95 protein-coding genes, 3 tRNA genes and 1 pseudogene (1 of these 99 only partly in view) are annotated in these 92704 nt (G+C 56.9%); 62 read left to right on the top strand and 37 right to left on the bottom strand.

All coding sequences use genetic code 11. The features are described from left to right. The 3 genes in view from yjjG to DFO52_RS15455 are tightly spaced (at most 20 nt apart) and all read right to left on the bottom strand, a layout consistent with a single transcriptional unit that may run on beyond the window. On the bottom strand, positions 1-364 hold the 5' portion of the coding sequence (gene yjjG / locus DFO52_RS15445) for a pyrimidine 5'-nucleotidase (RefSeq protein ID WP_133550705.1). It extends 314 nt beyond the left edge of the window; the window shows 364 of its 678 coding nt (coding positions 1-364); the start codon lies at positions 362-364; the stop codon falls past the left edge of the window. Positions 365-384: 20 nt separating this feature from the next. Further along, positions 385-828, bottom strand: coding sequence for a ribosomal protein S18-alanine N-acetyltransferase (gene rimI, locus DFO52_RS15450; RefSeq protein ID WP_033144573.1), 444 nt, complete (start codon positions 826-828; stop codon positions 385-387). Next, positions 797-1210, bottom strand: coding sequence for a DNA polymerase III subunit psi (locus DFO52_RS15455; protein ID WP_029740017.1), 414 nt, complete (start codon positions 1208-1210; stop codon positions 797-799). The genes rimI and DFO52_RS15455 overlap by 32 nt, the downstream gene beginning before the upstream one ends. 102 nt (positions 1211-1312) lie before the next feature. Between DFO52_RS15455 and rsmC the strand changes: the two genes are divergently transcribed. From rsmC to DFO52_RS15475, 4 genes are all read left to right on the top strand, one after another. After that, complete coding sequence (gene rsmC / locus DFO52_RS15460; protein WP_029740018.1) at positions 1313-2341, top strand: 16S rRNA (guanine(1207)-N(2))-methyltransferase RsmC; 1029 nt, start codon at positions 1313-1315, stop codon at positions 2339-2341. Positions 2342-2513: 172 nt separating this feature from the next. Then, positions 2514-2600: transfer RNA gene (locus tag DFO52_RS15465), tRNA-Leu, on the top strand. 28 nt (positions 2601-2628) lie between these two features. Further along, positions 2629-2715, top strand: a tRNA-Leu gene (locus DFO52_RS15470). Between the two features lie 33 nt (positions 2716-2748). Beyond that, positions 2749-2834 (top strand) — tRNA-Leu (locus DFO52_RS15475). Between the two features lie 41 nt (positions 2835-2875). Here DFO52_RS15475 and DFO52_RS15480 read toward each other — a convergent pair. Beyond that, the gene (locus tag DFO52_RS15480) at positions 2876-3145 is read right to left on the bottom strand and encodes a DUF1435 domain-containing protein (protein ID WP_047646590.1); all 270 of its coding nucleotides are present in this window, start codon (positions 3143-3145) and stop codon (positions 2876-2878) included. Between the two features lie 215 nt (positions 3146-3360). Here DFO52_RS15480 and DFO52_RS15485 point away from each other — a divergent pair, with 215 nt between their 5' ends. Continuing rightward, the gene (locus DFO52_RS15485) at positions 3361-4425 is read left to right on the top strand and encodes a diguanylate cyclase (protein ID WP_133550706.1); all 1065 of its coding nucleotides are present in this window, start codon (positions 3361-3363) and stop codon (positions 4423-4425) included. Between the two features lie 95 nt (positions 4426-4520). Next, entirely contained in the window at positions 4521-5309 is a 789-nt protein-coding gene (fhuF, locus tag DFO52_RS15490; protein ID WP_133550707.1) for a siderophore-iron reductase FhuF, read from the top strand. A gap of 95 nt (positions 5310-5404) precedes the next feature. Here the strand turns inward: fhuF and DFO52_RS15495 are convergent, their stop codons facing one another. Further along, the gene (locus tag DFO52_RS15495; protein WP_133550708.1) at positions 5405-6751 is read right to left on the bottom strand and encodes a PTS sugar transporter subunit IIC; all 1347 of its coding nucleotides are present in this window, start codon (positions 6749-6751) and stop codon (positions 5405-5407) included. A gap of 328 nt (positions 6752-7079) precedes the next feature. Between DFO52_RS15495 and DFO52_RS15500 the strand changes: the two genes are divergently transcribed. After that, the gene (locus DFO52_RS15500) at positions 7080-7538 is read left to right on the top strand and encodes a YbaK/EbsC family protein (RefSeq protein WP_133550709.1); all 459 of its coding nucleotides are present in this window, start codon (positions 7080-7082) and stop codon (positions 7536-7538) included. A 38-nt stretch (positions 7539-7576) separates the two neighbouring features. On the opposite strand, the gene bglJ is transcribed toward DFO52_RS15500, so the two are convergent. Both bglJ and DFO52_RS15510 read right to left on the bottom strand, forming a co-directional pair. Then, positions 7577-8212 carry a DNA-binding transcriptional activator BglJ gene (gene bglJ / locus DFO52_RS15505; RefSeq protein WP_133550757.1) on the bottom strand — a complete coding sequence of 212 codons (636 nt, stop codon included), beginning with the start codon at positions 8210-8212 and terminating at the stop codon, positions 7577-7579. Then, positions 8209-8946 (bottom strand): response regulator transcription factor, encoded by a 738-nt coding sequence (locus DFO52_RS15510; protein WP_126303609.1) that lies wholly within the window; start codon positions 8944-8946, stop codon positions 8209-8211. Before DFO52_RS15510 ends, bglJ begins: the two co-directional genes overlap by 4 nt. 410 nt (positions 8947-9356) lie before the next feature. On the opposite strand from DFO52_RS15510, the gene DFO52_RS15515 reads away from it, so the two are divergent. The 18 genes from DFO52_RS15515 to DFO52_RS15600 all read left to right on the top strand — a co-directional run bounded on the left by DFO52_RS15515 (position 9357) and on the right by DFO52_RS15600 (position 24565). Beyond that, positions 9357-10133, top strand: coding sequence for a threonine/serine exporter ThrE family protein (locus tag DFO52_RS15515; protein ID WP_023310303.1), 777 nt, complete (start codon positions 9357-9359; stop codon positions 10131-10133). Further along, positions 10124-10597, top strand: a complete 474-nt coding sequence (locus DFO52_RS15520) for a threonine/serine exporter (protein WP_023310302.1) — start codon at positions 10124-10126, stop codon at positions 10595-10597. Before DFO52_RS15515 ends, DFO52_RS15520 begins: the two co-directional genes overlap by 10 nt. A 67-nt stretch (positions 10598-10664) precedes the next feature. Further along, positions 10665-11306, top strand: coding sequence for a TetR family transcriptional regulator (locus tag DFO52_RS15525; RefSeq protein WP_133550710.1), 642 nt, complete (start codon positions 10665-10667; stop codon positions 11304-11306). A 41-nt stretch (positions 11307-11347) separates the two neighbouring features. Continuing rightward, a complete protein-coding gene (locus DFO52_RS15530) occupies positions 11348-11800 on the top strand; it encodes a MarR family transcriptional regulator (protein WP_033146484.1) in 453 nt (150 codons plus the stop codon). Between the two features lie 83 nt (positions 11801-11883). Further along, the gene (locus DFO52_RS15535) at positions 11884-12312 is read left to right on the top strand and encodes an organic hydroperoxide resistance protein (protein WP_023310299.1); all 429 of its coding nucleotides are present in this window, start codon (positions 11884-11886) and stop codon (positions 12310-12312) included. A 148-nt stretch (positions 12313-12460) separates the two neighbouring features. Beyond that, a complete protein-coding gene (gene dnaT, locus DFO52_RS15540; RefSeq protein WP_029742210.1) occupies positions 12461-13006 on the top strand; it encodes a primosomal protein DnaT in 546 nt (181 codons plus the stop codon). Continuing rightward, positions 13003-13740 carry a DNA replication protein DnaC gene (dnaC, locus tag DFO52_RS15545; protein ID WP_023310297.1) on the top strand — a complete coding sequence of 246 codons (738 nt, stop codon included), beginning with the start codon at positions 13003-13005 and terminating at the stop codon, positions 13738-13740. Before dnaT ends, dnaC begins: the two co-directional genes overlap by 4 nt. An 83-nt stretch (positions 13741-13823) precedes the next feature. Then, positions 13824-14306: a DUF2501 domain-containing protein gene (locus DFO52_RS15550; protein ID WP_073001066.1), complete on the top strand. Its 483-nt coding sequence runs from the start codon at positions 13824-13826 to the stop codon at positions 14304-14306. Between the two features lie 269 nt (positions 14307-14575). Beyond that, positions 14576-16867 (top strand): phosphatidylglycerol--membrane-oligosaccharide glycerophosphotransferase, encoded by a 2292-nt coding sequence (gene opgB, locus DFO52_RS15555; protein WP_133550711.1) that lies wholly within the window; start codon positions 14576-14578, stop codon positions 16865-16867. 180 nt (positions 16868-17047) lie between these two features. Continuing rightward, complete coding sequence (locus DFO52_RS15560; protein ID WP_029741337.1) at positions 17048-17686, top strand: EAL domain-containing protein; 639 nt, start codon at positions 17048-17050, stop codon at positions 17684-17686. Beyond that, a complete protein-coding gene (locus tag DFO52_RS15565) occupies positions 17683-18225 on the top strand; it encodes a LuxR family transcriptional regulator (RefSeq protein WP_133550712.1) in 543 nt (180 codons plus the stop codon). Before DFO52_RS15560 ends, DFO52_RS15565 begins: the two co-directional genes overlap by 4 nt. A gap of 32 nt (positions 18226-18257) precedes the next feature. Next, positions 18258-18752: a spore coat protein U domain-containing protein gene (locus tag DFO52_RS15570; protein ID WP_029741339.1), complete on the top strand. Its 495-nt coding sequence runs from the start codon at positions 18258-18260 to the stop codon at positions 18750-18752. 2 nt (positions 18753-18754) lie between these two features. Next, complete coding sequence (locus DFO52_RS15575; protein ID WP_047646583.1) at positions 18755-19531, top strand: molecular chaperone; 777 nt, start codon at positions 18755-18757, stop codon at positions 19529-19531. Further along, the gene (locus DFO52_RS15580; RefSeq protein WP_243737944.1) at positions 19452-21740 is read left to right on the top strand and encodes a fimbria/pilus outer membrane usher protein; all 2289 of its coding nucleotides are present in this window, start codon (positions 19452-19454) and stop codon (positions 21738-21740) included. The genes DFO52_RS15575 and DFO52_RS15580 overlap by 80 nt, the downstream gene beginning before the upstream one ends. Next, positions 21731-22687, top strand: a complete 957-nt coding sequence (locus DFO52_RS15585) for a spore coat U domain-containing protein (RefSeq protein WP_133550713.1) — start codon at positions 21731-21733, stop codon at positions 22685-22687. The genes DFO52_RS15580 and DFO52_RS15585 overlap by 10 nt, the downstream gene beginning before the upstream one ends. Before the next feature lie 126 nt (positions 22688-22813). Next, positions 22814-23554, top strand: coding sequence for a winged helix-turn-helix domain-containing protein (locus tag DFO52_RS15590; RefSeq protein WP_133550714.1), 741 nt, complete (start codon positions 22814-22816; stop codon positions 23552-23554). A gap of 1 nt (position 23555) precedes the next feature. Next, positions 23556-24029, top strand: coding sequence for a hypothetical protein (locus tag DFO52_RS15595; protein ID WP_047646579.1), 474 nt, complete (start codon positions 23556-23558; stop codon positions 24027-24029). Positions 24030-24058: 29 nt separating this feature from the next. Then, a complete protein-coding gene (locus tag DFO52_RS15600; protein ID WP_133550715.1) occupies positions 24059-24565 on the top strand; it encodes a GNAT family N-acetyltransferase in 507 nt (168 codons plus the stop codon). 92 nt (positions 24566-24657) lie between these two features. Here DFO52_RS15600 and tsr read toward each other — a convergent pair whose 3' ends face one another. Then, entirely contained in the window at positions 24658-26322 is a 1665-nt protein-coding gene (gene tsr / locus DFO52_RS15605; protein WP_029741346.1) for a methyl-accepting chemotaxis protein, read from the bottom strand. A gap of 83 nt (positions 26323-26405) precedes the next feature. Then, positions 26406-26846 carry a homoprotocatechuate degradation operon regulator HpaR gene (gene hpaR / locus DFO52_RS15610; RefSeq protein WP_023334396.1) on the bottom strand — a complete coding sequence of 147 codons (441 nt, stop codon included), beginning with the start codon at positions 26844-26846 and terminating at the stop codon, positions 26406-26408. Positions 26847-27116: 270 nt separating this feature from the next. Here hpaR and hpaG point away from each other — a divergent pair, with 270 nt between their 5' ends. The 14 genes from hpaG to yjiA all read left to right on the top strand — a co-directional run bounded on the left by hpaG (position 27117) and on the right by yjiA (position 42073). Then, positions 27117-28394: a 4-hydroxyphenylacetate degradation bifunctional isomerase/decarboxylase gene (gene hpaG / locus DFO52_RS15615; protein ID WP_133550716.1), complete on the top strand. Its 1278-nt coding sequence runs from the start codon at positions 27117-27119 to the stop codon at positions 28392-28394. Then, entirely contained in the window at positions 28391-29857 is a 1467-nt protein-coding gene (gene hpaE / locus DFO52_RS15620; protein ID WP_133550717.1) for a 5-carboxymethyl-2-hydroxymuconate semialdehyde dehydrogenase, read from the top strand. Before hpaG ends, hpaE begins: the two co-directional genes overlap by 4 nt. A 2-nt stretch (positions 29858-29859) precedes the next feature. After that, positions 29860-30711 (top strand): 3,4-dihydroxyphenylacetate 2,3-dioxygenase, encoded by an 852-nt coding sequence (hpaD, locus tag DFO52_RS15625; protein ID WP_045888120.1) that lies wholly within the window; start codon positions 29860-29862, stop codon positions 30709-30711. A gap of 9 nt (positions 30712-30720) precedes the next feature. Continuing rightward, positions 30721-31101, top strand: a complete 381-nt coding sequence (locus DFO52_RS15630; protein ID WP_059347216.1) for a 5-carboxymethyl-2-hydroxymuconate Delta-isomerase — start codon at positions 30721-30723, stop codon at positions 31099-31101. Between the two features lie 65 nt (positions 31102-31166). Next, complete coding sequence (hpaH, locus tag DFO52_RS15635) at positions 31167-31970, top strand: 2-oxo-hept-4-ene-1,7-dioate hydratase (protein ID WP_029741351.1); 804 nt, start codon at positions 31167-31169, stop codon at positions 31968-31970. A gap of 9 nt (positions 31971-31979) precedes the next feature. Further along, on the top strand, positions 31980-32777 hold the full coding sequence (hpaI, locus tag DFO52_RS15640; protein WP_133550718.1) for a 4-hydroxy-2-oxoheptanedioate aldolase: 798 nt from the start codon (positions 31980-31982) through the stop codon (positions 32775-32777). A 21-nt stretch (positions 32778-32798) separates the two neighbouring features. Continuing rightward, complete coding sequence (gene hpaX, locus DFO52_RS15645; RefSeq protein ID WP_133550719.1) at positions 32799-34151, top strand: 4-hydroxyphenylacetate permease; 1353 nt, start codon at positions 32799-32801, stop codon at positions 34149-34151. Positions 34152-34160: 9 nt separating this feature from the next. Further along, entirely contained in the window at positions 34161-35093 is a 933-nt protein-coding gene (hpaA, locus tag DFO52_RS15650; RefSeq protein WP_133550720.1) for a 4-hydroxyphenylacetate catabolism regulatory protein HpaA, read from the top strand. 177 nt (positions 35094-35270) lie between these two features. Next, positions 35271-36833, top strand: a complete 1563-nt coding sequence (hpaB, locus tag DFO52_RS15655; RefSeq protein WP_023334387.1) for a 4-hydroxyphenylacetate 3-monooxygenase, oxygenase component — start codon at positions 35271-35273, stop codon at positions 36831-36833. 17 nt (positions 36834-36850) lie between these two features. Next, positions 36851-37363, top strand: coding sequence for a 4-hydroxyphenylacetate 3-monooxygenase reductase subunit (locus DFO52_RS15660; protein ID WP_121932433.1), 513 nt, complete (start codon positions 36851-36853; stop codon positions 37361-37363). 179 nt (positions 37364-37542) lie between these two features. Further along, positions 37543-38460, top strand: coding sequence for a WYL domain-containing protein (locus tag DFO52_RS15665; RefSeq protein ID WP_133550721.1), 918 nt, complete (start codon positions 37543-37545; stop codon positions 38458-38460). A gap of 191 nt (positions 38461-38651) precedes the next feature. Further along, complete coding sequence (locus DFO52_RS15670; RefSeq protein WP_023334384.1) at positions 38652-40805, top strand: carbon starvation CstA family protein; 2154 nt, start codon at positions 38652-38654, stop codon at positions 40803-40805. A gap of 100 nt (positions 40806-40905) precedes the next feature. After that, positions 40906-41109 (top strand): YbdD/YjiX family protein, encoded by a 204-nt coding sequence (locus tag DFO52_RS15675; protein ID WP_003856610.1) that lies wholly within the window; start codon positions 40906-40908, stop codon positions 41107-41109. A 10-nt stretch (positions 41110-41119) separates the two neighbouring features. Next, a complete protein-coding gene (gene yjiA / locus DFO52_RS15680; protein ID WP_133550722.1) occupies positions 41120-42073 on the top strand; it encodes a GTPase in 954 nt (317 codons plus the stop codon). 475 nt (positions 42074-42548) lie between these two features. On the opposite strand, the gene DFO52_RS15685 is transcribed toward yjiA, so the two are convergent. Beyond that, positions 42549-43907 (bottom strand): esterase-like activity of phytase family protein, encoded by a 1359-nt coding sequence (locus tag DFO52_RS15685; protein ID WP_133550723.1) that lies wholly within the window; start codon positions 43905-43907, stop codon positions 42549-42551. Between the two features lie 411 nt (positions 43908-44318). Between DFO52_RS15685 and DFO52_RS15690 the strand changes: the two genes are divergently transcribed. Continuing rightward, positions 44319-44864, top strand: a complete 546-nt coding sequence (locus DFO52_RS15690; protein ID WP_023310269.1) for a YfaZ family outer membrane protein — start codon at positions 44319-44321, stop codon at positions 44862-44864. Further along, positions 44864-45184, top strand: a complete 321-nt coding sequence (locus tag DFO52_RS15695; RefSeq protein WP_028015390.1) for a hypothetical protein — start codon at positions 44864-44866, stop codon at positions 45182-45184. Before DFO52_RS15690 ends, DFO52_RS15695 begins: the two co-directional genes overlap by 1 nt. 45 nt (positions 45185-45229) lie before the next feature. Here the strand turns inward: DFO52_RS15695 and DFO52_RS15700 are convergent, their stop codons facing one another. After that, positions 45230-46600, bottom strand: coding sequence for an NAD-dependent succinate-semialdehyde dehydrogenase (locus DFO52_RS15700; RefSeq protein ID WP_133550724.1), 1371 nt, complete (start codon positions 46598-46600; stop codon positions 45230-45232). 151 nt (positions 46601-46751) lie between these two features. Here DFO52_RS15700 and DFO52_RS15705 point away from each other — a divergent pair, with 151 nt between their 5' ends. From DFO52_RS15705 to DFO52_RS15715, 3 genes and pseudogenes are all read left to right on the top strand, one after another. Beyond that, positions 46752-47495: an AraC family transcriptional regulator gene (locus DFO52_RS15705; protein WP_133550725.1), complete on the top strand. Its 744-nt coding sequence runs from the start codon at positions 46752-46754 to the stop codon at positions 47493-47495. Positions 47496-47542: 47 nt separating this feature from the next. Continuing rightward, positions 47543-48190: a LysE family translocator gene (locus DFO52_RS15710; protein WP_133550726.1), complete on the top strand. Its 648-nt coding sequence runs from the start codon at positions 47543-47545 to the stop codon at positions 48188-48190. A 105-nt stretch (positions 48191-48295) separates the two neighbouring features. Next, a pseudogene (locus tag DFO52_RS15715) lies at positions 48296-49437 on the top strand (restriction endonuclease). Positions 49438-49488: 51 nt separating this feature from the next. Here DFO52_RS15715 and tssD read toward each other — a convergent pair. Genes tssD through DFO52_RS15730 form a run of 3 tightly spaced genes read right to left on the bottom strand, consistent with a single transcriptional unit; the run spans position 49489 to position 50855 of the window. Beyond that, positions 49489-49980, bottom strand: a complete 492-nt coding sequence (tssD, locus tag DFO52_RS15720; RefSeq protein WP_133550727.1) for a type VI secretion system tube protein TssD — start codon at positions 49978-49980, stop codon at positions 49489-49491. Next, entirely contained in the window at positions 49981-50493 is a 513-nt protein-coding gene (locus DFO52_RS15725; protein WP_133550728.1) for a hypothetical protein, read from the bottom strand. After that, a complete protein-coding gene (locus tag DFO52_RS15730; RefSeq protein WP_133550729.1) occupies positions 50493-50855 on the bottom strand; it encodes a tlde1 domain-containing protein in 363 nt (120 codons plus the stop codon). Before DFO52_RS15730 ends, DFO52_RS15725 begins: the two co-directional genes overlap by 1 nt. A 246-nt stretch (positions 50856-51101) precedes the next feature. Between DFO52_RS15730 and DFO52_RS15735 the strand changes: the two genes are divergently transcribed. Then, on the top strand, positions 51102-52373 hold the full coding sequence (locus DFO52_RS15735; protein ID WP_059347227.1) for a DUF445 domain-containing protein: 1272 nt from the start codon (positions 51102-51104) through the stop codon (positions 52371-52373). Here the strand turns inward: DFO52_RS15735 and DFO52_RS15740 are convergent. From DFO52_RS15740 to DFO52_RS15770, 7 genes are all read right to left on the bottom strand, one after another. Continuing rightward, a complete protein-coding gene (locus DFO52_RS15740) occupies positions 52370-53446 on the bottom strand; it encodes a DUF2955 domain-containing protein (RefSeq protein ID WP_121932426.1) in 1077 nt (358 codons plus the stop codon). The genes DFO52_RS15735 and DFO52_RS15740 overlap by 4 nt on opposite strands. A gap of 4 nt (positions 53447-53450) precedes the next feature. Beyond that, on the bottom strand, positions 53451-54518 hold the full coding sequence (locus tag DFO52_RS15745; RefSeq protein WP_133550730.1) for an HlyD family secretion protein: 1068 nt from the start codon (positions 54516-54518) through the stop codon (positions 53451-53453). Beyond that, positions 54515-54985, bottom strand: a complete 471-nt coding sequence (locus DFO52_RS15750; RefSeq protein ID WP_133550731.1) for a MarR family transcriptional regulator — start codon at positions 54983-54985, stop codon at positions 54515-54517. Before DFO52_RS15750 ends, DFO52_RS15745 begins: the two co-directional genes overlap by 4 nt. Before the next feature lie 148 nt (positions 54986-55133). Next, positions 55134-55829, bottom strand: a complete 696-nt coding sequence (locus DFO52_RS15755) for a winged helix-turn-helix domain-containing protein (RefSeq protein ID WP_133550732.1) — start codon at positions 55827-55829, stop codon at positions 55134-55136. Then, positions 55804-56199: an amino acid-binding protein gene (locus tag DFO52_RS15760; protein ID WP_133550733.1), complete on the bottom strand. Its 396-nt coding sequence runs from the start codon at positions 56197-56199 to the stop codon at positions 55804-55806. The genes DFO52_RS15755 and DFO52_RS15760 overlap by 26 nt, the downstream gene beginning before the upstream one ends. Further along, positions 56192-56515, bottom strand: a complete 324-nt coding sequence (locus DFO52_RS15765; protein ID WP_033144543.1) for an antibiotic biosynthesis monooxygenase — start codon at positions 56513-56515, stop codon at positions 56192-56194. The genes DFO52_RS15760 and DFO52_RS15765 overlap by 8 nt, the downstream gene beginning before the upstream one ends. Before the next feature lie 152 nt (positions 56516-56667). Then, positions 56668-58083, bottom strand: a complete 1416-nt coding sequence (locus DFO52_RS15770) for an aldehyde dehydrogenase family protein (protein ID WP_133550734.1) — start codon at positions 58081-58083, stop codon at positions 56668-56670. A 100-nt stretch (positions 58084-58183) separates the two neighbouring features. Here DFO52_RS15770 and DFO52_RS15775 point away from each other — a divergent pair, with 100 nt between their 5' ends. Then, on the top strand, positions 58184-59086 hold the full coding sequence (locus DFO52_RS15775) for a LysR family transcriptional regulator (RefSeq protein WP_045404537.1): 903 nt from the start codon (positions 58184-58186) through the stop codon (positions 59084-59086). Here the strand turns inward: DFO52_RS15775 and DFO52_RS15780 are convergent. Next, positions 59073-59552 carry a carboxymuconolactone decarboxylase family protein gene (locus tag DFO52_RS15780; RefSeq protein ID WP_014882392.1) on the bottom strand — a complete coding sequence of 160 codons (480 nt, stop codon included), beginning with the start codon at positions 59550-59552 and terminating at the stop codon, positions 59073-59075. The genes DFO52_RS15775 and DFO52_RS15780 overlap by 14 nt on opposite strands. Positions 59553-59654: 102 nt before the next feature. On the opposite strand from DFO52_RS15780, the gene DFO52_RS15785 reads away from it, so the two are divergent. Together DFO52_RS15785 and DFO52_RS15790 are read left to right on the top strand one after the other, a co-directional pair. After that, positions 59655-61043 carry a PLP-dependent aminotransferase family protein gene (locus DFO52_RS15785; RefSeq protein WP_133550735.1) on the top strand — a complete coding sequence of 463 codons (1389 nt, stop codon included), beginning with the start codon at positions 59655-59657 and terminating at the stop codon, positions 61041-61043. 81 nt (positions 61044-61124) lie between these two features. Beyond that, positions 61125-61379, top strand: a complete 255-nt coding sequence (locus DFO52_RS15790; RefSeq protein WP_023334365.1) for a DUF4282 domain-containing protein — start codon at positions 61125-61127, stop codon at positions 61377-61379. A gap of 94 nt (positions 61380-61473) precedes the next feature. Here the strand turns inward: DFO52_RS15790 and DFO52_RS15795 are convergent, their stop codons facing one another. Continuing rightward, the gene (locus DFO52_RS15795; protein WP_013095422.1) at positions 61474-61635 is read right to left on the bottom strand and encodes a DUF1127 domain-containing protein; all 162 of its coding nucleotides are present in this window, start codon (positions 61633-61635) and stop codon (positions 61474-61476) included. Between the two features lie 176 nt (positions 61636-61811). On the opposite strand from DFO52_RS15795, the gene DFO52_RS15800 reads away from it, so the two are divergent. After that, positions 61812-63230, top strand: a complete 1419-nt coding sequence (locus DFO52_RS15800) for a PLP-dependent aminotransferase family protein (RefSeq protein WP_047646554.1) — start codon at positions 61812-61814, stop codon at positions 63228-63230. A gap of 61 nt (positions 63231-63291) precedes the next feature. Here DFO52_RS15800 and DFO52_RS15805 read toward each other — a convergent pair whose 3' ends face one another. Continuing rightward, on the bottom strand, positions 63292-64413 hold the full coding sequence (locus DFO52_RS15805) for a cupin domain-containing protein (RefSeq protein ID WP_133550736.1): 1122 nt from the start codon (positions 64411-64413) through the stop codon (positions 63292-63294). 135 nt (positions 64414-64548) lie between these two features. Next, positions 64549-65151 carry an ATP-dependent Clp protease proteolytic subunit gene (locus DFO52_RS15810; protein ID WP_024909504.1) on the bottom strand — a complete coding sequence of 201 codons (603 nt, stop codon included), beginning with the start codon at positions 65149-65151 and terminating at the stop codon, positions 64549-64551. 88 nt (positions 65152-65239) lie between these two features. Between DFO52_RS15810 and DFO52_RS15815 the strand changes: the two genes are divergently transcribed. Further along, the gene (locus DFO52_RS15815; RefSeq protein ID WP_029739329.1) at positions 65240-65626 is read left to right on the top strand and encodes a VOC family protein; all 387 of its coding nucleotides are present in this window, start codon (positions 65240-65242) and stop codon (positions 65624-65626) included. 185 nt (positions 65627-65811) lie between these two features. Continuing rightward, on the top strand, positions 65812-66411 hold the full coding sequence (locus DFO52_RS15820) for a response regulator (protein ID WP_133550737.1): 600 nt from the start codon (positions 65812-65814) through the stop codon (positions 66409-66411). 21 nt (positions 66412-66432) lie between these two features. On the opposite strand, the gene DFO52_RS15825 is transcribed toward DFO52_RS15820, so the two are convergent. From DFO52_RS15825 to DFO52_RS15845, 5 genes are all read right to left on the bottom strand, one after another. Beyond that, positions 66433-72015: an ATP-binding protein gene (locus DFO52_RS15825; protein ID WP_133550738.1), complete on the bottom strand. Its 5583-nt coding sequence runs from the start codon at positions 72013-72015 to the stop codon at positions 66433-66435. Positions 72016-72024: 9 nt separating this feature from the next. Next, a complete protein-coding gene (locus tag DFO52_RS15830; protein ID WP_048980640.1) occupies positions 72025-72405 on the bottom strand; it encodes a response regulator in 381 nt (126 codons plus the stop codon). Positions 72406-72428: 23 nt separating this feature from the next. Next, entirely contained in the window at positions 72429-72689 is a 261-nt protein-coding gene (locus DFO52_RS15835) for a XapX domain-containing protein (RefSeq protein WP_010427264.1), read from the bottom strand. Next, complete coding sequence (locus DFO52_RS15840) at positions 72686-72907, bottom strand: DUF1427 family protein (RefSeq protein ID WP_133550739.1); 222 nt, start codon at positions 72905-72907, stop codon at positions 72686-72688. Before DFO52_RS15840 ends, DFO52_RS15835 begins: the two co-directional genes overlap by 4 nt. A 61-nt stretch (positions 72908-72968) precedes the next feature. After that, positions 72969-73655, bottom strand: a complete 687-nt coding sequence (locus DFO52_RS15845; RefSeq protein WP_133550740.1) for a hydrolase — start codon at positions 73653-73655, stop codon at positions 72969-72971. Positions 73656-73873: 218 nt separating this feature from the next. On the opposite strand from DFO52_RS15845, the gene DFO52_RS15850 reads away from it, so the two are divergent. Genes DFO52_RS15850 through DFO52_RS15865 form a run of 4 tightly spaced genes read left to right on the top strand, consistent with a single transcriptional unit; the run spans position 73874 to position 78620 of the window. Further along, entirely contained in the window at positions 73874-75745 is a 1872-nt protein-coding gene (locus DFO52_RS15850) for an amidohydrolase (RefSeq protein WP_029739323.1), read from the top strand. After that, positions 75745-76152, top strand: coding sequence for a DoxX family protein (locus DFO52_RS15855; protein ID WP_133550741.1), 408 nt, complete (start codon positions 75745-75747; stop codon positions 76150-76152). Before DFO52_RS15850 ends, DFO52_RS15855 begins: the two co-directional genes overlap by 1 nt. Continuing rightward, positions 76149-77768 carry an MFS transporter gene (locus DFO52_RS15860; RefSeq protein ID WP_133550742.1) on the top strand — a complete coding sequence of 540 codons (1620 nt, stop codon included), beginning with the start codon at positions 76149-76151 and terminating at the stop codon, positions 77766-77768. The genes DFO52_RS15855 and DFO52_RS15860 overlap by 4 nt, the downstream gene beginning before the upstream one ends. Before the next feature lie 30 nt (positions 77769-77798). Further along, on the top strand, positions 77799-78620 hold the full coding sequence (locus DFO52_RS15865) for an alpha/beta hydrolase (RefSeq protein ID WP_033144516.1): 822 nt from the start codon (positions 77799-77801) through the stop codon (positions 78618-78620). A gap of 41 nt (positions 78621-78661) precedes the next feature. Here the strand turns inward: DFO52_RS15865 and DFO52_RS15870 are convergent, their stop codons facing one another. Both DFO52_RS15870 and DFO52_RS15875 read right to left on the bottom strand, forming a co-directional pair. Beyond that, on the bottom strand, positions 78662-80056 hold the full coding sequence (locus tag DFO52_RS15870) for an MFS transporter (protein ID WP_133550743.1): 1395 nt from the start codon (positions 80054-80056) through the stop codon (positions 78662-78664). A 50-nt stretch (positions 80057-80106) separates the two neighbouring features. After that, entirely contained in the window at positions 80107-81195 is a 1089-nt protein-coding gene (locus tag DFO52_RS15875; RefSeq protein WP_133550744.1) for a cellulase family glycosylhydrolase, read from the bottom strand. A gap of 185 nt (positions 81196-81380) precedes the next feature. Between DFO52_RS15875 and DFO52_RS15880 the strand changes: the two genes are divergently transcribed. Then, positions 81381-82388, top strand: a complete 1008-nt coding sequence (locus DFO52_RS15880; RefSeq protein WP_133550745.1) for a LacI family DNA-binding transcriptional regulator — start codon at positions 81381-81383, stop codon at positions 82386-82388. Here the strand turns inward: DFO52_RS15880 and fosA are convergent. Then, complete coding sequence (gene fosA, locus DFO52_RS15885; protein WP_133550746.1) at positions 82374-82799, bottom strand: FosA/FosA2 family fosfomycin resistance glutathione transferase; 426 nt, start codon at positions 82797-82799, stop codon at positions 82374-82376. The two genes, DFO52_RS15880 and fosA, sit on opposite strands and share 15 nt — an antisense overlap. A 199-nt stretch (positions 82800-82998) precedes the next feature. On the opposite strand from fosA, the gene trpS reads away from it, so the two are divergent. Both trpS and DFO52_RS15900 read left to right on the top strand, forming a co-directional pair. Then, positions 82999-84003: a tryptophan--tRNA ligase gene (gene trpS / locus DFO52_RS15890; RefSeq protein WP_133550747.1), complete on the top strand. Its 1005-nt coding sequence runs from the start codon at positions 82999-83001 to the stop codon at positions 84001-84003. Positions 84004-84596: 593 nt separating this feature from the next. Beyond that, entirely contained in the window at positions 84597-84857 is a 261-nt protein-coding gene (locus DFO52_RS15900) for a hypothetical protein (RefSeq protein ID WP_243737945.1), read from the top strand. A gap of 58 nt (positions 84858-84915) precedes the next feature. On the opposite strand, the gene DFO52_RS15905 is transcribed toward DFO52_RS15900, so the two are convergent. The 4 genes from DFO52_RS15905 to DFO52_RS15920 form a co-directional block, all read right to left on the bottom strand. Then, positions 84916-85383 (bottom strand): SymE family type I addiction module toxin, encoded by a 468-nt coding sequence (locus DFO52_RS15905; RefSeq protein WP_133550749.1) that lies wholly within the window; start codon positions 85381-85383, stop codon positions 84916-84918. A 443-nt stretch (positions 85384-85826) separates the two neighbouring features. After that, a complete protein-coding gene (locus tag DFO52_RS15910; RefSeq protein ID WP_008501360.1) occupies positions 85827-86312 on the bottom strand; it encodes an Hcp family type VI secretion system effector in 486 nt (161 codons plus the stop codon). A gap of 1 nt (position 86313) precedes the next feature. Further along, positions 86314-86832: a hypothetical protein gene (locus tag DFO52_RS15915; protein ID WP_133550750.1), complete on the bottom strand. Its 519-nt coding sequence runs from the start codon at positions 86830-86832 to the stop codon at positions 86314-86316. Beyond that, the gene (locus DFO52_RS15920; RefSeq protein ID WP_010427296.1) at positions 86813-87328 is read right to left on the bottom strand and encodes a DUF2778 domain-containing protein; all 516 of its coding nucleotides are present in this window, start codon (positions 87326-87328) and stop codon (positions 86813-86815) included. Before DFO52_RS15920 ends, DFO52_RS15915 begins: the two co-directional genes overlap by 20 nt. Positions 87329-87967: 639 nt before the next feature. Between DFO52_RS15920 and DFO52_RS15925 the strand changes: the two genes are divergently transcribed. The 4 genes from DFO52_RS15925 to DFO52_RS15940 all read left to right on the top strand — a co-directional run bounded on the left by DFO52_RS15925 (position 87968) and on the right by DFO52_RS15940 (position 92647). Continuing rightward, positions 87968-88972: an HNH endonuclease domain-containing protein gene (locus DFO52_RS15925; protein ID WP_133550751.1), complete on the top strand. Its 1005-nt coding sequence runs from the start codon at positions 87968-87970 to the stop codon at positions 88970-88972. Then, complete coding sequence (locus tag DFO52_RS15930) at positions 88972-89556, top strand: class I SAM-dependent methyltransferase (RefSeq protein ID WP_133550752.1); 585 nt, start codon at positions 88972-88974, stop codon at positions 89554-89556. Before DFO52_RS15925 ends, DFO52_RS15930 begins: the two co-directional genes overlap by 1 nt. A 353-nt stretch (positions 89557-89909) precedes the next feature. Next, entirely contained in the window at positions 89910-91250 is a 1341-nt protein-coding gene (locus DFO52_RS15935) for a DNA methyltransferase (RefSeq protein ID WP_133550753.1), read from the top strand. Between the two features lie 17 nt (positions 91251-91267). Continuing rightward, positions 91268-92647, top strand: coding sequence for a hypothetical protein (locus DFO52_RS15940; RefSeq protein WP_133550754.1), 1380 nt, complete (start codon positions 91268-91270; stop codon positions 92645-92647). Positions 92648-92704: the final 57 nt, after the last annotated feature.

Here is a 92704-nt window from a genome sequence, read left to right on the forward strand (position 1 = left end):
CGGTAAAACCGTTGGTAATGATCCCCAGTTTCACCTTGCCTTTTAACGCATTCAGCAGGGAAACCGCACCCGGCAGTGGCGCACAGATATCGGCCATCGCGTTCAGGAACGCCTCGTTCAGCGTCCCCGGACTGACCTTTAAGCGTTCCGCCCAGACGTCAAAACGCTGGTGCTGAAGTTGTAACGCGGTGATGGCACCGTTCTGGTAATCCACCCACAGCGGCTTGTTTACCGCCTGATAGTCCTGAAAATCTTCAGCGGTGAAGGTCACGCTATAGTCGAGAAACATCCGCTGCAGGCCGCCGAACGAATCGAACGTAAACAGCGTTTCGTCGGCATCAAAGAAAATCCAGTCCCATTTCATCGTTACAACCTTATTTTTTATTATCCAATCGGCAGAGCCATTATGATGGCGTCTTCACGTCCCTCTGCGGTGGGGTAGTAGTTACGGCGGACTGTCGCCTCGTTAAAGCCTAAGCTTTCATAGAGCGCGATGGCGGCGACATTCGACGCGCGCACCTCCAGCCACAGGGTGAAAACGTCACGGGTTTCGAGCTCGCGAATGAGGTGCTCGAGCAGTTCTCTTCCCAGCCCACGGCGCTGGAACGCGGGATCAACCGCAATATTAAACAGCGTCGCTTCATCAAGAACAACCTGCGTGATCGCGAAGGCGGCCATGGTGCCGTCAACGTCCAGACGGAAGTTCAGATACCGTTCGCCCTGATTGCTGGCGAAGGTTTTTTCGCTCCACGGAAACGCGTGGGCGCGTGTTTCAATCGCGAACGCGGTGGTCAGGTCAGGCGTCGTGAGGGAAGAAATCGTGTTCATATTCGCAGATTTGTTGCCATAGCGCGCTGCGCGCTTTTGGGTTGGCTTTCAGTTCGTCCAGCGCTGGCGTGCAGATCTGGCTCCCCTGGAGGGGGATCTCGTTTGTCTCTCCGATACGCCAGCTGTTACAGCGGCTATCAGGAGGAAGCATCGCGACACGCTCTGGCGTCAGCTGTAAAACCTGGTCGGCCGTCATCTTCAGGCTGCGAAGGACATCATCGATCAGGGGTTCATTCAGGGCAGGCAGTTCTTCCGCCACCATCACCAGGCGTACGTGCGCAGGGATGGAAATGGCGATTTCGCCCTGCAACGCCGTCGGGCGACGCAAAGCCCACTGGGTAATGCCCAGCTGCTGCAACTGCCAGTCTCGTCGGGATGTCATAGGGAAAACTCCTGTCTCTCAGGCGCGCAAATATAGCAAATGTGTCGAAAGTGCGCCATCTACCTACTATAATCCCCGCCTGAGTTTATTGAGGAACAATTCATGTCTGCATTTACCCCGGCAAGTGAAGTCTTGCTGCGTCACAGTGATGATTTCGAAGAAAGCCGTATTCTGTTTGCCGGAGATATGCAGGATGACCTGCCTGCGCGTTTCGACTGTGCTGAAAGCCGTGCCCACACCCAATACTACCACCACTGGCAGGTGCTGAGCCGCCAGATGGGCGAGCGCGCGCGCTTTAGCCTGGTGGCGGAGCAGAGCGATATCGCCGACTGCGATACGCTGATTTACTACTGGCCGAAGAACAAGCCGGAAGCCCAGTTCCAGCTGATGAACCTGCTCTCCCTGCTGCCGGTCGGATGCGATATTTTCGTGGTGGGTGAGAACCGCAGCGGCGTGCGTAGCGCTGAACAGATGCTGGAAGGCTACGCGCCGCTGAACAAAGTCGACAGCGCTCGCCGCTGTGGTCTGTACCATGGCCGTCTGGAAAAACAGACAACGTTTGATCCACAGGCTTACTGGGACGAGTATCAGCTCGACGGCCTGACCATCAAAACCCTGCCGGGCGTGTTCAGCCGTGACGCGCTGGATACGGGCAGCAAGCTGCTGCTCTCCACCCTGACGCCGCACACCAAAGGCAAAGTGCTGGACGTGGGCTGCGGCGCGGGCGTGCTCTCTACCGTGCTTGCCAGCCATTCACCAAAAGTGCGCTTAACCCTGTGTGACGTGAGCGCCCCGGCGGTAGAAGCCAGCCGCGCAACGCTTGCCGCAAACGGCATTGAAGGCGAGGTGATTGCCAGCAACGTCTTCTCTGACGTCACCGGTCGCTTCGACATGATTATCTCCAACCCGCCGTTCCACGACGGTATGGAGACCAGCCTTGAAGCGGCACAAACGCTGATCCGTGGCGCAACCCGTCACCTTAACAGCGGCGGCGAGCTGCGTATTGTTGCGAACGCCTTCCTGGCGTACCCGAAAGTGCTGGACGAAACCTTCGGCTTCCACGAAGTGATCGCCCAAACCGGCCGCTTTAAAGTCTACCGTACCGTGATGACGCGTCAGGCCAAAAAGTAATCTCCACTCCAGCAGGCCGGATAAGCGCAAGCGCCATCCGGCTCCGCATGGCGCCTGCATCGGCCATTTTTGCAGCAATCAAGGCGTCGCGCGCACTTTTCTGTTGACGTAAAGCTGAAAACATCTAGAATGCGCCTCCGTGGTTACGATACTTTTACAGTATCGATGGTATGCGAAGGTGGCGGAATTGGTAGACGCGCTAGCTTCAGGTGTTAGTGTCCTTACGGATGTGGGGGTTCGAGTCCCCCCCCTCGCACCATAAATCACAATGATATTGCTCGCACTGGGCGAAGGTGGCGGAATTGGTAGACGCGCTAGCTTCAGGTGTTAGTGTCCTTACGGATGTGGGGGTTCGAGTCCCCCCCCTCGCACCAACGAGGCGATATCAACAATAGTAAGATGACTGTGCGAAGGTGGCGGAATTGGTAGACGCGCTAGCTTCAGGTGTTAGTGTCCTTAGGATGTGGGGGTTCGAGTCCCCCCCCTCGCACCAATTATCTTACATCCCTTCTGAAGTTCCTCTTGTTTTCCCTGTTATTTCAAACTCATCAGTATCACCAGAATTCCGCTGACCAGTGCTACACAGGATGGCAGTAAAACAAAGTGGCGCAGCTGTTTATGCCAGATCATGCCTGACGTGACTAACAGGCCTGACACAATGATCGCCTTCCAGGTATCAAGGGAGAGATCGGCAAACATCAACCCGCCGAGAATGGCTCCCGGTAGCAATACCCCCCAACCACTGCCAAGCGCCCTGTTCAACATGCTCTGCCCTCTCACAACGATAATGATAACCAATATCATATGACACACATTATCATTTGTCAGCTGAATGAATCAAAATCCATCGACCTTTACCTTTCCCGTAATGACAGGAATTGCCTAAGGTGATAAATTGCACACCTGTTAACAACATCTAAAGATTTTCTGATAATTACTCTTTGAGTTTTTTGCATGTTTTATTGCGAAACGGCACCTACTTATTTGTTTTAATTAAATTTTAATAAAAACGCACGACTATGACATCACAATCCTGGCGGTCTTTGGTTCACAGAAAATATCAATTGTCGTTACGTTTATTTTTATTTCTGAACGCAACCTCGGCAGTGTTCTCGGTAACAAATCCGCTCAATTCTGTACGCCTGTTATCTGCCCCACTTATTGCTATTTTCTCCATCAGCACCGGTCTGTTCGTCTGGCACTGGAGAAAGCGCGCGCGGAAGATAAATATTCCCGTGGTTTCAGGGATCTTCGGTATTTTGTGGGCCTGGCAAATTTTGTCTAAATTCGCCTTAATTACCCACGACCACGCGACGTATTTGTTAATCGCCCTATTAACGGTACTTTTTATCGGAACCCTGGCATTCGCCAGTAATATCAAAGCATTTACGCTGCACTCATTGCCCACCTTTATTGTCTGCCTGTGGCTAAGCGATCACGATATATGGCTAAGAATGTCCTATTCTTTCGCACTTCCTGTGGTGGCAATTGCTATTCATAACATTTTGCAAACGCGTAACGATCGTTTCGCTCAGGAATTGCTCTCTCGCCTGTTGGAAGAGCGAGAAACCCTTACCGATCTCAGCATGATGGACCCGCTTACCGGGCTCTATAATCGTCGCGGTCTGCAAAGTCGTCTGGAGAACCTGCCGACGGTAGAAAATGGCGAGCACTTTGTTCTGCTGATGGATATCGACCACTTTAAAGCCTATAACGATCATTATGGCCATATGATGGGCGACCAGGCGCTGAAGCGCGTCTCTGCGGCAATCCGCGACGCCGTGCGTTCTCGCGATATTGTGGCGCGGTTTGGCGGAGAAGAGTTTATGGTGCTGCTGACCAATATTTCACTCGAACATGCCCGCCAGACGGCCGAGCGGATCCGTCAGAAAGTCTACGATTTGAAAATCCCGCATCTGTTTAATGAGAGTGTCGCGACAAACGTCACCATCAGCATTGGTATTGCCATTTTCGAGGATGAAGACGTGGAAGGCGCGCTGGAAAAAGCGGACAAAGCCCTCTACGAAGCAAAGCATATGGGGCGCAATAACATTCTGTTGAGTGAAGAGCTGCAGACGGCATAAACATCACGGCGGTGTCACCCGGACAAAAGTCTTGCCATTGGTATGAGCAATAGTTAGGATTGGCAATCATTATCATTTAGATTTCTATCTATACTATGGCCACGCAAACCGCACACATCGTCGAACCCCTCCTCTGGCGAGCGCCCCTCACCAGCGGGAATGCTTCGCTTGCGGATGCCATACGGGATAAGATTGCGGAGACGCGCGCCCACCTGCTGGACTTTATCCGGCTTGATGAAGCGCACCCGAACCACGCCATGACGCTCTCAGAGTGGCGCCAGCCGGCAAAACTGCAATCGCTGCTGGCCACCTATTCCGACCATATCTATCGCAATCAGCCCACCCTTACGCGGGAAAATAAACCGCTGCTCTCTCTCTGGGCGCAGTGGTATATCGGGCTGATGGTGCCACCCCTCATGCTGGCGCTATTAACCCAGAAGAGCATGCTGGAACTCTCGCCGGATAATTTCCACGTCGAGTTTCACGAAACCGGGCGCGCAGCCTGTTTCTGGATTGATCTCCACGAAGACCAGAACGGGGAACGCCTGACGGCTCAGGAGCGCATGGAGCAGCTTATCACCCAGGCCCTGATCCCAGTGGTGGAAGCGCTTGAAGCGACGGGAGAAATTAACGCGAAGCTTATCTGGAGCAATACGGGCTATTTAATCCACTGGTATTTAACGGAAATGAAGCCTCTGCTTGGTGATGAGAACGTTGATGCCCTGCGTCAGTCCTGTTTCTTTGCAAAACAGCTTTCCGATGGCCGCGACAACCCGTTATTCCGTACCGTCGTGCTCCGTGATGGGCTTCTGGTTCGCCGCACCTGCTGCCAGCGCTATCGCCTGCCGGACGTTAAGCAGTGCGGGGATTGCACGCTGAAATAATCGGCCACGGCCTGATGCCCCCACCCTGCCCCTCTCCCACAGGGAGAGGGAACAAACACTAAAAACGGCAACCTGAGTTACCGTTTTGCTTTTACCTAAGCCACCTGCTGATTTTCCTCTTCCGCGTTACGCTGCGCTTCTTCCGCTTCCTGCTCCAGCAGCTGTTTCTCGTACACTTTGAAGAACGGGAAGTAGATGATTGCCGATACGCAGGCCAGAACCACAACCAGAATAGCCGCGCGGAAATCCCAGCCCAGAGCCCACGCTGCGCCTATTGGCGCCGGTGCCGTCCAGGGGACCACTGAGATGACGCGGCCAATCAGGTCAAACGTCATTGCCGCCCAGGCCAGCACGGCATTTACCATCGGTGCCAGCAGGAACGGAATAAAGAACACCGGGTTCATCACGATTGGCGTACCGAAAATGACGGGTTCATTGATGTTAAAGAAGCTGGGTACCACGCTCAAACGCCCGATAGAGCGTAAATGCGCTGAACGGCTACGCAAATAGCAAATCACCAAGCCCATCGTGGCTCCCGACCCGCCAATCACGATAAAGAACGTCCAGAACGCCTCCATAAAAATATGCGGCAGAGGCTGGCTGGCGGCCAGCGCGGTCTGGTTCGCACCCAGGTTGGTCAGCCAGAACATCTGCAGCATCCCGGAGACGATGGCGGCGCCGTGGATCCCGGCGAACCACAGCAGATGGCCAATCAACACGGCCAGCAGGATCGCAGGCAGGGAATCCGCAGCGGAAACCAGAGGTTTAAAGACCGACATAATGGCCTGCGGGATCAGCATGCCGAACTGAGACTGAATGAGCAGGCTCAGAGGATAAAGCGTCAACACCACTACCAGCACCGGGATGAGCAGATCAAAAGAGTTTTTAATCATCGGAGGTACCTGGTCTGGCAGGCGAATACCGATGTTATGCGCCTTGAGGAAACGCATCATCTCAACGCAGTAGATCGCCACCAGAATCGCTGTAAAAATGCCCGCCCCACCCAGGCTGTCGACTGGCAGCGTGCCTTTGGTTTTCGGTGCCGCGACCAGCAGAAACGCCATCAGCGACAGCATGGCACACATAAACGGGTCTAACTGGTGCGATTTGACATAGTGTTTGCCAAGGTTGTAGGCAATGGCCGCACAAATATAAATGGACATAATGCCCATCGTCATATCAAACGGCGTCAGAATCTGGCCTTCAAACTGCTTCGCCATATCCAGCCAGGCTCGGGCGAAACCCCAGGTGGTATCCGGCGAAAATGGCGGGTATGCGAACACTAATAAAAATGAACCCACAATCATAAATGGCATCGCGGAGATAAACCCATCACGGATAGCCATGACATGACGCTGGGAAGAGATCCGCCCGGCAATCGGGCTCACGTAATTTTCAACAAAACGGAATATCAGGTTAAACGCAGCATGGTTGGCAGACATGGCAGATCTCCTGTCAGACGTTTGTTACGGGCACATTTGCGCCGCACGTTGTTCCATAAATCACCTTCACAACCTTGCTGGCTTGTGGACCAGGGGTACTGCTCAGACGGAATGGTTTCATAATTTGCTCTTATTATTGGGTACAGGGGACGTTACGTACTCAGTATTAATCGACGCATCACGCTCTGCAACCGGTTACTGTAACCGGTTTCTGTGATTGTGAAGAGGATCCAGAAATCAGCCGTTCGGGATATTTGTTACCGAAGAGATATTTACAGAGCATAAATTCTTATGACAGATTACGCAGGATATTTGTCAGGAGGAAACAATGAGTTTGCAGTCTGTACAGCAGTTTTTTGCCGACAACGCGCCGGATATAGACGTTATTGAACTTAGTCAGAGTACCGCTACCGTTGCGTTGGCTGCTGCCGCCCATCGCGTTGAACCGGGACAAATCGCCAAAACCTTGTCATTAAAGGTGAAAAATGAGGTGATTCTGGTGGTAGCGAAAGGTGATGCACGCCTGGATAACAAAAAGCTGAAAGACACGTTTGGTGCAAAAGCGCGCATGCTCAGCAGTGATGAAGTGGTGATCATCACCGGTCACCCCGTTGGCGGCGTATGCCCGTTCGGCCTGGAAAACCCGCTCGCGGTTTACTGCGATATCTCGCTAAAGCAGTACGCCGAAGTCCTGCCCGCAGCAGGCGCAATTCATAGTGCCGTGCGTATTTCACCTGACAGAATGGCAGAGCTGACCTCCGCAAAATGGGTTGATGTTTGCATCTGATTGTTGCGCCAGAGCCTGTCTGGCGCGCAACAGGCAGGTTATAAAAAGGTCGGCTTACTGAGTGCCGAACCTTGCGGTTCGCTTGCCGGAAGGTGGGTAATAATATCCGCCGCATCGAGTAACCCTACGTCAGAGTTCACCCCCAGCTTCACCATCGCATTAAACTTATGCGCCCGGATGGTCTTAATATTGCGTTCAAGCTGTGCCGCGATTTGAGGAATGGAATAGCCGCAAGACATATAACGCAATATTGCCCGTTCCGTTGGGCTTAACATTCTGCTTTGGCTCTGGTACCAGTGATTCATCATATTGTCATTGATGCGCAGGGTTTCGCTCAGCAACACCATGAGTTCCTTCTGCAGGTGCTCAAGCTTCAGCGATTTACTCACCACACCGTGAAGGCGTGATGGGGAAAGATGGCTAATTAATCTTGCTTCCATCTCATCAGCGACCAGGATAATGCGCTGGATATGACCATGCGTAAACGCAAAATCCCGCAGGTGCGCCAGGCAGCTACGACGGTCGTCTCGCGCATCGGAATATGAATAGATCAGCGAGAAAAACTCGACGTGCTGAAGTGCTTTCTTAAAGCTATCAAATTCACTAAACAGATGCAGTTGATAATGATTCAGGCCGGGCATCGCAAAAAGATGCTTTAGCCCAACAGCACTCATCGTGCAATTTTCGACGACGGCGATATGTCTTGTTGAATCGGTTTTTTCCATTCCTCGAACTCTCCATAGGCTGACATCAAACTCAGCTCTCGCATTCCCTGTGTACTGTTTATCCAGGCGTACATATCGGCATTACTGCGTAATGACAGCCGTCGCATCGCACTGTTTTTCTGCGCACTGACGGTTTTATTGCTCTTCTTGAGCAATGTGGCGATTTGGTTAATCCCCCATCCTTTACCTAACAGCCGCAATACTTTGCGTTCGGAGTGCGTGAGCGCGATAACCTGTTCGTCTTCTTCCCCCGTACTTTGAGGTTCCGGGGTTAACAACGCCTGGCTTACCCGCTCTGCGCGTTCGCTACCTGCCCGAATAGCGTTAACCAGCCCTTCAATGGGTTCAATATCAGAAAGCAACGTACTTTCCGGGCGCACAAGTAACTCAACGGCAATAGGGTTAAGCGGCCGCGAAACTAAAAAGATCCAGTGAATGTTCCGGTATTGATTCAATAAACTGAAATACTCTTCGAGCGCGCCCCGAGGATTCCAGTATTCGCCTGAAATATCGGCAATGATGACGTCAGCGCGGCGTAGCTGGAGCAGTGTTAACTCCTGCAATGAGCTGCAATAGGTCAATTCAAAATCGGGGAAATGGCGAGTCATCACGCCCCCTAACCCGTTTTGCATGACCGGTATCCGGCTAATGATAACGCTATGCTTACCGTGCAAAGACAACATAGACCCTCCGTGTCCATTCTTCATGTGATGAGTAACGTTAAAATGCCTCAACGTATGAGTATTTTTCGTCCCTGAGTGTAAAGCAGGTTAATACAAGCAGAAGATGAGATGTATTCTTAGTTTAAGAAATGCCTAAACAGCAGTAATATCTCACAAAGCGAAATTAATTTTAATTGCAGTGTCATTAAAATAACTACAATATAAAATTAGAATAACTAAATATAAATAACTTATATTTTAATATTAATAATTCACCAAAATGATGAATTAATCCCAGCCCCTTCCGCACTTAAGGGCAGCAACTGTTTGCATAAACCTTGATCTGGCCCACAGCAAGAGGCACTGCACTTTGTGCTAAAAGTAATCGCTATGGGCCAACCGGCAACTTTCGACCTTCTTCAGGACAATACATGCAGGCAGATCGGTCAACGCAGCGTGCTATCACGCGGCTATGTATTCAGTGCGGTCTTTTTCTGCTCCAGCACGGTGCGGAAAGCGCGCTGGTTGAGGAGCTTTCCACCCGGCTGGGACTGGCGCTGGGTATGGATAGCGTTGAAAGCGCTATTTCATCCAACGCCATCGTGCTGACCACGATCAAAGACGGTCAGTGCCTGACCTCCACCCGCAAAAACCATGACCGCGGCATAAACATGCACGTCGTGACCGAAGTGCAGCACATCGTCATCCTTGCTGAACATAAGCTTCTCGATCTTCGTGAGATTGAAAAACGGTTCAGCCAAATTAAGCCATTACGTTATCCGCGCTGGCTTGTCGTGGTGATGGTAGGGCTGTCTTGCGCCTGCTTTTGTAAGCTCAATAAAGGCGGCTGGGACGGCGCGATCGTCACCTTTTTCGCCAGCAGTATCGCCATGTATGTTCGCCAGCTGCTGACGCACAGACAGCTGCATCCGCAAATTAACTTCTGCATTACCGCGTTTGTCGCCACAACGGTTTCCGGCCTGCTGCTGCGCCTGCCGCAGTTTGCCACTACCCCGACGATTGCCATGGCCGCCAGCGTGCTTCTGCTTGTTCCGGGCTTTCCGTTGATCAACGCCGTTGCCGACATGTTTAAAGGACACATCAATACCGGTCTGGCACGCTGGGCTATTGCCAGCCTGCTGACGCTGGCGACCTGCATCGGCGTAGTAATGGCCATGACACTCTGGGGGTTACGCGGATGGGCGTGATAGATTTTCTGCTGGCGCTGGCACAGGACATGCTTCTGGCCGCCATTCCTGCCGTCGGCTTTGCGATGGTGTTTAACGTTCCGCAACGTGCTCTGCGGTGGTGTGCGCTGCTGGGCGCGATTGGTCATGGCTCGCGAATGGTAATGATGACCGCAGGATTTAACATCGAATGGTCGACATTTATGGCCTCCATGCTGGTTGGCAGTATCGGCATCCAGTGGTCGCGCTGGTATCTGGCGCATCCCAAGGTGTTCACTGTCGCCGCCGTGATCCCCATGTTCCCGGGCATATCTGCGTATACGGCGATGATTTCCGCGGTGAAAATCAGCCATTTTGGCTACACCGAGCCGCAGATGATCCTCCTCCTGAGCAACTTTCTTAAAGCCTCGTCCATCGTCGGCGCGCTCTCCATCGGGCTGTCGATCCCCGGGCTGTGGCTGTACCGCAAACGCCCACGCGTTTGATATTTGTGTTATTTCGCTGCCATGGAGATAATCCTTCTGGTCCGTTTGGTGAAAATAAGGAAAGGATGTGGCTAACCCTGGCAGCGAACACCCCGAGCACAACGAAGAATCCAGCCTGAAAGAGAAAATTTTTCAGAGCGCCATCGCGCTTTTTGCCGAGTATGGATTGAACGGTGCCCGCATGGAGCAGATCGCGGAAAAAGCGGGCACCACCAAACGCATGGTGGTTTACCATTTTAAAAATAAAGAGAATCTCTATCTCCTGGTTCTGGAACATGTTTACACCCAGATTCGCGCCAGTGAAAAAGCGCTAAGCCTGGCGGGAATGCCCCCCGTCGAAGCGCTGGTCAACCTGGTTGAAGCCACCTTTGACTATCATGCCGACCACCCGGACTACATCCGGATTATCTGCATGGAAAACATGCAGCGGGGCCGCTTTATGCAGCAGTCGAGCTATCTTCGCCAGGTCAACCGTAGCGCGCTCGACCTGCTGGAGGGCATCCTGCACCGGGGCAAAGAAAAACAGCTCTTCAGCCAGACGGTTGACGCCCGCGATCTTCACCGCCTGATAAGCAGCTTCAGCTTTCACTACGTTGCCAACAGTTACACCTTCACGCTCCTGTTTGAAGACGGGGCGGACGAACAGGCTCAGCGCCAGCACTATCGCAAAATGGCCGTTCAGGTGGCGCTCCGCTACACCTGCCCATAAAATTGCTTGCAATTAAATCGCACACTACTTATATTCATCTCATGAACGCGAAAACGAACGACGCAACCGCTGCGCTCAAGCTGGATAACCAGCTCTGCTTTGCCCTCTATTCGGCAAATCTGGCGCTTAACAAGCTGTACCGGCAACTGCTGGCACCGCTGAACCTGACTTACCCGCAATATCTGGTAATGCTGGTGCTGTGGGAGCAGGATGACGTCACGGTGTCGGACATCGGCGAACGCCTGTTTCTGGATTCTGCGACCCTGACGCCGCTGTTAAAACGGCTGGAAAGCGGTGGGTTAATCAACCGTCACCGTTCACGCAAAGACGAACGTCAGGTCGCCGTCACCCTGAGTGAAGCGGGACGTGAACTTCAGCAGCAGGCATTGGGTATTCCCCATGCGGTGGGCTGCGCAGCGCAGTGTGATACCGACACTTTGCTGGCGCTTAAACAGCAGCTCGAACTTTTGCGACAACAGCTACACCGCGCGTAAAGCTATACTTTACGCGTGATTATTACCCATATATATCGCACGCTATTTAATAGCACACATTAAAGCAAGATGAGGAACCTGCCATGTCTTTAGAAAAAGTTGTTTATACCGCCAAAGCAAAAGCAACCGGTGGCCGTGACGGTCGCGCGACCTCTTCCGATGGCGTACTGGACGTAAAACTGGGCGTGCCGAAAGAGATGGGCGGCATGGGCGGAGAAGTGACGAACCCTGAGCAGCTGTTTGCTGCGGGCTACTCTGCCTGCTTCCTGGGCGCGATGAAGTTCGTGGCCGCACGCGATAAATTTACCCTGCCAAAAGATGCGTTTATTGAGGGCGAAGTGGGTATTGGCCCGCTGCCAACCGGTTTTGGTATCGAAGCAAAACTGAACATCCACGTTGAGGGAATGGATCCCGCGGAAGCTAAAAAGCTGGTCGATGCGGCGCACATTGTTTGCCCGTACTCTAACGCGACCCGCGGCAACATCGACGTGACCCTGAATATCATCGCGTGATAAATGCCTGATGGCGCTGCGCTTATCAGGTCTATGACTGTAGCCCCGGTAAGCGCAGCGCCACCGGGGAAATCCCCTCCTTCCCTTTCCTCTCTCTGTGCTACCATAAGCCCATATCACGCCCGTAGTAATCAGTAGAGTAAGCGTTATGTCCTCCAGAATTCTGACCACCAGCATTGCTGGCATTGATGCCTTTATGCGCGACCCACGCGGTGTGTTGACCCATGCCGAAGGCGGCACGGTTGCGGTATTTGCCGACAACGCTCCGGCGTTCTACGCAATCACGCCGGAACGCCTGGCGCAGCTTCTGGAGATTGAAGCGCAACTGTCACGCCCGGCGAGTGATATCACGCTGGACAACCAGTTCTTTGATGAACCGGTTAACGTCCCCGTGACCGTTCCGATGGGAAAATTTGCCCTGTACGCGGGCTGGCAGCCGGATGCTGATTTTCAGCGGCAGGCCGCGCTGTGGGGCATTGCGCTAACCCAGCCGGCCACTGCGGAAGAGCTCGCCGCGTTTACCGCCTGGTGGCAGGCGGAAGGTAAAGTCTTCACCCATATTCAGTGGCAGCAAAAGCTCGCGCGTCATCTTCAAATTACCCGCGCCGGCAACAACGGCCAGCCTAAACGCGATATCAACGCGTTTTCCGAACCGGATAAACAGATCCCCAGCGGATTCCGAGGTGCGAAATGAAGAACGTCGGCGACCTGATGAAACGTCTGCAAAAAATGATGCCTGCCAACGTGAAGCCCGCGTTCACCACGGGTGAAGAGCTGCTGGCGTGGCAAAAAGAGCAAGGTGAGATCCGCGCCGCCGCGCTCGCCCGGGAAAACCGGGCGATGAAAATGCAGCGCACCTTTAACCGCTCAGGTATACGTCCCCTGCACCAGAACTGCTCGTTCGATAACTATAAAATCGAGACCAGCGGGCAGATGAACGCCCTTGCCGCCGCCCGTCAGTACGTGGATGAATTCGACGGCAATATCGCCAGCTTCATCTTTAGCGGCAAGCCGGGCACCGGAAAAAACCACCTTGCGGCCGCCATCTGCAACGAGCTGCTTCTGCGGGGTAAATCGGTTCTCATCATCACCGTGGCCGATATCATGTCTGCGATGAAAGACACGTTCAGCAACCGCGAAACCAGCGAAGAGCAATTGCTCAACGATCTGAGCAATGTCGATTTACTGGTCATCGACGAGATTGGCGTTCAGACAGAATCCCGCTATGAAAAAGTGATCATCAACCAGATTGTCGACCGCCGCTCCTCGTCCAAGCGCCCCACCGGCATGCTGACGAACCACAATATCGACGAGATGACCCGCTTACTGGGTGAACGCGTTATGGATCGCATGAAGCTCGGTAATAGTCTCTATGTCATCTTCGACTGGGAAAGTTACCGCAGCCGCGTTACCGGCAAAGAGTATTAAGACAGTTCCAGGAATCGCCGCCAGGGCATAGGTATATACTGGAACCCCTTCGGCCCAAAACGGACCTTTTTGAGAGAGCCATGATGAAAAAACAGATTCTAATCAGCACCTTTTTAGGCGCGCTGCTGGTGACCGGCGCGGCGCAAGCGGCGTCCTGGCAGGAGTCCCTGTCAAGCGCGGCAAATGAGCTGACCAAAGAGAGCAGCAGCTCTCAGGGCGGACTCTCCGCCTCTTCCCTCACCAGCCTGCTGGGCAATAGCTCTCAAAGCCTCAGCGCGGGCACGATGAATAACGCGGCGGGGATTCTGGAATATTGCGCGAAGCAAAAGCTGGCCTCCGTGACCGACGCGCAAAACGTGAAAAACCAGGTGCTGGGTAAACTGGGTCTGGATACTCAGGAGCAGAAAGCGGACACCAACTATATGGACGGCATTCAGGGCCTGCTTAACGCGCAAAACGGGCAGCAGCTAAACCTGAGCACCCTCGGCAACTCTTCTCTGGCAAAACAGGTGAAAACCAAAGCCTGCGATCTGGTGCTGAAACAAGGCGTTAATTTCATCTCCTGATCCATCCCATTTTCTGCCACAACACGCCGCGTTTAATGCGATAGTCTTGCAACGCGGCGCTAAACGAGCGTTTTTCCTACCTGCCACCGTCTCAGCGTCCGTTTGTCAGGATGCGACCTTCTTCATAAAACGATTTTCTAAACCAAATCCTAACAACAGCACACTTTCGTGACACTAAAATTGCAGCTTAACGACATCGCAATTACATTGTATGACCCAAAAAATAAACAGTTAGCCAGCGAAGCACCTGGCGTCATGAGGATATGCTGTTGTCAGAATTCATGTCTCTTATCCTTTTTCTGGCTTCTGTCGGCGTTTACGCCTGGAAAGCCGGCCGTCACACCTGGTGGTTTATCGCCACGCTGGTGGTGCTCGGCATTTTTATTATTTTAAACATTACCTTATACGCCAGCGACTACTTTACCGGTGACGGTATTAACGATGCGGTGCTCTACACGCTGACGAACAGCCTGACGGGCGCGGGTGTGGGCAAGTACATTCTTCCGGGGCTCGGCCTTATCGTCGCGCTGGTGACGATTTTTGGCGCGCTGGCCTGGGTGTTGCGTCGACGTCGCCATCACCCGCACCATCATGGCTATAGCCTGCTGGCGTTGTTCCTGGCGCTGGCCTCCGTCGACGCCAGCCCGGCGTTCCATCAGATCACCGAGCTGGTAAAATCCCAGTCGCGCGACGGCGATCCTGATTTCGTGGCTTACTATAAAGAACCGTCGAAAACGATCGCCAACCCGAAGCTCAATCTGGTCTACATCTACGGCGAAAGCCTGGAGCGCACGTACTTTGATAACGATGCGTTCCCTGACCTGACGCCGGACCTGGGGGCGCTGAAAAATGAAGGTCTCGATTTCAGCCACACCATGCAGCTGCCCGGCACGGATTATACGATTGCCGGGATGGTTGCCTCCCAGTGCGGTATCCCGCTGTTTGCGCCTTTTGAAGGTAACGCCTCAGCCTCGATGTCGACGTTCTTCCCACAGAATATTTGCCTCGGCGATATCCTGAAAAACTCCGGCTACGAAAACTATTTTGTGCAGGGGGCAAACCTGCGCTTTGCCGGAAAAGACGTGTTCCTGAAATCCCACGGTTTTGACCACCTGTATGGCTCAGAAGAGTTAAAAACGACGGTTGCCGATCCGAGCTATCGTAACGACTGGGGCTTCTATGACGATACGGTGCTCGACGAAACCTGGAAGAAATTCGAGGAGCTTTCCCGCGCGGGCAAGCGTTTCTCCCTCTTTGCGCTGACGGTGGATACCCACCATCCGGACGGGTTCGTCTCGCGCAGCTGCAAACGCAAAAGCTATGACGTGGACGGCAAAAACAACAAGTCTTTCAGCGCCGTGACCTGTAGTCAGGAGCACATTGCCGCGCTGGTCGAGAAAATCAAAGCCTCGCCCTGGTTTAAAAACACCGTCATCGTCGTTTCGTCTGACCATCTGGCGATGAAAAACAGCGCCTGGGATCAGCTCAACAAGCAGGATCGCAGCAACCTGTTCTTTGTCCTGCGCGGCGACCAGCCGCAGCAGGAGGTAATTGCCACCAAACGCAACTCCATGGATAACGGCGCAACCGTGCTGGACATTCTGGGCGGCGACAACTTTATTGGCCTGGGCCGCAGCACGCTGTCGGGACAATCCCTGTCGGAAGTGTTCCTCAACATGAAGGATAAAATCCTCGCCTGGAAGCCAGACATTATCCGCCTGTGGAACTTCCCGAAAGAGATGAAGGACTTCACCGTCGATCGGGATAAAAACACGATTGCCTTCTCGGGCAGCAGCTTCCGTCTGCCGCTGCTGGTGCGCGTGTCGGAGGGGCGCGTCGAGCCGCTGCCGGAAAGCGAATATTCCGCGCCGCTGCGCTATCAGCTGGCCGATTTTGCCCCACGCGATAATTTTGTCTGGGTCGACAGGTGCTACAAAATGGGCCAGCTCTGGTCGCAGCCGCTGGCGCTTTCTACCGACTGGTGCGTCTCTCAGGGCCAGCTCGGCGGGGAGCAAACCGTGCAGCACGTGGATAAAGCCCAGTGGAAAGGCAAAACCGCGTTCAACGATACGGTGATTGATACCGCGCGCTATCAGCACAACATCGACATGCTGAAAGTCAGCGATAACGATATTCGCTACAAAGCGGACAGCTTTATCTTCAACGTGGCCGGCGCGCCCGAGGAAGTGAAGCAGTTTAGCGGCATCTCGCGTCCGGAGTCCTGGGGGCGCTGGTCCAACGCGCAGCTGGGCAACGAGGTGAAAATTGAGTACGCCCATCCCCTGCCGGAACAGTTCGACCTGGTGATCACCGCCAGAGCGTATGGCCCCAACGCTAACAAGCCCGTCCCCGTGCGCGTGGGCGATCGGGAGCAGACGCTGACGCTTGGGAACGACGTCAGCACGCAGACGCTGCATTTTGAGAATCCTTCGCGCAGCAATACCCTGGTGATCGTGCCGCCGGACCCGCAGTCCACGAACGAGGGGAATATCCTTGGGCACTCACCGCGCGAGCTCGGGATCGGCATGGTTGAAATCAAAATCGTCAGCAAAGCGGGTTAACACGCGTCGCGCCCGGCGTGCTGCCGGGCGCTTATGAAAATAAATAATTCTATATTATGCTTATAAATTAGATAAAAACACTTTATATAAGCCATTTTTATCTATAAATATCCCGCCAAAATACAAATCCATAAAATGTGCGACTCCTGAAATCACAACGGAGCGTTACGCACTTTTATCATGCTAACCGGCTATAAGTTCGAATCCATCCGGGCACTGCGCAGTGAAAATGTGATTGCCTGGGAGGTATTGTCTACGGCAAAGCCCCACGTCAATCTTGAAGATTACTTTGGCTCGATGCCCGCGACGCAGCGTAAAGCGCACTTCTTTGCGCAGCTTCGTCATGCCATGTTTTGCAAGGATGGGGACAAGTATTATCTCAATGCGACATCGGATTTACTGCTGGAAACGGACTTCCTCGACAGGCTAAAAGAAGAGACACCCTGCCCGGAGAGACTTGCTATCGAGGTCACCGATCTCCATACGATGGTCCAGCTTGAGGATACGCAAAGCCAGGCACTGCGGAAATGCATCGCGACGCTCCATCAGTGGGGGATAGAAGTATGGGCAGACGATGTCTGCGAAGACCTTCTTCCCGATCTTCTGACCAGCCAGATCCGCTTCTGCGGCATCAAAATTGACAAACATACCTTCTGGAACGGGCGGATCGAGCAGGCAAAGTTTCTGCATCTCACCCGCCAGTGCAAGCGCGTCGCCAGCAAGGTGCTGATCGAAGGCATCGAAACCGCGGGTGATTTCGCGCTGGCCCGCGCCAGCGCGGCCGATTACGGCCAGGGCTATCTGTGGGGTAGAAAATGACCTCTTTCATTCCGAATGCTGGTTATCAGGTTATCGTTCTGAGCGGGAATACGTTTTTATGGCTTGGCCTCACTTCGATGATCTCGACGGCCGTTACCCCTCGCCCGGAGATGTATTGGATCCATGACGTTAATCCTGAAGGGCTTTTGCACCTGCAGGAACGGCTGCTCAATACACACACTGGAGAGAACTGGCTGGTATTTACGGATGCCGCGCGGGTCTGCGACGTTCACGCCTGCCTGCGCAACGAGCGGGTCCGGGTAGTCGCGGACAACCTCTCGTTTGCGCAGCTAAGCCACTGTTTTAGCGATACGACATTCGCCATCGAAAACGCCGCCACGCTCTCGCATCAGGAGAGGCGGGTTTGCATGTTGCTCCATAAAGGATTCAGTCCGGTTCGCATCGCAAAAATCATGAATAAGTCCCCTAAAACGATCTACACCCACAAGCGTAACGCGATGAACAAATTTTGTTGTCACAGCCTGGCGGAATTCCATCGAAAACTCTGCCTGCTGGACGCTCAGTCATTCGCTTTGTAATTGCACTGTTACTCACGTCAGGAAATAAGATCATGAAAATTATTCCCACCCTTGTATGTTGTTCCGTTCTCCTGCTTCCTGCTGCTGCAATCGCCGCAGACAGTACCGCAAGCGCGACGATGCACGTATCACTTGAGGTCGTGAAGTCGTGCACCCTTAAAGCCAACGACCTCAACTTCTCGCGTCACGGCTCCGATGAGTCGAGCGAAATCCAGGCCAAAACGCAGGTCGATATCGTCTGTACCAACGGCACGCCTTTCACCCTCACAGCCACCAGCAACGACGGCGAAAACGGTACCTTCTGGCTGAAGCCGGAAAACGGCGAAACGGGCGCGCAGAAGATTGCGTGGAAACTCTTTGCCGACGAAGGCAAACAGACGCAAATCACCGGCACGAATGGCCTGGACGATACCGGCAACGGTGCGGAACAGGAGGAAACGCTGTATGGCGTCATTGACGCCGGAGCGCTGACCACCGCCCAGGCAGGTACCTACAGCGACGATATCACGTTAAAACTGGAGTACTGATCGTGCGTCGCTACCTTCCCTGCTTCATTCTTTGGCTCATGATGCTGGCGCTGCTGTCGCGCTACGCGCTGGCCGCCACGCTTCAGGTGGCCCCGGTAACGCTCGACCTGCAGAGCAATCAGCGGGCAGCGGCGGTCTATCTCACTAACAGTGGGAAAGCGGCCATCCATGCGCAGATTCGGGTGTACGAATGGACGCAAAAAAACGGTAAAGATGTTCTGGTGGCCACCGGGGAGGTGGTCAGCAGCCCGGCGATGACATCACTGGCGCCGGGCCAGCAGCAGCTGGTGCGTATTATCGTCATGCAGCCTGGCGTCCGTGCACAGGAGCAAAGTTACCGGCTGGTCATCGACGAACTGCCGGACGCCACGTCCCGTGCCGCCAATCCCAACGCGGTGCACTTCCTGCTGCGCTACTCGATTCCGGTGTTTATTGCCGGGAACCAGAACGCGCCAGCCAGCCACGATGCACTGAACTGCGAGCAGGCAGAAATGCCGGCCACCCTCCGCTGCTTTAACGCCGGAAATCGCCACATCCGCCTGAGCCACCTTGAAGCCCTGACGGCCGATGGGCAGGTTGTAGGCTCGATTAAAGGCCTGGCGGGCTATGTGCTCCCGGGACAAACCGCCCTTTTACCGCTTAAGCAGGCTTCACGACACGCGCTCAGCACGCTGCGCGTCTATCTCAATGATGACCACCATGCCAGCCAGATACCCCTGCGCCCGCTCGCTTCTCGCGCTCCTGTTTTGGCTACCGCTCATGCTGTCAGCCCGGGCTGAACCCGCCGACACCGTACAATGGCTGGCCATTACCGTGAACCACGCCCCGCGAGGCGAGCTCTGGGCCTGCCGGGTGGTGGATAATGCGCTATGGATAAGCCGCAGCGACATGAAAAAGCTGGGGCTTCACGCCCCGGACGATCGTGCCGGGTGGGTTGAGCTGACCTCCCTGCCGGGCCTGAAGGTCAATGTCGACGTGCTGTCCCAGCAGGTGTCGATTACCGCAGAGGCAGAGGCGTTCGAGGGCCAGCAGCATCTGACCGACTCAAAGCCCACACCGCTTTACCGCTATCCTGATGCGCAGCCCGTCAGCGCGTATACGCTCGGATACGCGCTCTACGCCAGCGATGCGCAGGGGAAGCGCCAGCTTAACGCCCAGACCATGCTGACCGCGTCCGGAGGGTTACCCGGAACGTTCAGCAGCAGTTTTTCAAGCCATGCAGGGGAGGAAAACAGCGCCGGTCGGCCTACCCACACCCGTCTTGAAACCCGCTGGCAGTGGGATAATACCGACTCGCTGACCACGCTGGCGCTGGGCGACAGCATCACCACCGGCACCCGCTGGAGCCGGCAGGTACGCTTTGGCGGTCTGCACTGGGCACGTAATTTTGAGCTCAATCCCCAGCTCAATACCGAACCGCGCAGCCGCTACAGCGACACGGCCGTGCTGCCTTCCACGGTCGATCTGTATATCGACGGCCTTAAGCAGAGCAGCCAGCGCGTCACGCCGGGAGACTTTCTGCTGGATACCCTGCCCTCCTTCACCGGCAGCGGGCAGGCGGAGGTGGTCATTACCGATATCAACGGTCAGCGTCGCGCCGTACAGCTCGATCTCTACGGCGCGCCGGGCATGCTGGCGGAAGGGCTCAGCAGCGGCTCGCTGGACATCGGCTGGATGCGGGAAAACTACGCCCAGCACTCCGACGACTATGCCGCCTCGCCTCTGCTGGACGCGGGCTGGCGCTATGGGGTGAATAATCACCTGACGCTGGCGCTGCATACGGAACAGCAGCGCAGGCTGCGCAACGTGGGCACGGGCGCTGACTGGCTGGTCTCTCCCGCCGTAGGGGTGGTCAGCCAGCACGTTGCCGTGAGCGACAGCCCTTACGGTCAGGGCGTTCAGTGGGGCCTCGGCTGGCAGTGGAACGGGAGAGGAACGGGCATTTCTGCCAGCACCGTCCGCACCGGGGCGGGATTCGCCGACAACGCCCGTATGAGCGGTGCCGCGCCCGTCAGACGCAGCGACAGCGTCTGGGTAAGCCAGTCCGTCCCCCACTTCGGAACCGTGGGCGCAGGCTGGGTACAGCAGAACATTCAGGGCAATACACAGCGTTACCTCAACGCCTCCTGGTCGCTGTCGCTGCCAGCACACATCTCCACCACGCTGAGCTATACCCGCTCGTTTACGGATTCGTCGAGTCACGTTCAGCTGCTGCTTTCCGTCCCATTGGGTCGAGAGGACACGCTCTCCGTTCAGGCCAGCCGGGATAAACCGCGCATGGATTACCGCCACCAGCCGGACGATGAGGCCGGCGGCTGGTCATGGGAGCTGGGCCAGGGCTTTGGCGAACGACGTGAAAGATATGCGGACGTAGGCTATCTGGGCCGAGCGGGCGAATGGCACGTTGGGCTGCAGCAAGGTGCTAACCAGGGCAACCAGTACGCCTCAGCCGAAGGCAGCCTGACGCTGCTGGACGGCAGCCTGCACGCGCTGCGCTATATCCAGCAGGGCATGGCGCTGGTGTCAACGCACGGCATTGGGCACGTACCGGTGATGCTGGAAAACCGCCCGGCCGGTGAAACGGATGAGGACGGTTATCTCCTGCTGACCGACCTGCCGCGTTACCACAACAGCAAAATCAGCATTAACCCGCTCGATCTGCCCGCCGATGTGATCGCTCCCGTCACCGACATGCATGCCAGACCGGGCAACGGCAGCGCGGTAAAAGTCGATTTTAACGTCCATCACGCCGTCACGGTTCAGGCCCGGCTGGTCGACAGCCGCCGCAGGCCGCTCCCGCTGGGCAGCGTCGTGTCAACGCCGCAGGGTGCGACCATCGTAGGACGCGACGGCTTTATCTGGCTTGAAGATCCGCCCCTGCCGGGTGAACTGGTGGTGAAGACCGGTGAGGGGGAGTGCCGGGTCACGCTTTCGGAGCCGCGTACCGCGTCATCTATACAGAATATCGGAGAACAACTGTGTCATTAAGAGCGCCGTTATTATTGCTGCTCGTCCTGTCCGTGAAGGCGATGGCGGCAGCCTGCTGGATAACCTCCACGCCCGCCATTAACTTTGGCAACGTCGTGGCGGGCAATACAACCTCCGTCAACACCGAGGTAAAATTTAGCTGCCAGGCCGACAACGAGGGCAGAACGGAATTTATCAACGTCTGCCTGAGCAGCGTAGACGCCCCGCCCTTTGAGATGATCTCGCCGGGGGACCAGGAGGGGAAACAGTACACTCTCCTCTTCCGCCTGCTTAACGGCGCAGCGCGCGCTCAGGAGCTGGGGCCTGCCAGCAGCGGGAACCTGATTCAGCAGACCCTGGCCGCGGAAAGCAATGCCAACGTCAGCGGTACCTTTCCGCTTATCGCGACCATTCCGGCAGGGCAAAGCCAGCTTCCGGCCTACCACTATTACAACTACAACATGAATCTGCGCATCGCCTGGCACAGCGCCGTGCGTCAGGATGCGCTGCAAAACTGCTCGGACGGTTCAGCAGAGGGGGAGCAGGTGCAGGGCGGCACCAACGCGCAGGCCGAAATCAGCCAGGGATGCTACATCGAGCGCGTGACACCGCTTAACTTCGGCACCCTGACCAGCACCGCAACCCTGCGCCCGACGCGATCCACCGCCACCCTCACCACGCGCTGTCCGGCCGGAACCGCGTTCACCCTTGCCATGGGCAAAGGCAACCATGCCAGCGGTAATCAGCGACAGCTCTGCAACAACGAGGGCCAGTGCCTGCGCTACGGGCTCTGGCAGGATGAGTCGGCCACGCAACGTTGGGGGGATCAAAGCAGCGGCGATGCGCTGCAGGTCACCAATCCCGCAGGCGGCACCCAGAACTACACCGTTTACGGCGAAGTCCCGGCACAGCCGCTAACCGGTACCGGGGAATTTATTGATGACGTGATTATCACGCTGACTTATTAAACCACCCAAAATCCTGTCTGGATCAATGTTATCGGTAACAGTGGCGTTAAAATAGCCAGCAGTGCTGCCCGGAAGGCGTAAGCCTTCTCTTTTTATTCGTTATCTCTGTTTTTATTACAACAACTTATGAAATACCTGCTTGCTGACGCCATCGTCTATAACGACGAGGACGGTTCTGTTTCTCTTATCAATGCGCCGGATGAAGATGCGCAGCTCCTCACCTGTACGGCGAATACCATCCTGAGGCTGCTGGTTCAGCATCATGGGAACGTGGTCGAACGGGAAACCTTTCTTCAGGAAGTCTGGGATCGGCGAGGGCTTCAGGGGTCTAACAACTCCTTAAACCAGTACATCAGCATTCTGCGCAAGATGCTGGCGACTCTGCTTCCCGACGAGCTCTTTATCGTTACCGTACCGAAAACTGGCTTTATGCTCAGCGCAGACGTCACGGTCACCCCGCTTGAGGAGGCCCCACCGACCGCCGAAACGGCGCAAGCTGCATGGCGCGTTCGCCCGGAATGGCTGTTCTGCGGCGCGCTCACGCTGGTCGTCGTTGCGCTATGCATCTGGATCGCGCTCATTAAGCCAGAAAACTCGCAGAGGGAGATCCATCTGCTGACGCATATCGGCACCTGTCCGGTCTACACCTTTACGCCGCTGGCGGACGTGTTCCATGAGAAGGCGATTGGGCTGGCGCAGACTCTTCAGCAGGACGGCCATCTTCCGTGCCTGAAAAACTCCATCTTCTACATGCACATTCAGAGAACGCTTTTCTACGGCCACGAAGGGCGGCTGGTGCTCTCCCAGTGTTCCCTCACGCAGGGTAAAGCCAGCGCCTGTCGTACGCTTTACTATTACGAGTGGTGATATGAAACACAAAAAAGTTTGGCTAATCCTGATCCTCAACCTGCTGCTGCTGGGCGCCGCGCTGGCCTGGTACTTCCACACGCCCCCGCTCTCGGTAGCCTGCGATGGAAACCTGACCTTCTCCGACAGGCGCGACAGCCACGATTTCACCTTTGACGGCGAGATCATTATGCGTTTTCATCCCGACAAAACGGGGTACATCACGCTAAACGGCAGCGTGGTGAATGCCCCGCGCAGCTGGGAGGTTTCCCGCCAGGAGATGTTTAAATGGCGTCACGTGGAGGGCGAACTGTATGAAATTGTCATTCAAAAAGTGGAGCGTTTTAGCCACGATGCCATGCCGCCCGGAGTCTTTGAAAAGTACGTCGCGGGCCTGACGCTGGGCAATAAAAGGCTTCTGACGATAGAGCGCACGCCGGAAGACGCGCTGGTGATCAGCAATTTTTACTCGCCGGTGCTGATCTGCTCGGAATAATGTCGACGGGTCAGGCTATACTTCCCGCCATGAATATTCGCATTCGCCCCACTACCCCTCACGACATTATCGCCCTGCCCGCCATTGAACGCGCGGCGGGCGAGCGTTTTCGTGAAAGCCCGGATCTCGCCTGGCTTGCCGACGGCGAGGTCATTTCCGCTGAGCAGCACCTTGAGTATGCCGAACGTGGGCTAAGCTGGCTGGCGCTGGCGAACGACAAGCCCGTCGGATTTATCCTTGCCGAGGCCCATCCTTCATCACTGTTTATTGTCGAACTCTCGGTTGATCTGGAGTGGCAGGGAAAAGGGATCGGCAGGCAGCTCATCGCCTGCGTGGCAGACCATGCCCGTAAAAGAGGGCTGACAGCGCTGACGTTGACGACGTTCAGGGACGTACCGTGGAACGCGCCGTTCTATGCGCGGCTGGGGTTTGAAAAAATGACGACGCTGACGCCTGAACTGCGTCAGAAAAGGGAAGAAGAGACAGCGCACGGTTTCGCGTATGAAACGCGCTGCGCCATGCGCCTGCCTCTGTAATATCGCCCGGTGGCGCTGCGCTTACCGGGCCTACAAAACCCTGAACCGTAGGCCGGGTAAGGCGCAGCCGCCACCCGGCACAACGCACCGGGTTAGAACGTTTCCCAGTTATCGCCTGAATCGGCAGTCGCGGTTTTACGCGCCATCACCGGCGTGGAAACCGCTTTAGCCGCAGCGAATTCGCGCGCTTTCATCTGCTCCTGCTGAATGCGGAACACCGCCACGGCCTGAGTCAGACGGCTCGCCTGCTCTTCCAGTGCGGCGGCCGCTGCGGCAGATTCCTCAACCAGCGAGGCGTTCTGCTGGGTCACGCGATCCATCTCAGCTACCGCCAGACCCACCTGGTCGATACCGCGGCTCTGCTCGTCAGACGCAGAGGCGATTTCACCCATGATGTCCGTTACGCGGGTCACCGCGTTCACGATCTCACCCATGGTTTCACCGGCGCTTTCTACCAGCGTTGAACCTACTTCCACGCGGCCCACGGAGTCTTCAATCAGACTCTTGATCTCGCGTGCTGCCTGGGCGCTGCGCTGGGCCAGGTTACGTACTTCACCTGCCACCACCGCAAAACCACGACCCTGCTCGCCCGCACGCGCCGCTTCTACCGCCGCGTTCAGTGCCAGAATGTTGGTCTGGAAGGCAATGCCGTCGATCACGCTGATAATGTCGGCAATTTTCTGCGAACTGCCCGCGATATCACGCATGGTCTGCACCACGTTATCCACCACTTTGCCGCCTTTCTGCGCGGTTTCAGAGGCGCTCAGCGCAAGATGGCTCGCCTGACGGGCGTTTTCGGCGTTCTGCTTAACGGTCGCCGTCAGCTGCTCCATGCTGGCAGCGGTCTCTTCCAGAGAAGCGGCCTGCTGTTCAGTACGGGAAGAGAGGTCGTTGTTGCCCATCGCAATTTCGCTCGCGCCGCTGTAGATAGCGTTCGCGCCGTTACGCACGTCGCCGACGGTACGCACCAGCTCACCCTGCATATGGCGCAGCGAGTCGGCCAGTTCACCCATCTCGTTGGTGCCCTGAACCTCAATGCGCTTCACCAGGTCGCCGCTGGCGATATGGCGAATGTTGTCGATCAGACGATTCAGCGGAGAGATCAGCGTCTGCTTGATGTTGAGCCAGACGGCCACGATCACCACCAGCACGGCAATCAGGACGCTGATCAGCACCCAGATAGCCTGGCTGAAGGAGCTGTTGCTGTCTTCGACCGCCGTCTGGTACAGCTTGTCATTCTGCTGCAGGTAGCTCACATACTGCTTCTCAAAACCGTCCTGATAGCTCTGGGTCGGCTGGTCGAAGAAGGCGTTGATTTTGCCGGCACCCAGCAGCTGAATCAGCTCCGCCAGCGCGCCGTGGTAAATATCATAGTTACGCTTGATCTCCATGGCATCCGCATCGCTTTGACGCGGATCGCGCGGCAGGGCTTCGTAGGCAGCCCAGTTTTTTTCCGCCTGTTTCAGAGACGTAGACGCGATTTGCATCAAATCGTTAACGGTCGCGCCGCTGCCGATATTGCTCTGATCCATCATGTAGCGGATACCCGCACGGTTCAGGGTATTACGGGTTTGCAGCAACGCTACCCAGCTGGCGTTCAGCGTGGATTGTTGCTGGCGAATGGTTTGCAGGACGGTGAAATTCTCTTTGTCATTCTTAAGGGCATTAAAGAAAAGACCACCGGACGTGAGTTGTAAAAGGCCAAATATCGCTAAAACCAGCATTAAGCTGGTGACAATCTTGATACGGTTTAACATGTTTTCTCTTTCCTCAGACAGATACAGAATTTTCGGCCTGGAAAGGGAAAACTTTACGAAAATCATTCTGGAATTTGTGGTTTTTACTCTTCTTCCCGCGCTGCGTTATGCCGGTTTCCGAGTTCAATAAACTCTTCCAGCAGCGCCGTCAGCTGTTTCATCTTCTCCGGCGTGTATTCCGCCTCGATCTGCTGATACGCCTCTTCGACCTGCGCCTGGGCGTGTTCATACAGCGCATTCCCCTCTTTGGTCAGCGACACGTACAGCTTGCGCTGGTCGTTCACCGGCTTTAAGCGCAGCACCAGGCCGTCGCGCTCCATCCGCGTCAGAATGCCCGTCAGGCTCGGGCGCAGGATGCAGGTGCGAAACGCCAGATCGTGAAAATCCATCGACGGATGTTCAGCCAGCACGCGCACAATGCGCCACTGCTGCTCGGTCAGATTATGGCGCTTTACGATCGGGCGGAAGTACGACATCGCCGCTTCCCGCGCCTGCAGCAGCGCGATGGTTAATGAGTCATGCATAGGCTCTCCCTTCACATCATTAACAAGTAAACAATCACTAAAAGATGCTTTTATAAACAACACGTTTTCCGTCAAAAAGTCTAACAGAAACCATTCATTTTTATTAACTGCATGATTTAAATATAAATAAAAACCAATATGTAAATTTATTGTTATTCATATCACAAATTTTTCACTTCTGATTGCGAAATAAACAGCAAAAGCATAAAACCAGATCATTAATATATTAATGAAATCATAACCCGGACCGCCGGGATGAGGAGTATGTGAATGAAAGGTACCGTTTTTGCCGTCGCCCTCAACCATCAAAGCCAGCGTGAAGCCTGGCGCGAGGCGTTTGAAAAAGCCCCCTACAGCACGCCGCCGAAAACGGCGGTATGGTTTATCAAACCGCACAACACGGTGATTCGCGCGGGCGAGCCGATCCCCTTCCCGCAGGGGGAAACGGTGCTGAGCGGCGCGACGGTGGCGCTGGTCGTGGGCAAAACCGCCAGCAGGGTGCGCGTGGAGGACGCCGCGGAGTACATCGCGGGATATGCGCTCGCCAACGAGGTGAGCCTGCCGGAAGAGAGCTTCTACCGCCCGGCCATCAAGGCCAAATGCCGGGACGGATTTTGCCCGCTGGGCGAACTTGTCGCCGTTGATAACGTGGATAACCTGACCATCATCACCGAAATCAACGGCCGCGAAGCGGACCACTGGAGCACGGCCGATCTTCAGCGCAGCGCCGCCGAACTGCTGAGCGCCCTGAGCGAGTTCGCCACCCTCAATCCCGGCGATGCGATCCTTCTCGGCACGCCGCAAAGCCGCGTGGAGATCCGCCCGGGCGATCGCGTGCGCATTCTGGCAGAAGGCTTTCCGCCGCTGGAAAACCCGGTGGTGGATGAGCGCAACGTCACTGTTGCCCACAGCACGCCGCCGCACGCCACGCTATTTGCCCTCGGTCTGAACTATGCCGACCACGCCAGCGAGCTGGACTTCAAGCCACCGACCGAGCCGCTGGTATTTATCAAAGCGCCAAACACCTTCAACGGCGACAGCCAGACGTCGGTGCGTCCGAACAATATCGAATACATGCACTACGAGGCGGAGCTGGTGGTGGTCATCGGTAAAACCGCGCGTAAGGTCAGCGAAGCCGAGGCGATGGACTACGTGGCGGGCTATACGGTCTGCAACGACTACGCCATCCGCGACTACCTGGAAAACTACTACCGCCCGAACCTGCGGGTAAAAAGCCGCGACGGGCTGACCCCCATTTCCCCAAACGTCGTGCCGAAAGCGGCAATTCCCGACCCGCACAACCTCGCCCTGCGCACCTTCGTCAACGGCGAGCTGCGCCAGGAAGGTACCACGGCGGATCTGATCTTCAGCATTCCGTTCCTGATTGCGTACCTGAGCGATTTTATGACCCTGCAGCCGGGCGACATGATTGCCACCGGCACGCCGAAGGGGCTGTCCGACGTGGTGCCGGGCGATGAGGTGGTGGTGGAAGTGGAGGGCGTGGGACGCCTGGTGAACCGAATTGTCAGCGAGGAGACTGCAAAATGAAAAAGATTAACCACTGGATCAACGGTAAAAACGTCGCGGGAAGCGAGTACTTCCACACCACCAACCCGGCTTCCGGCGAGGTATTAGCGGAAGTCGCCTCCGGCGGTGAAGCTGAAATTCACCAGGCCGTCGCCGCCGCCAAAGAGGCGTTCCCGAAGTGGGCCAACCTGCCGATGAAGGAGCGCGCGCGCCTGATGCGTCGTCTGGGCGATCTGATCGACCAGAACGTGCCCGAGATCGCCGCCATGGAAACCGCCGACACCGGCCTGCCGATCCACCAGACTAAAAACGTGCTCATTCCGCGCGCCTCGCACAACTTCGAGTTCTTCGCCGAGGTGTGCCAGCAGATGAACGGCAAAACCTACCCGGTCGACGACAAGATGCTCAACTACACCCTGGTGCAGCCGGTGGGCGTCTGCGCGCTGGTGTCGCCTTGGAACGTGCCGTTTATGACCGCCACCTGGAAGGTCGCGCCGTGCCTGGCACTCGGAAACACCGCGGTGCTGAAGATGTCTGAACTCTCCCCGCTGACCGCCGACCGTCTGGGCGAGCTGGCGCTGGAGGCGGGCATTCCGGCGGGCGTGCTCAACGTGGTGCAGGGCTACGGCGCGACGGCAGGCGACGCGCTGGTGCGCCATCACGACGTGCGCGCCGTCTCCTTCACCGGCGGCACCGCCACCGGGCGCAACATCATGAAAAACGCCGGGCTGAAGAAATACTCCATGGAGCTGGGCGGCAAATCCCCGGTGCTGATTTTTGAAGATGCCGACATCGAGCGCGCGCTGGACGCCGCCCTGTTCACCATCTTCTCGATCAACGGCGAGCGCTGCACCGCGGGCTCGCGCATCTTCATCCAGCAGAGCATCTACCCGGAATTCGTGAAGCGCTTTGCCGAACGCGCCAACCGCCTGCGCGTTGGGGATCCAAACGATCCGAACACCCAGATCGGCGCGCTCATCAGCCAGCAGCACTGGGAGAAGGTCTCCGGTTACATCCGCCTCGGCATTGAAGAGGGTGCAACCCTGCTGGCGGGCGGCCCGGACAAACCGACCGATCTGCCTGCGCACCTGAAGGGCGGCAACTTCCTGCGCCCAACCGTGCTGGCGGATGTCGACAACCGCATGCGTGTGGCGCAGGAGGAGATCTTCGGGCCGGTGGCCTGCCTGCTGCCGTTCAAGGACGAAGCGGAAGGTCTGCGCCTGGCCAACGACGTGGAGTACGGCCTGGCGTCGTACATCTGGACCCAGGACGTCAGCAAGGTGCTGCGCCTGGCGCGCAGCATTGAAGCGGGCATGGTGTTCGTGAACACCCAGAACGTGCGCGACCTGCGCCAGCCGTTTGGCGGCGTGAAGGCCTCCGGCACCGGCCGCGAGGGCGGGGAGTACAGCTTTGAAGTGTTCGCGGAGATGAAGAACGTCTGCATCTCCATGGGCGACCATCCGATTCCAAAGTGGGGGATCTGACCATGGGTAAATTAGCGCTAGCGGCAAAAATCACCCACGTGCCGTCGATGTACCTCTCCGAGCTGCCGGGGAAAAACCACGGCTGCCGCCAGTCGGCCATCGACGGGCATAAAGAAATCAGCAAGCGCTGCCGCGAGCTGGGCGTGGACACCATCATCGTGTTCGATACCCACTGGCTGGTGAACAGCGCGTACCACATCAACTGTGCGGACCATTTTGCGGGCGTCTACACCAGCAACGAGCTGCCGCACTTTATCCGCGACATGACCTACGACTACGACGGCAACCCGGAACTCGGCCAGCTGATCGCCGACGAGGCGGTGAAGCTCGGCGTGCGCGCCAAAGCGCACAACATCCCGAGCCTCAAGCTGGAGTACGGCACGCTGGTGCCGATGCGCTACATGAACGCGGATAAACACTTCAAAGTAGTCTCCATCTCGGCGTTCTGCACGGTACACGACTTTGCCGACAGCCGCAGGCTGGGCGAGGCCATCGTCAGCGCCATCGAAAAATACGACGGCACCGTGGCGGTGCTCGCCAGCGGCTCGCTGTCGCACCGCTTTATCGACGACCAGCGCGCGGAGGAAGGGATGAACAGCTACACCCGCGAGTTTGACCGCCAGATGGACGAGCGCGTGGTGAAGCTGTGGCGCGAGGGCCAGTTCAAAGAGTTTTGCAGCATGCTGCCGGAGTACGCCGACTACTGCTACGGCGAGGGCAACATGCACGACACCGTGATGCTGCTGGGCATGCTCGGCTGGGACAAATACGACGGCAAGGTGGAGTTCCTCACCGAGCTGTTCGCCAGCTCCGGCACCGGCCAGGTTAACGCCGTTTTCCCGCTGCCCGCGTAAGGAGCCACCATGCCGCACTTTATTGCTGAATGTACCGACAACATCCGCGAGCAGGCCGACCTGCCGGGGCTGTTCGCCAAAGTCAACGAGGCGCTGGCCGCCACGGGCATCTTTCCCATCGGCGGTATCCGCAGCCGCGCCCACTGGCTGGATACCTGGCAGATGGCCGACGGCAGGCACGACTACGCCTTTGTGCATATGACGCTAAAGATTGGTGCCGGGCGCAGCCTGGAGAGCCGCCAGCAGGTGGGCGAGATGCTGTTTGCGTTGATTAAAGATCATTTCGCAGCGCTGATGGCCGACCGCTATCTGGCACTGTCGTTCGAGCTCGACGAGCTGCATCCGACGCTCAATTACAAACAGAACAACGTGCACGCGTTGTTTAAGTAAAACCGGCACGGCCAGCCTCCCTCTCCCACGGGGAGAGGGAGAAAAACGTAAAACAGGATATCGCCATGCTCGACAAACACACCCATACCCTGATCGCCCATCGCCTGCATCAGGCGGAACAAACCCGGGAGCAGATCCGCGCGATCTCCCTTGAGTACCCGGAGATCACCATTGAAGACGCCTACGCCGTCCAGCGCGAATGGGTCAGCCTGAAAATCGCCGAAGGCCGCGTGCTGAAGGGCCACAAGATCGGCCTCACCTCCAAAGCGATGCAGGCCAGCTCGCAGATTAGCGAGCCGGACTATGGCGCGCTGCTGGACGACATGTTTTTCCACGACGGCAGCGACATTCCCGTCGATCGCTTTATCGTTCCGCGCATCGAAGTGGAGCTGGCCTTCGTGCTGGCAAAACCGCTGCGCGGCCCGAACTGCACGATCTTCGACGTCTACAACGCTACGGACTACGTCATCCCCGCGCTGGAGCTGATCGACGCCCGCTGCCACAACGTTGACCCGGAGACCCAGCGCCCGCGCAAGGTGTTCGACACCATCTCCGATAACGCCGCCAACGCGGGGGTGATCCTCGGCGGCCGTCCGATTAAGCCCGACGCGCTGGATCTGCGCTGGATCTCTGCCCTGCTCTACCGCAACGGCGTGATCGAAGAGACCGGCGTTGCCGCAGGCGTGCTTAACCACCCGGCGAACGGCGTCGCGTGGCTGGCGAACAAGCTGGCGCCGTACGACGTACAGCTTGAGCCGGGGCAAATCATCCTCGGCGGCTCCTTTACCCGCCCGGTACCCGCCAGCAGAGGCGACACCTTCCACGTCGACTACGGCAGCATGGGCTCCATCAGCTGCCGCTTTGTTTAGGAGAGGACCATGCAAAACGCATTCAAAGCGGCGCTGCAGGCGGGACGCCCGCAAATCGGCTTATGGCTGGGGCTGACCAGCAGCTACAGCGCCGAGCTGCTGGCCGGGGCAGGCTTCGACTGGCTGCTGATCGACGGCGAGCACGCGCCGAACAGCGTACAAACCGTGTTAACCCAATTACAGGCCATCGCGCCTTATCCCAGCCAGCCGGTGGTGCGCCCGTCGTGGAACGACCCGGTGCAGATCAAGCAGCTGCTGGACGTGGGCGCGCAAACCCTGCTGGTGCCGATGGTGCAAAACGCCGATGAAGCGCGGCTGGCGGTACGTGCCACCCGCTACCCGCCCGCGGGCATTCGCGGCGTCGGAAGCGCCCTGGCGCGCGCCTCGCACTGGAACCGGATTCCGGACTACCTGCAGCAGGCCAACGACGCCATGTGCGTGCTGGTGCAGATCGAAACCCGCGAGGCGCTGAAAAACCTGCCGCAAATACTCGACGTGGAAGGGGTCGACGGCGTGTTTATCGGCCCGGCGGATCTGAGCGCCGACATGGGCTTTGCCGGCAACCCGCAGCACCCGGAGGTGCAGGCCGCCATCGAGCAGGCGATCGCGCAGATCCTTAGCGCCGATAAAGCGCCCGGCATCCTGATGGCGAACGAGCAGCTGGCGAAACGCTACCTTGAACTCGGCGCGCTGTTTGTCGCCGTCGGCGTCGACACCACCCTGCTCGCTCGCGGCGCAGAAGCGCTGGCGGCACGCTTTATCGAACAACCGGTTACGTCAGTTAATAACAATAAATCCGTCTACTAAACGTAAGATCTGGAGCGCACCATGACGACCTCTACCCTGCAAACCCATGATAATAAAGCTGTTGAACATCGCGTCATTAACAAGCTGTTCCGACGCCTGATCGTCTTTCTCTTCATCCTGTTTGTCTTTTCGTTTCTCGATCGTATCAACATCGGCTTTGCCGGGCTGACGATGGGCAAAGATCTGGGCCTTACGTCGACCATGTTTGGCCTGGCCGCGACGCTGTTTTACGTCACCTACGTGCTGTGCGGGATCCCGAGCAACATCATGCTGGCGAAGATCGGCGCACGGCGCTGGATCGCCGGGATCATGGTGGTGTGGGGCATCGCCTCCACCTGTACCATGTTCGCCACCAGTCCGCACACGCTCTATATTTTACGCATGCTGGTGGGCATTGCCGAAGCGGGCTTCCTGCCGGGGATCCTGGTCTATCTCACCTGGTGGTTCCCGGCCTATCACCGCGCCCGCGCCAACGCGCTGTTTATGATCGCCATGCCGGTGACCATGATGCTCGGCTCGATCCTCTCCGGCTACATTCTGGCGATGGACGGGCTGTGGAACCTGAAGGGCTGGCAGTGGCTGTTCCTGCTGGAGGGGCTGCCGTCGGTGGTGCTCGGCGTGGTGACCTGGTTTTACCTCAACGACACGCCGGATCGGGCCACCTGGCTGGACGACGACGAAAAGCAGGCGCTGAAAACGATGATCGCCCGCGAGCAGGAGGTCGCCATTGCCCAATCCGTCACGCCGCGCTCAACGCTGCGCGAAGTGCTGACCCCGGCGGTGCTGCTCTACACGCTGGCCTACTTCTGCCTGACCAACACGCTCAGCGCCATCAACATCTGGACGCCGCAGATCCTGCAAAGCTTTAACACGGGGAGCAGCAATATCGTCATCGGCCTGCTGGCGGCGATCCCGCAGTTTTGCACTATTCTCGGGATGATCTGGTGGAGCCGACGCTCCGACAGGCTGAAAGAGCGAAAAAAGCACACCATCCTGCCGTACCTGTTCGCCGCGGCGGGATGGATGCTGGCCTCGGCCACCGATCACAGCCTGATCCAGCTGCTTGGCATCATTATGGCCTCAACCGGATCCTTTACCGCCATGGCCATATTCTGGACCACCCCGGATCGGGTGATTAGCCTGCAGTCCCGCGCGGTGGCGCTGGCGGTGATCAACGCCATCGGCAACGTCGGATCCGCCGTTAGCCCGTTGTTGATCGGCATTCTGCGTGATTCAACCGGCAGCTTTAGCTCCGGACTGTGGTTTGTGGCCGGGCTGCTGGTGGTGGGCGCGCTGGTGCTGACGCGCATTCCGATGACGCAGCGCGAAAGCCTTGAGCGCGAGCCGGGCGTCGCGGCGCAGAAGATCCACTAGGGAGCCGCCATGTGCCAGAGCCCCATTACCAACATCGACATCAGCAAGGAGTACGACGAAAGTCTGGGCACCGACGACGTGCATTACCAGTCGTTCGCGCGCATGGCGGCCTTTTTTGGCCGCGACATGCAGGCGCACCGTCACGACCAGTATTTTCAGATGCACTTTCTTGATACCGGGCAGATTGAGCTCCAGCTCGACGATCACCGCTACTCGGTACAGGCCCCGCTGTTCGTCCTCACGCCGCCGTCGGTGCCGCACGCGTTTATCACCGAATCCGACAGCGACGGACACGTGCTGACGGTGCGCGAGGATCTGATCTGGCCGCTGCTTGAGGTGCTCTACCCCGGCACGCGGGAAGCGTTTGGCCTGCCGGGGATCTGCCTCTCGCTGGCCGACAGGCCGGACGAGCTGGCGGCGCTGAAGCACTACTGGCAGCTCATTGCCCGGGAATCCACGGAACAGCTGCCGGGGCGCGAACATACCCTGGTCCTGCTGGCGCAGGCGGTCTTCACCCTGCTGCTGCGCAACGCGAAGCTCGACGACCACGCTTCGGGCGGCATGCGCGGCGAGCTGAAGCTGTTCCAGCGCTTTACCCAGCTGATAGATGCCCACTACCACCAGCACTGGACGGTGCCGGAATACGCCAGCGAGCTGCACCTGACCGAATCCCGCCTGACCGACATCTGCCGCCGCTTCGCCAACCGCCCGCCGAAGCGGCTGATCTTCGACCGCCAGCTGCGCGAAGCCAGGCGGCTGCTGCTCTTTTCCGACAGCGCGGTCAGCGAGATTGCCTGGCAGCTGGGGTTTAAGGACCCGGCCTATTTTGCCCGTTTTTTTAACCGCTTAGTGGGGTGCTCGCCGAGCGCGTATCGGGCGCAGAAAGTACCGGTGTCGCCTGTTCCCCTCACCCCTGCCCTCTCCCAAAGGGAGAGGGAGTAACCGTCCCCTCTCCCTTTGGGAGAGGGTTAGGGTGAGGGAAATCACACTCTGCGATCTCTCGCGAAAAGTACCCGCCGTTGTCCCAATCGTCCCTTCACGTTACGCCGCGCTCAGGCTTCAATTAAACAACAAAAACAAAACATAAATTTAACAACCCTATTCCGATACGAGGTCCCTATGAAGCCTGAAGATTTCCGCGCTGATGCCAAACGTCCGTTAACCGGCGAAGAGTATTTAAAAAGCCTGCAGGACGGCCGTGAAATTTATATCTACGGCGAGCGCGTCAAAGACGTCACCACCCATCCGGCGTTTCGCAACGCGGCGGCCTCCATCGCGCAGATGTACGACGCGCTGCACAAGCCGGACATGCAGGACACCCTCTGCTGGGGCACCGACACCGGCAGCGGCGGCTATACCCATAAGTTCTTCCGCGTGGCGAAAAGCGCCGACGACCTGCGCCAGCAGCGCGACGCCATCGCCGAGTGGTCACGCCTGAGCTACGGCTGGATGGGCCGCACGCCGGACTACAAAGCCGCATTCGGCTGCGCGCTCGGCGCCAACCCGGCCTTCTACGGCCAGTTCGAACAGAACGCCCGCAGCTGGTACACGCGCATTCAGGAAACCGGCCTGTACTTCAACCACGCCATCGTTAACCCGCCGATCGACCGCCACAAGCCGGCTGACGAGGTGAAAGACGTCTACATCAAGCTGGAGAAAGAGACCGACGCCGGGATCATCGTCAGCGGCGCGAAAGTGGTGGCAACCAACTCGGCGCTGACCCACTACAACATGATCGGCTTCGGCTCCGCGCAGGTGATGGGCGAAAACCCGGACTTCGCGCTGATGTTCGTCGCGCCGATGGACGCCGAGGGCGTGAAGCTGATCTCCCGCGCCTCTTACGAGATGGTGGCAGGCGCAACCGGATCCCCTTACGACTACCCGCTCTCCAGCCGCTTTGACGAGAACGACGCGATCCTGGTGATGGATCACGTGCTGATCCCGTGGGAAAACGTGCTGATCTACCGCGATTTCGACCGCTGCCGTCGCTGGACGATGGAAGGCGGCTTTGCGCGGATGTACCCGCTGCAGGCCTGCGTTCGCCTGGCGGTGAAGCTCGACTTCATCACCGCCCTGCTGAAAAAATCCCTGGAGTGCACCGGTACCCTGGAGTTCCGCGGCGTGCAGGCGGATCTCGGCGAAGTGGTGGCCTGGCGCAACATGTTCTGGGCTCTGAGCGACTCCATGTGTTCCGAAGCTACCCCGTGGGTCAACGGCGCGTATCTGCCGGATCACGCCGCGCTGCAAACCTATCGCGTCATGGCGCCGATGGCCTACGCGAAGATCAAGAATATCATCGAGCGTAACGTGACGTCCGGGCTGATCTACCTGCCGTCCAGCGCCCGGGATCTGAACAACCCGCAGATCGACCAGTATCTGGCGAAATACGTGCGCGGCTCCAACGGCATGGATCACGTCGAACGCATCAAGATTTTGAAGCTGATGTGGGACGCCATCGGCAGCGAGTTTGGCGGCCGTCACGAGCTGTACGAAATCAACTACTCCGGCAGCCAGGATGAGATCCGCCTGCAGTGTCTGCGCCAGGCGCAAAGCTCCGGCAACATGGACAAGATGATGGCGATGGTCGACCGCTGCATGTCCGAGTACGACCAGCACGGCTGGACGGTGCCGCACCTGCACAACAACAGCGATATCAACATGCTCGACAAGCTGCTGAAATAGCGCAGCGGGAGGTTGCAATGCATTCAGATGAACAACGCCTGCGTTTTCGCGACGCAATGAGCAGCCTGTCGGCGGCGGTCAATGTGGTCACCACCGAGGGCGAGGCGGGCCGCTGCGGCATTACCGCCACCGCCGTCTGTTCGGTCACGGACACCCCGCCGTCGGTTATGGTGTGCATCAACGCCAACAGCGCCATGAACCCGGTTTTTCAGGGCAACGGCAGGCTGTGCGTTAACGTACTGAACCACGAGCAGGAGATCATGGCTCGCCATTTCGCCGGGATGACCGGTATGACGATGGAGGAGCGCTTTGCCCTCTCCTGCTGGCAGAAAGGCCCGCTGGGGCAGCCGGTGCTCAAGGGCGCGCTCGCCAGCCTGGAAGGCGAGATTAGCCAGGTGCAAACCATCGGCACGCATCTTGTCTATCTTGTTGAAATTAAAAATATCATTCTGAGCGACGCGGGACACGGCCTGATCTACTTCAAGCGCCGTTTCCACCCGGTCATGCTGGAGGCGGAAGCCGCCGTGTGATCCCCCCTCGCGCTGGCCTTTTTCTTCGGCCAGCGCCGCTTTCTACAAAAACTCCTAAGGTTTCCGCTAAATCACGCCGTTATATAACCATAAGAGAAATTTTCTGTGACTGAATACTGACACCCTTTGTCAGTGCATCCGCATCATTCAGCGCATACCTAAATATACAGGATGACCTTATGGCTAAAACGACGCGGAGCCGCTCGGCTGAACGTCTGGTCGATATTCTGGTTGAGCTACATTTAAACGGTGTGGTAAACCGCAGTGCGCTAATGGAGAAATTTAAAATTACCGAGCGTACCGTCTACCGGGATTTAAATGCCCTCTCCCCCATTGTTGAACATACCGGTAACGGGCTATATCGACTGATCCATTCCGCACAATCGCCCGGCGGACAAGGCCTACATCACACCCTTTCTAACTTCCTGAATGCTGACAGCTTTTTCCCTGAAAGAAATACGGAATTCTGGCAGAAGCTCGAAACGCGCGTTGACGAAAACCATATTCTTATTCTTGCGAATGAAGCAGAACACACGGTAGAACGTGATATTCGCCGTTATTTAACAAAAATCGAGAAATCGATTAAAAACCATAATGTTTGTCAGATCGTTTATAAGGGAAAAACCCGTCTGATTAATCCCTATAAACTCATTAACAAAAAAAATATATGGTATTTACAAGCCACCGAAAATAGCCGCCTGAAATCCTTCTCATTGAGCCAGATTAGCTGGTTTGATATTCAGAAAACGACCTTTACGCCCGAAGAAAATGTCCTTGAGCTGCTGGAGAAAAGCCTCGATCCCTGGGTGTCCGAAAATACTTTCGCAGTGAAAATATTTATCAAAGATAATATTTCACATTACTTCCTGCGCCGCGATCTTCTGCCGGAACAGGAGCTGCTGGAGGAACAACAGGGCGGCGTCACACTGCGCTGCCAGGCGGCGCACGAGAACCAGATCCTGCCGCTGCTGTTCTACTGGCTGCCCCACATTCAGATTCTGGAACCGAACTGGCTGAAGGAAAAACTGATTAGAACGCTGGAGAACTATCTGGCCGTGGAGCGTAACCCGAATAATCAAGTGATCTCAATCACATAATTTCGCCCCCTGGCGGCGAGCCGGAACCGCTCGTCGCCCCCTTTGACCGCTCACCCGGCACTTTCAACCACTCATTCATTTACCGTCCTTTACACGCGCGAGGATCTGGCACGATCGCTCCAGCATTAATCAATACCTCCTCACAACGAACCCTGACCCTTTTTTCTTTACATAAAAAACCAGGTCTTACTATGGATACTAAAAAACTACTGAAGCACGTGCCCTGGGCCTTACTCGGGATCCTCGGCGCTTTCTGTCTGGCGGTTGTCGCATTACGCCGGGGCGAACACGTAAGCGCCCTGTGGATCGTGGTCGCGTCGGTTTCCGTCTATCTTGTTGCTTATCGCTACTACAGCTTGTACATCGCGCAGAAGGTCATGAAGCTCGACCCGACGCGCGCCACCCCGGCGGTCATTAACAATGACGGCCTGAACTACGTGCCAACCAACCGCTACGTGCTGTTTGGTCACCACTTTGCCGCTATCGCCGGTGCAGGCCCGCTGGTGGGTCCGGTGCTGGCCGCGCAGATGGGCTACCTGCCGGGTACCCTGTGGCTGCTTGCCGGCGTAGTGCTGGCGGGTGCGGTGCAGGACTTTATGGTGCTGTTTATCTCTTCTCGCCGTAACGGCGCCTCTCTGGGTGAGATGGTCAAAGAAGAGATGGGCCGCGTGCCGGGGACCATCGCCCTGTTCGGCTGCTTCCTGATTATGATCATCATCCTCGCGGTGCTGGCCCTGATCGTGGTGAAAGCGCTGGCCGAAAGTCCGTGGGGTGTCTTCACCGTCTGCTCAACCGTGCCGATTGCGCTGTTCATGGGTATCTACATGCGCTTCCTGCGTCCGGGACGCGTGGGTGAAGTGTCGGTGATTGGTATCGTGCTGCTGGTGGCCTCTATCTACTTCGGCGGCGTGATTGCGCACGACCCGTACTGGGGCCCGGCGCTGACCTTCAAGGACACCACCATTACCTTCGCGCTGATTGGCTATGCGTTTATCTCCGCGCTGCTGCCGGTCTGGCTGATTCTGGCCCCGCGTGACTACCTGGCGACCTTCCTCAAAATCGGCGTTATCGTCGGTCTGGCGATCGGCATCCTGGTGATTAACCCGGATCTGAAAATGCCTGCGGTAACGCAGTACATCGACGGTACCGGCCCGCTGTGGAAAGGCGCCCTGTTCCCGTTCCTGTTCATCACCATCGCCTGCGGTGCGGTCTCCGGCTTCCACGCCCTGATTGCGTCCGGTACCACGCCTAAGCTGCTGGCGAACGAGAAAGACGCGCGTCTGATCGGCTACGGCGCGATGCTGATGGAGTCCTTCGTGGCGATCATGGCGCTGGTTGCCGCGTCTATCATCGAACCGGGTCTCTACTTCGCGATGAACACCCCGCCTGCGGGCCTCGGCATCACCATGCCAAACCTGCACGAAATGGGCGGTGACAACGCGGCGCTGATTATGGCGCAGCTGAAGGACGCTAGCGCACACGCCGCGGCTACCGTCAGCTCCTGGGGATTCGTGATTTCGCCTGAGCAGATTATGCAAACCGCGAAGGACATCGGCGAACCATCCGTGCTGAACCGCGCCGGCGGTGCACCGACGCTGGCCGTCGGTATCGCACACGTGTTCCACAAAGTGCTGCCGTGGGCGGACATGGGCTTCTGGTACCACTTCGGTATTCTGTTCGAAGCGCTGTTCATCCTGACCGCGCTGGACGCCGGTACCCGTGCGGGCCGCTTCATGCTGCAAGATTTGCTCGGTAACTTCGTGCCGTTCCTGAAGAAAACCGACTCTCTGGTAGCGGGCATTCTGGGTACGGCGGGATGCGTCGGCCTGTGGGGCTACCTGCTGTATCAGGGCGTTGTCGACCCGCTCGGCGGCGTGAAGAGCCTGTGGCCGCTGTTCGGTATCTCCAACCAGATGCTCGCAGCCGTTGCTCTAGTGCTGGGTACCGTGGTCCTCGTGAAGATGAAGCGCACCAAATACATCTGGGTAACGGTTGTTCCTGCGCTGTGGCTGCTGCTCTGCACCACCTGGGCGCTTGGCCTGAAGCTGTTCAGCGCCAACCCGCAGCTGGAAGGCTTCTTCTTCATGGCTAACCAGTACAAAGAGAAGATTGCCGCAGGCGGCGCGGATCTCACCGCTCAGCAGATTGCCAACATGAACCATATCGTGGTGAACAACTACACCAACGCGGGTCTGAGCATTCTGTTCCTGGTGGTGGTGTACAGCATCATCTTCTACGGCATCAAAACCTGGCTGAACGTGCGCAACGCCGACGGTCGTACGGATAAAGAAACCCCGTACGTGCCGGTGCCGGAAGGCGGCGTGAAGACCTCTTCACACCATTAATCCGCAATCCTCCCCCTCTCCCTTTGGGAGAGGGCTGGGGTGAGGGGAACATAAGCCCAGCGGACTCACATCGCCGGGCTTTTTCTGTCTGGAACCCACAATGTTTGGTAACTTAGGCGAAGCAAAAAAATACCTCGGTCAGGCGGCGAAAATGCTGATTGGCATTCCGGACTATGACAACTACGTTGAGCATATGAAGACCAACCATCCGGATAAGCCGTACATGACCTACACCGAATTCTTCCGCGAGCGTCAGGAAGCGCGCTACGGCGGAAGTGGAGAAGGCGGCGTCCGCTGCTGCTAAAGGAGAGACCATGACCCCGATTGCCGTTACCCTGCTGACCGGTTTTCTCGGCGCCGGTAAAACCACCCTGCTGCGCCACATCCTGAATGAACAGCACGGCTTCAAAATCGCCGTCATCGAAAACGAATTCGGTGAGGTCTCGGTAGACGATCAGCTGATTGGCGATCGCGCCACCCAGATCAAAACCCTGACCAACGGCTGCATCTGCTGCACCCGCTCTAACGAATTAGAAGACGCCCTGCTGGACCTGCTCGACAGCCGCGACCGCGGCGAGATCGACTTTGACCGACTGGTGATCGAATGCACCGGCATGGCCGACCCCGGCCCGATTATTCAGACCTTTTTCTCTCACGAGATCCTCTGCCAGCGCTACCTGCTGGACGGCGTAATTGCCCTGGTCGATGCGGTTCACGCCGACGAGCAGATGAACCAGTTCACCATCGCCCAGTCTCAGGTGGGCTACGCCGACCGCATCCTGCTGACCAAAACCGACATGGCGGGCGAAAGCGTTAAGCTGCGCGAGCGCCTGACGCGCATTAACTCCCGCGCGCCGATTTATACGGTGACGCACGGCGACATCGATCTGTCTCAGCTGTTCAACACCAACGGCTTTATGCTGGAAGAGAACGTCACCGCAAAACCGCGCTTCCACTTTATGGGAGATAAGCAAAACGACGTGGCGTCGATTGTGGTCGAGCTGGACTATCCGGTGGACATCAGCGAGGTTTCGCGGGTGATGGAAAACCTGCTGCTGTCGTTTGCCGACAAGCTGCTGCGCTACAAAGGGATGCTGTGGATTGACGGCGAGCCGAACCGTCTGCTGTTCCAGGGCGTACAGCGCCTGTACAGCGCAGACTGGGACAGGCCATGGGGCGATGAAGCGCCGCGCAGCGTGATGGTGTTTATCGGTATCCAACTCCCGGAAGAAGAAATTCGGGCGGCGCTTGCAGGGCTGAAGAAATAACCGCTATGCATCTCCTCTCCCCTGTGGGGCTGAGGGATCCCGGTAATTTTTTAACCTGAAGCGATGAATGTTGCTTCAGAAAAATTAGTGGCTCACAGCGATGCCCTGGTCCGGCTGTAAATCGCCGAGGCGTTTCCGTAAGGCCGGGGCGAGGCGCAGGGATGCGCCGAGAGGGCGTGGCCTGCAGGGATGCAGACTCATGCCCGACCCGATAGCCTGAAGGAATAAGCTGAGGGTACCGCGAAGCGGCGATTTACCGCCGGGAGCCCGGGTCGCCAGGGTGGTGGCGATTAAGCCACCCTGGCACGTTCACAGGTCATGCCGTTACAGAGTAGCGAGGAACATAGAGTGAACGGAATAACCTCCACAGCCGTATGTTCCCCCTCACCCCAGCCCTCTCCCTAAAGGGAGAGGGAGCCGTCTGTGCAGGCATTATCTTGTGGGGATACCCCAGCCTTTAGCAAGAAGGGTAAACTTATTTCACCGCTTCCGGCAGCGTTATAATCCACAGCTCGCTGTCCGACTCCGGCTTCTTCAGCGGCTTCACGCTGAGCGTGGTTTCCACCGGTTTATCATCCAGCGTCAGCTTGCCTTCCGCGTTCACCCGATAATCCTTGAGCTTCTTGCCCTCGACCGGGTTTTGCATCGCAACCTTAACGCCAAAGTCGTTATCGTTCGCCACCGCAAGCGTTTTGCTGTCGATCAGCGCCAGCCCTTCGGCCTTCTCCTGCTGCCAGCCCAGCGCGCGCAGATCCACGACCTGCGTTTTAGCCGCAAGCGTTATGCCGCGCTGCGCCAGGGTTTTCTCATCATCAAACTCCGGGTACTCGCCCGGCTTGTCAAAGGCGGTCAGGTCGCTCGCCTTGCTGAGATCCACCTTGTAAATCAGGTTACGCATGCCGTCGTTTTTATCACTTCCCTGCTCAATCAGCAGGATGTGCTGGTCATCAAGCGCCACGATGTCGCCGATTTTGGCGTCGCTGTTTTTGTCATAAGCCGCGCTGTCGATAGGGTAACCGTACATCGCCGTTTTCCCGGTTGCCGGGTCGAAGCTCACCAGACGCGTAAACAGCGCCTGCTTTTTGCTCTTACCGTCGATATCAAGCGTGCTTTGCACGGCAGCGATAATACGCCCGTCCGGCATCCGGGTCAGGCCTTCAAAGCCCCGATTCGCCTGGCGCCATTTGATAATGTTTGGCAGGCCGCCCGCGATGGATTTCTCCCCTTCCGCAGCCTGCGGCCCGTGGATCGCCAGGATCTTCCCTTTGCTGTCGACGTTAATCAGGAACGGGCCATACTCGTCGCACAGCCAGTAGCCGCCTTTCCCGTCCGGCGTGATGCCTTCCGTGTCCAGCCCGCGGTTGTCACCCTTCAGGATCTTGAGGGTGTCGCTGAACGCCACTTCATTGGTGGAACCAATCACGCCGCTTTGCAGCGGCAGACCGTTAATCTCGCCTTTATCATCATGCAGCGGGCGGGCATCGACAGCCTCCGCTTTGCCGTTCTGAACGCGGATGGTCATCAGCATCGGCGCAAAATCTGGCGTGACAAATATTTTGGCTTCGTTTTTACCCATTTTTGGCGCATCGGCGTTTGGACCGCGATCGGTCACGGTCGCAAAGGTCAGGGCGTCGCCCTGCTTGCCCGTAAACAGCAGTCCGGAGCCAATGCCCACGGGGAGTCCGTTCGGAAACGCGCTGGCAAACGCGCCGCTGTAGCTCACGTGGGAGCCTTCAGGGAAGCTGACGACATAGCGCTCAGCAGTAGGCTGCGCCGCCAGGCCAGAGAAAGAGAGCGCACAGCCGATAAGTACAGGAATAATTTTTCTTTTCATATTGTTAGCATCCAGTTAGTGAAGCCAACAACGTAAAGAATAAACGTGTCAGAAAAATGACATGGAAGGGAAACCGGCCTGCACGATTGAACGTATATTCATCGCTCGAAATGTAAGGCTTTGTTGTTTTGTGTGACAGGCGAAACATTTTTGGAAATTATTAGAAACCCAATTAATTCATCTCAAATCACTATCCCCGCCTCGTTCAGTTTATGTTTAGTCAAAAAACTAAACGGTTCCTAAACGCTAAAAACATCCCCTGTTGACACCCCGACAATCAAACATCATTGCAACAACTTCAATAAAAAAGTTAACAATATCAGTATAAAACCGCGATTTATATCACATTTGCAGTCATTAACATCGCTTGTTAAGGTGCGCCCAGATGAATTTAATGACGAGGCATAAAACATGAAAAAACTGAATATCCTTCTTCTTTCTGCTCTGGCTGCCGTATCGGGTTCCGCACTGGCGATGGGCGGCACCGTTGAGCAGGGTAAAAACTTTACCAACCTCAATCTGGAAATGGGGAAATCCTCATCCGGTGTTTATCTCGAAAGTAACTGGCTCAAAAACACCGATGACGGTACCCAGACCGGCGGCGTGGGCGCAGGCTACAACCTGGGTCTTGGCCCGGTGATGCTGAATGCGGGCGCAAAAGCCATCTACCTCGGCCCGAAAAAAGGCGATAACGGCGTGGCGTTCCCGATTGGCGGCGGCGTAAACGTTGCGTTGACCGACAGCATCCACGTGTACGGTGAAGGCTATGTGGCACCAGAAGGCCTGAACAACAGCGTGAAAAACTACGTCGAAGCCAACGGCGGCGTAAGCTGGACGCCAATTACGCCAGTGACCCTTAAAGTTGGCTACCGCCACGTGAGCGTGGACGGTAAAGACGGTCGTCCTGGCCACACGCTGATTGACGGCGCATATGTAGGCGGTGGAGTCACCTTCTGATGAAACACCGCATTACCGCGCTTTGCGTTCTGAGCCTCACGCTGATGCTCACCGGCTGCGTCCAGTACAAATGGGTGAAACCGGGCGTCAGCGATGCGGAAATGAATAAAAAGCTCACGGAATGCGAAGCGCAGGCGCTGATCGATCTGCCCCCGGATAACGTAGTGACCGGCTCGAGCTCGGAAAAAACGGACAAAAAGAACAAGAAAAAGGATATTTCCACGAGCTACACGGTTGAAGACGCGAACGAATATCGCCGGGATACGTTAGTCGACAGCTGCATGTTCAAAAGCGGCTGGGACAAGATCGAAGTGCAATAATCCCTTAAAAAAAACCTGCCGGCTGGCAGGTTTTTTTATGATCTCTTACTTACGCACCACCACCAGCTTCTGGTTCACAAATTCTTTGATCCCCAGATCCGACAGCTCGCGCCCGTAGCCGGAGCGCTTCACGCCGCCGAACGGCAGCTCTGGCGCGGTATCGGTGAGCCAGTTGATGTACACCATCCCGGTCTCAATCCGCGACGCCATTTTCTTCGCGCGCTCGATATTCTGGCTGAATACCGCCCCGCCCAGGCCGTAGTGGGAGTCGTTCGCCAGCGCGACCGCCTCGTCGTCGCTTTTCACCACGTAAATCTGCGCCACCGGGCCGAAGAACTCCTCGAAGTACGCCGGGTTGTCGCGGGAGATATTCGTCAGGATCGTCGGTTCGAAGAAACTCCCGTCGCGCTGTACCGGTTTGCCGCCATAGTGCAGCGTGGCACCGTTTTTCACCGCCTCGTTAACCTGTTTGGTCAGCGTTTCGAGCGCATCTTTAGACGACAGCGGCCCCAGCGTGGTGCTTTCGTCCAGCGGATCGCCAATCTTCACCTGCTTAAACGCCTCGGTGAATTTGCTCAGGAAGGCATCCGCAATCTTTTCATGCAGAATAAAGCGCTTCGCCGCGGTGCAGACCTGCCCGGCGTTGTTGAGCCGCGCGTTAACGCCAATTTTCACGGCCTTCTCAAGGTCTGCATCGTCCAGCACCACGAACACGTCGTTACCGCCCAGCTCCAGCGTAGATTTCTTGATGTGCTTCGCCGCCTGCGCGGCCACCACGCTGCCGGCCTTTTCGGAGCCGGTTAATGCGGCACCCTGCACGCGATCGTCGGCAATGATGTTCGCCACCTGCTCGGACGAAATAAACAGGTTGGTCCACGCCCCTTCCGGCGCGCCCGCCTCGCGCACAAGGTGCGCAAAGGTCTCGGCGCAGTGCGGCACGATGCTGGCATGCTTGGCGATGACGGGGTTCCCCGCCGCCAGGTTCGGCGCCAGCACGCGCATCAGCTGGTAATAGGGGAAGTTCCACGGCTCAACGGCCATCAGCACGCCAATGGGGTGATGCTCTACCCAGGCTTCACCGAGTTCTGAATCATATTTCACCGGGGCCAGGAACCGCTGCGCGTTGTCGGCGTAGTAGCGGGCGATCTGCGCGCACAGCTTCACCTCGCCGCGGCTCTGTTCGATGAGCTTACCCATCTCCTGGCTGGCGATTTTAGCCAGATCCTCCACGCGCTCGTCGATCAGATCGGCAAGCTTATGCAGCACCGGCAGACGCTGGCTGATGTCGCCTTTCGCCCAGTCCGAATGATAAAGCGCATCGGCCGCCCTGAGCGCCGCTTCGATATCCGCGTCGGTATGTGAGGGGTATTCTTTGATGAGCTGGTTAGTGGCAGGATTTACTGTCTTATAAGCCATGTCGAATCTCCTTGTTTTACCGCTTAGGGTATTAAGGGTAGTCAACATGACTGGCTATGGACGTAAAGTTGGGTATATCCGGAAGGTTCTTAATGAAGCGCTGCCAGAGGGTTCGCTGACGTGGTATAAAAAATCTTCAGAAGGAGCGCCCATGACCGATATCCGATATATCCGCCAGACTTTTCACCGCGCCTCAGGCCTTGAGCTGCGCAGCACCTGGCAGAGTACGCAGGCGTACAAACGCCACAGTCACCCTCAGCTCTCCATCGGCGCGATTGTGGAGGGTCAGACCTGCTGCGTGTGTTTTGACAGAGAGTACATCCTTAATCCCGGGGACCTCATCGTGATCCCGGCCTGTGCGCCGCACAGCTGCAACCCCGTCGCCGGGCAACCGCGCAGCTACCATATGCTCTACATCGACACCGGGCTTCCGCTGGCGCTACAGGTGATTCGTAGCCCAACCCTGTTTGCTCATTACCTGGACGTTGTCGAGACCCTGTCTCCGGCATCACTGGAGACGCTGCTTTCTGCCCTTCCCCGCGCAGCGGATAACGCTGACGCGCTTCGCGGAACCAGCCAGCAGATTCAGCAGGCGTTTCTTTCCGATCTCACCTGCCCGCCTTCCCTCGACGAGCTTGCCCAACGCTTCTCGCTGCGCAAGGAGACGCTGATTCGCACCTTCAGGCAGGACACCGGCCTGACGCCGGGCAGCTTTCTCAACATCTCCCGCGTGGAGTACGCCAAGGCGCGTCTGCGCGCCGGGGATGATATTGCTGACGTCGGCTACCAGAGCGGTTTTGCCGACCAGAGCCATTTTCATAAGACCTTCGTCAGCTATACCGCCGCCACGCCGCGCCAGTACGCCACCGGCCGATCAATATCAGACAATAAATAGGTTCTGCAGCGCCGTACTCTGACCTCGGATTGTTAACCGAGGTCGCTATGGAACTGTTCTTCCCTTCCGCTTTTCTCGCCCTGGCGCTGGCGCATTTTGTCGCCCTGCTAAGCCCGGGCCCGGATTTCTTCCTGCTGGTGGGCTACGCCGCGCGCTACCAGCTGCGGGGTAGCGCCGGACTGTGCCTCGGCATCGCCGCGGGTAACGCGCTGTACATCCTGCTGGTGATTATCGGCTGGAGTGCGCTGCGCCAGTTTACGTGGCTGTTTACGCTTATCGAGCTTTGCGGGGCGCTGTACCTGCTGTGGATCGGATCGCATCTGATTCGCAGCCGCCAGCAGGCGCGGGCGCTGAATGAAACTCACCAGCGCTTCCCGTCGCTGCAAAAGCATATCCTGCTGGGGTTCGGTTCGGCGCTGTTAAACCCGAAGAACGCGCTGTTCTATCTGGCGCTGATGACGGCGCTGCTGGGGCCGGACGTCACGCTGCTTCAGCAATCGGCCTGCGGCGTCTGGATGGTAATGGTGGTGCTGGTGTGGGATCTGGCGCTGGTGTCGCTGATGGGGTTGACCGTGGTTCAACAGAAGCTCAGCCGTTCGCTGTGGTGGATTGAGCGCACGGCGGGGGTGGTGCTGATGGGGTTTGGGGGATGGGTGCTGTGGCGGTTGGTGGCAAATAGTGTTTTGCCCATATAGAAAACTTACAAGATCATTATTACCTTTCAAAATAAGTGACTTAGCTATGAGTATTTATTCCCTGACGTGGCAAGCTAAATCCAAAGCAATCGTTAAGGGAACAACGTGAAAAATTACAAAGTCATTACGCCACTTTTTCCAACCTATGCGCAGGTTCAGGCAATGATGAAAGCCGTCTACGGCTATTCCGTGAATTCTGTACGTAACATGATCAATGCAATTCAGGAACAAACCGGCACGCCGCAAAACCCGGTTGACTGCTCCGAACCTGATATGTGGATCAACGAACGCCTGAAAGGCGAAGACGCTGAGATCGCGCTGCGGATCTGGGATCAGGATAACCACATTCTCAATCCGCGCCATAGTTACGGTAGCTATTTGTTTCTAAACTCTTCTGTCTTCGAACTGATGGAAACGACGCCGAAAGATACCTGGGTACCCACCGAGGGCGGGCAGCAATTCCTGAATAATGATGATGCCACGTTACGCACGCTGGACGATAAAGAAGGGTTACTGCAACTTCTTGAACTGCTGGCGGGACGTGAAATGTCCCGTCGTGCTGACTTACTCCCGGAATGGCAGGCTTTTTTACACCAGCATTCAAAATTCGCTTCTACCAGTTCCATCAAAAGCACCTTCTACTCGCGCCTCTATAACCTGATCGATCGCGATATGGTCGCCCACGAAGGGATGAGTTAATACATCACCGATAAAGGCCGGGCATGGCTGGCAAATGCCTTACCGGCCCGCGCTACAACCAGCAGCAAAAAGAACAGCTACGTGAACAAATCAGCACCATGAATCCCTACAAGTTTGAGCATCTGATTGGTCAACTTCTGGAGGCGATGGGTTATGAACAGGTGGAAGTGACCAAAGCATCGGGCGATAAGGGCGTCGACGTCGTCGGCAGAGTACAGGTGGGCATTACCACCATCACGGAAGTGGTGCAGGTTAAGCGTATGCAGAGCAATATTACCCGTCCTGTAATCGACCAGTTACGAGGTGCGTTGCCTTATCACAGTGCGATCCGGGGCACGCTCATCACCACGGGTCGTTTTGCCGGGAACTGTGAAAAAGCGGCTCTGCATCCCGGAGCTGCTCCTATTACCCTGATAGATGGTGACCGACTGCTAGAACTGCTGATTGAGAATAATGTCGGCATCCGACGCAGTAACGCGGTCGAGCTGCTGGATGTGGATTTACAGCTTTTTGATGAGCTGGAAGAGGGATTAAAAGGCGAAATTTAATATCATCGCACTCTGTCTCCGGGAAACAGTCTGTATCCCGGAGACACTTAATCAAGCCCCCAACCGATAATCCCAGTCATCCGAATGAATAACGTTACCGTCACGGTAGTGCCAGGTAATCTTTTCATAACGAAGCAGAATAAGCTCCAGATGCCCCTGTTTTTCATGATAAATCTCTTTCACGTCATGCATCAATGAAAACAACGTGACGACCTTCACCGCTTCCAGCGCGATCGTGAAATAGATTTCTTCCTGACCGGCATCATTGATTCTGTAAAGGTCGATAGTCGCTTTTCTTAGCGTACCGCCCGTGCTAAGCGCTTTATAGAGATAAACGCTGGAGGCATCAATTTCCTTTTCAATGAGAAAAGGGCGATGCTGGCATTTGCTCAACACTCTGCCATTATGGAGGTCAGAATTATAGCTTACGTTATGATAGAGTCCTAAAACCTCAATCTGATTTTCACGGTCTTCAACTTTCACGCTCCCTTTTATAATATTACCCGCATCGTCAGTTAATGTCATATATCCCGGAATGGCCATTTAAATATCCTTATCGAATGGAACAGAGTGTTCAACGGTGGCGATCATTACGACGAGACATCTTTTCCCCTCCGGACTGTTAACCTTAAACATCTCCCTGATTGAATCGACATAAAGCTTATTGCTCTCTGCTTCCGTCTCAGGGAAATTGGCAAAAGCGCAGACTTGTTCAATAGTGAGCAACGGCTTATCGTCTTTTAAGATTGCTAAGACACCTTCAGGGTTATGCGGGATGGCTTCAGAAAGTGCCGCCTTTAAATCTTCAGCCGTACTGGCATCCACGCCGGGTTCAAGGGCACTCGCTACGGCTAACCATGCTTGTGTGCCGCTCCTAATTTTCGGGATGATATGGTTCCACCATTCCGACTCACCGTTATCATTTGAATCCATTTCACTTACAACGGTCCTGGCACCTTTGTCATTTATCATTTGCAATATCTGTTCAGGAGTGTGGTTTTTGGCAAATAAACCCACCGGCAAGCACAAGAAGAACAGCGCAATAATATACTTCATTATCGCACCACCAGAATTGTGTCACCTGAATCATAAATCATATGACGCTTGTCCTGCCCGTTCATAATGATGCAACCTGCTGATGCAGAACCTGGCGGCTGACCTTTTTTATCCCCATGAATCTGAAAATGATCTCTACCAAAGGTATTGGTTCCGGCTATAGGCTCAAGAATTATGGCCTCTGCACTTTTATGATTATTCCATCCGGCAATAAAATAAATACCTCTGGGAATGGGCCCTCTGTTTCGTTGACTTTCACACTCAGGTTTATCTTTCGATTCACCAGCACCGCTGTAGCAGTGAGCGACAAACTCGCCGTTATGGCTCAATACTCCTGTCGATACTTTATATTCCCATGTCATTAATACCGCCTCCTTTTACGAATAGTCTTTTATCTTATGACGAACAAGAAAATCGAAATTACCACGAGGGTCACAAAAACTTACTGTCGAGAATAGATAAGCACAAAAAACATATAAAAATTAATAATAGGTAATTTTAATACATATATTTTTTAATATAATAGCAGTCTGTTCGCTCAGATTATGCATCCCCCTCCTCTTGCACCAGCTTTGCACTTTTGGTGCACTTGCCTCTATCCTTAACCCATGGAAAAAATAGCTGAACTCAAACGCGCCAAGCTGCTGGCGCTGTCGCTGCTGCTGGTTGCCGCCGCGACGTTTATCACCACCCTGTTCCTGCCGCAGACCTTCTGGGTGCGCGGCGTGAAGGCCATTGCCGAGGCGGCGATGGTCGGCGCGCTGGCAGACTGGTTTGCTGTGGTTGCGCTGTTCCGTCGGGTGCCCATTCCGTTTATCTCGCGCCATACGGCGATTATCCCGCGCAATAAAGACCGAATTGGCGACAATCTCGGCCAGTTTGTGCAAGAGAAGTTTCTTGATACCCAGTCGCTGGTCGCATTGATTCGCCGCTATGAACCCGCCCAGATGATCGGCGCCTGGTTCAGTAAACCGGACAACGCCCAGCGCGTCGGGCTGCACTTGATGCAGGTGATGAGCGGTTTTCTCGAACTGACCGACGACGGACGCATTCAGCGCCTGCTGAAACGGGCGGTGCATAAGGCCATCGACAAGGTCGATTTCACCGAAACCAGCGCCGTGATGCTGGAGAGCATGACCAAAAACAACCGCCACCAGGTGCTGCTGGATGCGATCATCAATCGTCTGATTACCCTGATTCAGCGGGAGAGCACGCGGGACTTTATTGCCGATCAAATTGTCCACTGGCTGAAGACCGAACACCCGCGCAAGGCGATGGTGCTGCCCACCGAGTGGCTGGGCGATCAAAGCGCGGAGATGGTGTCGAACGCGGTGAACGCGCTGCTGGACGATATCAGCCACGACCGCACGCACCAGATCCGCCAGGCGTTCGACCGCGCCACGCTGAAGCTTATCGACAACCTGAAAAACGATCCGGAAATGGCGGCAAAAGCTGACAACATCAAGCACTACCTGAAAAACGATGAGGCGTTTAACCGCTATTTGGGAGAGATGTGGGCCGACCTGCGCCAGTGGCTGAAAGCGGATATGCAAAGCGAGGATTCGCGCGTGAAGCAGCGCATCGCCAACGCCGGGCTGTGGTTTGGCGAAACGCTTTCTAATGACGCCAGCCTGCGGGCGTCGCTAAACGAGCATCTGGAGCAGGCCGCGCACCGCCTCGCGCCGGATTTCGCGGCGTTTCTGACTCGCCACATCAGCGACACGGTCAAAAGCTGGGACGCCAAAGACATGTCCCGCCAGATTGAACTCAATATCGGTAAAGACCTGCAGTTCATCCGCGTCAACGGCACGCTGGTTGGCGGGACGATTGGCCTGATCCTGTTTTTACTCTCGCAGCTGCCTGCCGTGCTGGGACATTAATCTACTTTGGGCGGCGCGATGACGTAGCGCGTTGCCTCGAAGCGGTTGAGGATAAGGTGCACCAGGAAGACCATCGTCAGCGTTGCGACCAGCGAAAAGGTGACGGAGGTGATGCGGTACAGATCGCTGAACACCAGGTCAGTGTCCGGGTGCATGTTCTGCCCGAACATAATGCCGATGGTCGTGATGCTGGAAAATCCCACGCCCGCGCCCACCTTTTCCATCACGTGCAGGCGCGCGCCAAACGCCAGCCCGAGGCCGATCAGCGGCATCATCAATAGCATATGGCTGCTGTGATCGTAGAGGATCAGCTGCACCACCAGAATGTAGAGACAGCCCAGCACCACGCCGACCACGCGCCAGATCGAGCTCATCACCGAACCGCGGTAGTGCATCGGGAACAGGATCAAAATCCCCGCCATCAGCGCCGAAAGCGAATCGCTTAAGTCGCTAATCTGAAACACCACGAATATCAGCGTCGCGACGGTGCCGGAGAGCAGCGACTCGTGGCGCACGCGGGCATCGTCTTTCTCAATCAGCGGCGGCGGCCTGCGGGGCTCCACGTCCGGCAGGAGGTAGTTCATCAGCGCGCTCAGGCACACCGCCATCACGCTCGCTTCGATGTTGGAAAACAGCAGCGTGTGCCAGCTGGTCGTGGGGTAGCTCATAAAGTTGAGCATCACGCTCTGGCACACCACGCCCATTGAGCCAAACAGGAACAGCGGCCCCTTGCTCATAAAACGAAAACGCATCACGTACAGGGCAAACACCACCAGCGTCATGATGGCCGGCCATTGCGACAGATAGCCGATAATGAAGATCATTTCGACGCAGTTTAGCGCGGCGCTGAAGATAAACTGCTTCGCCACGTGGCGATTAAAGACCGGCACCAGCGACAGCAGCATGATCGGATAGACCACAAAAAACACGCCGTAGCTGGTGTTGTAGAAGCTGGAGATGCTCAGCGCAATCATCCCGGCAAATACGATGCGCAGGGTCTGGCGAAAGTCGTTTGCCGTATAGACGATGTTGCCGTGCGGGGTAAACACCCGCGCCAGGGTGCTAATAGACATCGAACTAATAAACATAGTGAAGCAGGCTCACCAGGTGGATCTGCATCCCGGAGAAGAAGCGCGCAAACGGCCCCTCGCTGTTGTAGAGCTGCACGGTGGCGCGCGCGCCGGTCGGCAGATGCTTCGGCAACGCTTCATCCAGCGTAACGTGAATGCGCATCCGCTGAGCGTCACGCACCCAGCGGTTGGAGGTTTCAGGTTCGGACAGCTGACCGTTCACGGCCTCCTGACCTGCCAGTATCCCCGCGTCGCTGCTGGTCACGTGGGCGCGGAAAACGTGCCCCGGGAAGGCATCGAACACCACGGCGGCGTCGGTGCCCTGATGGGTGTGGCGCAGGCTCTTCTCGCGGAAATCGGCGACGATATCGGTCTGGTTGTTCACCAGCGCCAGAGCGGCGGAGCCGGATGAGGCATAGAAACCAGGGCTTAACTGCAGGTTACTGACCGTGCCGTCCGCCTGGGCGTAGACCTTCGTCCAGCCGAGGTTAAGTTCCGCCTCATCCAGCGCGTTACGGTATTTTTGCAGCGTCACGTTGCGATGCTCGTCCCGCTCGCCGCGCTGAATGCGCAGGTTATGGATATTGGCCTGAATGGAGCTGACGGACTGTTCGCTGCTCTGCCAGGTGGTGCGAACCTTATCCAGATCCGCCTGCGAGACGTTCTGCAGGGTGCTCAGCTTCTGGTAGCGATCGAAGGTCACTTTATCGTTACGCGCGTTCAACACGGCGGTTTTCAGGCTGGCCTGCGCGGCAGCGATCTGCGCATCCAGCTGTTCGTTGGAAAGGCGTGCCTGCTCAAGCGCGATTTGCGCCGCTTCAACTTTATTGCGAAACGGCGTGTCGTCGAGCTCAAACAGCAGATCGCCTTTTTTCACCTGGCTGTTGTTGTGGACATGTACCGCCGCCACGTAGCCGGAGACGCGCGGAGAAACAGGCGTCACCACGCGCATCACGGTGGAGTCCGGCGTCAGCGGGATCCAGATATCCGCGACGATAAAGTAGACAAACATCAGCAGGAAAGAGGCAATACTCACCCTTACCCAGCGGGCAAACTTTTGTTCAGGGGTCATTATTTTTCGGTCTTGTTATCTTCTTCGCGGATAGTCCGCAAATTGCAGGCGAATTGATTCAGGGTGGCGCTGAAAATGTCGATATGTTCCGGCGCGATGTTTTGCGATACGCGCGCCTGATAGGTCTCAATCACCTGAGTGAGCCTTTTTAATATGGCTTTTCCCTCAGGCGTCAGCGTCAGAAGCCGGATGCGCTTGTCATAAGGCGATACAGAGCGCAGCAGGTAACCCTGCTTTTCCAGCTGTGTCAGGGTGCGCATCAGCGGCGGCAGTTCAATACCCTGCACCTCCGCCAGCTCACTCATCGAGACGTTATCCCCGAGCTGATGAAGCTGCATCATCACCGTCCAGCTCGACTGGGTTAACCCGGTATCGAGAATGGCGTCGTCGATTACCGCACGCCACTGGCGCACGATCATCGCCATCCGCATGCCCATCGGCCTGCGGCTAAACAGTTCTTCTTCGCTCATGGGGAAACCTCTCGTCACACGCTGCCACGATAATAGTTATCAGGATAAGTATCAAGAAACGAGAGGCGAAAGAGCAGGAATTGCGAAACGACGTTTCCCTCTCCCCGTGGGTGAGGGTCGGGGTGAGGGCACTGGCCCGCAGCGAGGTTTAGCGGCTAAAAAGTCTCTTAACAGCAGCCCTACCTGAAGCCGTCACCACCACTTCCCTGTATCCCGCCACCCGCTGGATCCACCCTTTGCTTTCCAGATGAATGAGCAGCGCCGCGCCCGCCTCACCGCCAAGATGAAACCGCCGCTCGCTCCAGTCCAGGCAGGCGCAGCAGGCTTTGCGGCGCGGGTGAGCGCTTAACGAAACGCCGAGCTTCAGAAACTGCTCGCGGCCATACAGCGTGAGCGCTGAACCGTCAGCCTCCAGCCAGCCTTCCGCCTGCATAAAATCGTAGATTAGCACCGCAACCGTTCCGGCAAGATGGTCGTAGCAGGTTCGGGCCTCGCGCATGGCCTTCGGTGCGGTCGTTTCCGGCGGGGTAATGCGGCTCCAGGAGAGCCCCATCATCTGCTCCACCAGCTCCGCCACGTCGTGCCCCGCCAGACGATAATAGCGGTGCCGCCCCTGCGACAGACAGGCGATCAGTTGCCCTTCCACCAGCCGGGCGAGATGCCCGCTGGCGGTCGAAGGCGCAACGTCTGCCGCCGCGCTCAGCTCGGTGGCGGTCCACGCCCGCCCGTCCATCAGCGCGCACAGCATCTTTACGCGCGACGGATCGGCCATTGCGGCAGCCACCGCGGCAATGGCCTGTTCCAGCGCCGCGCCGTTATCAGGAGGTAGGCTCGTTTTTAACATATGTCGCCCAGGGTTCGGTGATCTCTGCGGCCAGCTTATCATCATCCGTCAGCAGAATTAGGTGATTCGCATGGTCGCTGTACTGGGTAAGGATAGACACGCCGCGTGCCGCCAGCGCCGCCGCGATTTCGCCCAGCTCGCCGGGGCGCTCCTGCCTGAGTTTCCGGATCACCGGCTTACGCACCGCCTGCACGGTAAACCCGGCGTCGAGCAGCACGCATCGCGCTTTTTCCCCGTCTTCCACCAGAAAATGGGCATCGGTACCAAATACGCCGCCGCCCTCCAGCCCCACGCCGTTGCGCCCCAGCAGCTGTCCAAAGCGCGCCAGCTCGCCGGGCCTGTCGCTAAAAATCACATGAACGTCATACATCCGCGTGCCCTCCGGTTTCGGAACTGTACTCCCGCACCAGCTGCGCCACCCGAATGCGGTAGTACGCGAAAATCGACTCCCGCCCTTCGGCCTGCGCGGCCTGATGGAAGACGTTCTGCTTCCAGCGGCGGACGGCCTCTTCATCCCGCCACCAGGAAAGCGACAGGATTTTGCCGTCGGTCGTCAGGCTCTGGAACCGTTCGATATCAATAAAGCCGTCGATGTCAGCCAGCAAAGGTTTGAGTTCGGCAGCGAGCTGCAGGTAACGCGCCTGATGGGCGGGCGCGGCTTTGGCTTCGAAAATGACTGCAATCATGAGGGTCTCTCCGTAGTGATGTTGGGGAGAGAATGCAGGATGGAAAAGCGCAATGCTTCGGCAAAGAGCGAAGTATTGTGCCGGATGGCGCTGCGCTTATCCGGCCTACGGTGTCAGGTTGGTCCGGCAAGCGCAGCGCCACCGGGCAGGTTTTAACCCAGAATCGACCTCGGCTCCATAAACGCCCTAATCCCCCACTCGCCCATCTCGCGCCCCACGCCGGAATGCTTAAACCCGCCAAACGGCGCTTTCGGCTCATGGGCAAGGGTGTTCACCAGCACGCGACCGGAAACAATCTGCTGCGCCACGCGTCGCGCGCGGTTCGCATCGCCTCCCAGCACCATCGCGCTCAGTCCGTATTCTGTGTCATTGGCAATGGCGACAGCCTCCGCCTCGTCACGATAGGGGATCGCGCACAGCACCGGGCCAAAAATCTCGTCACGGGCGACCGTCATCTGGTTGTTCACGTCGGCAAACAGCGTCGGGCGCACAAACCAGCCGTCTCGCGTGCCGTCCGGTCTCCCTTCACCACCCGCCAGCAGGCGCGCCCCCTCTTCGATACCTTTACGGATATAGCCCTGCACCCGCTGCCACTGCTTTTCGCTGACCATCGGGCCGACGTCCGTCGCGCTATCGCGCGGATCGCCCGATTTCACCGCCGCCACGGCCTGCGCCAGCGCGGCTTCGATCTCCGCCTTGCGCGCCTGCGGCACCAGAATGCGCGTTCCGGCTACGCATGCCTGCCCGCTGTTCATAAATCCGGCCTGAATCACCAGCGGGATCGCCTGCGCCAGATCCACATCATCCAGCAGGATCGTCGGCGATTTGCCGCCTAACTCCAGGGTCACGCGCTTAAAGCTCTCCGCCGCGTTGCGCAGGATCGCCTTGCCGGTATTCGTCGAGCCGGTAAACGAGATTTTTGCCACGTCGGGATGGCGGCTGATGGTCTCACCTACCGTCTCGCCGCGTCCGGTGACGATATTAAATACGCCCGGCGGCAGCGCGGCATCGCGCAGCGCTTCGGTGACAATCCGGGTTTGCAGGGCGCTCATTTCGCTCGGCTTGATGACTGCCGTACAGCCCGCAGCCAGCGCGGCCGCCAGCTTGCCGCAGATAAACCCCGCGTCGCTGTTCCACGGCGTGATAAGCCCGGCCACCCCAAGCGGCGTCATCTGCACCGTCGCTGCGCCTGCGGGGATGACAAATTCAAACGCCTCCAGCGCCTCAATGGCCTGAGCAATCACCTCCGCCGGATAGCTGGCCATCCACGCCGAGCGCGAGGCGGGCGCGCCGTACTCTTCAATAACCGCTTCCAGCAGATCGTCGTGGCGAGCGGCCACGGCGGCGTGCATGCGTTTTAGCGCCGCGATGCGTTCCTGCTTTGTGGTCTGCGACCACGCCGGAAACGCCGCTTTCGCCGCCGCAACGGCACGCTCCGCGTCAACCTCATCCGCCAGACGAACCTGGCCGATAACCTGCGCCGTCGCCGGGTTGTACAAATCAAACCACTCGGTGCCGTGCGGGGTAACAAATTCGCCGTTAATAAAGATCTGTTCGATGGTGTGCATATAAACCTCCTCAGGCTGTGTGAGCACAGTCTGGCACGGCTTCTCCGTTGCGATAATCCACGCTATGCTGCATGGGTTATTTCGATTTTCAGGATAATCTATGCATCGTTCAGGTCTGACAGAGCTGGAAGTGGTGATGGCCGTCGTGCGGCGCGGCAGCTTTCGCGCCGCGGCGCAGGAGCTGGGCATGTCCGCCACGGCGGTCAGCAACGCCATAGCCGGGCTGGAGAGCCGCCTTGATACCCGCCTCTTTAACCGCACCACCCGCAGCGTGGCGCTCACCGACGCCGGACAGCGCTACGTGGCGCGTATCGGCCCGGCCCTGCAGGAGATCCGTCTCGCCAGCGAGGAGATCCACAGCGACACCGGGGAGCCCGCCGGCACGCTGCGTCTGAACGTGCCGAACCATATCGGCGCCCTGTTTCTGGACCAGCTGCTGATCGACTTTATGATCCGCTACCCGAAGATGCGCGTAGAGACCGTCAGCGAAGCGCGAATGATCGACATCGTCGCGGAAGGCTATGACGCGGGGATCCGCCTTGAAGAGTCCGTGCCGCAGGACATGATCGCCGTGCCGCTGACCGGGGAGATCCGCCAGCTGGTCACCGCCACGCCGGACTATTTTGCACGCCACGGCATTCCGCAGACGCCGGACGATCTGCTTTCACATCAGGGGATCGGCATGCGCATGGCCCACGGCGGGATCTACCGCTGGGAGCTGGCGCGTCGGGGGGAAACGTACGCCCTTGCCGTGCCGCCGCGCTTTGCGACGTCCGATCTTTTTGCCTCGATCCGCGCCGTAAAAGCGGGATTAGGGGTGGGATTTTTGCCGGAACTGTATATCCGGGAAGAGCTTGAGCGGGGAGAACTGGTGAGCGTATTAAACGACTGGGCGCAGCCCTTTGCCGGACTGCGCCTGTACTACCCCGGCCATCGCCACGTCCCGCCAGGCCTGCGGGCGCTGGTGGCAACGATCCGCGAGCGCGGGATTATTCCAGGTTAGCCTTGTTCAGCCCGTAAGCCGCGTCCAGCGATCCCGGTGCCATGCGGGAGGTGATCCCCAGACGGTTCCAGGCGTTGATCGCCACGATGGCGAAGTTCAGCTCTGAAATCTCGACGTCCGAGAAGTGCTCCGCCACGCTGCGGTACAGCGCGTCGCTCACCCCGTGAACGCCAATCTGGGTCAGCGCTTCGGTGAATGCCAGCGCGGCTTTCTCGCGGGCGCTGAACAGCGGGGACTCGCGCCAGGCCGCCAGATGGTACAGGCGCAGCTCGCGCTCGCCGGCAATTTTGGCCTCTTTCGAGTGCATATCCAGGCAGAAGGTACAGCCGTTCAGCTGCGATACGCGAATGTCGATCAGGTGCTTCAGCGCCGGGTCGATGGAGGTTTTTGCCACCTCCATGCTCAGGGCGGACAGGGCGTTGGCGAGGGCAGGTGTAACTTTATGGTGGTTAACGCGAGTGCTCATTGTCTTTCCTCTTTTTTGTGCGGCATGTGCCATGCAATGCAGCAAATCTACGCCGTTCATGACATAGTAAAAAGATACAAAAAGCGTGAAACGAGGTAGGACATGAAGCCGGGCTATCACGAGATTTACTCCCGCTATCGCGACAACATCACGCGCGGCGTGCTGAAGCCGGGCGATAAGGTCCCGGCTATCCGCGTGCTGGCGGAAGAGCTGAAGGTGGCGCGTAAAACCGTCGAAACGGCGTACGCCATTCTGACGGGTGAAGGGTATCTGGTGAGCCAGGGCGCGCGCGGCACGCGGGTGAACCCGGATCTGCTGTTGCCGGATAAGAGTGCCCCTGCGGAACAGCCTACCGGTGCGCTTCCGGCATCGCTCATCAGCCAGCGCGAGCGGGCGGGGTTTCTGCGCCCCGGCATCCCGGCCCTCGACAGCTTTCCGTATAAAAAATGGCTGCTGCTGGCGGGCCAGGCGACGCGCGCCATGCGTCAGGAGGAGATGCTCAACCCACCGGTGCTGGGCTGGTACCCGCTGCGCCAGGCCATCGCCAGCTATCTCAATATTTCGCGCGGGCTGTCCTGCACCGCTGAACAGGTACTGATCACCAGCGGCTACAGCGGCAGCCTGCGGCTGATCCTCGACGCCGTTGCCAGCCGCAGCGACAAGGTGGTGTTTGAAGATCCGGGCTATTTCATGGGCCAGCAGCTGCTCAAGCGGATCGTGCCACGCCTGCACACGGTGCCGGTCGACCGTTCAGGTATCGACACGGACTACCTGCTCCGTCACCACCGCGACGCCCGTTTTGCCATCGTCACCCCGTCGCACCAGAGTCCGCTGGCGGTCACGCTATCGCTGCCGCGCAAGCAGCAGCTGCTCGACTGGGCCAGCCAGAACGAGGCGTGGATTATCGAAGACGATTACGACGGGGAGTTTCACTACACCCGCAAGGTGCTGCCGTCGCTGAAAAGTCTCGATCGGCACGACCGGGTGATTTTTATGGGCACCTTCAGTAAAACCATCATGCCGTCGCTGCGCATGGGCTACGTTGTGATGCCCGCCAGCACCGTCGGGGCCTTTACCGACTGCGCGGATATTACCACCAGCGGCCAGCCGGTGCTGACGCAAAAGATCCTCACCGCGTTTCTCAACGAAGGGCATTTTTTCCGTCACCTGAAAAAGATGCGCGCGCTGTATCAGACCCGCCGCGACTGGATGATTGCCGCCCTGCGCGTGGTGTACGGCGATCTGTTTTTCACCGAGCAAAATGACGGCGGGATGCATATTGTGGCGTTCCTGACCAGAGGAAGCGGTGACCGGGAAGTGGCGCGCTGCTGGCAGGAACAGCAGCTGCAGGTGAATGCGCTTTCGGAGTGGTATCGCGGCTCGGGCAAACGCTACGGGCTGGTGATGGGCTATAACAACGTGCGGTCGTATCAGGAGGCTCTGGATTTGCTGGAAAGGCCGAAGCGGCAGACGCTTGAAATATTATTCTGAAATCAAATATCTGCCCAATTAGCATCGATTTAAAATATCGATATAATCTGATGGCTTTTTTACATTTCTAAGGAAAAGAAAATGAAATCAATTTTGGGATTTGATTATTTATTAACACCACGCGTGCTGGTCTTATTTTACTGGATCGCCATGCTGCTTATTTTTGCAGGCGGTGTGTATACCATGTTCAGCGACCATCTCATCACCGGCTTTATCGGTACGGTATGCAGCCTGGTCGGATGCCGAGTGATGTTCGAACTGATTATGGTTGCGTTCAAGAACAACGAATATTTGCGCCGCATCGCTGAAAACACGTCGATAAAATCTGCCGAATAATCCGCTTGTTATATGCCGGGTGGCGGCTACGCCTTACCCGGCCTACTCGATCCCGTAGGCCCGGTAAGCGAAGCGCCACCGGGCAATCCTATACTCACACATCATACCGCGACAACCCAACGTCCTTGAGCTGCTCGTCGCTCATCTGGCTCAGGATGCGGCGGGTACGGTTGATGCGATACCAGTTGCAGATCGTTTTGCCGATCCAGACGAAGACAATAAACGGACGTTTTGAACGATTCTCATAGAATTCCATGATGCTCTCCTCACTGTACCAGTGGGGTTATCATCCTGGAAATTGGCCTGCGCAATACAGATGCAAAAACACCTTTTGTTTAACATACAGATCCGCTAAAACAGTATCTGCATGCCAATTTTTACGGCAATCTGTACTGGTTTTATAATCTGTATGGTGAAAACAAAGGATACAGCATGACGCGCTATCAACATCTGGCCAACCTTCTGGCAGAACGCATTGAACAAGGGCTGTATCGCAGCGGCGAACGTCTGCCGTCGGTGCGCACGCTGAGCCAGGAGCACGGCGTGAGTATCAGCACCATACAGCAGGCCTATCAGATCCTCGAAAACCTCCAGCTGATCACCCCCCAGCCGCGCTCCGGCTATTTTGTCTCGCAGCGCAAGGCCCAGCCGCCGGTTCCGGCCATGACGCGACCGGTGCAGCGCCCCGTGGACGTCACCCAGTGGGATGAGGTGATGATGCTGCTGGACGCCCGCGCCGACAAAGAGATGATCTCCTTTGGCGGCGGCTCGCCGGATATTAACCAGCCGAGCCTGAAGCCCCTGTGGCGCGAGATGAGCCGCATCGCGCAGCATAATCCGGGCGAAATGCTGAGCTATGACGTGCTTGACGGGCGCCTGGAGCTGCGCGAGCAGATCGCCCGCCTGATGCTGGACGGCGGCTCCACCGTGGCAGCGAACGAGATTGTCATCACCAACGGCTGCCACGGCGCGCTGTCGATTGCCCTGCTCTCGGTGTGCAAGCCGGGAGATATCGTGGCGGTAGAATCGCCGTCGTTTCACGGCACCATGCAGATGCTGCGCGGATTTGACATCAAGGCGATTGAAATTCCCACCGATCCCGAGACCGGGATCAGCATCGAGGCGTTAGAGCTGGCGCTGGAGCAGTGGCCGATCAAGGCGGTGATCCTGGTGCCCAACTGCAATAACCCGCTCGGGTTTATCATGCCGGAAGCGCGGAAAAAGCAGGTGCTAGCCCTGGCCCAGCGGCACGATATCGTGATCGTGGAGGATGATATTTACGGCGAGCTGGCGGCGGAGTACCCGCGTCCGCGCACCATTCATTCGATGGATATCGACGGCCGCGTGATCCTCTGCAGCTCGTTTACCAAAACCGTGGCGCCGGGCCTGCGCGTCGGCTGGATTGTGCCGGGGCGCTATTACGACCGGGTGATGCACATGAAATACGCCGCGGGCGGGTTTAACGTGCCGGGCACGCAGATGGCGGTGGCGGCGTTTATTCGCGACGGCCATTATCATCGCCACGTGCGCCGTATGCGTCAGATTTATCAGCAGAATATGGAAACCTACACCTGCTGGGTGCGGCAGTATTTTCCGGCAGAGATTTGCGTCACGCGCCCGCAGGGCAGCTTCCTGCTGTGGATTGAGCTGCCGGAGAAGGTCGACATGGTGTGCGTCAGCAAGCAGCTGTGTCGGCTGAAGATCCAGGCCGCGGCCGGATCGCTGTTTTCCGCCTCCGGGAAGTACCGCAACTGTCTGCGGATCAACGTGGCGCTTCCGCCGACGGAGAAGAATCGCGAGGCGTTGAAGAAGATGGGTGAAGCGATTGTTATTGCGATGGAGGAGGGCTAGTGCGGCCTGATGCCCTCACCCCGGCCCTCTCCCACAGGGAGAGGGAGAAAACCGTGCCGCACTATTCGTCGAAGTACCAGTATCCCTGGTTAATCAGCCCGGTAAGCTCTTCAACAAACGCCGGGTTATTCAGCGCATCGCCCAGCTCGGCCTGACCGAGTTCGGTGTAGCGGCACAGCGCATCTGCACCCTTCGCGTCTAGCGTCTCCAGCTGTTCGCTGTTGATAAAGAAGCTGCCGTTGACGTTCAGCACGCGCAGGCCGCTCAGGCGGGACAGCGTTTCGCCGCCCTGCAGCGCGTCCAGCACCTCTTCCGGCGCATACGGCGGCTCGGCGGCGGCGATATCCAGCTCGTGGCGCGGCGTGGAGACAAAGCTGCCGAACCATTTTGTGAAATCATCCGGCTTGCTAATCATGTCGAACATCATCTGGCGAATGCGATCGAGTTCGTACTGCTCCACGCGGCCCGGGTGTTCGCGACAGGTCAGATCCGGATCGCTGTAGTGCTCGCCCCCCAGATCGTTTTCCAGCGCGTAATCGGCGAAGCTGCTGATCAGATCGCGACCGTTCGGCCCGCGGAAGCCGACGGAGTAGTTGAGCGCGGTCTCATGGGTAAAGCCGTCGTGCGGGAATCCAGGCGGGATGTAGAGGATATCGCCCGGGGCCAGATCTTCGTCGATGATCGGCTCGAACGGATCGACGTGCAGCAGCGCCGGATGCGGGCAGAACTGACGCATCGGCAGCTTGTCGCCCACGCGCCAGCGGCGGCTGCCCATCCCCTGAATGATAAACACGTCGTACTGATCGATATGCGGACCCACGCCGCCGCCCGGCACGGAGAAGGAGATCATCAGGTCGTCCAGACGCCAGTCCGGCAGGACGCGGAACGGACGCACCAGCTCCGCGGCAGGCATATGCCAGTGGTTCACCGCCTGCGCCAGCAGCGACCAGCCGGTTTCACCCAGATCGTCAAAGTGCTCAAACGGACCATTGCTGGCCTGCCATTTGCCGTTGAAATGGCTCACCAGACGGCTATCGACTTCCGGCTCCATCGCCAGCCCTGCCAGCTCGTCCGGGGTAATCGGGTCGACAAAATTCGGGAAGGCATTTTTCAGCACTACGGGTTGTTTTTGCCAGTATTTCTCAAGAAATTCCGGCCAATTCAGGTTCAGTTGATACGCCATGGGTAGCACCAGTGAGAGGGGAAACAGGCGCGATTATAGGCAAGAAGGCGGAGGGGGAACTTGTCATGGGTCAAACGAGGGCGTGTAGGTCGGGTAAGGCGAAGCCGCCACCCGACTCAAACACGCCGCGAAAACTTAATCCAGCTTCAGCTCGTCATAATGGGTAATCAGTTTACCCACGATGCCGTAGTCCAGCGCTTCTGCCGGAGACATCCAGAAGTTGCGATCGGTATCTTTTTTCACTTTTTCCAGCGGCTGGCCGGTGGCGTCGGCGATCAGCTTGTTCACGCGATCCAGCATGCGGATGATCTCGCGCGCTTCGATCTCAATATCCGTCGCCTGACCGCGCACGCCGCCCAGCGGCTGGTGGATCATAAAGCGGGTATTTGGCAGCGAGTAGCGGTGCTCTTTTTTCGCCGCCAGGAAGATGGTGATCCCGGCGCTCGCCACCCAGCCGGTGCCGATGACGTGCACTTCCGGGCGGATGAATTTGATGAAGTCGTGGATGGTATCGCCCGCTTCCACGTGGCCGCCCTGGCTGTTGATGTACAGCTTGATCGGATCGTTGCTGACGCTTTGCAGCAGGATCATCTGGGTGATGACCTTCTGCGCCAGCTCCTGGTTGATCTCACCGGAGATCACAATCGAACGGGACTCCAGCAGTTTTTGCTGCAGAGCGCCCGCGCCGTTTGACCCTTCCGCTTTTTCCTTGTCGCTTTCTTTCAGTGTGTAGTGCATTGTTATTTCCTCAGCTTGTAGCGCTCAAAACCAGAGTGTAGCCTGTTTTACCGGTGAAAGTCCTCACAGACAAATAACGAGGGAGCTTATGAATATTGCCCATGTCGCACTCTGGACCCGCAGCCTGAACGCCCAGGTTCAGTTCTGGGAAACGGTTTTTAATGGCCGCAGTAACGAACGCTACGTCAGTAAAAACCGTCCCGGTTTCGAATCACACTTTATTACGCTGGATAACGGACCAACCATCGAGCTGATGACGCTGCCGGATCTGCCCGACGCCCCTGCGCACCCGGAGTTTATCGGCTGGGCGCATATCGCCATCAACGTCGGCAGCAAAGCGCAGGTCGACAGGATGGCCGAGCGGGCGCAGGCAAACGGCACGCTGCTCAGCGCCCCGCGCATGACCGGGGACGGCTTCTATGAAGCGGTAATTGCGGATCCGGACGGCAACCGCATCGAGCTTGTGGGTGCATAAAATCAGCGTTTCGTTGCTTAGCCGCCCCGGTCACGTATAGCTATACTTCATCTTCATACGGTTATCATATTGTTAAATGATAATGATAGTTAATGTGTTAAGATGAAAGTCAGCATAAACAGTCCCTTACGTAACCGGCGGGATTGTTTGCATCCTCGACATGTAAATCAGCACCGGGGCGGTGAATGGAACACATTGTGTATGTGGTTGATGACGATGACGCGGTCAGACAGTCCGTGATCGGGCTGCTGGATTCGGCGGACCTGAACGCCGTCGGCTTTTCCTCGGCAGAAGCGTTTCTTCAACACCGCTTTGAAGAGCTCCCGTCGTGCGTGGTCCTCGATATGCAAATGCCCGCCATCTCGGGCTTTGAGGTGGCTGACGCCCTAAAGGGCAGCGGGCGCGAGATCCCGATTATCTTTCTTACCGGCCACGGCACTATCCCGATGTCGGTGCGCGCCATTAAAGGCGGCGCGTACGAATTTCTCACCAAGCCCGTCGAATCCACCGCGCTTATCGACGCCATCGAGTCCGCGCTTGAGCTGGCGGAACACAACGCCGTGCGCAATAAAGAGCACTACGCCCTGAAGCAGCGCCACATGTCCCTCACCCCGCGCGAACACGAGGTGCTGACGCTGGCGATAAGCGGCATGCTGAACAAGCAGATTGCCGCCGAGCTGGGCGTCAGCGAGATCACGGTGAAGGTGCACCGTCGCCGCGTGATGGAGAAAATGCAGGTGCGCTCCGTGGCGGAGCTGGTCAGGGCCGTTGAGCGCCTGACCTAAAGCCTGCCCGCGGAGTAACCTTTACCCTTCCTGCGCCGCCAGCGGCAGCGCAAACGCAAACACCGTGCCGTACGGCTCCCGGCGGCGCGCGCTCAGCTTCCCGCAGTGGCGCTCGATGATGCTGGCGCTGATGGTCAGCCCCATCCCCATCCCCTGCGCCTTGGTGGAGTAGAACGAGTCAAAAATCTGCTCCAGCCGCTCGGGCTCAATGCCGCTCCCGGTATCGGCGATCTCGACGATCACCTTCCCGTCCGCGTTGGCGGTGCTGAGGGTAATGGTGCTGGCGCGATCCTTCACCTCGGCCATTGCCTCTACCGCATTCATCACCAGGTTCAACAGCACCTGCTGGATCTGCACGCTATCGCCGGTGATAAAGCTGTCCTGCGCCTTTAACAGATAATCAACGCTAATGTGTCGCTGCTCCAGCTCGCTGCGCGAAAGCGTGATGATATGGTGGATCAGGTAGTGCATGTCGATGCGCGAGAAGGTGGGATCCTGCTTGCGCGTCAGGGACTGAATGCTGCGAATGATCTCCCCCGCCCGCGCGCCTTCCGCGGCGATCTCCTCCAGCCCTTCGCGCACTTTATCCAGCCGGGCGGGCTCGCGGTTGAGCCAGCGGAGGCTCGCCCCGGCGTTCGAGACGATCGACATCAGCGGCTGGTTGATCTCGTGGGCGATGGAGGAGGTCAGCTGCCCGACGGTGGTGGCCCGGGACACCCGCGCCAGATCCGCCTGCGCGACCCGCATGGCATCCTCCGCGGCGCGCTGGCTGGTGATATCGGTGATGATGCCGTAATACTCGTTCACCTCGCTGCCCACCCCCACAGGATCGCCAATCCCGAGGATGTAGCGCGTTGAGCCGTCGGGACGCTTAACGCGGAACTCCGCGCGCATGGAGAGCCCGTCGCGCACGCTCTCGGTGACGATGGCGCTGATGCGGGCGTAATCGTCCTCATGAACGAAGGTCAAAAACTCCGCCATGGAGATCATCTTTTGCCGTTCGGGCAGGCCGAGAATGCGGGCGTACTCTTCCGAGACAAACATCAGATCCTGCTCCAGCTCCCAGCGCCAGCTGCCGGTGTGGCTGATCTGCTCGCCGAGCATCAGCGAGGTCTGGCTGGATCGCAGCTCTTTCTCCACCCGTCGGCGCTGGATGTTCTCCGCCAGCAGCTCGGCGTACAGCCGCGCCGTCTCCAGGGATACCGCGGCCTGCGCGCCCAGCAGGCTCACCACGCGCGAGTGCTCGGCAGTGAAGACCTCCGGCATCAGGCGGTTTTCCAGGTACAGCACGCCCACCAGCCGCGCCTGTTTGAACATCGGGACGCACATAACCGCCGCCCCCGAGGTCACCAGATAGGGATCCTGACTGAAGGGATGGAACTCCTCCGGCCTGCCGGTGCGGATCTCCTGCCCGGTGCGGATCACCGCCGCCAGCACCGACAGCGGCAGGTCGGTCGCCGTCGGCACGTCTTTCAGGATCCGCACCCGCACGCCCTCGGTGCTGGTCCAGGCGCTGGCCTCGATCTCCGGGATGAGGCTCTCGCTCACGCGCAGCAGCAGGCCGCGCTGCGCCCCGGCGCGTTCGAGCAGGATGGTCATCAGGTTTTCGATTAAGCGCTCAAGGTTAATCTCTTCCGACAGCGCGCGGGAGGCTTTGATGACGCTTTGCAGATCGCGGATGGTCTCGTTCTGGGCGAACGCCACCGTGTCGTAGGCGCTGGCCTGCCCGGAGGCCAGCAGGTGCGGAAAATCCTGCTCCAGCTGGCGCACCTTGGCCTGCGCGCCCGCGCGGCCCCAGGCGGCAATCGAGCCGCGGAAGTGCGCATCCGAGGCGGTCGGGTAGCCGCAGGCCAGCGCAAAGCGCCCCGCCAGCTCGTGGGCCAGGGCGTTGATCGGGTTAAACCCACCCTCGCGGGAGAGCCGGACCGCCTTCTCATACTGCTCGAGCGCAATGCTGTTCATCCCGTCCAGACGCACGATTTCGGCGTAGATCAGCGCCTCTTTATCCGCGAACGTACCGGGATTAACGCGCGCCCAGAGGGCGATTTTGTCGTAGTGAGCGTGAATGCTGCGGCGGTGATTCGCCGAGAAGGTCTCCGGCGTCAGCTGACGCGACAGCGCCAGGGCGCTGTAGAGATGGTAATCCAGCAGATGGATGTGGCCCGGCGCAGACCACGCGTACCAGCCCGCCATCTCGAGATCCGCCTGCGCGTCGGCATATTCGCCGCAGGTAAAGTGCGCCATGCCGCGGTAGAGCCAGTACCAGAACAGCATGGTGGAGTTCTTCTCCGGCGCCTGCTCCGGCGACGCGGGAAGCAGCGCCTCCGGCAGCACCTGCGACGCGGTCCAGGTGCCGATGACCGGCGTGCGCAGAAACTCAACGTAGCCGCGCTGGACCATCAAAATGGTTTCCACGTCCTGGAAGTGGGTTTTACGCACGAACGCCAGGCCGCGATCGATGCTGGTCAGCACCCCGTCCAGGTGATCGCCCCGCGAGAGGAAGTTAATCACCTGGTGGCAGGCCGCAAAGCAGGCCATCGTCATATCCCCGTGGGTCACCGCCGAGGTGAAGCAGGCCTTCGCGCACTCGATGGTAAACGATAAAGGCTGGGTCCAGACGCTGAGCTGGTCGAGCGGCAGCAGGGTTTTAGCTTCGAACGCGTCGTAGCCGTGGCGATTCACCAGCTCGCGGGCCAGGGTGCCGTACTTAAACCCGAGGCGGTATTCGGCGTAGCGGTGGCCAATCAGCACGCCAAACCAGGCCATCGCCGTGGTCGAGGCACCGGTAATGCCGTGGTCGAGGGTCAGGTGCATCATACGGCAGAGCAGCAAAAAGTGCAGGCGCGGGCAGATGAAGCTGGCGCAAATGCTGGCGCTGTACAGCAGGTTCATCACCGCTTCGGTTTCCGGGTTATCCATCCGCGACAGCTGGGCATAGCGGCTTTGCGGCGCGTCGGCCGTGCGGTTGCAAAAGAGCGCCCAGGCCTCGTCGCAGTCGGCATCTTCCGGATAGCGGCTAATCTGGATCCCAAAAATCCCCAGCCAGCAGAGCGCCGCCTCCAGCGCCAGACGGCTGTCCGACTGGCGAATGTACACCTCCACCAGCAGATTGGCCGCCAGCGCCTTTTCGGTCAGCCCGCCGGGGCAGCCGAGAATGGCGTCACACAGCTCGCGGGTGCGCTCCAGATGCCCCAGCGCAAACTCGCAGCCCGCCTCTTCGATGTCGAGCATAAAGTCCGACACCGTCCCGGCGTTGCCCAGCGCTCTGGCGGTCTGGATATAGCCGAGCGCCGAAAGGTAATCTCCCGAACGCTTCGCGCGCCGCGCGGCCAGCAGGCTCAGCTCGCGGAACATCTCACGCTGCGGGGCGGGCTGGATGCTGTCCAGTGCGGCCGTGACGTGGTGAACGGCGCGGAACAGCAGCTCGTTCCCCGCCGCCTGACGCGCGGCGTCGGCCAGCAGGCTGGCGGTGGTCAGGTGAATATGGCTTCTCTCATGCCGTTCCAGCAGCGCAAAGGCCGCCTCCTGCACCCGGTCGTGGGTGAAGGCGTACTTTTTTTCCGTCAGCACGATGAGCTGGGCCATCACCGCCGGGTGCAGCGCATAGCGCATTTCCGCCATCGACATGCTGACCACGCGGCAGATCATCTCCATCTCGCCCGTGCCGCCGAGGCAGGCGATGCTGCCCAGCAGGCGGCGCGTCTCGTCGGGCAGCTCTTCAAGCTGCTCCAGCACCAGGGTGACGAGGTTCTCGGTGTAATGCCTGGCGCGGATCGCCTGCAGATCGTAGTGCCACTTGTCCTGATATTTGTTGTGCACCACCAGGCCGTCATCGACGATGCGGCGGAAAAACTCGTGCACAAAGAGCGGGTTGCCGCCCGTCTTCTCGTGGATCAGCGTGGCGAGGTCGGTCGTCGCCGCGCTGCGGGTGCGAAATACCGTCGCCAGCCAGCGCGCCACCGCCTTAACCGAGAGCGCCTGCGGGACAATCTCGCTCGCGTTTTGCGCCGCCTCCGGCAGGCACGCCAGCAGCGCCTGCAGGGCGGCGTCGGGCACGGCGCTGATATCCCGGTGGGCCGCCACCACCAGCAGGGGAACAGCGCCGCAGTTCATCAGCAGATATTTGAGCGTATGCAGGCTGGCGGCGTCGCTCCACTGGAGATCGTCGAGCACCAGCACCAGCGGGCAACCCTGCGAGGCAAAGGTTTTTACCAGCGCCAGCACCATATGGCTGAAGCGCGCCCGGGCATCAATAGAAAACGTATCCGCCGAGAAGCGCGGCTTGCTCTCCAGCAGCAGGCCCAGCTCGGGCACCAGGCTGACGGCCAGCGCCTCGTGCCCCTCCAGGGCGCGAGACAGGCGGATTTTCCACTTCGCCACGTCCTCTGCGGGCAGCCCCAGCAGGTGCAGCGTCAGGGTGCGGAACGCGGAGCTTAATACGCCATAGGGGAGCGACGGTGAAAACTGGTCGACTTTGCCCACCGCCAGCAGCACCGTGCGCTGCTGCAGCGTTTTAAGCGCCGTCGCGATAATTGAGGACTTGCCGATCCCCGACGGCCCGCCGATCGTCACCAGTTCCGGCACCAGGCTCTGCCCCACCCGCTCAAACGCGGCAATGACGTCGTTCGCCTGCGGATGCGTCGCGAACAGGGAGTCCGCCAGATGGATCGCCGGGGTGCGGTCCTGCTGGCCGGGTGTAAAGGCGACGATCTCGCCCTCGCAGGTCAGCGTCGCCTGGCAGCGGCGGAGGTCGGCAATCAGCCCGTCGACCGTCTGGTAGCGGTTATCGGGATTCTTTTCCAGCAGCTTCAGGATGATGGTCGACAGCATTCCCGGCACGTCCGGGCGGATCGCGTCCGGGGCCAGCGGCGCCGAGGCAATATGGTAGTGCGCCCAGTTGTCCCGATCGTTCTCCCCCAGCTCAAACGGCAGGCGTCCGGTCAGGAGCTCATACAGCACCATGCCGAGGCTGTAGAGATCGCTGCGGCCGTCGACGGGGCGCTGGGTGCGGGTGGTGTGCTCCGGCGACATATACGCGGGCGTACCGCCTGAAACGGCAAGCCGGGTCTGGGTGACGGCATCGGAGAGACTGCTGGAAAGGCCAAAGCTGCCCAGACGGCAGGTGGCATCGTGATGAACAAAAATACTGCCGGGCTTGATATCGCCGTGGATCAGGTTTTGCAGGTGCATCTGGCGCAGGGGAACGCAGATCTGGATCGCCATCTCGAGAAAGCGCGTGATGCCCGAGATCGCCCTGCCCGCGCGCCGCGCCAGCAGCTCAAACGAAAACGGGGCGTACACCAGCGCGAAGCGCCCCCGGTACTGGGTGGAGGCAACGGCGCGGATGGCCCAGCTGTCCTGCAGCACGTCGCGCAGCGCAAACTCGTTTTTGAGCAGCCGGGTGGCCCGCTCTTCCTCTTCGTCGCTCACCGCGGTGGCGATAATGAACGAGCCGCCGGAGTGAGGATGTCGCGCGTGCATCCAGGCGATTCCGCCCTCCTGCGCCAGCACGGTAAAAATCACATCCTCTTTAAGGACAAAAACCCGCCCCTGGTGAAGATTCCCCTGGGCGGGCCAGAATGCAGGCTGCTCGTGTTCGTTCATCCGCGATCCTTATTGTCGGCGGGCCATCTCCCGCTGAATATGATCCAGCAGAATATCTATGTTAATAGGCTTACGCAAAAATGCAGCGGCGCCCAGATCAAGAGCGTACCGCTGCATATTTTCATCAGCATGACCGGAGATAAAGAGCACGGGCGGAGGCGGTACGGCCAGCAGCCGCAGCTTTTCAAACAGCTCCAGGCCGCTCATGCCCCGCAGCTTGATATCGGTGATCACCAGCGCCGCGCCGGACAGGGCGAAAGGATGGCTCAGAAACACCTCTGCCGAGTCAAACGTATCGGCCGAATAGCCTTCCGACTCGAGGAGATTACTCAGCCCGCTGCGGACGGATCGTTCGTCATCAATGATGGCAATGCGCCACGGCAGCGTCATGCTGTCTTTCCTCTCACAAATCATTAAACGTCGCGATCGTCCTTCGCGGGCGCAGGGGGCGCCGTGCCGCTGATTTTCGGCACGCATTCGTGACGAAACCAGGCGAGGGTAAGCGGTTCGCGACTCAGTAAACGCCGTCCCACCGGGATGAGCTGTTCGCCCACCAGCATGCCAAACAGGCCAAGCAGGGCGACAACCGGCGGCGCCGGGGAATGCACGTCGAGCAGGGCGTAAATTACCCCAGCAACCACGCCGCACACCAGCGAAATTATCCATGCTTTCATGACGACGCTCCCGTCTGCGATTTGGCCTGCGGAACGGTCACCGGAGGCGGCGGCGCGCCGTCGCGGAATAACAGATGGCGCGTCGCCTGTTCACCCGCCAGCATCCCCAGCAGGCCAATCAGCGCCAGCGCGGGCGGCGCGGGGGAGCGTACCTTCAGCACGGCATACATCAGGCCAATCAACACGCCTGCCGCAAGGGATATCAGCCCAGTACTCATTGTGAACTCCAGAGAAAGAGGCAGCGGCGAGCCGGATGAGGGACCAGCCCGCCAGCGGAACTTAGCGAGCCGGGACCGGCGCTAAGGTGCGGTGCTCGCTCTTCTGGCGAGACGGCGCTTTGTGCACCATGGTGTAGGCGTAATCGACGCCCATGCCGTACGCGCCGGAGTGCTCGCGCACGATATCCATCACCGCGGTGTAGGTCTCTTTACGCGCCCAGTCGCGCTGCCACTCCAGCATCACCTGCTGCCAGGTCACCGGGATCACGCCAGCCTGGATCATGCGCTGCATCGCGTAGTCGTGGGCTTCTTTGGAGGTGCCGCCGGACGCATCCGCCACCATGTAAATTTCGTAGTCGCCTTCCTGCATCGCGCACAGGGCAAAGCTGTTGTTGCACACTTCGGTCCACAGACCGGCAACCACCACCTTCTTCTTGCCGTTGGCCTTCAGCGCGTCGCGCACCTTCTGGTCGTCCCAGGAGTTCATGGAGGTACGCTCCAGAATGTCCTGGCCCGGGAACACATCCAGCAGCTCCGGATAGGTGTTACCGGAGAAGCTTTCGGTCTCAACGGTGGTGATGATGGTCGGGATGTTGAACACTTTGGCCGCTTTCGCCAGCGCCACGGTGTTGTTTTTCAGCACCTGGCGGTCAATAGACTGTACGCCAAACGCCATCTGAGGCTGGTGATCGATAAAGATGATCTGACAGTTCGCAGGGGTTAACACTTCGAGCTTTGAAGAGGTCATAGCATTTTCCAGTGGTTAAGGGTGAAATCGCCGCGAGCGCCGCGACGATAAAATCACCCTCATCCTGCGGTTTTCCGTCCTTGGGCGTAATTATCTCTTCGTATAGTTAACCTTAGGTATAGTTATACTTTGGTATACCTATCCTATTGTATAACTGGATCTTTGCCGAAACCGGTTCCCATAATCCTGACCATTCCCCTCTCAGTCAGGAGCAGTTTATGGTTACCCTCGGTAAAGCCGATCTCATTCTGGTTAACGGCCAGTTTCACACCGTCGATCGCGAGAACCCCGTCGCGGAAGCCGTTGCCGTGCGCGACGGAAAATTTCTGGAAGTGGGTACCGTCGCCGAGGTGATGCAGCACCACTGCGACGGCACCAAAGTGGTCGACCTAAAAGGCCACACCGCCATCCCCGGCCTGAACGACTCGCACCTGCACCTGATCCGCGGCGGGCTGAACTACAACCTCGAGCTGCGCTGGGAAGGCGTGCCGTCGCTGGCCGACGCCCTGCGGATGCTGAAAGAGCAGGCCCTGCGCACGCCGTCGCCCCAGTGGGTGCGCGTGGTGGGCGGCTGGACCGAGTTCCAGTTTGCCGAGCGCCGCATGCCGACCCTCGACGAAATCAACGACGCCGCGCCGGACACCCCGGTCTTCATCCTGCACCTGTACGACCGCGCCCTGCTCAACCGCGCCGCGCTGAAGGTGGTCGGCTACACCAAGGACACGCCGAACCCGCCGGGCGGAGAGATCCAGCGCGACGCCAACGGCAATCCGACCGGGATGCTGATTGCCCGTCCGAACGCCATGATCCTCTACGCCACGCTGGCCAAAGGGCCGAAGCTGCCGCTGGAGCAGCAGGTCAACTCCACGCGCCAGTTCATGCGCGAGCTGAACCGTCTGGGGCTGACCAGCGCCATCGACGCGGGCGGCGGCTTCCAGAACTACCCGGAAGATTACGAGGTGATTGCCGAGCTGCACGAGAAAAAGCAGATGACCATCCGCATCGCCTACAACCTGTTTACCCAGCGTCCGGGCCACGAGCTGGAAGACTTTGAAAAATGGACCGACATGCTCACGCCGGGCCAGGGCAGCGACTTCTTCCGCCACAACGGCGCGGGCGAGATGCTGGTCTTCTCCGCCGCCGATTTTGAAGATTTCCTCGAGCCGCGCCCGGACCTCGCGCCGGGCATGGAGGACGAGCTGGAGCGCGTGGTGCGCCATCTGGTGGAGCACCGCTGGCCGTTCCGCCTGCACGCCACCTATAACGAATCCATCAGCCGCATGCTGGACGTCTTCGAGAAGGTGAACCGCGACATACCGTTCAACGGCCTGCACTGGTTCTTCGACCATGCGGAAACCGTTACCCAGGCCAACATCGACCGCATCAAAGCGCTCGGCGGCGGCATTGCCGTCCAGCACCGCATGGCCTTCCAGGGGGAATACTTTGCCGAGCGCTACGGCCTCGAAGCCACCCGCCACACGCCGCCGGTGGCGAAAATGCTGGAGACCGGCGTGCCGGTGGGCTTAGGGACGGACGCCACCCGCGTGGCGAGCTACAACCCGTGGACCGCGCTCTACTGGCTGGTCTCCGGCCGCACCGTCGGCGGGATGCAGATGTACGACCACAGCGCCCGTCTGGACCGCGATACCGCCCTGATGCTCTGGACCCAGGGCAGCGCGTGGTTCTCCAGCGAGCAGAACCAGAAGGGGCAGATTAAGGTCGGCCAGCTCGCCGATCTGGCGGTGCTGAGCAAAGACTACTTCCGCGTGCCGGAAGAGGAGATCAAGGGCATCGAGTCCGTCCTGACGGTGGTCAACGGCGACATCGTTTACGCCGCTGGCAGCTTTGGCCCGCTCGCGCCGCCGGCCATTCCGGTTCTGCCCGAGTGGTCCCCGGTGGTGAAGGTACCGGGCCACTACCGCAGCGCGCCGCCGCAGGCCGCACGCGTCGGGATGAGCGCCATCCATCACTGCAGCGGCCCGTGCGGGGTTCACAGCCACCAGCATGATTTCGCCCGCACGTCAGAGATGCCGGTGTCCGACGATAACGCTTTCTGGGGGGCGCTGGGCTGCAGCTGCTTTGCATTCTGATGAAAAACACCTTTGCTCAGCCCCGGGTCGACCTGGGGCTGTTCTTCCTGCGCCTGACCGGCAGCCTGCTGCTGCTGTACGTGCACGGCCTGCCGAAGGTGCTGCACTTCAGCGAAGAGCTGACGCGCATTGAAGATCCGTTCGGCTTCGGGCCTTACGCCAGCCTGATCCCGGCGATTGTCGCCGAGGTGGTTTGCCCGCTGTTTATCATTGCGGGCGTGTACACCCGCCTGGCGTGTCTGCCGATTATCGCCGTGCTGCTGGTGGCGATGCTGGCGGTCCACCCGAACTGGTCGATTGCCGAAGGGCAGTTTGGCTGGCTGCTGCTGATTATCTTCACCACCCTCGCCCTCACCGGGCCGGGCCAGTGGCGGCTGCAGCGTAAGACAGCGGAGAGGTTCGTATGACCCAGGTTAACGACGTTCGCGACGCACACGTCGAGACGACGCCCGCATCGACGGTTTCTCCCTGGCAGCCGCTGAGCCAGCCGGTGTTCCGCATGCTGTGGATCGCCACGGTGGTCTCTAACGTCGGCTCATGGATGAGCGACGTCGGCATCAACTGGAGCATGCTGACCCTGAGCGCCGACCCGCTGGATATCGCGCTGGTGCAGGCGGCCAGCAGCCTGCCGATGTTCCTTTTCGCCCTGCCGTCCGGGGTGATGGCGGACATCGTCGACCGACGTAAATACCTGCTCTTCTCCCAGCTGTGGGTGTTCATCGCCGCCGCCGGGCTGACGGTGCTCTCCTTCACCGGACACGTTACCCCCGCCGTTCTGCTGGTGGCGACGTTTCTGCTGAGCGTGGGCGCGGCGATGAGCTCGCCGCCGTTCCAGGCCGTGGTGCCCGATCTGGTGAGCAAGCCGGAGCTGGGTGCCGCCGTGGCGCTGAACTCGCTCGGGGTGAACATCAGCCGGGCGATTGGCCCCGCGCTGGGCGGTTTTCTGCTCTCGCTCGCCGGGCCGTGGATGGTGTTTGCCCTGAACGCGCTCTCCGTGGTCGGCGTGGCGTGGGTGCTGTGGCGCTGGCGTCCGGCGCCGTCCGTGCAGCGCCTGCCGCCGGAGCACTTCTTCTCCGCGGTGCGCTCCGGCATCCGCTACGTGCACGCCGCGCCGGTGCTGCGCAACGTGCTGGTGCGCACCATGGCCTTCTTCGTTTTCGGCAGCGCGGGCTGGGCGCTTCTGCCGCTGGTGGCGCGCCGCGAGCTGGGCTTAGGCCCGGCGGGCTACGGCGTGATGCTGGCGTGCATTGGCCTGGGTGCGATTGCCGGGGCGATCCTGCTGCCGCGCCTGCGCCAGCGGCTGGACGCCGACCGCCTGATGGTGGCCGCCAGCCTGACCTTTGCCCTCACCATGCTGGCGCTGGCGTTCGTGCGCCACGTCTGGCTGCTCAACCTGTTTGAGTTTTTCACCGGCTTCGCGTGGATTGCGGTGCTCTCAACACTGAACCTCGGCGCGCAGCGCAGCGCCGCCCGCTGGGTGAAGGCCCGCGCGCTGGCGGTCTACCTGACGGTGTTCTTCGGCTCGATGACCGCGGGCAGCGCCATCTGGGGGCAGATCGCTTCCCGCTTCGGCACCCCGACCTCGCTGGTTGTCGCCACGCTGGGGATGGTGCTGGCGAGCGCGACGGTGTTCCGCTGGAAGCTGGGGAAAGATCCGGATCTGAACCTCGACCTCAGCGGCCAGCCGCTGGACGGCGTGGAGATTGACCTGCCCAACGAGCGCGGCCCGGTGCTGGTGTCGCACGAGTACATCATCGACCCGCAGAATACGAAGGCCTTCCTGGAGGCGGTTCACGAGCTGCGCCGGGTGCGCCGCCGCGCCGGGGCGATGAGCTGGGCGGTATACGAGGATATTGAGCGTCCCGGCCTGTTTATCGAGACCTTCCTGATGGGCTCGTGGATTGAGCATCTGCGCCAGCAGGAGCGCCACACCATGAATGACCTCCTGCTGCAGAGCCGCGTTCTGGCTTTTCATCAGGGCACAACATCACCGGCAATTCGCTACCTGGTCGCGCCGGTATAACCATAACCATCACCTGCACAGGAACACACTATGGCAACGTTTAAGGCAAAAGACGGCACGCAGATTTACTACAAGGACGGCGGCGCGGGCAAACCGGTTCTCTTCAGCCACGGCTGGCCGTTGGACGGCGACATGTGGGACAGCCAGCTGAACTACCTGGCCGAGCGCGGCTTCCGCGCCATCGCCTTTGACCGTCGCGGCTTTGGCCGCTCGGATCAGCCGTGGAACGGCTACGACTACGACACCTTTGCGTCCGACATTAACGACCTGATCACCACCCTGGACCTGCAGGACGTAACGCTGGTGGGCTTCTCCATGGGCGGCGGCGACGTGACCCGTTACATCAACAACTACGGCAGCGCGCGCGTGGCCGGTCTGGCGCTGCTGGGCGCGGTGACGCCAATCTTCGGCAAATCCGACTCCTTCCCGCAGGGCGTGGATCAGAGCGTGTTCGACGGCATTCGCGACGGACTGCGTAAAGATCGCGCCCAGTTCATCAGCGACTTCGCGACGCCGTTCTACGGCATCAACGCCGGGCAAACCGTTTCCGCAGGAGCCCTGACCCAGACGCTGAACATCGCCCTGCTGGCGTCGCTGAAGGGCACCATCGACTGCGTGACCGCGTTCGGCGAAACCGACTTCCGCCCGGATATGGCGAAAATCGACGTGCCGACGCTGGTGATCCACGGCAGCAACGACCAGATCGTGCCGTTTGAAAGCACCGGCAAGCTGGCGGCGGAGATGATTAAAAACGCCACGCTGAAGGTGTACGACAACGCGCCGCACGGCTTCGCGCTGACCCACCAGGACCAGCTCAACGAAGACCTGCTGGCGTTTGTGAAGTCGCTGTAAGTCTTTAAAAGCGAAGCCTAATGGGGCTTCGCTTATCAGGCCTACAAGGGCTGGTCCTGTAGGCCGGGTAAGGCGCAGCTGCCACCCGGCGCTTTCGCAGACGCGTTCCGCTCCGCCAGCAGCCGACAAATCTCCGCATGCTTCTCCTCGGTAAAGGTAAAGCGCGACATAAACACGATGCGGATCAGCGACCCAATCGCCGGAAGCAGGCAAATCCCGAAGAACAGCCCCGACAGCACGCCTTCGCTCTGAATTTGCGCCTGCGGCACGTAGCCAACCATCGTCAGAAACACGCCGATTAACCCGCCGCCCACCGCCACCGACATCTTGCCGGTAAAGGTCTGCCCGGAGAAGGTGATCGCCGCGCAGCGCTTGTGGGTGTGGTACTCCGCGTACTCGATGGTGTCGGCAATCATCGATGAGGTGAGGATGTTGGTCATCATCACGAACAGCGTGCTCAGGCCGAGCAGAATAAACAGCATCGTCACCTGCTGATACCCGACAAACCACATCACCACGCGCACCGCCACGTCCAGCCCGCAGAGGATCATAAACAGCTTCCGCTTCTGCATCCGGCGCGTCAGCATCGGGGCAACCAGGCACAGCACCGCCGCCACGATCCCCATCACGCCAATCGCCATCTGCAGGCTGCCGTCACCCAGGTTGTTGATAAAGAAGTAGATATACAGCCCGCCCGCCACGTTGTGGAACACGCAGAAAAAGAACGACAGCAGGACGATAAACAGCGGCTTGTTCTGGCGCAGGTTGTGGAAGGTGTCGCGGATGGTCACCTTCTCCGGGCTCGGCGGCACGCGCTCTTTGATCTGCATAAAGCCGTTGAGCATCAGCGGCAGGCCCACCAGCATCATCACCAGCGCCGCCATAAAGTAGCCTTTATCGTTGCTGTACTGGGCGAAGAACGCCGCCAGCTTCGGGAAGAAGATGTTGGCGCAGGCAATCCCCGCGTTTACCCCGAGCATCGCCGCCGTCACCGCGCGGGTGCGCTGGGCGGAGTCGTTGGTCATCACCGACGACATCGACCAGAACGGGATATCGGAGATGGCGTACAGCGTCCCCCACAGGATGTAGGTCACCCCGGCGTAGAGGATTTTGGTGGTCATGTCCGCTTCGATTTTATAGAACGACAGCAGCGTGACGCCGGTGATCAGCAGCGGGGCGATCAGCAAAAAGTGGCGAAACTTGCCGAACCGGCTGTTAATGGTGTCCATAATGCTGGCAAACAGCGGATCGTGAACCGCGTCCCACGCGCGGGCAATCAGGAAGATGGTGCTCGCCGCCAGCGCCGAGATCCCCAGCACGTCGGTGTAAAAATAGTTAATAAACGAACCCACTAAACCAAAGCTAAAACACTGACCTAAACCATAGCCAAAATAAGACCACAACTCGCGAGACGGTATTTTCATTGTCGTTGCCATTGTTATATGCCTGCCTGGTTGCCCGGCGGTGGTCCGCCGGGTCGATATTATTAGCCCTGAACTTTCGGGGCGATCTTGCGCAGCTGCTGCATTAATGCGATTTCACGGCGCGAGAACGGGATGCCGTTCTCCTCGAACACGTCGTGGAACCAGAGGCGGCAGTAGTCCGTGGACTCCTTCATCACCACCGGCCACGGCAGCCACGTCTGGGTTTTGCCGCGCACCAGGCCCCACTGGTACGGCGCGACCTTCGCCGCGTACATCAGCGGAAGCTGCTCTTCGATGGTGCTGCCCACGTGGCGCGCCAGCCATTCGGTGCAGAACAGCGGGCGACCGAGCTGTTGCAGCTGCTGGATAATCGCCGTCATGCGCCCGGTGTGGGTGTAGGCGTGGAAGCTCACGACGTCCGAGAGCGCCAGCGCGGTCTGGTCCAGCGGATGCCGGAAGAACGTCTCGCCCTCCTCCTCCGGCGGCAGACGCCACGCACAGACGGTGAGCGGCTGGGTAGGGTCTTCTTCACGCACCCACTGGAACGCCAGCTTCATCAGCGCGTGGGCGCAGGTCTCCAGCTTCGCGTCGTACTGCACCTCCTGCGTGCCGGTCGCGAAAATGCCGCGGTTGCCCGGCTCGTTATAAAGATCCCAAAGCAGCACGCGCTTATCCTCGCGGAACTGGCGAACAACGTCGCGGATATAGCGCTCAATCTGCGGCCAGCAGTCAGGATCGCACACCTTGTCGCGCCCCGGGCTCGCCGCCGCCTGGCTGTTGTGCTTGCCCGGCACGGGCGGCTTCTGCGGGCCGAGGTACGGCTCGTCGCCGGAAAAGCCGCAGTCGTCCATCAGGGTCAGCATGGTGCTGAAGCCGCGGCCGTCGGCAATCATCAAAAACCGGTCGATGCACGCCATCAGCCCGTCGCGATCGTGCTCCCAGACGATAAACGGCAGGTTGATGCGCAGGGTGTTGTAGCCCGCCTCCGCCGCCCAGCCCAGCTCGCGCTCGATGGTGGCGGCATCGAAGGTCTCTTGCTGCCAGATATCGGTCCAGTTCACCGCCGTCGACGGCAGATAGTTAAACCCGCACAGCCAGCCTTTTTGCTCATACCACGCCTGTGCCTGCTCCCTGCTCCACTGCTCTTTCATTACGCGTCCTCTTACTGATAATATTTAGCTAATAAATATTAGTTGCAGGATAAATGCGCAAATCATGGCGTGAAGAAAAGCGATGCCCCTCACAAAGTTCACGCTTCGATGAATGAGAAACGTGATCGACGGCGCTAAAGCGTGCGGTTAGGGTATGATGCGAAGTCGCGAAAGGGAGAGGACGGATGAAGCGAAAAACGAAAGTGACGATGAACGATATTGCGCGGGCGGCGGGCGTGTCGCAGGCGACGGTATCGCTGGTGCTTAACCAGTCCCGCAACATCAAGCTCAGCGACGACACCCGCCAGCGGGTGATTGGCGTTGCCACCGAGCTCGGCTACGACCGCCTCCCCACCGTTCAAGCCCCGCGCAACCAGGAAGAGATCGCCCTGCTGGTCAGCTCCATGCAGAGCTTCGACCCGTTTATCGACGCCATCAGCCAGGCGCGGGAAGCGGCGTGGCGCAACGAGACCCTGCTCACCGTCTACGACTACGGCGACGACATCGAGCTGGCGCTGAACATCATCCGCCAGCTGGAGAAGCGCAACTGCATCGGGATTATTCTCGCGTCTCCGGTCACCACGCTGGTGGACATGACGGCGTTCCAGGACTGCACCCGCATCCCGCTGGTGCTGCTCAACCAGCGCGACCCCGGCTCGCCGCTGCTGCCGTCGTTTATCCCGGACGACTACGCCAACGCTTTTCAGGTGACTAAACACCTCATCGCCTGCGGGGCCACGCGCATCGCCCACATCACCGGCGAGAGCTGGATGGAGGCCTCGCGCCAGCGTCTGGCGGGCTACCAGGCCGCGCTGCAGCAGGCCGGACTCGCGTGCGACGACGGCCTGCTGCGCCAGACCAACTGGCAGTTCAGCGAGTCCTTTACTGCGACGACCTCCCTGCTGGAACTGGCCGAGCGCCCGGACGCCATCTTCTGCGCCAGCGACTGGCTGGCGATTGGCTGCTATCAGGCGCTGGCGGTGAACGGCGTGCGCATCCCGCAGAACATGCTGCTGGCGGGCTACGACGACCAGAAGATCTCCGAGCAGCTCACCCCGCCGCTGACCAGTATCCAGCTGCCCTACAGCGAGCTGGGACGGCTGGCGGTGGAGTACCTGTGCAATCAGGAAGATGCCGCCACGCACGTGACGCTGGCGGGCAGGCTGAAGGTACGCGCCTCAAGCCTCGTCTGAGGCAAACACCATGCCCGAATAGGGCTTCTCGCGACACGCCGCCAGCCGCGCGGCGAGGCTGCCCACGTGCAGCTCCAGCTTGTGCCCGTCCGGGTCGAGAAAATAGAACGACGCCCCCTCGCTTTTGTTCTGCTTCCAGACGGTGACGCCAGCCTGCTCCAGCCTTTGCGAGAACGGTTCAAAATCCGCCTCCGCCACGGTAAACGCGTAGTGGGTGTAGTCGCTCTCCTGCGGCGGCACGTACCGGCGCGCCTCGTCGTACGACAGGCAGACCCACAGATCGCCGCAGGTGAGATAGGCCCCGGTATTCCAGCGGGCGTGCAGCGTCAGCCCCAGCAGCTCGTGCCAGAAGGTGACGCTTTTTTGCAGGTCGCTGACCGCGAGGGTCAGGTGGTTGAGAGATTGCAGCATGACGTGCCCTTTTGTTTTTCGCGCCGGACGTGATACGGTAAAAGCATGAACATAAACCACGCCGTGCTCACCGTAAACCGCTGGTGGCTGCCTTCTTAAAGGCGGCACGGAGTAGTTTTCCCCATTTTCAGATAGCCGCCGAAAGGCGGCTTTCACATTTCTAAGATCCCTTTCGGCAACTGCACATTAAGGAGTCTTTATGAACGCACCAACCATCCTCACCGGCGACCGTCCAACCGGCCCGCTCCACCTCGGCCACTTCGTCGGATCGCTGCGCCAGCGCGTGGCGCTGCAGCAGACGCACAGCCAGTTTGTGCTGATTGCTGACCTGCAGGGGCTGACCGACAACGGCAGCAACCCGCAGAAGATCCGCGACAACATCCCCGAAGTGCTGGCCGACTACCTCGCCGCCGGCATCGACCCGAACCTGACCACGATCTGCCTGCAGTCCGCCCTGCCCGCCCTCGCCGAGTTGACGATGCTGTATATGAACATCGTCACCGTCGCCCGCGTGGAGCGTAACCCGACGGTGAAAAACGAGATTGCGCAGAAGGGCTTTGCCCGCTCGCTGCCGGTCGGGTTTATGGCCTACCCCATCAGCCAGGCGGCGGACATCACCGCGTTTAAGGCCGAGTGCGTGCCCGTCGGCGACGACCAGCTGCCGATGATTGAGCAGACCAACGAGATTGTGCACAAGATGAACAGCCTGCTGCCCGCCCCGGTGCTGCGCCACTGTAAGGCGATGCTGAGCGACACCAGCCGCCTGCCCGGCATCGACGGCAGCGCCAAGATGTCGAAATCGCTCGGCAACACGCTGCACCTTTCGGCCAGCGAAGAGACGATCCACCGTGCGGTGAGCGCCATGTACACCGACCCGAACCACCTGAAGGTGAGCGACCCGGGGCAGATTGAGGGGAACGTGGTGTTTACGTACCTGGACGCGTTTCACCCTGACAAGGAGAAAGTGGCGGCGATGAAGGCGCACTATCAGGCGGGCGGGCTGGGTGACCGGGTTTGTAAGAACGAGCTGGAGGCGTGTTTGCAGGAGCTGATTGCGCCGATGCGGGAGCGGAGGGCGATGTATATGCAGGACAAGGGAGAGCTGATGGCGATGCTGAAGCGCGGCACGGAACGGGCGCAGGGGGTGACGCAGGCGACGTTGAGGGAGGTGAAGGTTGGGCTGGGGGTGCCGGTGTTTAGTTAAAGTAGTTTTAGCGGTGGAGTGCGGGGGAAGAGTACGAAGCCGCTAAATCGAATATACGGAAATAAACGAGGCGCAATAAAGCATTAGATCCATTATTAGCCAATGTCGTTTATCATTCTTCCAAGAATGCTATATTCATGGATTCTTTAAATCTTTAATGCGCGGCGTAAAATGATATGAGTAAGTTAATTATTTCCATGCTGAATACGTTACTGTGTGTTTTTGTGATTGCACTGTGCCTCATTTGCTTAGGTATCTCTGATAACTGGAAAGAATGCACTCTAGCTATAATCATTATTTTAGGAGGCACACACCTTACTTGTGTTTTACTGAATCGTGTATTGCCTCATAAGTTATCTATCTTAGAAGGAATACTGGAAGTATTGGGGGGACCACTATTAGTTATAGGCGCAATTGTGTGCTTTGATGTATTCGAACCCTGGCCGCTAAAAATCATTGGGATGTTTGTGTTGGTTGTTTTGGTTTTCTTTGGACCTTCGATGTTCAGTTCCAGGCGTTAACTCGATCTATTAATAAACGCATACGTTATTGTTGAGAACAACCTAATCGAAGACGATCTTGATATCTGCGGCATGGATGGCGTTGCCCAGATTGAAGACTGCGAGAAAGCGTTTGGCGTTACGCTCGTCATTGACGAAGATGGCTTTGAGAAAACTTTTTCCCTCGCTGAAAACGAGTTTCTTTTTAGCACCGAGGGCATAGATTACTTTGGTATCTTCCGCTTGATTCGCAGGCTACGAGGCATTCCGGAACCTGTGATACGCGATTTAACCGTTGGCGAACTCCATGCTGTTCTGGTTAAGGCTGTGAAAGAACAAATACATCATGATTGAGTGACTTTTAGCGTAGTGCGGGCATGCGCTCACATGCCCGTGCATACTGGTTTGAAGTTTAAACAGCCTGCCCACTGCCACGCTTAATCACCGGAACATCACCCGTATCATTCAGCGCGCCCGGGAAGGTCTTCAACCACTGCGCGACTTTCTGCTTATTTATATTCACCACACTCATACCTTCCAGGCATCCCCATAATTCTCTTGTATGCTGTGGTGTAATCACAATGCAGTCTTTCATGGCGCGGATTTTCACGGGCATGCCGTCTATAAAGCCTGCACGGGTTAACCAGTCCCCGCCTAGCAGAAGATATTTCATGTCTATGCGAGCATACAGTTCGCAGCAGGCGGCACTGTCCTGCGGCGTTTCTGCGCGGGGATGGATGGGTGCCGCGTTGGTCTGGTTGCCGTGAAGTCGGCGGGCGCTGTTTTTGCGTACCAGCTCGCGGTTTTCAATCATGCCGGTGAAAGCGTCTGATTCTGTTTTGCAAACAGTAAACTCTGGCTTAAAATTCGTCGCAGCCATTTTCAACTCCTCGATAGTTGGTTGTGGTTAGCGGTATGGGGGTGTTGCAGCACCTTCATATCGCGAATTCTCTCTTTAAATATTCCTTGATACTTCCTTTGCCGTTCGGCGTAATTTCTGGTACTCATTATACAGAGCTGAATATAAATACAGCGGTTTGGCGTGGGATAAATTTGAAATTTGCGAGGGAGATTCAGGAAAAGGGTTGAGTCAGGGAAATTACGCAGCGAGGACTATCAGAATATAAGATGAGTGGCCGCATGGACCTCAGAGCAACCATTCGCCGATCTGCGGGCTGGCAATGAGTCATTTTATTATCAAGTTCGGTGACCGACTGAGCAATCACCTTTAATACGATGGCAGTTACACAGAATTACGGACAGGCTCCCTTGAGGGGATAAGCGTTAATAAAGAGGAGGCACTCAATGCCTCCTTTCTATTTGTTACGCTCTTACGTTCCAATCGTCCGTATACTGGACATTACCATCAACATAACGCCAGGTGATTTTGTCATACATCAGGGAAACAGATTCCATGTGGTTGATCTGCGAGTTTCCTGCCATTTTAGCGTTTGGCATCCCTGGGTTAATGCCCGTCACTTTCACGCCCTCAATGGTCATGACGAAGTAGCACTCTTCTTGTCCTGCATGGTTAATGCGATACCAGCGAATTTCCGCACTTTTCAACGTTTGACCGGTGGCAACGGCTTTGTATAGATACGGGCTGGAGCTATCAAACTCCTTTTCAATCATCATCGGAGAATGTGAACGCTTACCAGTAATCTTCCCGTTGGCACTGTCTACTGGAATGTTCAGACCATGACTAAAGCCAACAATCTCTATACTCCCCTCACGATCCTGAACGTCTACAGCTCCTTTAATATCTGCGCCGCCATCGTCCTTAAGCCACATGTAAGCCGGAATAGGCATTTTACAAACTCCTTTTAGTTGTGATTTTCTTCGTGATGAACCAGTAGCAAACAATCGTTAAGAGCAACTGAAAGCCCACAATCGCCGCCATTGTGAAATTTGAATACGTTTGATCCGGGAATAAAGACTGATAAGGCAGCAAGCGAAACAACGCCCAAAACAGGAAGGTAAACCCGAAGATTTTAGCTAACCGTCGCAATGTGGAACTGGACCACTCTCTGGGGATGCCTGCTGGACTAACTTTGTGTGTCGCGCCACTGTACGCCGTGGTAATGGCGCTCATGGCAGGTACGCTGATTAATGTATTGATTAAGATGCTAAAATAGTCGTTTAACGACTCCCAAACTTCTAAATCAGGTTCACCCAAAATGAAGCGGGTAAAGTTGTCGGCGCTCTGGAAATCAAAAAGCCTCGTAATAGAATTAACTAATCCATCATACGGAACCATTTCAGCAACGATCAGCACAACAACAGCGAACAGCACTATCTTGATGAATAAACTAAGGGCATGTTTTGCCATTGGAGATCACCTCAATCGTGCCGTATGCCTGTAGCTTCCTCATGCAAGGAACATCTATTCTTTGGCTTCTCAACAGAGCATTACGCAACATGGCAAAATCAGAATCATGTGGGAGAGTGATACAACCTTCTGATAATACGCCTGGATGCAAACGGAAATTGCCACGCTGAACGCTCTCAATCCATGTGTAATCGTCGATCCCCCAATCATCACGCCATAATGCGAACCATTCAGAATGTTTGAATGTTGCACCATTGGCGAAGTGATTATAAATGTCTCTTCCCACTGTGTTTAGCTGTGACTTGAGTCCACCTTGAGGGCGGTCAACAATCCAGTATTTACCCGCTGGTACTGGCCCCTCTTTGGGGATCATTCCACATGCCCCACGATTACGGTAGGCACCATTACCAGAGAATGCTAAAAACGTGCCTATACCAGGAAACGATAACGGGGAGTAGTACGCATCATTAATTACGAACCTTCCATGTAGAGCCATAGATACCCCTTTTATCTATAATGATTTGTTGGCTTATCGTACTCCTACGCAATCGGACATAAGAAGGTTTTCTTCCGGGAGACCTCTGATTTTCAGACAATAGCCCGTTGGTGGTAAGACAACGTGTAAGGCCGTTAGGCGGTAACATCAGAGGTGCGTCAGGAAGCAAAGTTTATCAAGTTGACCATGTACCCTCAGGGGTGAGACCGAACCGCTGGCAGAGTGGCCTGCTCCCTGATGTTAGTAATGTCTTCATAAGCCACATGAGGACATCCCCATGAAGAGGCGTTTTTCCGACTGGCGTAATTACTGCTGCCTATTATACAGAGCTGAATATAAATACAGCGGTTTTGCGATGGGTAAATTTGGGAAATACGAGGGGGACTCAGGAAATAGGGGTTGGTGTGATACTGGGAATCGCAGGTTTGAAAATCATTTCTATTTGCCTCATCCAGAAATCTATTCTTTCGCTAAATTACCTTTAACGACAAATCCGTCGCATCCAGCCCTTCTTCTCAGATCCCACAAAAATTCATCAAACCTATAGATTAACGATTTACATCACCCTGATTTTGTTATGTGATCTTGTTACAGGCTTTAGTAACGCCCTGCCCAGCCAACCGTAACAGGACTTCATCGATGGAATTTTATCAGGCCGATCCGACGCTTGAGAACTACTGGCGTGGCGTGATCCTCTTTGGAAGGAACGTCGCATCTTACAAATTTGCTCTGGCCTCAGCGTTGTATGAAGTGGATAAAACGGGCAGCGATTTGATTACGCTCGACCAGCTTGCCGTGCCGTTCAGCCGCTATCTTTGCGAGCACCTGAAGCATGCGCCAAAACAGATCACCTCCCGCAGCAGTCAATTTCTGGAAACCTGCCTGAAGTTTAATAGAGGTGAAATCACCCATGCCCAACTCATTGAAGCGACGGTGCGCCTTGGCTTTAACAATGTGATTGATGCCTTTCATTACGTGAACCAGGGCGAGATCGATAAACGTTTTTTCCTTGATGAGCGTAAAACTAACAACGGAATCCGCCTGACGGATAACTTCTATTTACTGGGCGAACGCCTGCAGTATAAAAACCTCGCCTTTGAAACAAATGCCCGCTGGAACCTGGTAGAACAGGCCTGGTCTATGGGGATTTCACGTAACCTTGTGGGCGTGGAGTTCGACGAAGATAATCAGCTGTTGTTCACGAGGGTGAACGCGCGTCGCGTAGACATCACCAGCTGTCGCGACAGTCTGAATGGTTACCAGAAAGGACGGTGTTTTTACTGCTTCAAGCCCATCAGTCTGGTGCCGGGAGACGCAGAACTGGCAGATGTCGACCACTTTGTTCCATGGGCTGCCCGCAACGAGATTACCAATGTTAACGGCGTATGGAACTTAGTGCTGGCCTGCCGGTGTTGTAATCGTGGTAAATCAGCGCACCTGCCCGCTCTCAGGTATCTGCAGAGGTTACACACCCGCAATGAGTATTTTATTCAAAGCAAACTGCCGTTACATGAGACGATTGTTCTACAGACAGGGCAGCGTCCTGAAGCACGGAAAAGCTTTCTTCAGCGTAACTGGCAGGCTGCGCTGGACAAACTGATCCATACCTGGAAACCCAACGCGGAAGACGAGGCAACGTTTTAATGACACTTCACTACTATCAGAACCACGCGCAGGATTTCTTCGATGGTACGGTCAATGTCGATATGACCTCGCTTTACGAGGCCTTTACCCAACATCTGGCTCACGGTGCGCGGGTTCTGGATGCGGGCTGCGGTTCTGGCCGGGACGTAAAAGCCTTTCATGAGATGGGTTATCAGGTGGATGCTTTTGATGCCTCTTCCGCGATGATGGAACTGGCAAAGCAACATACGGGGTTACCCGTGCAGTTGATGACGTTTTCAGAGATCGACGGTAAAGCGCAGTACGATGGGATCTGGTGCTGTGCTTCTTTGCTGCATGTCCCCTCTTCTGAGTTGCCTGCGGTGATGCAGAAGCTTGCGGATGCGCTTAAGCCTGGCGGCGTCTGGTATGTGTCCTTTAAGTATGGCAATGGTGAACGCGTGCAGGGTGAAAGACGGTTTACGGATCTGGATGAAGAGGGGTTGCGTGCATTGCTGAGGGAGGTTCCGGGGATTGAGATAGCTTCGCTGTGGACGACTCAGGATAACCGCCCGGACAGGGATGAGACATGGCTGAATGGGATATTACGAAAAAGCGCCGCATGATTATCAGGCGGTGCTAATCGACACGGAGTAAGTGAGTTCAGTAATTCATCACTTTAGTCAGCTCAACTTCACCCGTGGCGATTCAGTGCGATCTTATCGAAAAAGTCCAGCTTAGGCTTTCAAATGTCCGTACTGATCTATCATTATAACCTAACTCTAGCCTCACTTATCGATGATAGTAGCTATACACATGACCAGCTAATCAAAAGTGAGAAACACACTGGATAATTTTTGACCCAACCGCGAGGTTTGCCTTTCAAAAATCAGGAAATATGACTAAAATAGGCGATCGCCTTTACCAGAAAGGCAATGAGGTTAACTAATTGTTTTATATATATTTTTAAGGGAAAGGTATGATGGAGTTTTGGAACTCTGAACTTGAGCAGACTGTGCATAATTCGAAGAGGTTGATCTCTTCTAAGTTGCATGAACAGGATGTAATCGATTGGCTTTCAGAGTACCGGGATAGTGCTCCGACTTCATCAAATCAGGGAACTTCGAATTTACCCTTTCAGCGTTGGTTTAAGTTTAAAGAGGCCTTTTCTCCCAAGTTTGTTGCAGATACTTTGGGGGCACTACCTTATAAAGTTGACACTTGCTTAGATCCCTTTCTAGGGAGTGGAACAACCGCTGTTACTTGTAGAATGCTTGGTATTAATTCTATTGGTACTGAGGTTAATCCTTTTTTAGCCGATTTAATTGAAGCCAAACTTACACCTATTAATACAGCTCAATTTGTAGAACTCTATGAAAAAATCATTAATAATCTTATTATATTAAATGAAGATCGTGTTCTAACTGAAGGTATGCCAAGAACACTAACTGAGCCAGGGGTTAAAGATCGTTATGTATTCAGCATTAGTGCATATGAAACGATTAGAGCTATTTTGCGGAACTCTTATAATTTACCATTAGAATTTGGAAGATTATTGCGTGTGCTCTTAGGCTCAGTATTAGTAGAAAATAGTAATGTTGTAATTAATGGCAAAGGTCGTCGGTATAGAAAAAATTGGACGAGTCAATACAAAAGCGGTAGCGATGTTATTAGCTCTTTGGATATTGCTGTAGATAAGGCATGTGCAGATATTACGCGGTTCTCAGGGTTACCTCAAGGGCAGCATGCTATATTACGTGGTGATACGAGAGAATTGCTTCCAAAAATAAAAAAAGCTGATGCTATCATCTTCTCTCCCCCGTATCCTAACTCTTTTGATTATACTGATGTCTACAATCTTGAATTATGGATGCTTGATTATCTCAAATCAGCAAATGACAACAAAGCACTTCGTAATAGAACATTTAGATCACATGTTCAATCTTTATGGAATAAATCAAATTTCACAGCAAAATCATCAACTCTATCTGAGACTATTTCAGAGTTAGAAAGAAAAAGAGCTATTTTGTGGAATAAAAACATCCCAGAAATGGTCACGTATTATTTTGATGATCTATACAATATTTTCTTTGAATTTAAGAGAATATTAGATAATGGTCATCATGCCATAGTTGCTATAGGTGATAGCAGATATGCTGATGTTCATATTGATGTAGCTACCATACTTCAAGAAAGCGTCGCTGATTTAGGTTTCCAATTAGTCAATCGAGGAGCAATTCGCTCTATGCGGAGTAGTTCTCAAAATGGTGGCAAGCTAGAGCTTTCCGAACATTGCTTAGTTTTTGAGAAAATATTTTAATTAGAAGGAATTAATAAATGAGCAACAATGATGCAGGTTATAAAATATTTTTACCTAAGATAACAAATGCTTCTTTCAAAAATTTCGATCTGTATACAAATGAACCAAATATTTCAGTTGATATAGAAAAAAATGTTTTCTGCCTTATCGGTGCTAATGGATTAGGAAAATCCACATTTTTGAATTCTATTATCTTCGCCATAACTGGAGCTATTCCGACATCAACCCGGAAATTTCTCTCCGCTAATGATTATTTTAAAAATATATCAAAGGTAAAGGAAACCGAAGAGTATTTTAATGGTAGAGTAGCTGAACATCAAAGAGAAACAGCAAGTATTAGTGTAACTTTAGAATGGGATAACTACATTTTAAAAATTACACGAAATTTCTTTAGCGCTAACAAATTCAAAAAACTTATAATCAAAGATAAAAACTCTGGTGCAATTTCAGAATATGTCGAAAAAAATGGCGTTGAAATAAATAAAATATACCAAGATGAAATCAGGAAGCTAACTGGGCTAAATGATTTCACTCAATTTGTTTTTTTAATTCATTTTATATCTTTATTTGATGAGTCCAGACATCTATTAATGTGGGATTCAAATGTATTAACCAATGCTCTTTATCTCGCTTTTGGCACCGACCCCTCAGAAGCTCAAGAAGCAGATAAATTGCAGAAAGAAATGGAAAGAGAAAGCTCCAGAGGCCGAAATGCAAAATATTCAGCCCGGCAAATAACAAATAGAATTAATAATTTATTAAGCCTAGTACAAGATGATAATGAAAGCAATAGCATTCTTGAATCGGAATTAAATATTAAACATGATGAACTTAAAGAATATCTTGCATTAACACAAGAAAGATTAAACCAAAAACAGAATGAATTGAAAGAATCGCAATTAAATTGGGCCGACCATAGTGCAACTCTAGCCAGTCTACAGATAGAATATAATAAGATATTTTCATCTCGTGTAAAGAAAATCACTTCTTTTCAGCATCACCCCTTGATACAGGCATCATTGAGTGAATGTAGATGTGCTATGTGTGGAAACGAAGATAGTCATATTATTGAGACCCTTGAAGATAAAATTAAAATGAATGAATGCCCAATGTGTGGACATTCTGCCGAAGACTTTGGCGTGAACCAAGGGGAAATGGTATCTCAACTCAAATCAATAGATCGAGAGATGAATATCATAAAAGAACAACAAAAAACTATATTATCTAAAATCAAAAGATACCAGAATGAGTTAGATGCAGCTGAAGCCGAAAACTTAGCTGCCGAGAGGGCTATCAGAGAGTTCGAAGATAAAGAGTCTTATAATTTAGATAGAATCAACTCGTTGAAAGATAACTCCAGTGACCTGCCCCCAGGATTAGATACAACGCTCACTTAGTAATGTCGGATCCTTCACTATCAGAATTACCCTTTCTCCAGGCCGCCGCAAATTCAG

Origin of the sequence: Enterobacter sp. AG326 (genome assembly GCF_004362415.1) — a bacterium.
GTDB lineage: Bacteria > Pseudomonadota > Gammaproteobacteria > Enterobacterales > Enterobacteriaceae > Enterobacter > Enterobacter asburiae.

What these genes read in the sequence shown, in the direction of transcription:
- DFO52_RS15935 (WP_133550753.1), top strand. Translation starts at nt 89,910, where the DNA reads ATGATGGAGTTTTGGAACTCTGAACTTGAGCAGACTGTGCATAATTCG.
- DFO52_RS15740 (WP_121932426.1), bottom strand. Translation starts at nt 53,446, where the DNA reads ATGTCTATTAGCACCCTGGCGCGGGTGTTTACCCCGCACGGCAACATC.
- DFO52_RS15795 (WP_013095422.1), bottom strand. Translation starts at nt 61,635, where the DNA reads ATGGAATTCTATGAGAATCGTTCAAAACGTCCGTTTATTGTCTTCGTC.
- DFO52_RS15560 (WP_029741337.1), top strand. Translation starts at nt 17,048, where the DNA reads ATGCTAACCGGCTATAAGTTCGAATCCATCCGGGCACTGCGCAGTGAA.
- dnaC (WP_023310297.1), top strand. Translation starts at nt 13,003, where the DNA reads ATGAAGAACGTCGGCGACCTGATGAAACGTCTGCAAAAAATGATGCCT.
- DFO52_RS15850 (WP_029739323.1), top strand. Translation starts at nt 73,874, where the DNA reads ATGGTTACCCTCGGTAAAGCCGATCTCATTCTGGTTAACGGCCAGTTT.
- DFO52_RS15730 (WP_133550729.1), bottom strand. Translation starts at nt 50,855, where the DNA reads ATGACATGGGAATATAAAGTATCGACAGGAGTATTGAGCCATAACGGC.
- DFO52_RS15700 (WP_133550724.1), bottom strand. Translation starts at nt 46,600, where the DNA reads ATGGCTTATAAGACAGTAAATCCTGCCACTAACCAGCTCATCAAAGAA.
- DFO52_RS15855 (WP_133550741.1), top strand. Translation starts at nt 75,745, where the DNA reads ATGAAAAACACCTTTGCTCAGCCCCGGGTCGACCTGGGGCTGTTCTTC.
- tssD (WP_133550727.1), bottom strand. Translation starts at nt 49,980, where the DNA reads ATGGCCATTCCGGGATATATGACATTAACTGACGATGCGGGTAATATT.
- DFO52_RS15790 (WP_023334365.1), top strand. Translation starts at nt 61,125, where the DNA reads ATGAAATCAATTTTGGGATTTGATTATTTATTAACACCACGCGTGCTG.
- DFO52_RS15925 (WP_133550751.1), top strand. Translation starts at nt 87,968, where the DNA reads ATGGAATTTTATCAGGCCGATCCGACGCTTGAGAACTACTGGCGTGGC.
- hpaI (WP_133550718.1), top strand. Translation starts at nt 31,980, where the DNA reads ATGCAAAACGCATTCAAAGCGGCGCTGCAGGCGGGACGCCCGCAAATC.
- hpaX (WP_133550719.1), top strand. Translation starts at nt 32,799, where the DNA reads ATGACGACCTCTACCCTGCAAACCCATGATAATAAAGCTGTTGAACAT.
- DFO52_RS15900 (WP_243737945.1), top strand. Translation starts at nt 84,597, where the DNA reads ATGGATGGCGTTGCCCAGATTGAAGACTGCGAGAAAGCGTTTGGCGTT.
- hpaB (WP_023334387.1), top strand. Translation starts at nt 35,271, where the DNA reads ATGAAGCCTGAAGATTTCCGCGCTGATGCCAAACGTCCGTTAACCGGC.
- DFO52_RS15570 (WP_029741339.1), top strand. Translation starts at nt 18,258, where the DNA reads ATGAAAATTATTCCCACCCTTGTATGTTGTTCCGTTCTCCTGCTTCCT.
- hpaR (WP_023334396.1), bottom strand. Translation starts at nt 26,846, where the DNA reads ATGCATGACTCATTAACCATCGCGCTGCTGCAGGCGCGGGAAGCGGCG.
- DFO52_RS15520 (WP_023310302.1), top strand. Translation starts at nt 10,124, where the DNA reads ATGGGCGTGATAGATTTTCTGCTGGCGCTGGCACAGGACATGCTTCTG.
- trpS (WP_133550747.1), top strand. Translation starts at nt 82,999, where the DNA reads ATGAACGCACCAACCATCCTCACCGGCGACCGTCCAACCGGCCCGCTC.
- DFO52_RS15595 (WP_047646579.1), top strand. Translation starts at nt 23,556, where the DNA reads ATGAAACACAAAAAAGTTTGGCTAATCCTGATCCTCAACCTGCTGCTG.
- dnaT (WP_029742210.1), top strand. Translation starts at nt 12,461, where the DNA reads ATGTCCTCCAGAATTCTGACCACCAGCATTGCTGGCATTGATGCCTTT.
- DFO52_RS15630 (WP_059347216.1), top strand. Translation starts at nt 30,721, where the DNA reads ATGCCGCACTTTATTGCTGAATGTACCGACAACATCCGCGAGCAGGCC.
- DFO52_RS15510 (WP_126303609.1), bottom strand. Translation starts at nt 8,946, where the DNA reads ATGTTGTCTTTGCACGGTAAGCATAGCGTTATCATTAGCCGGATACCG.
- DFO52_RS15550 (WP_073001066.1), top strand. Translation starts at nt 13,824, where the DNA reads ATGAAAAAACAGATTCTAATCAGCACCTTTTTAGGCGCGCTGCTGGTG.
- hpaD (WP_045888120.1), top strand. Translation starts at nt 29,860, where the DNA reads ATGGGTAAATTAGCGCTAGCGGCAAAAATCACCCACGTGCCGTCGATG.
- DFO52_RS15580 (WP_243737944.1), top strand. Translation starts at nt 19,452, where the DNA reads ATGCCAGCCAGATACCCCTGCGCCCGCTCGCTTCTCGCGCTCCTGTTT.
- DFO52_RS15865 (WP_033144516.1), top strand. Translation starts at nt 77,799, where the DNA reads ATGGCAACGTTTAAGGCAAAAGACGGCACGCAGATTTACTACAAGGAC.
- DFO52_RS15785 (WP_133550735.1), top strand. Translation starts at nt 59,655, where the DNA reads ATGAAGCCGGGCTATCACGAGATTTACTCCCGCTATCGCGACAACATC.
- rsmC (WP_029740018.1), top strand. Translation starts at nt 1,313, where the DNA reads ATGTCTGCATTTACCCCGGCAAGTGAAGTCTTGCTGCGTCACAGTGAT.
- fosA (WP_133550746.1), bottom strand. Translation starts at nt 82,799, where the DNA reads ATGCTGCAATCTCTCAACCACCTGACCCTCGCGGTCAGCGACCTGCAA.
- DFO52_RS15840 (WP_133550739.1), bottom strand. Translation starts at nt 72,907, where the DNA reads ATGAGTACTGGGCTGATATCCCTTGCGGCAGGCGTGTTGATTGGCCTG.
- DFO52_RS15480 (WP_047646590.1), bottom strand. Translation starts at nt 3,145, where the DNA reads ATGATATTGGTTATCATTATCGTTGTGAGAGGGCAGAGCATGTTGAAC.
- DFO52_RS15815 (WP_029739329.1), top strand. Translation starts at nt 65,240, where the DNA reads ATGAATATTGCCCATGTCGCACTCTGGACCCGCAGCCTGAACGCCCAG.
- DFO52_RS15920 (WP_010427296.1), bottom strand. Translation starts at nt 87,328, where the DNA reads ATGGCTCTACATGGAAGGTTCGTAATTAATGATGCGTACTACTCCCCG.
- DFO52_RS15835 (WP_010427264.1), bottom strand. Translation starts at nt 72,689, where the DNA reads ATGAAAGCATGGATAATTTCGCTGGTGTGCGGCGTGGTTGCTGGGGTA.
- hpaH (WP_029741351.1), top strand. Translation starts at nt 31,167, where the DNA reads ATGCTCGACAAACACACCCATACCCTGATCGCCCATCGCCTGCATCAG.
- DFO52_RS15695 (WP_028015390.1), top strand. Translation starts at nt 44,864, where the DNA reads ATGAAACACCGCATTACCGCGCTTTGCGTTCTGAGCCTCACGCTGATG.
- DFO52_RS15670 (WP_023334384.1), top strand. Translation starts at nt 38,652, where the DNA reads ATGGATACTAAAAAACTACTGAAGCACGTGCCCTGGGCCTTACTCGGG.
- DFO52_RS15940 (WP_133550754.1), top strand. Translation starts at nt 91,268, where the DNA reads ATGAGCAACAATGATGCAGGTTATAAAATATTTTTACCTAAGATAACA.
- DFO52_RS15810 (WP_024909504.1), bottom strand. Translation starts at nt 65,151, where the DNA reads ATGCACTACACACTGAAAGAAAGCGACAAGGAAAAAGCGGAAGGGTCA.
- DFO52_RS15755 (WP_133550732.1), bottom strand. Translation starts at nt 55,829, where the DNA reads ATGTTAAAAACGAGCCTACCTCCTGATAACGGCGCGGCGCTGGAACAG.
- DFO52_RS15915 (WP_133550750.1), bottom strand. Translation starts at nt 86,832, where the DNA reads ATGGCAAAACATGCCCTTAGTTTATTCATCAAGATAGTGCTGTTCGCT.
- DFO52_RS15875 (WP_133550744.1), bottom strand. Translation starts at nt 81,195, where the DNA reads ATGAAAGAGCAGTGGAGCAGGGAGCAGGCACAGGCGTGGTATGAGCAA.
- DFO52_RS15845 (WP_133550740.1), bottom strand. Translation starts at nt 73,655, where the DNA reads ATGACCTCTTCAAAGCTCGAAGTGTTAACCCCTGCGAACTGTCAGATC.
- DFO52_RS15455 (WP_029740017.1), bottom strand. Translation starts at nt 1,210, where the DNA reads ATGACATCCCGACGAGACTGGCAGTTGCAGCAGCTGGGCATTACCCAG.
- DFO52_RS15500 (WP_133550709.1), top strand. Translation starts at nt 7,080, where the DNA reads ATGAGTTTGCAGTCTGTACAGCAGTTTTTTGCCGACAACGCGCCGGAT.
- DFO52_RS15665 (WP_133550721.1), top strand. Translation starts at nt 37,543, where the DNA reads ATGGCTAAAACGACGCGGAGCCGCTCGGCTGAACGTCTGGTCGATATT.
- DFO52_RS15800 (WP_047646554.1), top strand. Translation starts at nt 61,812, where the DNA reads ATGACGCGCTATCAACATCTGGCCAACCTTCTGGCAGAACGCATTGAA.
- DFO52_RS15515 (WP_023310303.1), top strand. Translation starts at nt 9,357, where the DNA reads ATGCAGGCAGATCGGTCAACGCAGCGTGCTATCACGCGGCTATGTATT.
- DFO52_RS15565 (WP_133550712.1), top strand. Translation starts at nt 17,683, where the DNA reads ATGACCTCTTTCATTCCGAATGCTGGTTATCAGGTTATCGTTCTGAGC.
- DFO52_RS15710 (WP_133550726.1), top strand. Translation starts at nt 47,543, where the DNA reads ATGGAACTGTTCTTCCCTTCCGCTTTTCTCGCCCTGGCGCTGGCGCAT.
- DFO52_RS15860 (WP_133550742.1), top strand. Translation starts at nt 76,149, where the DNA reads ATGACCCAGGTTAACGACGTTCGCGACGCACACGTCGAGACGACGCCC.
- hpaA (WP_133550720.1), top strand. Translation starts at nt 34,161, where the DNA reads ATGTGCCAGAGCCCCATTACCAACATCGACATCAGCAAGGAGTACGAC.
- DFO52_RS15765 (WP_033144543.1), bottom strand. Translation starts at nt 56,515, where the DNA reads ATGATTGCAGTCATTTTCGAAGCCAAAGCCGCGCCCGCCCATCAGGCG.
- DFO52_RS15485 (WP_133550706.1), top strand. Translation starts at nt 3,361, where the DNA reads ATGACATCACAATCCTGGCGGTCTTTGGTTCACAGAAAATATCAATTG.
- yjiA (WP_133550722.1), top strand. Translation starts at nt 41,120, where the DNA reads ATGACCCCGATTGCCGTTACCCTGCTGACCGGTTTTCTCGGCGCCGGT.
- DFO52_RS15690 (WP_023310269.1), top strand. Translation starts at nt 44,319, where the DNA reads ATGAAAAAACTGAATATCCTTCTTCTTTCTGCTCTGGCTGCCGTATCG.
- DFO52_RS15775 (WP_045404537.1), top strand. Translation starts at nt 58,184, where the DNA reads ATGCATCGTTCAGGTCTGACAGAGCTGGAAGTGGTGATGGCCGTCGTG.
- DFO52_RS15930 (WP_133550752.1), top strand. Translation starts at nt 88,972, where the DNA reads ATGACACTTCACTACTATCAGAACCACGCGCAGGATTTCTTCGATGGT.
- DFO52_RS15675 (WP_003856610.1), top strand. Translation starts at nt 40,906, where the DNA reads ATGTTTGGTAACTTAGGCGAAGCAAAAAAATACCTCGGTCAGGCGGCG.
- DFO52_RS15600 (WP_133550715.1), top strand. Translation starts at nt 24,059, where the DNA reads ATGAATATTCGCATTCGCCCCACTACCCCTCACGACATTATCGCCCTG.
- hpaG (WP_133550716.1), top strand. Translation starts at nt 27,117, where the DNA reads ATGAAAGGTACCGTTTTTGCCGTCGCCCTCAACCATCAAAGCCAGCGT.
- DFO52_RS15705 (WP_133550725.1), top strand. Translation starts at nt 46,752, where the DNA reads ATGACCGATATCCGATATATCCGCCAGACTTTTCACCGCGCCTCAGGC.
- tsr (WP_029741346.1), bottom strand. Translation starts at nt 26,322, where the DNA reads ATGTTAAACCGTATCAAGATTGTCACCAGCTTAATGCTGGTTTTAGCG.
- DFO52_RS15495 (WP_133550708.1), bottom strand. Translation starts at nt 6,751, where the DNA reads ATGTCTGCCAACCATGCTGCGTTTAACCTGATATTCCGTTTTGTTGAA.
- DFO52_RS15780 (WP_014882392.1), bottom strand. Translation starts at nt 59,552, where the DNA reads ATGAGCACTCGCGTTAACCACCATAAAGTTACACCTGCCCTCGCCAAC.
- DFO52_RS15870 (WP_133550743.1), bottom strand. Translation starts at nt 80,056, where the DNA reads ATGGCAACGACAATGAAAATACCGTCTCGCGAGTTGTGGTCTTATTTT.
- DFO52_RS15535 (WP_023310299.1), top strand. Translation starts at nt 11,884, where the DNA reads ATGTCTTTAGAAAAAGTTGTTTATACCGCCAAAGCAAAAGCAACCGGT.
- DFO52_RS15725 (WP_133550728.1), bottom strand. Translation starts at nt 50,493, where the DNA reads ATGAAGTATATTATTGCGCTGTTCTTCTTGTGCTTGCCGGTGGGTTTA.
- DFO52_RS15685 (WP_133550723.1), bottom strand. Translation starts at nt 43,907, where the DNA reads ATGAAAAGAAAAATTATTCCTGTACTTATCGGCTGTGCGCTCTCTTTC.
- DFO52_RS15830 (WP_048980640.1), bottom strand. Translation starts at nt 72,405, where the DNA reads ATGACGCTGCCGTGGCGCATTGCCATCATTGATGACGAACGATCCGTC.
- DFO52_RS15805 (WP_133550736.1), bottom strand. Translation starts at nt 64,413, where the DNA reads ATGGCGTATCAACTGAACCTGAATTGGCCGGAATTTCTTGAGAAATAC.
- DFO52_RS15590 (WP_133550714.1), top strand. Translation starts at nt 22,814, where the DNA reads ATGAAATACCTGCTTGCTGACGCCATCGTCTATAACGACGAGGACGGT.
- rimI (WP_033144573.1), bottom strand. Translation starts at nt 828, where the DNA reads ATGAACACGATTTCTTCCCTCACGACGCCTGACCTGACCACCGCGTTC.
- fhuF (WP_133550707.1), top strand. Translation starts at nt 4,521, where the DNA reads ATGGCCACGCAAACCGCACACATCGTCGAACCCCTCCTCTGGCGAGCG.
- hpaE (WP_133550717.1), top strand. Translation starts at nt 28,391, where the DNA reads ATGAAAAAGATTAACCACTGGATCAACGGTAAAAACGTCGCGGGAAGC.
- DFO52_RS15660 (WP_121932433.1), top strand. Translation starts at nt 36,851, where the DNA reads ATGCATTCAGATGAACAACGCCTGCGTTTTCGCGACGCAATGAGCAGC.
- DFO52_RS15905 (WP_133550749.1), bottom strand. Translation starts at nt 85,383, where the DNA reads ATGGCTGCGACGAATTTTAAGCCAGAGTTTACTGTTTGCAAAACAGAA.
- DFO52_RS15820 (WP_133550737.1), top strand. Translation starts at nt 65,812, where the DNA reads ATGGAACACATTGTGTATGTGGTTGATGACGATGACGCGGTCAGACAG.
- DFO52_RS15825 (WP_133550738.1), bottom strand. Translation starts at nt 72,015, where the DNA reads ATGAACGAACACGAGCAGCCTGCATTCTGGCCCGCCCAGGGGAATCTT.
- DFO52_RS15910 (WP_008501360.1), bottom strand. Translation starts at nt 86,312, where the DNA reads ATGCCTATTCCGGCTTACATGTGGCTTAAGGACGATGGCGGCGCAGAT.
- DFO52_RS15735 (WP_059347227.1), top strand. Translation starts at nt 51,102, where the DNA reads ATGGAAAAAATAGCTGAACTCAAACGCGCCAAGCTGCTGGCGCTGTCG.
- DFO52_RS15530 (WP_033146484.1), top strand. Translation starts at nt 11,348, where the DNA reads ATGAACGCGAAAACGAACGACGCAACCGCTGCGCTCAAGCTGGATAAC.
- DFO52_RS15770 (WP_133550734.1), bottom strand. Translation starts at nt 58,083, where the DNA reads ATGCACACCATCGAACAGATCTTTATTAACGGCGAATTTGTTACCCCG.
- DFO52_RS15880 (WP_133550745.1), top strand. Translation starts at nt 81,381, where the DNA reads ATGAAGCGAAAAACGAAAGTGACGATGAACGATATTGCGCGGGCGGCG.
- bglJ (WP_133550757.1), bottom strand. Translation starts at nt 8,212, where the DNA reads ATGAGTGCTGTTGGGCTAAAGCATCTTTTTGCGATGCCCGGCCTGAAT.
- DFO52_RS15750 (WP_133550731.1), bottom strand. Translation starts at nt 54,985, where the DNA reads ATGAGCGAAGAAGAACTGTTTAGCCGCAGGCCGATGGGCATGCGGATG.
- DFO52_RS15760 (WP_133550733.1), bottom strand. Translation starts at nt 56,199, where the DNA reads ATGTATGACGTTCATGTGATTTTTAGCGACAGGCCCGGCGAGCTGGCG.